The organism is Flavobacterium sp. AC267 (assembly GCF_979258715.1).
The window spans coordinates 1,210,714-1,326,056 of sequence record NZ_OZ409875.1 but is presented as its reverse complement, the minus strand read 5'-3'; the positions used below and the strand labels follow the sequence as shown (position 1 = coordinate 1,326,056).

At 33.6% G+C, this 115,343-nt stretch carries 100 protein-coding genes, 1 tRNA gene and 22 pseudogenes (1 of these 123 running past the window's edge); 73 read left to right on the top strand and 50 right to left on the bottom strand.

What is annotated here, in order from left to right:
- Positions 1-68 precede the first annotated feature (68 nt).
- The 4 genes and pseudogenes from ACZZ95_RS07000 to ACZZ95_RS06985 all read right to left on the bottom strand — a co-directional run bounded on the left by ACZZ95_RS07000 (position 69) and on the right by ACZZ95_RS06985 (position 5,232).
- Positions 69-629, bottom strand: coding sequence for a hypothetical protein (locus tag ACZZ95_RS07000; protein ID WP_463468518.1), 561 nt, complete (start codon positions 627-629; stop codon positions 69-71).
- A 2-nt stretch (positions 630-631) separates the two neighbouring features.
- A pseudogene (locus ACZZ95_RS06995) lies at positions 632-2,825 on the bottom strand (peptidase domain-containing ABC transporter).
- Between the two features lie 990 nt (positions 2,826-3,815).
- Positions 3,816-4,208 (bottom strand): hypothetical protein, encoded by a 393-nt coding sequence (locus ACZZ95_RS06990; protein WP_463468517.1) that lies wholly within the window; start codon positions 4,206-4,208, stop codon positions 3,816-3,818.
- Between the two features lie 22 nt (positions 4,209-4,230).
- Positions 4,231-5,232 carry a vitamin K epoxide reductase family protein gene (locus ACZZ95_RS06985; protein WP_463468516.1) on the bottom strand — a complete coding sequence of 334 codons (1,002 nt, stop codon included), beginning with the start codon at positions 5,230-5,232 and terminating at the stop codon, positions 4,231-4,233.
- A 726-nt stretch (positions 5,233-5,958) separates the two neighbouring features.
- Here ACZZ95_RS06985 and ACZZ95_RS06980 point away from each other — a divergent pair.
- The 5 genes from ACZZ95_RS06980 to ACZZ95_RS06960 are packed head-to-tail and all read left to right on the top strand — an operon-like array spanning position 5,959 to position 6,889.
- The gene (locus ACZZ95_RS06980) at positions 5,959-6,105 is read left to right on the top strand and encodes a hypothetical protein (protein WP_463468515.1); all 147 of its coding nucleotides are present in this window, start codon (positions 5,959-5,961) and stop codon (positions 6,103-6,105) included.
- Positions 6,106-6,162: 57 nt separating this feature from the next.
- Entirely contained in the window at positions 6,163-6,312 is a 150-nt protein-coding gene (locus ACZZ95_RS06975; RefSeq protein ID WP_463468514.1) for a hypothetical protein, read from the top strand.
- A gap of 43 nt (positions 6,313-6,355) precedes the next feature.
- Positions 6,356-6,505 carry an rSAM-modified peptide gene (locus tag ACZZ95_RS06970; RefSeq protein ID WP_463468513.1) on the top strand — a complete coding sequence of 50 codons (150 nt, stop codon included), beginning with the start codon at positions 6,356-6,358 and terminating at the stop codon, positions 6,503-6,505.
- Positions 6,506-6,541: 36 nt separating this feature from the next.
- Complete coding sequence (locus tag ACZZ95_RS06965; RefSeq protein WP_463468512.1) at positions 6,542-6,694, top strand: hypothetical protein; 153 nt, start codon at positions 6,542-6,544, stop codon at positions 6,692-6,694.
- 45 nt (positions 6,695-6,739) lie between these two features.
- Positions 6,740-6,889: a hypothetical protein gene (locus tag ACZZ95_RS06960; protein WP_172426690.1), complete on the top strand. Its 150-nt coding sequence runs from the start codon at positions 6,740-6,742 to the stop codon at positions 6,887-6,889.
- A gap of 10 nt (positions 6,890-6,899) precedes the next feature.
- Here ACZZ95_RS06960 and ACZZ95_RS06955 read toward each other — a convergent pair whose 3' ends face one another.
- Complete coding sequence (locus ACZZ95_RS06955; RefSeq protein ID WP_463468511.1) at positions 6,900-7,637, bottom strand: helix-turn-helix domain-containing protein; 738 nt, start codon at positions 7,635-7,637, stop codon at positions 6,900-6,902.
- 49 nt (positions 7,638-7,686) lie between these two features.
- Complete coding sequence (locus ACZZ95_RS06950) at positions 7,687-8,673, bottom strand: tetratricopeptide repeat protein (RefSeq protein WP_463468510.1); 987 nt, start codon at positions 8,671-8,673, stop codon at positions 7,687-7,689.
- A 165-nt stretch (positions 8,674-8,838) separates the two neighbouring features.
- Here ACZZ95_RS06950 and ACZZ95_RS06945 point away from each other — a divergent pair, with 165 nt between their 5' ends.
- The 4 genes from ACZZ95_RS06945 (at position 8,839) to ACZZ95_RS06930 (ending at position 12,354) form a co-directional block, all read left to right on the top strand.
- On the top strand, positions 8,839-10,017 hold the full coding sequence (locus ACZZ95_RS06945; protein WP_463468509.1) for an acyl-CoA dehydrogenase family protein: 1,179 nt from the start codon (positions 8,839-8,841) through the stop codon (positions 10,015-10,017).
- 93 nt (positions 10,018-10,110) lie between these two features.
- Entirely contained in the window at positions 10,111-10,893 is a 783-nt protein-coding gene (locus ACZZ95_RS06940; protein WP_463468508.1) for a DUF3050 domain-containing protein, read from the top strand.
- A 68-nt stretch (positions 10,894-10,961) separates the two neighbouring features.
- On the top strand, positions 10,962-11,810 hold the full coding sequence (locus tag ACZZ95_RS06935) for an SGNH/GDSL hydrolase family protein (RefSeq protein WP_463468507.1): 849 nt from the start codon (positions 10,962-10,964) through the stop codon (positions 11,808-11,810).
- Between the two features lie 37 nt (positions 11,811-11,847).
- The gene (locus ACZZ95_RS06930; protein ID WP_463468506.1) at positions 11,848-12,354 is read left to right on the top strand and encodes a GNAT family N-acetyltransferase; all 507 of its coding nucleotides are present in this window, start codon (positions 11,848-11,850) and stop codon (positions 12,352-12,354) included.
- A gap of 2 nt (positions 12,355-12,356) precedes the next feature.
- Here the strand turns inward: ACZZ95_RS06930 and ACZZ95_RS06925 are convergent, their stop codons facing one another.
- The 12 genes from ACZZ95_RS06925 to ACZZ95_RS06870 form a co-directional block, all read right to left on the bottom strand.
- Complete coding sequence (locus tag ACZZ95_RS06925) at positions 12,357-13,016, bottom strand: hypothetical protein (protein WP_463468505.1); 660 nt, start codon at positions 13,014-13,016, stop codon at positions 12,357-12,359.
- Between the two features lie 62 nt (positions 13,017-13,078).
- Positions 13,079-13,375 (bottom strand): hypothetical protein, encoded by a 297-nt coding sequence (locus ACZZ95_RS06920; protein ID WP_463468504.1) that lies wholly within the window; start codon positions 13,373-13,375, stop codon positions 13,079-13,081.
- Positions 13,353-14,981 carry an NAD(P)/FAD-dependent oxidoreductase gene (locus ACZZ95_RS06915; RefSeq protein WP_463468503.1) on the bottom strand — a complete coding sequence of 543 codons (1,629 nt, stop codon included), beginning with the start codon at positions 14,979-14,981 and terminating at the stop codon, positions 13,353-13,355. The genes ACZZ95_RS06920 and ACZZ95_RS06915 overlap by 23 nt, the downstream gene beginning before the upstream one ends.
- A complete protein-coding gene (locus tag ACZZ95_RS06910) occupies positions 14,956-15,282 on the bottom strand; it encodes a hypothetical protein (RefSeq protein WP_463468502.1) in 327 nt (108 codons plus the stop codon). Before ACZZ95_RS06910 ends, ACZZ95_RS06915 begins: the two co-directional genes overlap by 26 nt.
- Positions 15,279-16,490, bottom strand: a complete 1,212-nt coding sequence (locus ACZZ95_RS06905; RefSeq protein WP_463468501.1) for a polyamine aminopropyltransferase — start codon at positions 16,488-16,490, stop codon at positions 15,279-15,281. Before ACZZ95_RS06905 ends, ACZZ95_RS06910 begins: the two co-directional genes overlap by 4 nt.
- Positions 16,490-16,687 (bottom strand): DUF350 domain-containing protein, encoded by a 198-nt coding sequence (locus tag ACZZ95_RS06900; protein ID WP_463468500.1) that lies wholly within the window; start codon positions 16,685-16,687, stop codon positions 16,490-16,492. The genes ACZZ95_RS06905 and ACZZ95_RS06900 overlap by 1 nt, the downstream gene beginning before the upstream one ends.
- A gap of 14 nt (positions 16,688-16,701) precedes the next feature.
- Positions 16,702-16,881, bottom strand: a complete 180-nt coding sequence (locus ACZZ95_RS06895; protein WP_463468499.1) for a hypothetical protein — start codon at positions 16,879-16,881, stop codon at positions 16,702-16,704.
- A gap of 6 nt (positions 16,882-16,887) precedes the next feature.
- On the bottom strand, positions 16,888-18,120 hold the full coding sequence (locus ACZZ95_RS06890; protein WP_463468498.1) for a DUF4178 domain-containing protein: 1,233 nt from the start codon (positions 18,118-18,120) through the stop codon (positions 16,888-16,890).
- A gap of 3 nt (positions 18,121-18,123) precedes the next feature.
- Positions 18,124-18,486 (bottom strand): S-adenosylmethionine decarboxylase family protein, encoded by a 363-nt coding sequence (locus ACZZ95_RS06885; RefSeq protein ID WP_463468497.1) that lies wholly within the window; start codon positions 18,484-18,486, stop codon positions 18,124-18,126.
- Between the two features lie 92 nt (positions 18,487-18,578).
- Positions 18,579-18,752, bottom strand: a complete 174-nt coding sequence (locus ACZZ95_RS06880; protein WP_463468496.1) for a hypothetical protein — start codon at positions 18,750-18,752, stop codon at positions 18,579-18,581.
- A gap of 17 nt (positions 18,753-18,769) precedes the next feature.
- Positions 18,770-19,078: a hypothetical protein gene (locus tag ACZZ95_RS06875; RefSeq protein WP_463468495.1), complete on the bottom strand. Its 309-nt coding sequence runs from the start codon at positions 19,076-19,078 to the stop codon at positions 18,770-18,772.
- Positions 19,078-19,659, bottom strand: a complete 582-nt coding sequence (locus ACZZ95_RS06870) for a hypothetical protein (RefSeq protein WP_463468494.1) — start codon at positions 19,657-19,659, stop codon at positions 19,078-19,080. The genes ACZZ95_RS06875 and ACZZ95_RS06870 overlap by 1 nt, the downstream gene beginning before the upstream one ends.
- 209 nt (positions 19,660-19,868) lie before the next feature.
- Between ACZZ95_RS06870 and ACZZ95_RS06865 the strand changes: the two genes are divergently transcribed.
- A complete protein-coding gene (locus tag ACZZ95_RS06865) occupies positions 19,869-20,579 on the top strand; it encodes a hypothetical protein (protein ID WP_095953656.1) in 711 nt (236 codons plus the stop codon).
- A gap of 51 nt (positions 20,580-20,630) precedes the next feature.
- Here ACZZ95_RS06865 and ACZZ95_RS06860 read toward each other — a convergent pair.
- Together ACZZ95_RS06860 and ACZZ95_RS06855 are read right to left on the bottom strand one after the other, a co-directional pair.
- Positions 20,631-20,717: transfer RNA gene (locus tag ACZZ95_RS06860), tRNA-Ser, on the bottom strand.
- Between the two features lie 140 nt (positions 20,718-20,857).
- On the bottom strand, positions 20,858-21,733 hold the full coding sequence (locus ACZZ95_RS06855; protein ID WP_463468493.1) for a LysR substrate-binding domain-containing protein: 876 nt from the start codon (positions 21,731-21,733) through the stop codon (positions 20,858-20,860).
- Positions 21,734-21,823: 90 nt separating this feature from the next.
- On the opposite strand from ACZZ95_RS06855, the gene ACZZ95_RS06850 reads away from it, so the two are divergent.
- Positions 21,824-22,738 carry an MFS transporter gene (locus ACZZ95_RS06850; RefSeq protein WP_463468492.1) on the top strand — a complete coding sequence of 305 codons (915 nt, stop codon included), beginning with the start codon at positions 21,824-21,826 and terminating at the stop codon, positions 22,736-22,738.
- Positions 22,713-23,066, top strand: coding sequence for an MFS transporter (locus ACZZ95_RS06845; RefSeq protein ID WP_463471634.1), 354 nt, complete (start codon positions 22,713-22,715; stop codon positions 23,064-23,066). Before ACZZ95_RS06850 ends, ACZZ95_RS06845 begins: the two co-directional genes overlap by 26 nt.
- A 98-nt stretch (positions 23,067-23,164) precedes the next feature.
- Here ACZZ95_RS06845 and ACZZ95_RS06840 read toward each other — a convergent pair.
- From ACZZ95_RS06840 to ACZZ95_RS06820, 5 genes and pseudogenes are all read right to left on the bottom strand, one after another.
- Positions 23,165-24,194 (bottom strand): annotated as a pseudogene (locus ACZZ95_RS06840) (asparaginase).
- Positions 24,184-25,320, bottom strand: coding sequence for a 1-acyl-sn-glycerol-3-phosphate acyltransferase (locus ACZZ95_RS06835; RefSeq protein ID WP_463468491.1), 1,137 nt, complete (start codon positions 25,318-25,320; stop codon positions 24,184-24,186). The pseudogene ACZZ95_RS06840 and the gene ACZZ95_RS06835 overlap by 11 nt, the downstream one beginning before the upstream one ends.
- 64 nt (positions 25,321-25,384) lie before the next feature.
- Positions 25,385-26,088 (bottom strand): annotated as a pseudogene (locus ACZZ95_RS06830) (TatD family hydrolase).
- Positions 26,089-26,412: 324 nt separating this feature from the next.
- A complete protein-coding gene (locus ACZZ95_RS06825) occupies positions 26,413-27,213 on the bottom strand; it encodes a S41 family peptidase (RefSeq protein WP_463468490.1) in 801 nt (266 codons plus the stop codon).
- On the bottom strand, positions 27,155-28,048 hold the full coding sequence (locus ACZZ95_RS06820; RefSeq protein ID WP_463468489.1) for a hypothetical protein: 894 nt from the start codon (positions 28,046-28,048) through the stop codon (positions 27,155-27,157). Before ACZZ95_RS06820 ends, ACZZ95_RS06825 begins: the two co-directional genes overlap by 59 nt.
- A 230-nt stretch (positions 28,049-28,278) precedes the next feature.
- On the opposite strand from ACZZ95_RS06820, the pseudogene ACZZ95_RS06815 reads away from it, so the two are divergent.
- Both ACZZ95_RS06815 and ACZZ95_RS06810 read left to right on the top strand, forming a co-directional pair.
- A pseudogene (locus tag ACZZ95_RS06815) lies at positions 28,279-28,717 on the top strand (retropepsin-like aspartic protease).
- Between the two features lie 104 nt (positions 28,718-28,821).
- Positions 28,822-31,950 carry a T9SS type A sorting domain-containing protein gene (locus ACZZ95_RS06810; protein ID WP_463468488.1) on the top strand — a complete coding sequence of 1,043 codons (3,129 nt, stop codon included), beginning with the start codon at positions 28,822-28,824 and terminating at the stop codon, positions 31,948-31,950.
- Between the two features lie 73 nt (positions 31,951-32,023).
- Here the strand turns inward: ACZZ95_RS06810 and ACZZ95_RS06805 are convergent, their stop codons facing one another.
- From ACZZ95_RS06805 to ACZZ95_RS06780, 6 genes and pseudogenes are all read right to left on the bottom strand, one after another.
- Positions 32,024-33,262 carry a TCR/Tet family MFS transporter gene (locus tag ACZZ95_RS06805; RefSeq protein WP_463468487.1) on the bottom strand — a complete coding sequence of 413 codons (1,239 nt, stop codon included), beginning with the start codon at positions 33,260-33,262 and terminating at the stop codon, positions 32,024-32,026.
- Positions 33,263-33,571: 309 nt separating this feature from the next.
- Positions 33,572-36,750, bottom strand: a pseudogene (locus tag ACZZ95_RS06800) (efflux RND transporter permease subunit).
- 127 nt (positions 36,751-36,877) lie between these two features.
- Positions 36,878-37,945, bottom strand: a complete 1,068-nt coding sequence (locus tag ACZZ95_RS06795) for an efflux RND transporter periplasmic adaptor subunit (protein WP_095953665.1) — start codon at positions 37,943-37,945, stop codon at positions 36,878-36,880.
- Between the two features lie 9 nt (positions 37,946-37,954).
- Positions 37,955-39,289, bottom strand: a complete 1,335-nt coding sequence (locus tag ACZZ95_RS06790) for a TolC family protein (RefSeq protein WP_463468486.1) — start codon at positions 39,287-39,289, stop codon at positions 37,955-37,957.
- A gap of 58 nt (positions 39,290-39,347) precedes the next feature.
- Positions 39,348-39,947, bottom strand: a complete 600-nt coding sequence (locus ACZZ95_RS06785) for a TetR/AcrR family transcriptional regulator (RefSeq protein ID WP_095953667.1) — start codon at positions 39,945-39,947, stop codon at positions 39,348-39,350.
- Positions 39,948-40,056: 109 nt separating this feature from the next.
- The gene (locus ACZZ95_RS06780; protein ID WP_463468485.1) at positions 40,057-40,578 is read right to left on the bottom strand and encodes a YceI family protein; all 522 of its coding nucleotides are present in this window, start codon (positions 40,576-40,578) and stop codon (positions 40,057-40,059) included.
- A 269-nt stretch (positions 40,579-40,847) separates the two neighbouring features.
- Between ACZZ95_RS06780 and ACZZ95_RS06775 the strand changes: the two are divergent.
- Positions 40,848-41,825 (top strand): annotated as a pseudogene (locus tag ACZZ95_RS06775) (polyprenyl synthetase family protein).
- Positions 41,826-41,889: 64 nt separating this feature from the next.
- Positions 41,890-42,243 carry a hypothetical protein gene (locus ACZZ95_RS06770; RefSeq protein WP_463468484.1) on the top strand — a complete coding sequence of 118 codons (354 nt, stop codon included), beginning with the start codon at positions 41,890-41,892 and terminating at the stop codon, positions 42,241-42,243.
- Between the two features lie 41 nt (positions 42,244-42,284).
- On the opposite strand, the gene ACZZ95_RS06765 is transcribed toward ACZZ95_RS06770, so the two are convergent.
- Together ACZZ95_RS06765 and ACZZ95_RS06760 are read right to left on the bottom strand one after the other, a co-directional pair.
- Positions 42,285-42,794, bottom strand: coding sequence for a hypothetical protein (locus ACZZ95_RS06765; RefSeq protein WP_463468483.1), 510 nt, complete (start codon positions 42,792-42,794; stop codon positions 42,285-42,287).
- A gap of 42 nt (positions 42,795-42,836) precedes the next feature.
- A complete protein-coding gene (locus ACZZ95_RS06760) occupies positions 42,837-43,388 on the bottom strand; it encodes a hypothetical protein (protein WP_463468482.1) in 552 nt (183 codons plus the stop codon).
- A 116-nt stretch (positions 43,389-43,504) separates the two neighbouring features.
- Here ACZZ95_RS06760 and ACZZ95_RS06755 point away from each other — a divergent pair.
- From ACZZ95_RS06755 to ACZZ95_RS06715, 9 genes and pseudogenes are all read left to right on the top strand, one after another.
- Positions 43,505-46,281 (top strand): annotated as a pseudogene (locus tag ACZZ95_RS06755) (2-oxoglutarate dehydrogenase E1 component).
- Between the two features lie 74 nt (positions 46,282-46,355).
- Positions 46,356-47,608: pseudogene (gene odhB, locus ACZZ95_RS06750) on the top strand (2-oxoglutarate dehydrogenase complex dihydrolipoyllysine-residue succinyltransferase).
- Positions 47,609-47,807: 199 nt separating this feature from the next.
- The gene (locus tag ACZZ95_RS06745; protein ID WP_463468481.1) at positions 47,808-48,539 is read left to right on the top strand and encodes a carboxypeptidase-like regulatory domain-containing protein; all 732 of its coding nucleotides are present in this window, start codon (positions 47,808-47,810) and stop codon (positions 48,537-48,539) included.
- Positions 48,502-50,292 carry a TonB-dependent siderophore receptor gene (locus tag ACZZ95_RS06740; protein WP_463468480.1) on the top strand — a complete coding sequence of 597 codons (1,791 nt, stop codon included), beginning with the start codon at positions 48,502-48,504 and terminating at the stop codon, positions 50,290-50,292. The genes ACZZ95_RS06745 and ACZZ95_RS06740 overlap by 38 nt, the downstream gene beginning before the upstream one ends.
- A 59-nt stretch (positions 50,293-50,351) precedes the next feature.
- A complete protein-coding gene (locus tag ACZZ95_RS06735; protein ID WP_463468479.1) occupies positions 50,352-50,690 on the top strand; it encodes a hypothetical protein in 339 nt (112 codons plus the stop codon).
- 9 nt (positions 50,691-50,699) lie between these two features.
- Positions 50,700-51,002 carry a hypothetical protein gene (locus ACZZ95_RS06730; RefSeq protein WP_463468478.1) on the top strand — a complete coding sequence of 101 codons (303 nt, stop codon included), beginning with the start codon at positions 50,700-50,702 and terminating at the stop codon, positions 51,000-51,002.
- A 5-nt stretch (positions 51,003-51,007) separates the two neighbouring features.
- A pseudogene (locus ACZZ95_RS06725) lies at positions 51,008-52,560 on the top strand (PepSY-associated TM helix domain-containing protein).
- 277 nt (positions 52,561-52,837) lie between these two features.
- Positions 52,838-53,167: a PepSY domain-containing protein gene (locus ACZZ95_RS06720; RefSeq protein WP_463468477.1), complete on the top strand. Its 330-nt coding sequence runs from the start codon at positions 52,838-52,840 to the stop codon at positions 53,165-53,167.
- A pseudogene (locus ACZZ95_RS06715) lies at positions 53,065-53,929 on the top strand (PepSY-associated TM helix domain-containing protein). The gene ACZZ95_RS06720 and the pseudogene ACZZ95_RS06715 overlap by 103 nt, the downstream one beginning before the upstream one ends.
- Before the next feature lie 72 nt (positions 53,930-54,001).
- Here ACZZ95_RS06715 and ACZZ95_RS06710 read toward each other — a convergent pair.
- The 3 genes from ACZZ95_RS06710 to ACZZ95_RS06700 all read right to left on the bottom strand — a co-directional run bounded on the left by ACZZ95_RS06710 (position 54,002) and on the right by ACZZ95_RS06700 (position 55,557).
- Entirely contained in the window at positions 54,002-54,349 is a 348-nt protein-coding gene (locus tag ACZZ95_RS06710; protein ID WP_095953680.1) for a toxin-antitoxin system YwqK family antitoxin, read from the bottom strand.
- A 211-nt stretch (positions 54,350-54,560) separates the two neighbouring features.
- Entirely contained in the window at positions 54,561-55,034 is a 474-nt protein-coding gene (locus ACZZ95_RS06705; RefSeq protein ID WP_463468476.1) for a TlpA family protein disulfide reductase, read from the bottom strand.
- The gene (locus tag ACZZ95_RS06700; RefSeq protein ID WP_463468475.1) at positions 55,015-55,557 is read right to left on the bottom strand and encodes a hypothetical protein; all 543 of its coding nucleotides are present in this window, start codon (positions 55,555-55,557) and stop codon (positions 55,015-55,017) included. Before ACZZ95_RS06700 ends, ACZZ95_RS06705 begins: the two co-directional genes overlap by 20 nt.
- Positions 55,558-55,713: 156 nt before the next feature.
- Here ACZZ95_RS06700 and aspS point away from each other — a divergent pair.
- The 20 genes and pseudogenes from aspS (at position 55,714) to ACZZ95_RS06600 (ending at position 76,613) form a co-directional block, all read left to right on the top strand.
- A pseudogene (gene aspS, locus ACZZ95_RS06695) lies at positions 55,714-57,466 on the top strand (aspartate--tRNA ligase).
- Positions 57,467-57,770: 304 nt separating this feature from the next.
- A complete protein-coding gene (locus ACZZ95_RS06690; RefSeq protein ID WP_278019845.1) occupies positions 57,771-57,965 on the top strand; it encodes a cold-shock protein in 195 nt (64 codons plus the stop codon).
- Between the two features lie 242 nt (positions 57,966-58,207).
- Entirely contained in the window at positions 58,208-58,573 is a 366-nt protein-coding gene (locus ACZZ95_RS06685) for an NADH-quinone oxidoreductase subunit A (protein ID WP_463468474.1), read from the top strand.
- 158 nt (positions 58,574-58,731) lie between these two features.
- Positions 58,732-59,280 carry an NADH-quinone oxidoreductase subunit B gene (locus tag ACZZ95_RS06680; protein WP_463468473.1) on the top strand — a complete coding sequence of 183 codons (549 nt, stop codon included), beginning with the start codon at positions 58,732-58,734 and terminating at the stop codon, positions 59,278-59,280.
- A gap of 1 nt (position 59,281) precedes the next feature.
- Positions 59,282-59,803 (top strand): NADH-quinone oxidoreductase subunit C, encoded by a 522-nt coding sequence (locus tag ACZZ95_RS06675; protein ID WP_095953684.1) that lies wholly within the window; start codon positions 59,282-59,284, stop codon positions 59,801-59,803.
- Between the two features lie 102 nt (positions 59,804-59,905).
- Positions 59,906-61,145: pseudogene (locus ACZZ95_RS06670) on the top strand (NADH-quinone oxidoreductase subunit D).
- 244 nt (positions 61,146-61,389) lie between these two features.
- The gene (locus tag ACZZ95_RS06665; RefSeq protein WP_463468472.1) at positions 61,390-61,920 is read left to right on the top strand and encodes an NADH-quinone oxidoreductase subunit NuoE family protein; all 531 of its coding nucleotides are present in this window, start codon (positions 61,390-61,392) and stop codon (positions 61,918-61,920) included.
- Position 61,921: 1 nt separating this feature from the next.
- A pseudogene (gene nuoF / locus ACZZ95_RS06660) lies at positions 61,922-63,295 on the top strand (NADH-quinone oxidoreductase subunit NuoF).
- Between the two features lie 170 nt (positions 63,296-63,465).
- Positions 63,466-64,495, top strand: a pseudogene (locus ACZZ95_RS06655) (NADH-quinone oxidoreductase subunit G).
- Complete coding sequence (nuoH, locus tag ACZZ95_RS06650) at positions 64,495-65,571, top strand: NADH-quinone oxidoreductase subunit NuoH (protein ID WP_463468471.1); 1,077 nt, start codon at positions 64,495-64,497, stop codon at positions 65,569-65,571. The pseudogene ACZZ95_RS06655 and the gene nuoH overlap by 1 nt, the downstream one beginning before the upstream one ends.
- A 147-nt stretch (positions 65,572-65,718) precedes the next feature.
- A pseudogene (locus tag ACZZ95_RS06645) lies at positions 65,719-66,268 on the top strand (NuoI/complex I 23 kDa subunit family protein).
- Positions 66,269-66,270: 2 nt separating this feature from the next.
- On the top strand, positions 66,271-66,810 hold the full coding sequence (locus ACZZ95_RS06640) for an NADH-quinone oxidoreductase subunit J family protein (protein ID WP_095953690.1): 540 nt from the start codon (positions 66,271-66,273) through the stop codon (positions 66,808-66,810).
- Positions 66,810-67,131 (top strand): annotated as a pseudogene (gene nuoK, locus ACZZ95_RS06635) (NADH-quinone oxidoreductase subunit NuoK). The gene ACZZ95_RS06640 and the pseudogene nuoK overlap by 1 nt, the downstream one beginning before the upstream one ends.
- 6 nt (positions 67,132-67,137) lie before the next feature.
- Positions 67,138-69,022, top strand: a pseudogene (gene nuoL, locus ACZZ95_RS06630) (NADH-quinone oxidoreductase subunit L).
- 10 nt (positions 69,023-69,032) lie between these two features.
- A pseudogene (locus ACZZ95_RS06625) lies at positions 69,033-70,471 on the top strand (complex I subunit 4 family protein).
- A 7-nt stretch (positions 70,472-70,478) separates the two neighbouring features.
- A complete protein-coding gene (locus tag ACZZ95_RS06620) occupies positions 70,479-70,943 on the top strand; it encodes a hypothetical protein (RefSeq protein ID WP_463468470.1) in 465 nt (154 codons plus the stop codon).
- 5 nt (positions 70,944-70,948) lie between these two features.
- Complete coding sequence (locus ACZZ95_RS06615; protein WP_463468469.1) at positions 70,949-72,340, top strand: NADH-quinone oxidoreductase subunit N; 1,392 nt, start codon at positions 70,949-70,951, stop codon at positions 72,338-72,340.
- Between the two features lie 166 nt (positions 72,341-72,506).
- Positions 72,507-73,277, top strand: a complete 771-nt coding sequence (locus tag ACZZ95_RS06610) for a Bax inhibitor-1/YccA family protein (RefSeq protein WP_463468468.1) — start codon at positions 72,507-72,509, stop codon at positions 73,275-73,277.
- Between the two features lie 488 nt (positions 73,278-73,765).
- Positions 73,766-74,548: a hypothetical protein gene (locus ACZZ95_RS06605; RefSeq protein WP_463468467.1), complete on the top strand. Its 783-nt coding sequence runs from the start codon at positions 73,766-73,768 to the stop codon at positions 74,546-74,548.
- On the top strand, positions 74,499-76,613 hold the full coding sequence (locus tag ACZZ95_RS06600; protein ID WP_463471633.1) for a pectate lyase family protein: 2,115 nt from the start codon (positions 74,499-74,501) through the stop codon (positions 76,611-76,613). Before ACZZ95_RS06605 ends, ACZZ95_RS06600 begins: the two co-directional genes overlap by 50 nt.
- Positions 76,614-76,676: 63 nt before the next feature.
- On the opposite strand, the gene ACZZ95_RS06595 is transcribed toward ACZZ95_RS06600, so the two are convergent.
- The 6 genes from ACZZ95_RS06595 to ACZZ95_RS06570 form a co-directional block, all read right to left on the bottom strand.
- On the bottom strand, positions 76,677-77,081 hold the full coding sequence (locus tag ACZZ95_RS06595) for a hypothetical protein (protein WP_463468466.1): 405 nt from the start codon (positions 77,079-77,081) through the stop codon (positions 76,677-76,679).
- Between the two features lie 23 nt (positions 77,082-77,104).
- Positions 77,105-77,626, bottom strand: coding sequence for a LemA family protein (locus ACZZ95_RS06590; protein ID WP_463468465.1), 522 nt, complete (start codon positions 77,624-77,626; stop codon positions 77,105-77,107).
- A 132-nt stretch (positions 77,627-77,758) separates the two neighbouring features.
- Positions 77,759-78,676, bottom strand: a complete 918-nt coding sequence (locus ACZZ95_RS06585) for a hypothetical protein (protein ID WP_463468464.1) — start codon at positions 78,674-78,676, stop codon at positions 77,759-77,761.
- Positions 78,677-78,704: 28 nt separating this feature from the next.
- The gene (locus tag ACZZ95_RS06580) at positions 78,705-79,517 is read right to left on the bottom strand and encodes a hypothetical protein (RefSeq protein WP_463468463.1); all 813 of its coding nucleotides are present in this window, start codon (positions 79,515-79,517) and stop codon (positions 78,705-78,707) included.
- Positions 79,518-79,652: 135 nt separating this feature from the next.
- Entirely contained in the window at positions 79,653-81,206 is a 1,554-nt protein-coding gene (gene amaB / locus ACZZ95_RS06575) for an L-piperidine-6-carboxylate dehydrogenase (RefSeq protein ID WP_463468462.1), read from the bottom strand.
- A 72-nt stretch (positions 81,207-81,278) separates the two neighbouring features.
- Positions 81,279-81,902 carry a hypothetical protein gene (locus tag ACZZ95_RS06570; RefSeq protein WP_463468461.1) on the bottom strand — a complete coding sequence of 208 codons (624 nt, stop codon included), beginning with the start codon at positions 81,900-81,902 and terminating at the stop codon, positions 81,279-81,281.
- Between the two features lie 116 nt (positions 81,903-82,018).
- On the opposite strand from ACZZ95_RS06570, the gene ACZZ95_RS06565 reads away from it, so the two are divergent.
- Both ACZZ95_RS06565 and ACZZ95_RS06560 read left to right on the top strand, forming a co-directional pair.
- On the top strand, positions 82,019-82,975 hold the full coding sequence (locus ACZZ95_RS06565) for an MBL fold metallo-hydrolase (protein WP_463468460.1): 957 nt from the start codon (positions 82,019-82,021) through the stop codon (positions 82,973-82,975).
- A 55-nt stretch (positions 82,976-83,030) separates the two neighbouring features.
- A complete protein-coding gene (locus ACZZ95_RS06560; RefSeq protein ID WP_463468459.1) occupies positions 83,031-83,318 on the top strand; it encodes a type II toxin-antitoxin system RelE/ParE family toxin in 288 nt (95 codons plus the stop codon).
- A gap of 3 nt (positions 83,319-83,321) precedes the next feature.
- Here ACZZ95_RS06560 and ACZZ95_RS06555 read toward each other — a convergent pair whose 3' ends face one another.
- The 3 genes and pseudogenes from ACZZ95_RS06555 to ACZZ95_RS06545 all read right to left on the bottom strand — a co-directional run bounded on the left by ACZZ95_RS06555 (position 83,322) and on the right by ACZZ95_RS06545 (position 85,515).
- Positions 83,322-83,600, bottom strand: coding sequence for a hypothetical protein (locus ACZZ95_RS06555; RefSeq protein WP_463468458.1), 279 nt, complete (start codon positions 83,598-83,600; stop codon positions 83,322-83,324).
- A 162-nt stretch (positions 83,601-83,762) separates the two neighbouring features.
- Positions 83,763-84,302 (bottom strand): 3-hydroxyanthranilate 3,4-dioxygenase, encoded by a 540-nt coding sequence (locus ACZZ95_RS06550; protein ID WP_463468457.1) that lies wholly within the window; start codon positions 84,300-84,302, stop codon positions 83,763-83,765.
- 114 nt (positions 84,303-84,416) lie between these two features.
- A pseudogene (locus ACZZ95_RS06545) lies at positions 84,417-85,515 on the bottom strand (endonuclease/exonuclease/phosphatase family protein).
- 173 nt (positions 85,516-85,688) lie between these two features.
- On the opposite strand from ACZZ95_RS06545, the gene ACZZ95_RS06540 reads away from it, so the two are divergent.
- The 18 genes from ACZZ95_RS06540 to ACZZ95_RS06455 all read left to right on the top strand — a co-directional run bounded on the left by ACZZ95_RS06540 (position 85,689) and on the right by ACZZ95_RS06455 (position 101,665).
- Positions 85,689-85,925, top strand: coding sequence for a hypothetical protein (locus ACZZ95_RS06540; RefSeq protein WP_463468456.1), 237 nt, complete (start codon positions 85,689-85,691; stop codon positions 85,923-85,925).
- Complete coding sequence (locus tag ACZZ95_RS06535) at positions 85,918-86,745, top strand: serine hydrolase (RefSeq protein ID WP_463468455.1); 828 nt, start codon at positions 85,918-85,920, stop codon at positions 86,743-86,745. The genes ACZZ95_RS06540 and ACZZ95_RS06535 overlap by 8 nt, the downstream gene beginning before the upstream one ends.
- A 141-nt stretch (positions 86,746-86,886) precedes the next feature.
- Positions 86,887-87,786 (top strand): S66 peptidase family protein, encoded by a 900-nt coding sequence (locus ACZZ95_RS06530; RefSeq protein WP_463471632.1) that lies wholly within the window; start codon positions 86,887-86,889, stop codon positions 87,784-87,786.
- 145 nt (positions 87,787-87,931) lie between these two features.
- Complete coding sequence (locus ACZZ95_RS06525; protein WP_463468454.1) at positions 87,932-88,303, top strand: YraN family protein; 372 nt, start codon at positions 87,932-87,934, stop codon at positions 88,301-88,303.
- Positions 88,304-88,422: 119 nt separating this feature from the next.
- The gene (locus tag ACZZ95_RS06520) at positions 88,423-89,079 is read left to right on the top strand and encodes an aspartate kinase (RefSeq protein ID WP_463468453.1); all 657 of its coding nucleotides are present in this window, start codon (positions 88,423-88,425) and stop codon (positions 89,077-89,079) included.
- 617 nt (positions 89,080-89,696) lie between these two features.
- Positions 89,697-90,260 carry an RNA polymerase sigma factor gene (locus ACZZ95_RS06515; protein ID WP_463468452.1) on the top strand — a complete coding sequence of 188 codons (564 nt, stop codon included), beginning with the start codon at positions 89,697-89,699 and terminating at the stop codon, positions 90,258-90,260.
- A 499-nt stretch (positions 90,261-90,759) separates the two neighbouring features.
- Positions 90,760-91,104: a hypothetical protein gene (locus ACZZ95_RS06510; RefSeq protein WP_463468451.1), complete on the top strand. Its 345-nt coding sequence runs from the start codon at positions 90,760-90,762 to the stop codon at positions 91,102-91,104.
- Positions 91,040-91,939 (top strand): FecR family protein, encoded by a 900-nt coding sequence (locus ACZZ95_RS06505; protein WP_463468450.1) that lies wholly within the window; start codon positions 91,040-91,042, stop codon positions 91,937-91,939. Before ACZZ95_RS06510 ends, ACZZ95_RS06505 begins: the two co-directional genes overlap by 65 nt.
- 191 nt (positions 91,940-92,130) lie before the next feature.
- Positions 92,131-92,838 (top strand): STN domain-containing protein, encoded by a 708-nt coding sequence (locus ACZZ95_RS06500; RefSeq protein ID WP_463468449.1) that lies wholly within the window; start codon positions 92,131-92,133, stop codon positions 92,836-92,838.
- Positions 92,813-93,226 (top strand): TonB-dependent receptor plug domain-containing protein, encoded by a 414-nt coding sequence (locus ACZZ95_RS06495; protein WP_463468448.1) that lies wholly within the window; start codon positions 92,813-92,815, stop codon positions 93,224-93,226. The genes ACZZ95_RS06500 and ACZZ95_RS06495 overlap by 26 nt, the downstream gene beginning before the upstream one ends.
- A complete protein-coding gene (locus ACZZ95_RS06490; protein ID WP_463468447.1) occupies positions 93,165-93,554 on the top strand; it encodes a hypothetical protein in 390 nt (129 codons plus the stop codon). Before ACZZ95_RS06495 ends, ACZZ95_RS06490 begins: the two co-directional genes overlap by 62 nt.
- Positions 93,481-95,337 carry a SusC/RagA family TonB-linked outer membrane protein gene (locus tag ACZZ95_RS06485; RefSeq protein WP_463468446.1) on the top strand — a complete coding sequence of 619 codons (1,857 nt, stop codon included), beginning with the start codon at positions 93,481-93,483 and terminating at the stop codon, positions 95,335-95,337. Before ACZZ95_RS06490 ends, ACZZ95_RS06485 begins: the two co-directional genes overlap by 74 nt.
- A 9-nt stretch (positions 95,338-95,346) precedes the next feature.
- Entirely contained in the window at positions 95,347-96,855 is a 1,509-nt protein-coding gene (locus ACZZ95_RS06480) for a RagB/SusD family nutrient uptake outer membrane protein (RefSeq protein ID WP_463468445.1), read from the top strand.
- A 14-nt stretch (positions 96,856-96,869) separates the two neighbouring features.
- On the top strand, positions 96,870-97,952 hold the full coding sequence (locus ACZZ95_RS06475; RefSeq protein WP_463468444.1) for a SusE domain-containing protein: 1,083 nt from the start codon (positions 96,870-96,872) through the stop codon (positions 97,950-97,952).
- A gap of 97 nt (positions 97,953-98,049) precedes the next feature.
- On the top strand, positions 98,050-98,502 hold the full coding sequence (locus ACZZ95_RS06470; RefSeq protein ID WP_463468443.1) for an alpha-amylase family glycosyl hydrolase: 453 nt from the start codon (positions 98,050-98,052) through the stop codon (positions 98,500-98,502).
- Positions 98,402-99,211: an alpha-amylase family glycosyl hydrolase gene (locus tag ACZZ95_RS06465; RefSeq protein ID WP_463468442.1), complete on the top strand. Its 810-nt coding sequence runs from the start codon at positions 98,402-98,404 to the stop codon at positions 99,209-99,211. Before ACZZ95_RS06470 ends, ACZZ95_RS06465 begins: the two co-directional genes overlap by 101 nt.
- The gene (locus ACZZ95_RS06460) at positions 99,198-99,383 is read left to right on the top strand and encodes a hypothetical protein (protein WP_463468441.1); all 186 of its coding nucleotides are present in this window, start codon (positions 99,198-99,200) and stop codon (positions 99,381-99,383) included. The genes ACZZ95_RS06465 and ACZZ95_RS06460 overlap by 14 nt, the downstream gene beginning before the upstream one ends.
- 101 nt (positions 99,384-99,484) lie before the next feature.
- The gene (locus tag ACZZ95_RS06455; protein ID WP_463468440.1) at positions 99,485-101,665 is read left to right on the top strand and encodes a glycoside hydrolase family 97 protein; all 2,181 of its coding nucleotides are present in this window, start codon (positions 99,485-99,487) and stop codon (positions 101,663-101,665) included.
- A gap of 65 nt (positions 101,666-101,730) precedes the next feature.
- Here ACZZ95_RS06455 and ACZZ95_RS06450 read toward each other — a convergent pair whose 3' ends face one another.
- Complete coding sequence (locus ACZZ95_RS06450) at positions 101,731-102,285, bottom strand: DUF5683 domain-containing protein (RefSeq protein ID WP_463468439.1); 555 nt, start codon at positions 102,283-102,285, stop codon at positions 101,731-101,733.
- Between the two features lie 178 nt (positions 102,286-102,463).
- Here ACZZ95_RS06450 and ACZZ95_RS06445 point away from each other — a divergent pair, with 178 nt between their 5' ends.
- Complete coding sequence (locus ACZZ95_RS06445) at positions 102,464-102,613, top strand: hypothetical protein (protein WP_463468438.1); 150 nt, start codon at positions 102,464-102,466, stop codon at positions 102,611-102,613.
- Positions 102,597-103,103 carry a DUF6169 family protein gene (locus tag ACZZ95_RS06440; RefSeq protein WP_463468437.1) on the top strand — a complete coding sequence of 169 codons (507 nt, stop codon included), beginning with the start codon at positions 102,597-102,599 and terminating at the stop codon, positions 103,101-103,103. The genes ACZZ95_RS06445 and ACZZ95_RS06440 overlap by 17 nt, the downstream gene beginning before the upstream one ends.
- 68 nt (positions 103,104-103,171) lie before the next feature.
- Here the strand turns inward: ACZZ95_RS06440 and mfd are convergent, their stop codons facing one another.
- Complete coding sequence (mfd, locus tag ACZZ95_RS06435; RefSeq protein WP_463468436.1) at positions 103,172-106,537, bottom strand: transcription-repair coupling factor; 3,366 nt, start codon at positions 106,535-106,537, stop codon at positions 103,172-103,174.
- Complete coding sequence (locus ACZZ95_RS06430) at positions 106,530-107,138, bottom strand: hypothetical protein (protein ID WP_095953717.1); 609 nt, start codon at positions 107,136-107,138, stop codon at positions 106,530-106,532. Before ACZZ95_RS06430 ends, mfd begins: the two co-directional genes overlap by 8 nt.
- Before the next feature lie 805 nt (positions 107,139-107,943).
- Between ACZZ95_RS06430 and ACZZ95_RS06425 the strand changes: the two are divergent.
- The 4 genes and pseudogenes from ACZZ95_RS06425 (at position 107,944) to ACZZ95_RS06410 (ending at position 110,270) form a co-directional block, all read left to right on the top strand.
- Positions 107,944-108,881 (top strand): annotated as a pseudogene (locus tag ACZZ95_RS06425) (L-threonine 3-dehydrogenase).
- Between the two features lie 190 nt (positions 108,882-109,071).
- Positions 109,072-109,758, top strand: a complete 687-nt coding sequence (locus ACZZ95_RS06420; RefSeq protein ID WP_463468435.1) for a DUF418 domain-containing protein — start codon at positions 109,072-109,074, stop codon at positions 109,756-109,758.
- Positions 109,759-109,771: 13 nt separating this feature from the next.
- Positions 109,772-110,182: a DUF418 domain-containing protein gene (locus tag ACZZ95_RS06415; RefSeq protein WP_463468434.1), complete on the top strand. Its 411-nt coding sequence runs from the start codon at positions 109,772-109,774 to the stop codon at positions 110,180-110,182.
- Entirely contained in the window at positions 110,106-110,270 is a 165-nt protein-coding gene (locus ACZZ95_RS06410) for a DUF418 domain-containing protein (protein ID WP_463471631.1), read from the top strand. The genes ACZZ95_RS06415 and ACZZ95_RS06410 overlap by 77 nt, the downstream gene beginning before the upstream one ends.
- 85 nt (positions 110,271-110,355) lie before the next feature.
- Here the strand turns inward: ACZZ95_RS06410 and ACZZ95_RS06405 are convergent.
- Positions 110,356-112,239 (bottom strand): annotated as a pseudogene (locus tag ACZZ95_RS06405) (M1 family metallopeptidase).
- A 64-nt stretch (positions 112,240-112,303) separates the two neighbouring features.
- A pseudogene (locus ACZZ95_RS06400) lies at positions 112,304-113,942 on the bottom strand (S8 family peptidase).
- A 301-nt stretch (positions 113,943-114,243) separates the two neighbouring features.
- On the opposite strand from ACZZ95_RS06400, the gene ACZZ95_RS06395 reads away from it, so the two are divergent.
- Positions 114,244-114,672, top strand: coding sequence for a carbohydrate binding domain-containing protein (locus ACZZ95_RS06395; RefSeq protein ID WP_463468433.1), 429 nt, complete (start codon positions 114,244-114,246; stop codon positions 114,670-114,672).
- On the top strand, positions 114,641-115,343 hold the 5' portion of the coding sequence (locus ACZZ95_RS06390; protein WP_463468432.1) for a T9SS type A sorting domain-containing protein. Its footprint extends 2,771 nt past the window's final position; only the first 703 of its 3,474 coding nucleotides appear in the window; it begins with the start codon at positions 114,641-114,643; its stop codon lies beyond the right edge, outside the window. The genes ACZZ95_RS06395 and ACZZ95_RS06390 overlap by 32 nt, the downstream gene beginning before the upstream one ends.

The following is a 115,343-nucleotide window of genomic DNA, read 5'->3' as shown; positions in this document are numbered from 1 at the left end:
TAATTCCTTTATTGAATAAGGTTTCGAAACGGGCAACTTCATTTTTTTGGAGCTCCAGCTCTCGCTCGTTAATTCCTTTTTCTGTCGCGCAGAATTTCTAATCTTTCTGTTATTTGAACTTTTTCAGATTGCTGTGCTCTTCTTTCTACTTGAAAAGGATGCAGGTCTTTGTTTAATTCCTGCGCCTGATAATCTTTTTGAAAAATAGCATAGGCACTTTCTATTTCTCCTAACTGTGTATTTCTTAATAATTCGAATGGGAATGCTTTTTTGGCGTTATTGATATCGTAACCGTCTACAATATCTTTCAGCAGAAAAACATCTTTGTAATTGGCTGTATTTTCTATAATTGCCAGTACGCCGTTTTTACGAACTTCGGTTTTATTTTTCACCAAAATAGCCTCAATACGTCCAGATGATTTTGATACAATTTTCTCCGGCGGAATATTGGTCGTAATTACAATTTCGGCTCTTACAACATCTGGATATTTTACAAACCAGGAAACGAAAAACAACATTATAATAATGGCAAATATCAAAACGGTTCCCCATCGTATCATCCAATGCGGCACTTTGGTCAGAATGTCCTGAACTTCTTCGCTTCTTAATTCAAATTTATCTTCAGCCATGCTTAATTTCCTAATTGCAGTTGATTTTTAACCAATTCAAAATAATTTCCTTTTTGTGCCACTAACGCCGAATGATTTCCAATTTCGATGATTTTTCCTTTGTCTAAAACCACAATCTGATCTGCATTCATTACCGTACTTAATCGATGTGCAATTACAACCACTGTTTTGTCTTTGAAAAAAATATCGAGTTTCTGCATAATTTCTTTCTCATTATTGGCATCTAATGCAGATGTAGCTTCATCAAAAAACAGAATTTCAGGGTTTTTATAAACGGCCCGTGCAATTAATAAACGCTGTTTTTGTCCTGTGCTCATTCCTAAACCTTCTGCGCCTATCTTAGTGTTAAAACCCAAAGGAAGACCGCTTATATATTCTTTAATATTACCTACATCCGCGACATATAATAATCTTTCTTTATCAATTCTATCAGCTCCAAATGCAATATTATTCGCAATCGTATCGCTGAAAATAAAACCTTCCTGCATTACTGCTCCAACATTAGACCGCCATGCCTTCTGCGATATATTTTTAAGCTGTGCATTTCCAATATTAATTTCTCCTTTTTCGGGTTCATAGAATTTAAGAAGCAGTTTCATCAAAGTTGTTTTCCCGCTTCCGCTGACGCCGACAATTGCTGTTACTTTATTGGCTGGAATTATTAAATTTAATGTATCTAATACGGGAATATCTGAACCTAAATAACGGTAAGAGAGATTTTTAATTTCAATATCCACATATTGAGGGACTTCATTTGTCTGGTGAACTTCCTGCTTGCAATTCATCTTCTTTTTCATGAATTTCTGACAATCTTGCCAGTGAAATTTTAGCATCCTGTAATTCTCTTACGAACTCTATAAGCTGTGTAATCGGGCCGTTTAAACTTCCAACGATAGCACTTATAGCGAGCATCATACCCAGTGTAATAGAACCTTCGATTACCAATTTGGCCGAAAGAAGTATAATAAAAATATTTTTAAGTTCGTTAATAACAGAAGAACCAATTGTTTGCGATTGTTCTAGAACCAAACCTTTTATTGAAACTCTAAAAAGTCTTGCCTGCACATATTCCCAGCCCCATCGTTTTTGTTTTTCGGCGTTATGAAGCTTTATTTCCTGCATTCCGTTTATAAGCTCCATTACTTTACTCTGCTCGTTTGAAACCTCGGCAAAACGTTTGTAATCTAAAACTTCTCTTCTTTTTAAAAACAATGTTATCCATCCAAAATAAAGCAGACTTCCTAGAAAGAATACCAAAAATATCTGGAGATTGAAATAGGCTAAAACGGCACCCATTACAAACATATTTATTACAGAAAACAGTACGTTAAGAGATGATGTGGTTAGGATTTTTTCGATGCGTCGATGGTCATTTATTCGGCGCATAATATCTCCCGTCATGCGGACATCAAAAAAGGAAATAGGCAGATTCATTAATTTAATAAAGAAATCTGAAATAAGCGAAATATTGATTCTGGTTGATAAATGAAGTAAAATCCAGCTCCTGATTAATTCCAGACCAGTTCTTCCAGCAAAAATAAAAAGCATTGCAAACAGAATTAAATAGATGAAATGAATATTCTGATTCTGAATTCCTACGTCGACTATACTTTGGGTTAAAAATGGGAAAATTAAATTGAGTAAACTGCTGGCCAGAAGTCCGATGGCAAGCTGAATTAGAAATGATTTGTATTGAAATAAATATTTAAAAAGAAATTTAAATCCTAATCCTGAATTTTCTTCTTTATCAAAATCAGATTGAAAAAATTTGGGAGTTGCCTCTATCAGCATCGCAATTCCTTCTTTGGTTAAATCATCAGCATTATTGCCTATCCAGAATTTTGTAAACTCTTCCTTGCTGTAGTCTAAAAGTCCGAAAGCAGGATCTGAGATGTAAAATCTGTCTTTTTTTATTTTGTAAAGTACTACATAATGATCTTTATTCCAATGAAGAATACACGGCAGAGGAGCCTCTTCAATGCGCTGCACAGAAAGTTTTACGCCTAAAGTCCTGAATCCGATTTTTTCGGCAGCATCACTCAAAAAAAGCAAATTACTTCCCTCGCGAGTTGTTTCGCTAAAATCTCTCAACTCTTGAATGTTGATTGTTTTACCGTAGTATTTAGCTATGATTTTTAAACATGTCGGCCCACAATCTTTATGGTCTGCTTGTCTATAATGAGTGAATTTTTTCAATTTATTTTGATTTATTCCAGACGAATTTAGGAAAAAAATTCTTGTTAATCCATAAAAAAACAGAGAAGATATAAATCTTCTCTGTTTGGGTATTTATAAACAATATTAGTAGCAACACAATTTCTTTAGGACATGGTCGCGGTTCACCCTAACCAAATAAAATTAACGCGGTACCAACTCCTAAGAATCCCAGTACCAATCATCAATACTGAGAATTTGCTCAATGTTCCACGATCGAGCGCCTATAACATTTAAAAAAAACATGACTAAATTCTAAATAAGGCTATATTGTATTACTTTAAAAAAAGTTAAAAAATCAACAACAAAGACGACTTGTATCACAAATACCTGATTCGGTATTTAGCGGACAAGTTTCGCCCGATGGTATTAAAATGCATCCTGCCTCAATGGCATAAATCCAACATTCTGGAATTCCTCCTCTCATGGTTTTCTGCTCATTTTTATTTAATCGTTGAGCTCCATTAAGACTTAAAATTTTCTTTAACATATTTAACACCTTTTTTTATAGTAACAGAGTTTTTTACAGCTCTGCTACTATATATTCAAATTAGCAAGCATAATATTTTTCAGGTTCACCGTCACAATTTGGTTCTTGTGTAAAATCACCTCCCAAAATGTTTCTGTCGCTCTTTTTTTGTCAGCTTCTTCGTTTCTTCACTCTTTAAAATCTTTTCTAACATAACTGGTTATTTACGTTTTTGGTTTTAAGCCTCAAATCTGTAAAAAACTTGATGCTTGAAAAATTCTTTCTAACAGCTTCCAACATAATTATTTGGTATACAGTTCCAATATGCAGACACTGTTCCAAATTCTGTACATCTTTTAGCTTTAAATCCATCCTCACAAATAGGCGTACTACTTCTATTTATTGTTTTTTGCTCATTCGCAGTTAACTGCACTGCACCTTTCAACTTCAAAATACTCTTTAACATAACTGCAGGTTTTTGGGGTTACTATTTTCTTTCTTTTTTATGCTGTTCTATCTAAAACTTGAACTTCATCTACAAAATCATTCAAGAAATATTTTAGTTCATTCAGCTCATATTCATTTGGAAATAGTCTTTCGTTTACAATTTTAACTGGTGTGTAATTAAAATTGTTCATCGAACACCAATCGTATTGTTTTTGAATCTCTTGGCTAATCATCATACTTACTGAATCGACATGCCATTTTTTGAGCCATTTTTTATGAACCATTCTCTTAATGTACCAATCAGAGATTGCCTCTACCGTTTTTCCAGGCGTTGTTCTATTAATCGTTAAAAGACGTTCTACAACAGCTTTATAAGGATTATCGTTGTTTTCTGGATTGATATTAAAAAGAACATTTAAATATATCTTATCTGGAAATTTCAAAACCAAATCAAAAGCTTCCTGAAAAGTTTTATAACAATGTCCGCAGACTTGGGCTGATTATAATAGAAAGTTTTACTCCAGCATTTTTATTTCCAAAATTCAAACCTCTTAAATCTTCAAATCCTTTTGTGTATTTTACTTTTTTAGATAAAAAGTTCAACAGCGAATAATTTCTTTTAAACTTTTTAAGCTCTTTAAGTGAGTTTCCGTTATCAAGCATCTTTTTAATCATGACTTTTACTGATGCCCAAATTGGAATTAAAAGCAACAATGAAAAAACATAAGGAAAAACAGTATTTAAACTAAAACTTAGTGTAAATAGGTTTGATGAAAACCATACAATGCTTTGAACCAAAATTAAAAATGATACCGCCAAACACATTACGCACCATTTTTGAACTTCAAATTTTTGGATCCAAATAGAGCAAACCACAATAGGAATTGCCAGCAGACTTAAAAATCCAACAAATATTGCAGAACTTAATGGCTGTACCAAAATTGCAATAATACTTGCACTAAAGAATAACAATGGTAAATCTGAAAAACTTATCCATCTATTTGCAATATCATCATTGAAACTAATAACTGAATGACAAGATGTGTTAGAACTTAAATTACAAAATTTTGAAATTACGGTATTTTTAACACCCCATTTTTCCTGAACAATAAATATGCTTACTATTAAACCTAATATAGAGGTTGCTAAAAATGTCGTGCTAAATAAATTAAAACCATTATAGAAAAATGATAATCCTATAACAAGTGCTAAAGGCAGAAAATATTTCAGCCAATTATACTCCACTTTTAAATTATCTCTCGCTACTACATTATTTGGCTCAATTGCAACAATAACTCCATTCCAATCTAAAAGAAACTTATCATAAGATAATTTTTGGTTTCCTTTTTTTGATGTGGCGATTCGAACACCGTTTTTTATTTTTTCAACTAAAATTAATTCATCTTTAAAATAGGCCAAAAAATTCGATGGCAGATCTACTATTTGTTCTTTCGAAACTCTTACTGCTCGCATTCTCTACAGAAAGCAAATCGAACGAATCTGTGATCGCGAATAAACTAGGATAATTTGGATGAGACAAAAAGAGGTCCTTGAACTCATTTTTTATATCTGAGTATCGATTAATTTGTAGAAATTTTTGGACCAGTTTAAGCATCGTCTTCAATCGTTTTTAAATCATGATTACAGTGCAAAGATTGAAGTTTTTCTTGATTAAAATCGCATGTATACATACATTTTATTAATTATACCACATACAATTTATAAATTATACCAAGTATACTACAGGGCTTAAGTTATTGTTAAACAAATATTTATATTATTATTTTTCTAATAAAAACCTGAGAAAGCTCATTTTCGATTAACGGCTACTCTTTTTATCTAGTTTTGGAATAGTAATAACCTATACCTCTAAAAACATGAAAAACAAGCCCTAAAAAAGTAATGATTTTGAAGAAATAAAATAAAAAAATAGAGATAAAAATGATTACGATAAAATCAATAAAGTCTCTAATGAAAAGCAAAAAAACTTCTAGAAAAAAATAAAAAGCACGCCCTTATTTGAAGGTTTAAACCCACAATTAAAAATCGACTTTTACTGCTTTTTAACCCAAAAACAAACCTAAGATTTCAAAACATAAACCAATTTTTTTAACGCATTTTTTGGCGCATTTTACCAAATTGCTTAAAAATATTTATGAAAGATTTATAGTACTAAAAAATAATTTTAAAATTACAAACATGAAAACTAAAACATTCACATTAAGAGATTTCGAAGTAGAAAAAATAAGCAAAAATGCTCAAAAATCAATTATGGGAGGAGATCCGCCAGTACCGCCGGAAGAAACAAACAATCCTGTGAAAGGCGGAGGAAACGGAAACGGTTAATTGTTTTCTCAAATTAAAACGTAAAAAATAATATATAAGCAATCCAAAAAAAAAGACATGAAAAATAATTCATTGAAAATAGCAGATTTTGAAATAGAAAAAATTAATAGAGAAGCTCAAAAATCAGTACGAGGCGGTGACGCAGAACCAGATCCTATTACACCACCAAACAATCCGGTTAAAGGCGGAGGAAACGGAAACGGCTAACCGTCATTTATAAATATAATAAGTAACTACAAAAATTTAAAACATGAAAAATAACATATTGGCATTCAAAGATTTCGAATTAGAAACAATTAATAAACAAGCTCAAAAAACAATTCGAGGCGGTGACGGTGAAGCGACTCCTATTACGCCACCAAACAATCCTGAAAAAGGCGGAGGAAACGGAAACGGTTAATCCTTATTTATAACAAGTAACTAAAAAAATTAAAACATGAAAAATAACATATTGTCATTCAAAGATTTCGAACTAGAAAAAATCAATAAACAAGCTCAAAAAGCAATTAGAGGCGGTGATGGAGAAGCGACTCCTCCTATTACGCCACCAAACAATCCTGAAAAAGGCGGCGGGAATGGAAACGGTTAATCCTCATTTATAAATAGTGTAAAAAGTAACTAAAAAATTTAAAACATGAAAAGTAAAACATTCACATTCAAAGATTTCGAATTAGAAAAAATTAATAAACAAGCTCAAAAAGCAATTAGAGGCGGTGACGGTGAACCAGATCCTATTACTCCTCCAAACAATCCTGTAAAAGGCGGAGGGAATGGAAATGGTTAATAATCCGGCTTTAAATATTGTTCGCAAATTGAGCTGGAGACACTCCAGTTCTTTTGCGAAACGATTTTGCAAATGAAACCGCATTCTTAAAACCAACACTTTCTGCAATTGCCTGAGTAGAATATTTACGATACAAATGATTAGTAATCATTTGATTAATAACATAATTAATCTTTAATTCGTTAGAATATTCACCAAAAGATTTACCAAACCTTTTATTAACAACATACGATAAATAAGTTGTATTGGTTTTTATTTTCTTGGCAACATACGACAAGGTAAAATCAGCATTTAAGTATTCTAATTTTTCTTCCAGCGCCAATAATTTTTCTACAATTTTATTTTCTTTAGCCTCATCAATACTAAGGTTGGCATTTTCCTTTTTCAGCAGTGTATCTTCTAATTCTGGAATTTCTTCTACAACAGTTTTTTCAATTGATGTTTTTTCGATTTCAGCTTTTTCAATTTCTTTTTTCTCGAGATTAGCTTTAAATTCCTCAATTAAAGCATTCATTTTTTTCTGAGCTTTATTTTTGTCGCGAATATTTTTAATTAGGAAAAACACAATTCCAACAACTAAAATAACATAGAAAACTTTTAGCGCTTTATTCCACAAAACCTCATATTTATACTTTTCTTGGATTGAAACCATCTCATCACTAAGATTAGCCGTACCCAGTTTGTAATTAACTTCTAAAGCTTCTTCTCTCAAATCTCCTTCATATTTTTCATAAGAATCAAGATACATTTTAGAATATTTGAAAGCTAATTCAGGTTCATTTTTTACACTATAAATTTTAGCTTGAAGATAATTGGACTGAAAAGAAATTCTGTCTGTTTTTTTCTTTATTAGATATAGAATCTACCTTTTTTAAAAACACTAGAGCCTTATCATACTTTTTTAGGGAATAATAAAGATCTCCTAAATTATAATGCGCAATCCTAGAATAATATTCGTCATTATTTTGCTTTGCATACATGGCAATATCAAAATAGGTTCGTTCTGCATTAGTAAAATCTTTTTTGTAGAGATAGATGTTTCCTAAGCTGAGAGTAGATGTAATTTTATTATCAACATAATTTTGAGAATATGTAATGGCTCTTTTATAAAAGTATTCGGCAGAATCCAACAAAAATAATTTTTCACGATCCTTCATGAAGTAGCCTTCATATACATTTCCTAAGTTGACATATATATTACTTTTACTGTTTTGAAATTGGTCTTTTTCATACAGACTTTCATTCTTATCTAGAAAATCGCTGTTTTGTCTTAGATTTCTAATAGCAAGTTCATAGTTACCAACTTCTTCATTAACTAAAGCGATGTTACTTTTAAATTTTACAATTTGAATAACATCATTAGTTTTAATAGAGAGCTTAATTCCTTCTTGATAATTGCTCAAGGCGTTACTAAAGTTTCTTCGTTTCCACTCTATTAATCCTTTATAATTATATAGATAGGCCCTAAGATTTATTTTTTGAACAGATTCAGAAAGTTTATTGTAATATGCTAATGATTTATTGTACCATTCATCGCTTTTGGCTCTATTATTCTTTAGTTGATATAAATAAGAACCAGATCCATAGGCGAATGCTAAATGTTCATTATTGTCAGATTTTTGCAGTTCAGCCGCATAAGCAAGGCCTTGGTCAAAATTACCATTCATGCTGAAACGAATTTTATCCTGCAATTCTAAATACTCTTGTTCAGTAAACTCTTTTGTAGGCTGAGCCACAGTGGTATTAAGTATCAAGAAAAATAAAAAAGAGATTATCAGCCTCATTTAATTAGTTTTTGGTATTCAAAAATAGTCTATAAATTATCAATAAACTACAATTAATTTGCCAAATTCCTATTAATTTTATTTTTGCGATAAAAAAATATAACAATTTAGCTGTCATTTGTTATATTTTTATTACGTAAATTTGTTTAATAAAAATTAAAAAACATGAAACCAGACCTATTTCAATCTCCAGATTACTATAACTTAGATGATTTACTGACCGAGGAACATAAATTGGTTCGTGAATCTGCTCGTGCATGGGTTAAAAGAGAAGTTTCTCCTATAATAGAAGAATATGCACAAAAAGCAGAATTCCCTAAACAAATTATTAAAGGACTTGGAGAAATTGGTGGTTTCGGACCTTATATTCCTGTAGAATATGGGGGCGCTGGATTAGATCAAATCTCTTACGGCTTGATTATGCAGGAAATTGAAAGAGGCGATTCTGGTGTACGATCTACCTCATCTGTTCAATCTTCATTAGTGATGTATCCTATTTGGAAATATGGAAACGAAGAACAACGAATGAAATACCTGCCAAAACTGGCAACAGGTGAATTTGTAGGATGTTTCGGCTTAACTGAACCTGATCACGGTTCTGACCCTGGAAGTATGATTACTAATTTTAAAGATGTGGGAGATCATTATCTTTTAAATGGTGCCAAAATGTGGATTTCAAATGCTCCTTTTGCTGATATTGCAGTTGTTTGGGCAAAAAATGAAGAAGGAAGAATTCACGGTTTAATTGTAGAACGCGGCATGGAAGGCTTTACAACTCCAGAAACGCACAACAAATGGTCACTTCGTGCTTCTGCAACTGGCGAGTTAATTTTTGATAATGTAAAAGTTCCTAAAGAAAATCTTTTGCCGAATAAATCTGGATTAGGCGCTCCGCTTGGTTGTTTGGATTCAGCTCGTTATGGAATCGCTTGGGGAGCAATTGGCGCGACAATGGACTGTTACGATACTGCCTTGCGATATGCAAAAGAGAGAATTCAGTTTGGAAAACCTATCGGGGGAACGCAATTACAGCAAAAAAAATTGGCCGAAATGATTACAGAAATCACAAAAGCACAATTATTAACCTGGCGTTTAGGCGTTTTGAGAAACGAAGGAAAAGCAACAACGGCTCAAATTTCAATGGCAAAACGTAACAATGTAAATATGGCAATTACCATTGCACGCGAAGCAAGACAAATGCTGGGAGGTATGGGAATCACTGGCGAATACTCCATTATGCGCCACATGATGAACCTTGAAAGCGTAATTACTTATGAAGGAACTCACGACATACATTTACTAATAACAGGAATGGATGTGACTGGAATTCCAGCATTTAAATAGCAGACAACTATTAAAATATATACAAAATCGATCTAAAAAGCTTCTTCTAACAAAGAAGCTTTTTTTATCTTTGCATCAAAATTTTTCCCAAAAATGAATATTGAAGCAGTAAACAAAAGCATACAACCACAAAAAGACCAACTTTTAAAACATTCTTTATATAACAAGATTCAAAACATTGACGATTTACACCGTTTCCTAGAAACGCACGTTTTTGCTGTTTGGGATTTTATGTCGTTATTAAAAGCATTACAAGCCAAACTTACCTGCACAACAACACCTTGGTTTGCTACTAAAAACCCAGAAACTCGTTATTTGATTAATGAAATTGTTTTGGCAGAAGAAACAGATTTAACGCTTGACGGAAGAAGACAAAGTCATTACGAAATGTACCTGGAAGCAATGGAAGCTTGCGACGCTGATACGACGGGAGTTTTAAATTTCTTATCAGAAGTACATTCACTTCAAAATATATTTGTTGCTATTAAACAAAGTTCACTGCATCCAAATACAAAAGCATTTCTGGATTTTACTTTTAGAGTAATCGAAGAAGGAAAACCGCACGAAATTGCAGTTGCATTTACTTTTGGAAGAGAAGATTTGATTCCGAGTATGTTTACCCAAATCCTGAAAAATTTTCAAAAGAATCTACCAGAAGTCGATTTAACAAAATTGCTTTATTATTTTGAAAGACATATCGAATTGGATGCCGACGAACACGGACCAATGGCCATGCAGATGATTACAGAATTATGCGAAAATGATGCTCAAAAGTGGAAAGAAGTGGAAGAAGTTTCGATTCTTGCTCTAGAAAAACGCATCGGACTTTGGAATGCTATTGAAGAAGAAATTTCGATGAAAACCGAAATGGCTTAATAAATCCAAACCTGCATATTTAACGTAACTATTTGTTTAAAACGACTCCAATCTAATTTAAACAAATTATGAAATCCCATTTTAAACAAATAGTTACTATTATACTTTCGGTATTTCTTTTGAGTCGCGACTCTTCAGAAGAACCAGAATCCCCTCCTACTACAACCACACCGCCGGTAGTAACATCGCCCACAACACCAAATCCTCCAATTTCGAGTTCTGTAAATTATTTAGCATTAGGCGATAGCTATACTATTGGTCAAAGCGTTTGTGCAACCTGTCGTTTCCCAGAGCAGTTAAAGGCAAGTTTAAATGCCATGTTTTCCAGTACGGTTTCCTTAAAAATAATCGCTACAACAGGCTGGACAACATCCAATTTACTTTCTGCGATAAACACACAAAACCCAGAACCCAATTACGATCTTGTAACACTTTTAATAGGTGTTAATAATCAATATCAGCACCGCAATTTTTCGGTTTACGAAAACGAATTTCCAGAATTGGTAACCAAAGCAATTATGCTGGCCAAAGGCGACCCAAAAAATGTTGTCGTTATTTCGATTCCAGATTACGCCTACACTCCTTACGGTAAAAGTCTTGCCGGCGATCAAAGTAGCACAATTTCTGCCGAAATAGATAAATACAATTCTTTTGCAGAGAAATACTGCATAAACAACCAGATCGCTTTTGTCTCCATTACAGAAATTACACGACAAGGACTTAACAGTCCAAATCTTGTCGCTTCAGACGGCTTACACCCTTCAGAAACAGCATATAAAATGTTTGTCGACAAAATGATGCCTCAGATAAAAAAAAGCTTTGCAGAATTAATATTTTTTATTTGCGGCAGAAAATTCGTTTTCAAAACAACTTTAGAAATTTTCGATTTTAAAGAATTTAGGATTTTAAAGTCTTAATTTTGTAGGTTCATTAATTTACAGAATACCCTTTACAATGGAATTTTTTAAAACTACAAATACAGATATCGATGCTGTTTTCGATATTTACAACCAAGCAACATCGTATCAAAAAACAGTAAACAACAAAAGCTGGAGAGGTTTTGAGAGAGCCTTAATCGAAAAAGAAATTGCCGAAGATCGCCACTTTATAATCAAAGAAGGAGATGAAGTCGCTTGTACATTTGTACTTACTTTTAATGATTTAATTATCTGGAAAGAAGCCAGTAAAGACCCAGCAGTTTATCTGCATAGAATTGCTACAAACCCAAAATTCAGAGGGCAGTCTTACGTCAAAAAAATCATAGAATGGACTAAAGAATATGCCAAAGAAAATGGAAAAGATTACATTCGATTGGACACACACAGCGGCAACGAAAGAATAAATAAGTATTACACCAGTTGTGGTTTTACTTATAAAGGAATCAGTACTATCGAATGGACAAATGAATTACCAGAACATTACAAAGAAGGTTCGTTTAGTTTGTTTGAGATTAAGCTGTAAACTTATTTTTTAGATTTCCAGATAAAACCGTCCAGCAGATAATGCGTAAACTGAGGTACCGTCAACAACGGAACTAATAAAATCTGCCAGCTCGAAAAATCAAAATTGGTTACGCTGATGTTTTCGTTCCAGACAAAAAGCTCCCATAGAAACTCTTCTGAAAAGGCAATTAAAATTAAAATACCAACATAAATAAGAATGCCTTTAAATTGTTTCAAATAAGACAATCGGCCTAATTGTGCCTCAGATTTGCCTTCGATTTCTCTAAAATAAACCAAAGCCATATACGGAATTCCATGTGAAACGACATTTAGCAAAGTAAAAATCAAATCATCATTAAAATATACGATTCCGAAATACCAAGAAAGCGCCGTTCCTAAAATAATAGCATTTTTGGGAATATTAAAAAACTGATTCTGACTAGATTTTATAATCGTGTAAATAACGTATAAAATCAAAATTGAAATATAAATCCAAAACAGGATTTCTAAAATCATTTGATTTTCAAACCTAAAAAATTCATTTTCTACAAACCAGTTGAACTTTCGCTTAGACGAAAAAAACCAATATAACATTGGATATCCTGTTGAAGCGTAAATTGCCAGATTATCAATCCAAATCGATATTTTGGTTTTAGTTTCTTTTCTGGCGTACAATCTCATAAAACCATATTGCTGTCTGATAAAATGAAAAACGGCCACATAAGCCAGAAATGACCAAAAGACTAAACTGCCAAAAGAAAAAGTACAATTCCTGTTAGAAAACAAATTAGAGGTAAAACAATCAATCTTTGTTTTTGTTTCTGAAATTCCTCCGCAACAAAATAGGTTTTAAATAAGGTCGCATAAACGTGCGCCACATCAATAAAAACAATTAAAAAAAGCCACGTATAAAAAGAGTAATTATCTTCAATTTTCGTTATATAATCCTGAAAAATAAAGATAACTGCCAGTACAAAAAATGACGGGCCAATGATGAATGTCAAATCCGTTTTTGCTTTATGAATCCAAGGTTGTTCCATCTAAAATTTCATTTACTACATTAATTCCCTGATGAAAAGCTTCTTCAAAAATCGAAATTCCAGATAGATCGCTATGCGCAAAATAAATAGATTTTTGGATATTGTTTTTGGCCTGTTTCTTCGCTTCACCAAAAATAAAGCCTGGCGCAGGCGAAATCATTCCGTGTCCTAAAAGAAAAACTTCTATATCTTCTGTATATTCTTCTATATCCGGATGTGCAATTTTTAAATCATTTAAAACAAACTGTTTCCAATATTCCTTGTCTTTTTTATACAGCTCTTTTCTCGTTTTCCTTAAATCGGCAGAAGAAAAACTAAAGTAATACGTAATTACCTTTTTTTCCTGAATCTGATTTAATTTTTGATGCTGGTCGTAAACGTAACCCAGACCTTTGGAACCGTAAATAACATTATCCCAAGCCAGCGGAAAACTGGAATTATCAGATAAATCATCTACAATCAAAGTTGCCAAAAGCCAAGGCGTGTAATGAAAATCTTTGGTAAAGACTTTTCTGTCTTTAATCAAATATTGATTTACAAATTGCGGCGAAGCCATTATTACTTTGTCTGCAATAATTTCAACCGACGTTTTATTGACATCATCAAAAGCTTTTGCGATTACTTTATTCTTCACTATTTTAACTTCGTAAACCAAATGGTTTTGCAAAGATTTCTCTTTTGTATATTTTTTTAAATGATTGGCCAATCTCGCATTTCCTTCTGGCCAAGTTAAAACGCTGTCATGTTTTTCGGCCGTGCTGTCTTGTTTTCTTCCAGCAAAATAATGAATTCCAGCCCAAGCCGAAACATATTCAATTCCTAAACCAAAGTCATCTTTACAACAATAATCAATATAATTATAAAGCGGTTCAGATGAGAAATGATTGTCCTGAAACCACTTTTTCATCGTGATTTTATCTAAATCTCTTGTTGGCTGATTTCTTGAAGAAAGGTAAATTGGAATATCAAATAAGTATTTTTGATCTTCTCCTTTTGCTGTTCTAAAAATATCCATTTCCTTGAAAAACTTCTGAAATTCCAAATCATCAGAAACCGAATTTCCTTCTTTCGGAACAACGCCTTCCTGCCAGTTATTTTTATAGAAAAGTCGTTCGTCTGGAGCAAAAGTCAATTGTAATTCGTCGAAAATTGGGAAACCTTTTGGATCGTAACCCAAAATGATCTTTTCTTCTTCTAGAAAATTAAGAAGTTCTTTATCCTGAAAATTAGGAAGAGGCAGATAATGGGCACCCAAAGGATATTTGGAATATTTGTTTTCGCCGTTTGAAGAATTTCCTCCCAAATGATTTTCCAATTCTACGATTAAAAAATTGGTTATTCCTCTCTTCTGAAACTGACGCGTCGCACTTAAACCCGAAATGCCCCCGCCAACAATCAAATACGGAATCTCGATTTGCCTGCTGGGTTTAGGAAAATCTTTGATCCATAAGCGATGTCCGAGCAAATGTTTTGTGCCGGATAAACGAATCATAATCACCGCAATTTTATCAGAACAAAACTGCAGAAACGGAAGCGGCAACAACGAAGCGCCAACGCCTTTTATAAAATTCCTTCTAGATTTATTGCAGTTTTCCCCACTCTTCATCAAAATATCGTACTAAAATCTGGTTATCTAAACGGTTGATTTCGATTTGATTTGAAATCATATCGTTGGTAAAATAATTAAAGCGGTCAAATTGGTAATTGTAAAATTTCAATCCGTCTGCTTTTCGGTTTACGGTATTAAAAGTAGTTCCAAAACCATTTATAGCGATGGTATAACCCCATTCTCCAAACGATGGAACATACGCATGATACGCATCAACCTGCGGAAAAACCTGCATTACGGTTTTATTGATACACCAAAACGATTTTGGTGCAAAATAAGGTGACGTAGTTTGTATCACAACCGCATGACATCGGGCTGTAAAATGGTTTTTATGGTTTGGTAAAAGTTAAGCGAATACAATTTCCCTAAACTATAATTGGACGGATCTGGGAAATCGATTATAACGGCATCGAATTTTTCTTTGCGACTTTTTGCCCAAATATAAGCATCGGTATTAATGACTTTAACTTTAGGATTATTGAGTGAATTTTGATTGAATTTCGTTAACACCGTATTGGTTTTAAAAAGCTTTGTCATTCCTTCATCTAAATCAACCAAAGTCACTTTCTCTACATCTTTATATTTTAAGATTTCGCGAACGGCTAAACCGTCTCCACCCCCTAAAACCAAAACATTTTTTACGCTTTTTGCGATTGACATAACGGGATGCACTAAGGCCTCGTGATAACGATATTCATCTGCCGAACTAAATTGCAGGTTATTGTTTAAATAAAGCCTGTAGTCGCTTTTATTATGTGTTAAAACAATACGCTGATAAGGTGTTGAATTGGTATAAATGATATTTTCTCCGTATAATTTCCCTTCTGAATAAGCAAGAATGTTATCTGAAAAGATAAAAACCGCCAATAACAATACAAACGAAAAAACGGCTTTTGCTCGTAATAAAGCAGGTTTCTTTAATTCTCTTTTTAACAAAAAACACAAAGCAATGGCAATACTCACATTGATCATTCCAAAGAAAAGAGAGGTTCCCATTATGCCTAATTTGGGCACTAAAACTAGTGGGAATAATATCGAAGCCAATAACGCTCCGATATAATCAAACGTAAAAACATTTGAAACCAGATCTTTAAACTCCACTCTGTCTTTTAAAATATTCATTAAAAGCGGAATCTCTAAACCAACTAAAAATCCGGTTACAAAAACAAATAAATATAAGATGAACTGAAAAGAGCCAACACTTTCAAACAGCAAAAACAAAACTACCGAACTCAATCCGCCAATAAGCCCAACCAGTATTTCAATTTCAACAAAAGTGTTGAGCAGATTTTTGTGAAAAAACTTCGAAAAAAACGAGCCTATACCCATCGAAAACAGGTATACGCCAATAATAAATGAAAACTGTTTTACTGAATCGCCTAATAAATAACTCGCCAGAGTTCCCGCAACAAGCTCATAAATAAAGTCGCAGGTGGCAATTATAAATACAGCAAAAAGTAAAAGAAATTCAAACTTAAGAAACTTTTTACCCATGAATTGCGGCACTAATAATCATTGAAATTCCAATGATAAACAGCTGCCAGAACTATAGCAACAGCAATATTACTTTTTTCTACAACTTCTTTCCAAGTGTTTTCCGGAGTAATTTTTTCAATAATAAAATAACCAACTAGTAAGATGATAATTCCTAAAAAAGAATAAATAATCGAATTTGCTATTGGTCGCGCGTGAATTAATTCCATATTGTTTGAGTTTTTTATTTGTGATAAAAACGGTTATAAGATGTACGGCTTCCTGCCGTGCTGTATTTTTCTGTTGTTTCGCAGTCGCAGATTCGGTTACCTGCAAGAGCAAAATAGATATAGGCTCCAAAACAAATAAATCCAATTGCCATTGGAGTCCAATTATTCGTTAAGAAATCAGAGATTTTTTTCATATCAAATTATTCAGAATAGGGAGAATAAGAGCTGTCTGCCCAACGTTGTTTCTCAAAGCCCAGTGCAATAAAACGTATCAAGATAAATACTGCAATCATAAAAATAATCACCAGCCAGGCATTTCGCGTTGAAGGCTGATTCCAGACTACCTCTACGTGCATTTCACTATTAGTAAGATCCTCTGGAGCTTTCATTGGTGTTATTAAAAGATGGTATTTACCTGCTTTTACACCGCAGATATTAAAGTTTTCAGACTGGCTTCCTTCTGTCCAAGATTCTCCATCAGAGTAGCCGTGATAATATTCTATGTCTTTATTGGTGTAGATTTCGTCACTATTATCTTCATTAATTAAAGCTACATTTACATTTGCCCACGAATTATCTACTCCAGTCGAAACCTTAATTGTCATGGGAGCCGAAGCACCATTAAGAACAAACGATTCGCTTGTCACTTGTTTATTGTCAAATTCGCTGAATTTAATCGTTTTTGAAAAAACATTCTGCTCCACTTGATCTTTATAAATTAACCAGTTCGTGGTAATTATAAGCAGAGCAAAAAGACAAAAAATAATCGCCGTATTGGTACTATTAAATCTCGAAGGCTGAATCATATTAACGCCAAACTGATACGGCATTGTTCTTTTAGGAAAAGCTGTTTTAATAATACTTTTATCTACATATTCCCCATGATAAGCCGTTTGCACGTTATGCATTCTTTCAATAGAAATCAGGTAAGGCGGATTTATAAATTCAGCCAGATGAATTAATTTGTTTTGAGGAAGTTCAAAATCAAAAAATCCCTGCGCATCTATAATCTCAGCATCCGAATGTTCAAACAAATTGTAACTTTCATTATTATGCTTAAGAATTTTAATGCCTTTTCCTATATCATCACTCTTTTCCATTTCGGTAAGCATCATCCAATGCCCGTTTGAAAGCGATAGATAAAGAAATTCTTTAGCCTCATTTTGCAATATAAATTCCATCCAGGTGTAACTCGGGTATACATTTTTCTTCAATATACCAGTAACTTTATATTCGCTTCCTTTCAAAAATCCAACATCTCCAATTTCCAGCGGATAATCTCTCAGCACATTTTTGTATTTCGATTTTCTTCGAAATTTCCCTTCATTGTCAACAGCGTACAAACTCTGACATTTAGGACAAACAAAATTGACCACGTCAAAACCAACCTCTAATTCGGTTTCTGTATTACAATCGTAACAAGGAATCTTCATATTTTATCGGTTAATTTCAAAATCTTTAATAATTTCCGCATCAAAATAAGCAATATAATCGGCCACAACATCGCGCACTTTGTGTGAGTTATCCTGAAGATAATTGCACAAATAAACATCCAATGTAAGCTGTTGGTATTCTGGCCAGGTATGTATACAAATATGAGATTCTTTGAGGCAGAATGAAATTGTAAAACTATCATTTTCAAAATCATGTACTACAACGCCAACCTTCTCCAATCCATATTTTTCTAAAATCGAATTAGTAACCGCAACAAAACCGTCGCTATCTGTAAGCTTCGAAATTTGGTCGACATGTAAAGTAACCAGTTTATGCAGTCCTGGCGAGTAAGGAGGTAAATCCATCAAATTATTTGTATTACACAAGAGCCAAATATATAATAATTTCTGTAATAAAATAATCTAAACAAAAGCATTTTTAACATCACTTTTCAGAACTATACATTTATAATTTTTCTGTTTTGAGAAGCAGAAGTGTTGGTTTTCATTACAACTTTAGTCCCGCTATACGCTATATCTTTTATGGCTCCAGAAGCCTCGGGACTGCGACAAGATGATATCGCTTCTATCTTGGCTAAATTAGAACTTTTCGTTTTATTTATACTTTTCAAAATCAACCTCAACTTTCTCAAACAACGCAGACTTTTTCTAAAATCGAATTAATCTGAACCAGAGCTTCTTGATTATTCTCAGCCATTATAAAAGCAAAACCCCAGATATCTTTTGAAAGCGTAAATTTCCCTATTTCAGAATCATAAGTCATCAAAACTTCATCATTCATCCATAAATCCAAAATATCGATCATTTTAGGTTTCAGCTCTTGAATTGTATTTAAAAAATCTGAATTGAAATTTTCACTTTCAGCACCGCTGAAAATATCTATCAAAAGTTCTGTCGATTGATAGCCCGGACGAAAATGGTATTTATAGTGACTCATTATTTTTCAATACGTTTATAATGATAGCCTAAATTATAAGTAGATCCAGCCCAAAACATAAATAATAAGGCACCAGAATTATCAAAAGCATAGTTTACTAAAAGTCCATTGTCTTTAGAAAGTCCAATTCTGGTTTTATAATTGTCGTAACCACCAGCAAGATAAGGAACACCATGACGTTTCAAGTATATATTATCCAGATAAAAGAGTCCATTTTTAAATTTTCCTCCCAGTTCAACATTCTCAATTATTGAATCCTCTTTTTTGGTAACAAATTGGAGTCGGTTTTTATCCAACAACTTAACCTCAACACGATAAGAATCTGAATAATCGTATCTTAACCTATCCGATTTTACAAAATAATTCAGGCTGTGTGTTGTTTCAGGCTCTTCTGAATCTATTGCTTGCAGATTTCCTTTATTATCATATTTTGCATCAGGAAAAAGTACATAAGTTCCCTCCAGCTTTACTAAATCATTTTCTGATAATGATGATTTGTTTTTGTTTACCATTCTATTCGAAAATGAAGCACAAGAAGACAATAATAAAGTCAAAACAAAGGCGCATAATATTGATTTCATACTCTTTAGATAAGATTGTTATACTAATTTAGATTTTATTTTTTTAATAATTACGTGTTTTGAATAAGAGAATTAAGAATTACAGATATTAAACTTTGTAGTTTTTTTATTGCAAACAATTTTTTATCTTGCTTAGTGTGTAAAACGCAGACTTACAAATTACGTTTCCAATAGCAGTAAAATTTTATCCTGAATTAAGAACTTTAACTATGAAAAACAAAATTTTAATTTCATTAAATTTAATACTACTGATGAGCTGTTCTTCAAAATCACAAGATTTATCTACTATAGACTTTAGCCAAAATGCAGAAACCTATCTTGACGGCCTTTCTTTTTCTTCCAAAACAGAACAAAAAGGACATTATGAAGCAGTAGTTAACGGAGAAGATGCCAGTTTGAAATTAGTAGACAAAGGAGAACTCTCTACAAGTTATGTGTTTATGGGCGAAAAGAATACAGCACAGCTTAACTATGGCGGAATCCCGATAAATGATGTTATGGGTACAGCATTAACTGTTTATGAAAACAAAATTGCATTTATGAGAATAAATGTCAAAAACGATCAAAGCATAGCACTTTTAGATGTACTGAAAAAAAAGCTGGGCACGCCAACCGAAATAGTTAAAAGTGAAGATAATCCGTATGATGAAACGGACAAATCGCAAAAACTTCTGCTCGAGAAGCTTCCCAACGAAACCAAAAAGGTAAAAGATGATGTGCTGGATGATTACACTCTTACCTATCCTGAGAATTTTATTTGGGACAAAAACGATGTCATTTATCAATTAACATTTTCTCCAACCGGAAACTACATCAGCAGTCAGCTTGTTGTGATTTCAAAAAAAGCATTCAAAGACAAAATAATAATGGGATATCATGCTCCAGATAAAGATCCTGTTTTGGGAAAGTATCTTAATTAAAATAAATAGAAAACAAAAATGCTCCCTTGTACGGGAGCATTTTTTCTCTTGCAGAAAGGAAGGGATTCGAACCCTCGATACAGTTACCCATATACTAGCTTTCCAGGCTAGCTCCTTCAACCACTCGGACACCTTTCTATTTTGGTCTGCAAAGAACACAAAAAAAACTGAGTTAGAAAATATTTTTGCCACGAATTTCACTAATCTTCACTAATTTTCTTATTCTCAAAAAAATGCTACAATTCGAATGAATTCGTGCAGATTGTAGAAAACTTCTTTTACATACTTTTTCTAAATTCTTCCATAAACAATTTTACAGCCTTTTTTTGGTACGCTCCTTCTATAGTTAACATAAACGAATCTCGTTTGGTGGTAACGCCTGTAATATCAATTGCTTTAATATTATCCCAGCCTTTTAGCGCTTTCCCTGTAACAATTGTAGCCCAATAATCGCTGTCGCCAACCAAACGTAATAAGGCGTGAACAGCATTTAACTCAATCGAAACTTTGGGTTTCATGTTGTTTTTTAAAAACAATTCATCCAGAAATTCCCTTGAATTGAATCCTTTAACGGGCAAAATAAGCGGCATATCTTCTATCTTTTTAAAAGCAATTTTGTCTAAAGCCGCTAATGAATGATTTTTTGAAACTGCCAAAACCAGCTTTGATGTAAATAAAGGCACCTTTTGAAAAGGGTGTTCTATTTCGTTTGAAGAAATAACCAAAACCAGATCTAATTCATTATTCAGTAGTTTTTGTTCTAAAGGTTCGGTTGTTCCATATTCGATAACAATTTTCAAATGCGGATACGTTTTGGCAAATAAATCAACAATTGGTAAAACCAAAAGCCCAAAAATATAGGTAACCCCAATTCGCAATTCACCGCCAATCATTTGGTTCAAATCATCTATGGCTTGTTTACCGCTTTGCACATTTTCGATGACTTGCTTGGCGTGAATTAAAAAGACAGAGCCAGCTTCTGTAAGCTGAACTTTTTTCCCAAGTCTCACAAACAAAGGCATTCCAAGTTCTTCTTCTAATTTTTTTATTTGCTGTGAAAGACCCGACTGCGTTACAAAGCACAATTCGGCGACTTTTGTAAAGTGCAAAACTTCAGCTGTTTTAATAAAATATTCAAGTTGATAAATTTCCATATCGATAAGTTTAACTACTTATTATCAGTAAAATTATTAATTTTTCTAATGAAATCATAATCCCGACCTTTGTATTAAATATTTAAGATTATGTTTAAAGCGTTAAAATCAAAAAACTTCAAGTTATTCTTTTACGGACAATCCGTATCTGTTATTGGGACCTGGATGCAGAAAACAGCAGTAAGCTGGATGGTTTACAGCATAACAGGATCTGTTTTCCTTTTGGGACTAGCAACTTTCTTAAGTATGATTCCGTCCCTGTTTTTAGCTCCTTTGGCAGGAAGTATTATTGGGCGTTACGACAGACACCGCGCCATGATCGTACTGCAGTCTCTTGCAATGCTTCAGGCAGGAAGTTTAGCTTTGCTTATTTATCTTAAAATTTACAATATCAACTTTATTCTGGCATTGAGTCTGATTCAAGGAATTATCAATGCTTTTGATATGACTTGCCGTCAAACCATGATGATTGATATTGTTGATAAAAGAGAAGATCTTCCAAATGCAGTTGCGCTTAATTCTACAATGAACAACTTTGCGCGTATTGCAGGTCCTGCGCTTGCGGGAATTATTCTGCATCAATATGGAGAAGATATTTGTTTTATCGGAAATTTCGTTAGTTACGTTCCCGTTTTAATTTCATTGTTAATGATGAAAATTACGCCGCACATTAAATCCGAAAACAAACTAAATATGCTCGATGATCTTGTAGAAGGTCTGGATTATGTAAAAAAAGAAACCGAAATGGCAAGAATGCTTCTTATGCTTACTTGCAGTAGTTTATTTGTAATTTCTTTTAATACTTTGATGCCGGTTTTTGCAAAAGATATTTTCAGCGGAAACGCGCAGACTTTCAGCTGGTTTGAAAGTGCGGCGGGAATTGGCTCTGTTCTTTCTGCCATTTATCTGGCTAATTTAAAATCGGCTGAGAATATGAATAAATTGATGATCGCGAGCAAGTTTACTTCTTGGTTTCAGCATTATAATTTTAGCTCTTTCAAGTAATCTGACCATTGCTTTAATCTGTATGACGTTGAGCGGTGTCGGAATGATGGGACAAACTTCTTCTATAAACATATACATTCAGACTCAAAGCACAGTGAATATGCGTTCTAGAAGTATCAGTTACTACATGATGGCGTATCAGGGAATGATTCCTGTGGGAAGTTTGATTATTGGTTACGTTTCTCACTTTATCGGAACTCGTCATACCGTTGCCCTTCAAGGAATTATCTGTATTATTTCTGTAATTGTTTATGTGTATTACAAAAACCATAAAGTTTCAGAAGATTTGGAAACTTGTCCTGTTCCTTATCAGAATTCTAAAAATTAAATTTTAGGAATGGAAATTCCAATTTAAAAAATTCTAAATTCCAACCTAAGTAAAGCGCAAAAATTAGAATTTAGAATTTAAAATATTGGAATTTAATTTTAAGATATCTCCCCGCGCAAAGCAGTTTCAAAAATAGCTTTAAACTCGTTTTGTGGAATATTATGTCCAAGCAGATACATTAGTTTTGTAATTGCTCGCTTCTGTAGTAATGTCTTTTCCTGATATAACGCCAAGAGATTTCAAGGCCGTACTCGTTTCGTATTGTCCCATGTTTACGCTTCCACCGGAGCATTGTGTTACGTTTACAATATACAAACCCGAGTCAATTGCTTTTTTGATTAAACTTAAAAACCAATCCTCGGTTGGTGCATTTCCTGAACCGTACGTTTCTAAAACAATTCCTCGTAAATCTGGAATAGAAAGAATTGATGCCAATACCACTTCACTCATTCCAGGAAACATTTTTATTATGGCTACGTGATTGTTCAGGTTTTTGTGAACGATCAAATCAGCGTTTTTATTTATGGGAAGAAATAAATGTCTGTTTAATTTTAAATGAACACCAGATTCTACAAGTTCAGGATAATTTGGTGCTGTAAAAGCTCTAAAATGTTCTGCATTTACTTTTGATGTTCGGTTACCGCGGTATAATTTGTATTCAAAATACAAACAAACTTCTGTAATAACCGGCTTTCCATTTTCTTGAAGTGAAGCAATCTGAATCGCTGTAATCAGGTTTTCTTTTGCATCGGTACGCAAATCCCCAATTGGAAGCTGAGAACCTGTAAATACAACTGGTTTAGACAAATTCTCGAGCATAAAGCTCAATGCGGAAGCTGAATATGACATCGTATCTGAGCCGTGAAGCACTACAAATCCGTCATAAGCAGTATAATTTTCCTCGATAATTGTGGCAATTTTGGTCCACATTTCGGGATTCATATTAGAAGAATCAATTGGATGTTCGAATGAAATAGATTCGATTTCACAGTCCAATTGTTTAATTTCTGGAATCTTCTGTATTAATTTACCAAAATTGAATGCTTTAAGCGCTCCAGTTTCAAAGTCTTTGCTCATACCGATGGTTCCTCCGGTATAAATCAATAGTATTTTAGCTTTAGATGACATCTTGGTATTTCAATTTATTCACAACTGGATTAGCATACATCGCCAAAAATCCTTGTCTTGTAACGGGATTATCGCTTCCGATACGCATTTCTAAACGACGCTCAAAAAGTGATTTTTCGCTCTCTTTGTATTTGTGCGCAAATTTATCTGTTCCGTTCAAAATATCGTAAGCAATAAAATTAGTCGGCCATAATTGGTAGTTTTTCAAAATAACATCGTCAATAGTTTGTGCCAGAGCCAGAACTTGTTTATTCCCATTGTCATTTTCAGCCACAATCTGATCGATTTCTGTATCCAAAACATCTCCAACAGAAATATGAATTCTTTTTTTAGTTCCCATGATACCACTTAAAATGGTCATGAAATCTTCGTTTTTATCTTTTACGTAAACTTCGTTATTTGCTTCTGCCATTAATTGCGGCATTTTCAAAACATCAGTCGGATCATATTCGTACGAAATCGAAACTGGAACAATTTTTAATTTCTTAAAATAATCCATTAGATTTTTCTCATCAGAACCCATTCCAATCATTTTTAGAACTCCTGGATTGGTTTCGTCGTTTCCGTCTTTTGTCCTTCCTTCTCTTTGTGCAATCCAAACCGAACGATTTTCGCGAAGCAGTAACTGCCCCATATATTCGGCTAATAATTTTGAACTTTGAAGCATTTCTCGAGGTGTTAATCCTCTTAAAACCAAAAAGTTTCTATTCAATTTTGCTAAAGTTGCCAAGAAAGCTTTTTTAACCAAATTATCTCCAATTGCAGATGCTGTCATGACCAAACCATGTTCGAAAAGACAAACGTTTAATAATGTTGTATCTAAAAGAATATCTCTATGATTGGAGATAAACAAATAAGAAGTGTTTTTTTCTAGTTTCTCAAAACCTGAAGTTGTTAAACCTTCAGAGCTTTTCTCTAAAACCTTTTGTATAGTATTGTAAATAAAGTTGCATTGAAAATCACGAATCGAATGTGTTTTTCTTAATTGATCCTTCCAAACCTCATCTTGTACTTCCGGAAAAGTAAAGTTCATCATTGTTTTCATCATCGGATGATTTACAACATCATGAAGTGCTTCATTTATTTCGGAATCATAAAACGGTCGAATGGCATCAAATTTCTGCATTATTTATATTGATTTTAAGTGGGCAAAAGAACAAAAAAAAAATTACATTAAAGTAACGAATACATTAAATCCCAAAAACGTCTTTGGAGTTTTGAGTTGTGACTGTCTGCGATCTCTTCTTCAGAAACATCATATAGCCCTGCCAGTTTAGAAATTACATTGACCAAATAACTGCTTTCATTTCGTTTTCCTCTGTACGGAATTGGCGCTAAATAAGGTGAATCTGTCTCCAAAACAATATGTTTTAAATCAATCTGATTTATAAACTGATCGATTTTTCCGTTCTTAAATGTTACCACGCCTCCAATTCCTAATTTCATATTATAGGAAATGGCCTGCTGTGCTTGTATTAAAGTTCCGGAAAAACAATGAAAAATCCCAAACAAATCTTCAGATTTTTCTTCTTCGAGAACTGCAAAGATCTCATCAAAAGCTTCACGACAATGAATTACAATTGGTAATTTGTATTGTTTTGCCAGCTGAATTTGTCTTTTAAAAGCGATCTGCTGTTCTTTTAAATGTGTTTTATCCCAATATAAATCGATACCGATTTCGCCGACAGCGTAGAATTTTCTTTTGGATAATTCGGTTTCAACATGCGCCAACTCTTCCAGATAATTATCTTTCACGTAAGTGGGATGCGACCCATCATCAGGAATACATTTTCGGGATAATTTTTTTCTAAATCGTACATAGACTGTGTCGCCACGCATCGATTGCAGGAATAAAAAAACGCGTTACTCCGGCATCAATAGCGCGCTGTATCATTTCGTCACGATCCTGATCAAATTCTTCAGAATATAAATGTGTGTGTGTATCTGTTATAATAGGTTTCAAATTCAAGGCTATAATTTTAAAGTTTTCAAAATTACGACAATATTAAAAGAATAGCAATTGGCTTCTAACAGAACGAAAAAAACCTTTGTCAAAGTTTCAAACTTTAACAAAGGTTATACTAAATCTATATTTTGTCAGACTGAGCGATCCCGAGTTTTCGGGAGAAGTCCAGCAAAGAAAAGCCCCCAATTCTTTTCGATTTGCTTTTGTGTCGTTCTCCCGAAGTTTCGGGATCGCTCAGGCGACATAATTTATTTATTTTCCAGTTTCAACAAATAATAAAGCACGTTCTAATACCTCATCTTTTCCTTCCTGAATTCCTTTTATGGTTGGTTTTATTTCAATATCAGGAATGATGCCAATTCTTTGCGTTTCTCTTCCGTCAGGATAATAAACGCCCATTCCGGTATATCTAGTATGAAATTTTTTGAAATCAATATCAATTGCATTTCCGTCTGTTCCTGCTGTCTGACTTCCTACGATTGTTGTATTTCCTGCTGTTTGAAAACACATCGCTGTCCATTCTGCCTGACTCATAGAATCTTCATTGAGTAAAACAATTACTTTGCCTTTATAATTATCTTTATTTTCAGTTCCAGATGATGTTCCTTCTTTCCATATATATTTTCCAGGATAATTTGGATAAGGGTATGTGTAAATGGCAAATTTTTCGTTATGAGCATTTAAAAAATCTGAAATTAAATTATAGGTTTGATTAGGATAATTTCTCATATCAAAAACAATTGCTTTAGTAGATTTTAAAGCGTCGATCATATCTGGAATATTCCTAGGTTTGATAGCGCCCATATCGACATAACCAATATTATCGTCTAAAAGTTTAAACTTTTCCTTAGGTTTTATCGCGCCTTTTTTAAATTCATTTCGATGGGAATCATGATAATCAGACCAGATCATTGATTTTGTTTCGTACTTTCCATCTTTTAGAAATTCTACTTGAACATTTTCAGAATTGCCGCTTAAAATCAGAGAAACCAATTTATCTAAATACTTCGCTTCGTTTGAAGCACAAATCAAATCTCGATTTTCTGCTCGCAAATTCTTTTATCGTTTTACCATTTACTTTAGTAATTACTGCACCAATTTTAATATTATCTGCCACGGCCAGACTATCACCCAAAATCTCTGTGATAACTAATTTATCATCTATTATTTTACCTGTCGCCGGAAAATAATTCGATGCTTTAGTACCATAAATTGGACTTTCGACATGACTATCATTAAGTTTAGAAGTCAGTTTTTTCAAAGCAATATAAAAATCGGTTTCATTTTTGGCATTAGCTATAGATGGCAATGACTGTTCCAAACTCAGATCCCATTTCTGATCCATTACATATTTATACGGAAAATAATATTCTATTAAATTCCAGTAAGCAAACAACATTAAGATTCTGTAATGTTTATTTGTGTAATCAAGATCAAAATAATTCTTTATGCTTTTAAAACTATCAAAACCTTGTCCAAATTCTTCTTCAGTTTGAAATCTATTCTCTTCAATAAATTTTAATTTCTTCGAAAGTTTTTTAGAAAATAACTTATTATTGAACCAGCTTAAATCGAAATTTTTATCAAAAAATGCTACATCTTTTGGTGCAGGAATTGGTGCTATTTCTTTTATTGGTCCAAGATCATCAATCCAATTTTCTAAGATTAAAGAAAACTCTTCTTTGGTTTGGGCTTTTTCTATTTTTGGTAATTTTTCTAAAAGTTGATTATCCCAATTGATTCCTGCAATAGCGGCTTTCGGATGATAATATTTTAAGAATCCCCAGACTTTACAAGTGGCAGTAAGTTTTTCTGTCTCCGTAATCTTGGAAGCACTAAAAATGGTTTGAGAAAAAATGATAAAAAGAAACAATGTAATTTTTTTCATTGAAATCATTCGGTTAGGTTAGATTGTTTTTGGGCTAATTCTTTAAAAGAAAAATCGAAATTAGAATTAAAAATCTGGATTCGCTTGTGGTTTCCCGTAAAAGCAGGAAATTTTTTATTTTATTTATTATTGAAAGCATTTGAAAAGATAAAAAAGCAACAAATTATATCTTCTACATCGTTAGTTTTTTGGTTTTAATTGCTTTATTTTTGGTTTTCAATCACATTGGAATGGAAAATCTTCACGAAATTCTCAAAACAGAGAATTACAAAAAAATAAAATTCAAAATCACTAAAACGCAAGCATTTACAGATAAAAGCCAAAATTAACGGCATTACTGGAAATTTTATTTTAGACACTGGCGCATCCAATACTTGTGTAGGCTTTGAAAGTATCGAACGTTTTGAGTTGGCGGCGAAAAACTCAAAAACCAAAGCATCTGGAGCCGGCGGAACTGGAATGAAAACACAGATTTCCTCTCAAAATAAATTGCAGTTAGGTTCTTGGAAAAACAAAGATTTCAGCATCGTAATTTTTGATCTTTCACATGTAAATGAGGCCTTAGAGTCTTTTAAATCAAAGCCTGTTCATGGAATTATTGGAGCTGATGTTTTGTTGGAAGGAAAAGCTATAATTGATTATTTTAATCACTATTTGTATTTGAAGTGATATTAAATTGTTTTTTCATATATATTTGTTAAGACTTTTTAACAAAAAATTGCGTATGAAAAAAACTCTACTTTGCCTGCTTTTTTTACTGCCTTCCTTATTTTATGCTCAGATTAGCAAGCATAATTCATTGTGCGGGAGATAATGTATTTGATTTGACCAGCAGATATGACGAATTGACTAAAGATATAAGTCCTGATAAAAATATTACTATCAAATATTATACTAAGGATACTTACGCTATATACGATGAAAATGCTGTTGTAGATCCAAAAAACTTTGTTTTCACTGGAGGTAATCAACTACAAATTCATGTTAGAATAAATACTGGTGGAGGAACTGGAATAATGAATTCTTTTATGATAATTTTAAATCATTCTATTGAATTTGCTAATGCCAGTGTTTCACATCCTGAATGCGGAAATTCAAGAGTCTATCTTGTCGCTAGATACGGTAAAAGTCCTCATAAATATTCTTTAGATGGAGTTAACTATCAATCCGCGAACTCATTTAATAATGTAGCTCCCGGCTCTTATAATATACATATTAAGGATGATTATGGGTGTACAAAAGATTCTACTTTAGTTGTAGCCCCTGTGATTCCTCTTACAGCAACAAGTTTAAAAATAGATAACACTTGTTACGGTTTTGCTGATGGGAGAATAGAAGTTAATCCTATTGGAGGAATCTCAGATTATTCTTATTCTAAAAATGGAGGAGCTAATTATCAAGCTTCTAATATATTTCCGAATTTGACTGCAGGTCGGTATGATATGATGGTAAAAGATGCTTTAGGTTGTACATTTCCCTTTCAAGTAGAAATAGTAAGTCCAGCGATTTTGCACTCTTTCGCCACCGCTACCAACATCAGTGCTTTGGACAGGAACGATGCAGAAATAACAGTAATTGCAACGGGAGGCACATCTGATTATTCCTATATTTTACGTGACACAAATGGAGTAGTCCTAAGATCTTCTCAATTTTCAAATAGATTTCCTAATTTAGGAGCTGGTTCTTATATCATAGAAGTGAGAGATGCAAAAGGATGTTCTTTCATTACCCAAATTACTATACCTGCACCGTCTTCTCCTTTAAATGCCTCTACAACGACTATTGATGCCACATGTAATAACCCTTCAGGTAGTATGATAATGGTAACTGCAACTGGTGGTTCTGGATCTTATTTGTACTCAATAAATAATGAACCTTACAATTTTTCTAATATCTTTCCTAATTTAGTTTCCGGCAATTATGTCGTAAATGTGAAGGACAGTCAGAACGCTATCGTAAATATTCCGGTTGTTATAAAATCATATGCACCATTAACTGCAACTGCTGATTACACCAAAATTAATAATTGCACGATAAATTACAATTCAACCATCACTATTACAGCTAACGGCGGTAAACTGCCATATCAATACGCAGTAAATAATACAACAAATTATCAGGAAAGCAATACCTTTTTTGGTGCGGCACCTGGAGAGCATACTATTAATGTTAGAGACGCTAATGGTTGTGAGTTTACTTCAACTTTAACTATAGATTCACCCGTTTTATTAACAGCTTCAGTAACTGTTAACGAAGCCGAAATTTGTGGAGGTAAAAGTTTTGCTACTATTAATGTAAGCGGAGGCCAAAAACCTTACAGCTACTCTTTTAACCAAGGAAACACCTATTCTAATGTAAATACAGCCGAGTTACCTGCAGGATACTATACTTTATTTGCGAAAGATGCTTCGGATTGTATTGTTTCTCAAGTTATAACAGTTTTACCTTCAACATTTCCCTCGACCACTTTCATATCTCAAACTAATGCAACAGATCCAAATAACAATGATGGAAGTGTAACTGTGAGTGTAACTGGCGGAACAGCCCCTTACAGCTATTCGATTGCGACAAAAAATAATCCTCCTAGAGATTTTTTACAATCTTCTAACGTTTTTACTTTTACCAATCTTGCACCGGGAACTTACAGCGTAGTTGTTAAAGATGCTAAAGGATGTCTTTCACAAACCATAGAAGTAGTTATTTTAGCACCATCTGTTGCGCCACCAATTATAGCTACAGCCGATGTTAGCCAACCTAATTGTATTAACCCAACGGCAACTATAACAATAAATGCTAGTGGAGGATCAGGCAGTTACCAATATTCAATAGATAACGGTGAAACCTATAGTTATTCTGGCATATTTACTGTTTTTCAAGCTGGCAGTTATTTGGCCTCAGTACGTGATTCTGAAAATACAATTTATACTTTCACTTTTGATGTACAATCGTTAACTCCTATGTTTCTTACTACATCAATTGTTTCTCTGCCCTCGTGTGTACAGGGCGGAATGATTATGGCAAATGCTGTAGGAGGAGAGGCTCCGTATTACTATTCTATAAATGGAAGTCTCTTTCAAGAGGTCGCTTTTTTTTCCGATCTGAGCCCAGGGGTTTACTCGATAACTGCAAAGGATAATAAAGGATGTAGTGACACCACAATTCTTACACTACAAGCGCCAGTTCCAATAACTGCTTCAGTTAGTTTAGAAAATCAAACTGTAAACGTTAGTGCTGTTGGCGGTATAGGAGACTATTATTATTCTATAGACGGAATTTATTTTCAAACAAGTAACATTTTTATAAATGTAAATTACGGAATACATCAAATGCATGTAAGGGACCAAAATGGATGCTTTGCAACTATGGTATTTGAATTAAATCCACCAAGCCCTTTAATTGAAGGTAAAGATGAAATAACTATTGAATTTAAATCTGGACAAACTTTAGCTGATTTAATTATTGAAGGTCAAAATATCAAATGGTACAGCTCTCCAGGAAACTTAATAACTGGTAAAACAAGTAAAACTGCCGAAACTGCTTTACCATTATCTACCGTTTTGGTTGACGGCGTTACTTACTACGCATCTCAAACCATTGACGGAGTAGAAAGTAAAGAACGTCTTGCTGTTACTGCAAAAGTAAACGGTTCACTTTCTTCTCCAGATTTTGAATTCGTTGATTTCAAGTTTTATCCTAATCCAGTAAAACATATTTTGAGTATTAAAAATCAATCGATTATTGAAAACATTCAAATTTTTTCTGTTGCAGGACAATCAATTTTACTTAAAAAAGTAAATAATACATATTCTGAAATTGATTTATCAAGTCTTTCAACTGGTGTATACATCTTAAATGTAAAATCTGATGGAAAAGAAAAAGCTTTTAAATTTATAAAAGAATAATTTGCTATTAGAAACGCATAAAAACGCCTTCATATTCAAATTATGAAGGCGTTTTTATTTCAGGATTTATTTTTTATTCTGTAATCTCAGTTTTTGAAACCGTATGTTTTTTCAACGAAAAATAAGCAACAACTGTACTCAATAACATTAATAATCCTCCCAAAACAAACGGTGCTCCAGCAAATTTAAACGGTGCATCACTATGCGTGAAAAAGTAAAAAGTATTTGCCATCATAGGCGGACCAATAATTGACGAAGCACTCATTAAACTGGTTAAAGTTCCCTGAATTTCTCCCTGCTCGCTTGGTTCTACTTTACTAGCCACAACAGATTGTAAGGCTGGGCCGGCAATTCCGCCAAGACAGTAGGGAATTAAAAACACAAACATCATCCAGCTTTCTGTTGCAAAAGCAAACAAGAGCATTCCGATTGTGTATAAAGCCAGACCTATATAAATGCTTTTTTCGTTTCCTATTTTAGGGTTGATGTATCTCACTAATCCACCTTGTACAACTCCAACTAATAATCCAATAATTCCTAACGAAATCCCGATCATTCTTTCGTCCCAATTAAATTGGTAAATCGTGAAAAAACTCCAATTGCTTTGCACGGCATGAGAACCAACATATAAGAAAAATATAGCGGCAATTAATCCAATCAAAGTGGGATATTTTTTTAATCCGATAATTGCTCCAATCGGATTGGCTCGTTTCCAGTTAAAATCTCTTCTGTTTTCTTTTTTAAGGGATTCAGGTAAAATAAAAAATCCGTAAAGGAAATTTACCATACATAAAACAGTCGCTGCATAGAAAGGAACTCTAGATCCGTATTGTCCTAACAAACCTCCAATAACGGGTCCGATAATAAATCCTAGTCCGAAAGCGGCGCCAATTAATCCGAAGTTTTTAGCTCTGTTTTCGGCTGTACTTACATCGGCAATATAAGCCGAAGCAGTTGTAATACTAGCACCGGTAACTCCAGCAATAATTCTTCCTATAAAAAGCCAGACAATTGTTGGTGAAAAAGCTAATAAAATATAATCCAATGAAAATCCAAAAAGCGAAATCAAGATTATCGGTCTTCTTCCGAATTTATCACTCAAATTTCCAATTACAGGAGCAAAAACAAACTGGGTTATCGCATACGCGAAAGTCAGCCAGTCGCCAATTTTTGCTGCCTCGCTGATATCGCCGTGAATTAATTCTTCGATTAATTTCGGAATTACCGGAATAATAATTCCCCATCCCGTTATATCAATTAACATGGTTATAAAAATAAAACCAATGGCGACAGATTTATCTTTTTGTAGCATAGTAGTTTAGTAAGATGATGCAAATAAACATATTTTTAAACTAACAATAAAAAATTCCAAATTCCAATTGAAAGGAATCTGGAGTTTTTTATTGAATAATTAAAATTGCCTGAAGTTTTTGCACGCAGATTTAAGCAGATAAACACAGATTTTTTTTAATTTAACCTTCTAAATCTGCGTGAAATATTTTTTCTTAATTATAAAGAATCAATAAAAAAATCCCAAATTCCAATTGAAAGGAATCTGGGATTTTTTATTTCGAAATTCCAAATTCGGACTTTGGAACTTCACTATTGAAAATTAAAACTCTTAGTGGTTATGTTTCGGATTGAAACCGTCTTCGCTTAATTCTTTGTGCTCATAATCAGCAACCATTTCAGCTTCGTAATCGATTTTTTCTCCTTTAGAGAACTTACGAATAATTTTCTCCATAATGTCATAGATTACAGGAACTACGATCAAAGTTAGGAATAATGAAGAAATCAAACCTCCAATAATTACCCAAGCCAATCCGTTTTTCCATTCTGCTCCTGCTCCTGCTCGCTAATGCAATTGGGAACATACCAAATACCATCGCAATTGTTGTCATCAAGATCGGACGTAAACGTGCGTGGTTTGCCTGGATTAATGCTGTTCTGATCGATTCTCCGGCGACTCTTCGCTGATTCGTATAATCGACAAGCATAATCGCATTCTTACACACCAGACCAATCAACATGATGACCCCTAAAATGGTAAAGATATTTAAGGTATTGTTTGTTAATGCTAGTGCAAATAAAACTCCAATGAACGAAAGCGGAATAGCAAATAATACTACAAACGGGTGAACGAAACTGTCATATAGACCTACCATTACAAGGTAAACCAAGATAATAGCGGCTAATAATGCGATTCCTAATGTACCAAATCCTTCTGATTGGTTTTCTTGGTCACCACCCCAGATGTAGTTAACTCCAACTGGTTTTTGTAGTTTATCTAATTTTTCCTGCCATTGTGTAACAATTGTTCCTGCTGGTACCCCAACGTTCTGACCTTGCACAGTTACAGAAGCTGTTTTATCTCTACGCTCTAATTTACTTGGTCCAGAACCTTCTGTAATTGTTGCGAATTGGTTTAATTTAATTTGCTGACCTGCATTATTTACAAAAATCAAATTACTAACATCAGTAATGTTTTTTCTATCAAATTCGTTGTATTTGATGTTGATGTCGTATTCGTATTCACCAGCTCTAAATTTACCGTCAGTATTACCACTGTAAGCTGTCTGCATTGTTAAACCAACCGTTTGAAGTGTTAATCCTAAAGCGACCATTTTATCTCTGTCAACTTGAACGTTAATCTCTGGGTTTCCGTCTTCAACTGTTAATTTAATCTCAGTTGTTCCAGAAATTGTACGTAATTCAGCTTCAGCTAATTTTGCAAATTTCATGGCACTTTCTACGTTTGGACCTGTTACAATCAAACCTAAAGTTGCATCTTCTGCTGTTCCTAAGATACCTACAGGAACCGTTTTAACTTTTGCACCAACTAATATTTTTTCCAGTTTACGTTTTGTTTTAGTCTGCGTAAACGTTGGCATCGTCTGTACGATCTTTTTGTTCGATCATTTTAACGTCGATCTCTGCTTTGTAAGCAGTTGCCTGCGCCGCACCTAAACCTTCACTCGTTTGTCCTACAGTTGTAATTTGGCTGAAAACATATTTCTCTCCTTTTAAGAAAGCTTCTGCTTTTTGCGTCATAAAGTTAGTCTGCTCTAATGAAGCATCTTTTGGCATCTCAATTTGTACTAAGAATTCACCACTATCAGATGATGCGAAGAACTCTCCTCCAATATAACCACCTCCCATTAACCAGAAGATAGATCCAAAGAACATTACTAATACAACTACAATGGTTTTAATATAGTGATCTAAACACCAGTTTAATAAGTTTGAAATCCAATCTGTAAAACGAGTTAAATAGCTTTCAAATCCAAGGATCACTTTTTCGAAAGCATTTTTACCTTCTAGATGTTCTAATTTTCCAAAACGTGAAGACAACCATGGAATAATAGTAAATGAAGCTAATAATGAGAACAATGTTGATATAATTACAGTAACACAGAATTGTGTAATAATGTTTGATACCAATCCGGTACTCATTGCAATCGGTAAGAACACCACCACAATTACTAAAGTAATCGAAGTTACTGTACCACCAATTTCGGCAGTTCCATCATAAGAAGCTCGAATTTTGCTTTTACCCATCTCCATGTGTCGGTAAATATTCTCCAATACAACGATGGCATCATCCACAAGGATACCAACAACAAGAGATAAACCAAGTAAACTCATTAAGTTAAGCGTGTAACCTAATAAATAGATTCCGATAAATGTAGCAATCAAAGAGGCAGGAATAGATACCATTACGATCAATGAGTTTCTAATACTGTGCAAGAAGAACAACATTACAAATGCTACCAAAACTACAGCAATTAATAAATCGTGTACAACAGAATCTGTCGCTTCAAGCGTAAATACAGTACTGTCTTTTGCAACATCTAATTTCAATTGAGAAGATTTGTAATCACTCTCTAATGTTTTAATTGTTTTAATCAACTGCTCACTTACCGCAACGGCATTTGCATCTGATTGTTTTACAATTTGAAGTACAATGGCACTTTTTTGGTCAACACGCGCAATTTTCTCCGCGATTTTTTGTGTATCCTGAACATCAGCAATATCTCCTAATCGAACTTGAATTCCGTCTTGAGAAGAAACTACTAAGTTTCTTAATTCCTCAACATTTTTATACTTACCCGCTAAACGAATTAATATTTTTTGGTTACGAGTTTGGATGTTACCCGTTGGAAAATCCAGATTCGAAGTCAAAATAGTCTGTTGTACCTGAGGAACAGAAAGTCCGTAACCCTGCATTTTAACAGCGTCAAGATTTACCTGAATCTCACGCTCCTGACCTCCAATAATATTTACCTGTGCCACACCTTGTACACGAGATAAAACTGGAGCAATCTTTTTATCGATCAAATCGTAAAATTCAGCTTCGTCCATTTTACCATTCGCACCAAGCGTCATAATTGGTAAATCACTCAAAGAGAATTTAGTCAAAGACGGCGGATCGGCATCATCTGGCAAATCACTCAAAATAGCGTTGATTTTACGCTGCGCATCGTTCATCGAAATATCTACATTGGCAGTAGAAAGTAATGTGATTGATACTACAGATAAACTCTCATAAGATTTCGAGTCAATTTTCTTGATATTTTCCAAAGATGCAATCGCATCCTCAATTTTCTTTGTAACGGTATTTTCAACCTCACTTGGAGAAGCTCCTGGATAAACAGTTGAAACCGTGATAACGTTGGTTTCAAATTTTGGGATCAGCTCGTAGCCTAACTGGCTGTAACTGAACAATCCACCTAGAATCAGAATTGTAAACAATACAATTACTAACGACGGACGTTTTATGGATATTTCGGCTAATTTCATATTTTTTTAATGCTATAGGCTTTAGGCTGTAGGCTTTAAGCTTTAAGGTTTAATTTCATATTTTGTTTTTAGGCTCTAGGCTTTAGGCTTTTAAAAAGCTTACTGCTTATTGCCTAAAGCTTAAAGCTTACTTAATAATTTCTACTGTATTTCCGTCTTGTAAGTTGATTTGACCTGTAATGATTACAGTATCTCCGTCATTCAATCCATTGATAATTTCAACTTTATCCCCTAAGATTCTTCCAGCAACCACTTTTTTCAATTTTGCTACGTTATTTTCAACTACGAAAATTTCGTTAGTGCTCACACTTCCAACAAATGCATTTCTAGGAACAACTTTTAAACTTTGTTTTTGGTTGTTTGAACCAAAAGTTGCAGTTCCGTACATACCTGCTTTTAGGTCGTTGTTAGCATTGTTTGTAATTTCAATTTCAACTGGGAAGTTTAAAGAAGCATCTGCTTTTGCAGCGATGAACGTAATTTTTCCTGTGAAATTTTTATCAGGATAAACACTTGCGGCAATATCTACTGTACTTCCTAATTTTAAACTTGCTACTTGGCTTTCGTTTACTGTAACTGTTAATTTTAATTTAGAAACATTTACAATGTCAAACAAAGCAGTTGCAGGCATTCCAGCTAAAATAGATCCCGGCTCAATATATTTTTTATTAATGTAACCGTTAATTGGGGCTTTTACTTTAGTGTCTCCAACATTAATATTTGCTTGAGTCAAACTAGACTGAGCGTTTGTCAAAGCTAATTTTGCCTGATCTAATTGTTGTTTTGTAACACCGCCGGTTTTAAAAGCGTTTTCGTATCTGCTGTAATCAGATTTTGCATTTTGGTAAACTGCCTGAGCTTGTTGTGCATTTACATTAATAACATCTCCTCTTACTGTTAATAATGTTTGACCTACTCTTACATAATCTCCTTCTTTAGCTAAAACACTAATTACTTTTCCAGATTTTTCTGCAGAGAAAGTAAGTTCTTGAATTGGCACAAAGTTTCCGTTTGCAGTAAAAGCAAGATTTACATCTTCTGTTTTAACTGTTGCCACTTTTACAGATATTGCGGCATTTTTTTCGGCTACGACAGCAGTTTTACCTTCGTTTTCAGCCTTGTTTTTATTTAAGATGTAGCTAATCCCAGCAAATGCTACGGCTATGATTACGATTGTTATAATAATTTTCTTCATTGTAATTAGTTATTTAATAAGAGATTTAAGTTGGCCTTTCGATTTAATTAGAGATATTTCGGCAATTTTATAATTTAAAACTGCTCTTGTATAATTGTTTTGAGCTTCAAGTGATGCGTTTTCAGCGTCTAATAAATCGGTTAAAGATGCTAAACCTTGAAGGTAATTGTTTTTGGTATTGCTCAGAATTTCAGTTGCCAGACGCATGTTTTCTTTTTGGTTCTCGATAGTTACCAAATTGTTCTCGATTTGTGCCATTGCATTTCTGTAATCTAAATCAAGAGAAAGTTTGGTGTCTTTAATATCTTCCTGAAGTGATCTAATTTCTACATCAGCCTGTCTTACTTTGGCACGAGTTCCGAAACCTGTAAAAATTGGCACATGTAAATTCAATCCTATTGCAGAGAAATCTGACCAGTAAACACCGTCTTTGGGTTTTGCAAACCAAGGAAATTGAGGGCCTTGCCCAATATAATTGTATCCTGCACTTAATGAAAGTGTTGGATAATATCCTGCTTCAACAGCTTTCTTATTATACACCAAAAGCTCTTCTTGTTTTTTCAAAAGCAGATATTCTGTTCTGTTTTCGATATTTGGCTCCTCTGTTAAAGAAGCTGGAACAACTTCAAATTCTTCTTTTGGCATGTCGATTTGAGTTTCAATAGGCATTCCCATGTAAAACTTCAAAGCATTTTCTTGTAATGTAATTTGATTTTTAATCTGCTGACGTTCCGTATCAATGTTTGACATTTTTACGATAATACGATCTAAGTCAATTTTTTTAGCCAAACCATTATCAAACTGACCTTGTACGATATCACGAACTTTTGTTGTGTTTACATAATTGCTGTCTAATAAAGTAAGCCTTTCTTTCTGTACATAAACTGAATAGTAGTTATTTGCAACTCTTTCAATAACCTGTTCTTCTGTTAACTGATCATTTATTTGATAAAATTCACGAGTAGATTTTGCCGCTTTTAACCCTGTAAAAACAGATTGATCAAAAATCGCCTGAGTTAAAGAAAGTCCTGCAGTAGAAGTCCATGTTTGTCCAAATGCCGCCTGAATTGTAGTTCCCGGCGCACCAAATCCTGCTCCATCAATAACAGTAGTCTGAATAATTGGATTGTATGTTAGGTTTCCATTTGCAGAAATCTGAGGTAACGCTCTCGAACGCACTTCCTGAATTTTATATTCGCTGTTTTCAACCTGAAGTTTTGCTTTTTTAGCATCGGCTTTGTTTACAAGCGCATAGCTAACGGCATCTTTTAAGGTTAGAGTGGTTACTTGTGCGTTGACAGACAAGCCAATTGTGCACAAAACTATAAGAACTATTCGTTTCATATGTAGTTAAATATTTATTTATTGATGATTAAAAATCACCTTTATTATGGATTGATGATTATGCTGTAATTTTCTTAAGTTGTTTCTCTAGTTCTTCCACTCCTTTTTCTGTTGCCATTGCACGAGTGTGGTATTCCAATGCTTCTAATTCTATTCGCTGTGCTTCACTTTCAGAGACTGTATTTTCATTAATGTGAAAAATCAATGTGTAATAAAATTTTACATAAGTTTCTATATTCAGATCGGCTCTGTAAAGTCCTTCTTGGATTCCCTTTTCAATATTGTCCCTGAAACATTGTGTGCATTGATCTACTTCGTGCGATAATATGTTTTGATAAATCTCTGGGTAATGTTTTTTCAACTGGTAAAGAGGTGATGTATCCATATTGTTTTTAAACATATCACGAAACATTTCTCTAATTTCAAAATTCTCATGGATCGCATTATAATCTTTAGCTACAATGGTATCCATAATTTCATGAACTTGTCTGTGGACCATCGAAGTGCTTTCTTCAACCAAAACTTCTTTATTACAGAAATATTTATAGATCGTTTTTTTTGAAATACACATTTCACCTGCAATATCGTCCATTGTAACACTCTTAAAGCCAAGCTTTAAAAAAAGCTCACTTGCTTTTGCTATAATTTTCTCTTTCATTTTAATTTTCTCAATTGCCTTACAAATATAACTCGGAAACTAAAATCTAAAAAAATAGTTTCCATTATTTTTGTAATAATTTTACATTAAATTATTTTTTATGTAAGATTTATATGCTAAATTCAAGATTTGCGATTAGCTTAATATCTTTTCCAAGAGCTAAACCTCCATTGTGGTGAAAAGAATTATAATCTAAACCAAAATCCTGACGTTTGATATCACCTTTAATTTCAAAAGCAACTTTTCTTTCTCCATTATAAGTGTTCACTCCAATAAACTCTGCATCAAGTTCTACAACTCGAGTCACATCTTTTATGGTTAAATCTCCTTTAAAGAAATTGATGTTGTTATTTATTTTTTGAAATGAAGTTGATTTAAAACTTATTATTGGATGTTCGTCTACATCAAAAAAGTCTTGCGACTGTAAATTGGTATCAATTTGCTGAAAGCTTTCTGTTTTATTATTAATATCCAGTGAAAATTCAACCGACGCATCTTCTATTTCATTATCTTCAAGACTCACATAACCACCAAATTTGTTTGTTGTTCCTCCCAAATAAGCGATTATCGAATGTCTCATTTTAATTAAAACATCTGATTGAGTAGAATCTAAAGTCCATGTTGTTTTCATAAATAACTGATTTAAATGAGTTTATTAATTTTTCAAAACTCGAATGGAAACTTTTATAGTGTTTTGAGTTTCCGCTTAACAGCTGCAAATATAGACAGGAAACTGTAAATACCAAAAAAGTTTCCAAGTTTTTTCTAAAAAATTTTAACAAATTCATTTTAAGCCTTTTTTAATTTGATTTTTAATGTTTTCGCGACAATTAAAATTTAGAAAGCAAAAATTCATAATGGAATTGTATCTTTGAAGCTCATAAATCAGAATTTCATTTTATGCACGATATAAGTCAGTACCAGGATTTTTTTATTGATTATCTAAAGAAACAAGACATACATAAAGAACCTATAAATCTTTACGAACCTATTGAATATATATTAGGGCTTGGCGGAAAACGCATTCGTCCTGTTTTAACTTTGATGGTCGCTGAAGTTTTTGATACTGATTATACTGCTCGCACTTCCTGCTTGCAATGGCCGTTGAAGTTTTTCATAACTTTTCATTGGTACATGACGACATTATGGATGATGCGCCTTTGCGAAGAGGACAAGTTACCGTGCATGAAAAATGGAATTTAAACACTGGAATACTTTCTGGCGATGCCATGCTGATCTTGGCTTATCAATATTTTGAGCAATATGAGCCCGTTATTTTTAGAAATCTAGCCAAGTTATTCAGCAAAACTGCTCTTGAAGTTTGTGAAGGACAACAATGGGACGTAGATTTTGAAACCCGCAAAGACGTTACGATTCCCGAATATCTAAAAATGATCGAATACAAAACAGCTGTTTTAGTTGTTCAGCGCCATGAAAATGGGTGCTATTGTTGCTAAAACTTCTGAAAAAGAAGCCGATTTAATCTATGATTTCGGATTGAATTTAGGACTCGCTTTCCAATTACAAGATGATTATCTAGATGCTTTTGGTGATCCTGAAACCTTCGGAAAACAAGTTGGAGGTGATATTATTGAAAACAAGAAAACCTATTTATACCTAAAAGCTTTAGAATTTTCTGCTGACGAAAAAGCCACAGCATTAGAACAATTATTCAGTTTACAATTAGAAGATAATTTAGAAAAAATCGAAACTGCGAAGTCTATTTTTAACAAATCTGGAGCTTCAAAAGCAACACAAGAAGCAATCGAAATGTATACTTTTAAAGCTTTTGAAACTTTAGAAAAAATGGAAATTAATGCTGAAAAGAAAAAGGTTCTAAGAACTTTCGGCGAAAATTTAATGGGACGTAAGGTTTAGTAATCAGTTTCCAGTGTCAGTTTTCAGTAAAATCTAAAATCAACAATCTAATATCTAAAATCTCATGTTTGTAGCACCAATTAGTACAGAAGCACTTTTAGATCAGGCGCAGGCAGAGACTTTATATTTAAGCCTGATTGAGCAGATGAATAAAGATTTTAATCTGGCGAATGAAGGAATTGATTTTCCATTAAGCATTTCTCCCGACGAATTGAAGATTCAGCTTCACGAAAAAATCTACCGAATGATTCAGTACAAATTTGCTGAATACCTGAATCTCCTTTACATTATTGATGTTCCCGAAAATGATATTAAAAAACTCGATGGCTCAGATTTAGTCATTCTGGCTGAACAAGTTGCCTTTTTAATTTTAAAAAGAGAATGGCAAAAGGTTTGGTTTCGGAATTATTATAAGTAAAAAAAGGTTCTGAGATGCTAAGGTTCTGAGATACTAAGTTTTTATTTTGCAATTTCTATTTTTAGTATTTCGTTATTTGGTTTGGCGTATGTTATTCTAACTGGCAAATCATTTTTAAAAACGCCATTTTTTGTTTTACTGAAATGATTAAATCTCCCTAATAATATATCATTATATCTAAACTCAACAGAATCGATCACAAAACTTTCCCAAGTAATAGTTGCCATTTTCTTAACCTCCTCTTCCCTGCTAAAATCAGTAATAACACCTTCTACCACAAATATATTTGGTGAATTATAAAGGTTCTGAATTCTTTTTTCCGTCGTATCTGTTGTACATAATTGCAAATAGAAAAACATGATTGCCGATAAACTAAAAATAGCACCAACCGTCCACAATAGTATTAATTTTTCATAGTCATCTTTTTTTATTTTAAACTTTTTAATCAAAATCCAAAGAATAAGAGAGACAATTGCAACCCAAAAAAAGACATCAAAAGACCTTGTATTAGATGGCAATTCAGATATAGACCAATAAGTATAATAATTCATGTAAAAAAACTTAGAATCTTAGCATCTTAGAACCTCAGGAACTTAGAAATAAACCCTCACAAAAGGCATAAATCCAGATCCGTAAAGGCTTTTATTGGGATTGTATAAAACATCATAACGAGCACCAATAGTTACATTTCCAGTTCTATAACCTGCACCAAGATACAAAGCGGTATTCCAATAACTATCAGAATAAGAAGGTCTATTAAAATTAGAATCATATCTTGTATCTACTCTCACCTGCTCCAATTCTGCAGACAATTGAAGCTCTGGAATAGGGTTTACAAGTCCAATTAAACTGCCGCCATAAACATACGATTCGTAATAATCTCTTGAGTTTAAGTAACCAAATTGTAAACCAACACCAACGGCAACAATTTCGTTAACATTGTAAATAGCACTTGGCATAACAGAAATGTCTGTATAACCAGAACCAATTCCTAAACCTAATCCGCCGCCAAATTGAACTTTTTCCCAGAAATGATTACTGTTGTCTATGACATATTTTTGTTGTGCAATAGAATAACTTGAGAATAAGACTGTCAAAATCACAAAATAATATTTGCAATCGATTGAAATTTGAATTTTATTCATAGTTAACGTTTATTTTAACAAATTTTTACGTAAAAGTACGTAAAAAAAAGATTTAAATAAATGTGATTGTTGTACTTTTGCCTTTCTATATAACAAAAAGTATATTCACTCATATTATGGATAGGTTTTCATTTTTAAACGCGACGCATACCGAGTTTTTTGCACAATTATACGATCAATATTTAGTAAACCCAGACAGCGTTGAGCCTAGCTGGAGAAGTTTCTTTCAAGGTTTTGACTTTGGAATGACTACTTATAACGACGAAAATCCTGTGCAGACTATCGTTGAGTATGTGACTAACGACAACACAGATTACAGTCAGATTTCAGAAAAACTAAAGAAAGAATTCAACGTTCTTAAATTAATTGACGGATACCGTACGCGCGGGCATTTATTCACGAAAACAAATCCTGTTCGTGACCGTAGAACTTCGTCTCCAACATTGGATATCGAAAACTTCGGATTAACTACAGCTGATCTTTCAACTGTTTTTGATGCGAGCACAAACTATCGGACTTGCACCATCTTCTTTACAAGATATTGTAAATCGTCTTAAAGCGATTTACTGCCAGCATATCGGTATTGAATATATGTATATCAGAAATCCTGGCGTTGTAAAATGGATTCAGGATAAATTGGCTGTAAATGTTAATCAGCCAAATTTCTCTACAGAAGAAAAAAAATCGATCTTAAATAAATTAAACGAAGCTGTTTCTTTTGAGAACTTTTTACATACCAAATATGTAGGACAAAAACGTTTCTCATTAGAAGGTGGAGAATCTATTATCCCGGCTTTAGATGCTTTAATTGAAAAAGTCGCAGAACAAGGTGTTGAACAATTCGTAATGGGAATGGCTCATCGTGGTCGTTTGAACGTTTTGGCAAACATCTTCGGAAAATCTACTCAGGATATTTTTGGTGAGTTTGACGGTAAAGATTACGATCAGGAATATTTTGACGGTGACGTAAAATACCACTTAGGTCTTACTGCCGACAAAAAAACAAGATCTGGAAAAAGCATCAACATCAATTTAGCACCAAACCCTTCTCACTTAGAAACTGTTGGAGCTGTAATTGAAGGAATTACAAGAGCAAAACAAGATAAATATTTCCCAGAAGATTTTTCAAAAGTATTACCTATCGCCTTACACGGAGACAGCCGCAATTGCAGGACAAGGGATCTTGTATGAAATCATTCAAATGGCACAGCTTGACGGTTACAAAACTGGAGGAACAATCCATATTGTAATCAACAACCAAGTTGGTTTTACTACAAACTATTTAGACGCTCGTTCATCTACTTATTGTACAGACGTTGCCAAAGTAACGCTTTCACCAGTTTTACACGTAAATGCTGATGATGCTGAAGCTGTTGTACACGCAGTATCTTTTGCGTTAGATTATAGAATGCAGTTTGGACGTGACGTATTTATCGATTTATTAGGATACAGAAAATACGGTCATAACGAAGGTGATGAGCCTCGTTTTACACAGCCGGTTTTATATAAAATCATCGCAAAACATAAAAATCCAAGAGATATTTATGCTGAGAAATTATTGTCTGACGGCGTAATCGATGCTTCTTATGTAAATGCTTTAGAAAAACAATACAAATCTGCTTTAGAAGAAAACTTAGAAGCTTCTCGTAAAAAAGATTTGACAATTATAACTCCATTCATGAAAAACGAATGGGATGGTTTTGTTCAGGTAACTGATACACAAATGCTTCAAAAAGTAGATACTACTTTTAATAAAGAAGGATTAGATTCTATCATCAATACAATCTCGACATTACCAGAAGACAAGAAATTCATCAATAAGATAACTAAAATTGTTACTGACAGAAAAACAGGATACGACAACAACACTATTGATTGGGGAACTGCAGAAGCTCTAGCTTACGGTTCACTTTTAACAGAAGGATTTGACGTTCGTATTTCTGGTCAGGATGTTGAGCGTGGTACATTCTCTCACCGTCATGCAGTAGTTAAAGTTGAAGATTCTGAAGAAGAAGTAATTCTTTTAGATGCAATCGAAAACAAAAAAGGAAAATTCGGCGTATTCAATTCTCTTTTATCTGAGTACGGAGTTCTTGGTTTTGATTATGGATATGCATTGGCAAATCCAAATGCATTAACAATTTGGGAAGCACAATTTGGAGATTTCTCTAACGGAGCTCAAATCATGATTGACCAATATATTTCATGTGGTGAAGATAAATGGAACAACCAAAACGGAATTGTTTTATTATTACCTCACGGATATGAAGGACAAGGTGCAGAACACTCTTCTGCAAGAATGGAGCGTTACTTACAACTTTGTGCAAGACAAAACATGTATGTTGCCGACTGTACAACTCCAGCCAACTTTTTCCACTTGTTAAGAAGACAAATGAAAACGAATTTCCGTAAACCTTTGGTAGTTTTCTCTCCAAAAAGTTTATTAAGAGATCCTAGATGTGTTTCTACAGCAGAAGAATTAGCTACAGGAAGTTTCCAAGAAACAATTGACGATAATACAGTAGACAAAAAAGGTGTTAAAACTTTAGTATTTGTTACTGGTAAATTCTATTATGACATTACTGCAGAAAGAGAAAACAACGGAAGAAATGACGTTGCGGTTGTTCGTATCGAGCAATTATTCCCTTTACCAGTTGAACAGTTAAAAGCAATTATCGCACAATATCCAAATGCAGATGATTATGTTTGGGCTCAGGAAGAACCTAAAAACATGGGAGCTTACAGCTTTATGTTAATGAACTTTGATCTTGTAAAATGGAGATTGGCTTCATTAAAAGCATACGCCGCACCGGCATCAGGAAGTTACACACGTGCAAAACGTCGTCATGCAGATGCAATTAGAATGGTATTCGATAAAAATTTATTCAGATAAAAAAGAAATGTTTCAAGTTTCAGTCCCGATAACTATCGGGATTGAAACCATAAAAACCTTAAACAAAAACAAAGATGATTTTAGAAATGAAAGTCCCATCACCAGGGGAATCAATAAAAGAAGTTGAAATTGCAACTTGGTTAGTAAAAGACGGAGATTATGTAGAAAAAGATCAGGCAATTGCTGAAGTTGATTCAGATAAAGCTACTCTTGAATTGCCTGCTGAAATGAGCGGTGTAATTACACTAAAAGCAGAAGAAGGTGATACAGTAGCAGTAGGTGCTGTAGTTTGTTTAATTGATACAGATGCCGCAAAACCTGCAGGTGATGCACCAGCGGCTCCAGCGACTGAAGCTCCAAAAGCAGAGGCTCCGAAAGCTGAAGCTCCAAAGGCAGAAGTGAAAGCTGAAGCTCCAAAAGCGACTCCAGCAAGCAACAACAAGTTACGCGACGGGAACTCCATCTCCAGCAAGCAAGAAAAATATTAGACGAAAAAAATATAGCTCCAGCAACAGTTTCAGGAACTGGAAAAGGCGGCAGAATTACTAAAGATGATGCTGTAAATGCAGTGCCTTCTATGGGAACTCCAACTGGTGGAAGCCGTGGATCTGAGCGTACAAAATTATCTATGTTACGTCGTAAAGTTGCAGAAAGACTAGTTTCAGCTAAAAATGAAACTGCTATGCTTACTACTTTTAACGAAGTAAACATGACACCAATTAACCAAATTCGTAACGAATACAAAGATGCTTTCAAAGCAAAACATGGTGGTCTTGGTTTAGGTTTTATGTCATTCTTTACAAAAGCAGTTACAAGAGCTTTAGAATTATATCCAGATGTTAACTCTATGATGGATGGTGATTACAAAATCGCTTATGATTTTGCAGACATCTCAATCGCTGTTTCTGGACCAAAAGGACTAATGGTTCCTGTAGTTCGTAATGCTGAACTTTTAACTTTCCGCGGTATTGAAGCTGAAATTAAAAGATTGGCTTTAAGAGCTCGTGACGGTCAAATCACTGTTGACGATATGACTGGTGGAACTTTTACAATCACTAACGGTGGTGTTTTTGGATCTATGTTATCTACTCCAATTATCAACCCTCCACAATCAGGAATTTTAGGAATGCACAATATTATTGAGCGTCCAATTGCTGTAAACGGAAAAGTTGAAATTCACCCAATGATGTACGTGGCACTTTCTTATGACCACAGAATTATCGACGGACGTGAGTCTGTTGGTTTCTTGGTTGCGGTAAAAGAAGCTTTAGAAAACCCAGTAGAATTATTAATGAATGGCGATGCTAAACGTGCTTTAGAATTGTAATCAAAGATAATTTTCAATACTATAATAAACCTGTTCATTTATTTGAGCAGGTTTTTTTTTGCTTCAATCAATTATTTCAAACCACTTTTTCTGACTAAAATATTCTTCTTTAAAAAATTATTTAGAATAAATAAGAATAACTTGTGTAATTAGCAATCAACTATTACATTTGCGCTATTAAAATCAATTCTAAATAAAAATGAAATTTAAATTTACAATTTCGCTTTTGACTTTATGCTTTATTCTGTTAACTGGAACATCTGTTTGGGCACAGCAGAAAGCAACCGTAAAAGGTCAAATTAGTTCTAATGAAAATGAAAATGTTGATAATGTTTCTGTAGTTTTAAAAGGAACAAAAATTGGTACAAATACTGATGCCAATGGAAACTATGAAATTAAAAATCTTAAACCAGGTAATTACATTCTGAGAGTTTCTGCAGTTGGATTTACATCAAAAGAAAAAAGTATTACACTAAATAGTGGAGACGAAATAATTGAAAATTTTACTATTTCTTCAAATTCTGAACAATTAAGTGAAATTGTAATTAACGGAAATGCAAAGAAAAACACTTTTGCTCGTAAAGAAACACAACAAGTTTCAAGATTACCTCTTAAAAATCTTGAAAACCCACAAGTTTATACTACAATTACAAGCGAACTTTTAAAGGAGCAAGTTGTTACAAATATTGATGACGCTTTAAAAAATGCTCCAGGATTAACACCGCTTTGGGCTTCTACAGGACGTGGAGGCGATGGAGCAGGTTATTTCTCACTAAGAGGATTTGCAGTACAGCCAACTATGATCAACGGATTACCAGGATTATCAAACGGAGGTTTAGATCCTGCTAATATTGACAAGATTGAAGTAATCAAAGGACCATCTGGAACTTTATTTGGAAGCAGACTTTATTTCTTACGGAGGTTTAATTAACTTAACTACAAAAAAACCTTACGATCGTTTTGGAGGCGAAGTGAGTTACATTGCAGGAAGTAACGGTTTAAACAGAGTAACTGCTGATGTTAATACTCCTGTAGATGAAGAACACAAAATTAACTTCCGTGTAAATACAGCTTACCACACTGAAAACAGTTTTCAAGATGCAGGATTCAAAAAATCATTCTTTTTTGCTCCATCATTATATTACCAAGTAAATGACAAACTTTCGTTTTTCATTAATACGGAATTCATGAACAACAGACAAACTAATGCTACTATGTTATTTTTAGATAGAGGCGCACCGTTAAGAGTTCATAATATTAATGAATTAGGTTATGATAACAAACGTTCTTATACTAGTAACGAGTTGGCAATCGAAACTCCTTCGTACAACTTACAAGCTCAGATGAATTATAAATTTAATGATCAGTGGTCTTCTCAAACTGTTGTTTCAAGAGGCTCATCTTCATCTGACGGATACTATTCTTATATATATGAGGGCACACAATTTGCTCCAGATGAGATATCCGAAGGGATTGTTTTAGCACGTTACATGAATTACCAAAATTCAACAACGCTTACAACTGACATTCAGCAAAACTTCATTGGCGATTTCAAAATCGGAAACATGAGAAACAGAATCGTTGCTGGTTTGGATTACTTTAATAGAGGATTGATTGACAACAGTTCAAATTATGTAACAAATGGTACTATTTATATTGGTAATCTAGATGTAGCAACTGTAAACCAATATCTTTATCAAATAACTGACCCAACTAAATATATTACAAACGGAGATAATGGAAATCTAACTAAAGCAGGAACTGACGCACTTATAGCTGATGCTGGAATTAGTATGAACAGAACAAAACAAGAAGTTTACAGTGCTTACGTTTCTGATGTATTTAACTTTACTCCTGCCTTGTCTGCAATGGCAAGTTTACGTGTTGACCGTTTTATAACTGCTGGAAATGTGGCAGTAAAATCAGACGATTTTAATCAAACTGCTTTTTCTCCTAAATTTGGTTTAGTCTACCAGCCAATTCTTGATAAAGTTTCGGTTTTTGCAAACTACATGGATGGTTTTGCTAATTCTGCTCCTGTGACAGAAATTTTAGCAGACGGAACTAGCCGCCCTAGAACTTTTAGACCAGAGCACGCTAACCAATTTGAAATTGGAACAAAATTAAACGTATTTAAAGATAAACTTTACGCTACATTCAGCTACTACGATATCCAAGTTAAAGATCAGGTTTACGTAGTTTATGGTGCAACAACTCAAACTGCTTACCAAGATGGAGCACAAAGAAACAAAGGTTTTGAAGCAGAATTTGTTGCAAATCCAGTTGCAGGATTAAACATTGTAGCAGGTTACAGCTATGTTGATGCAGTTTTAAATGCTGGAGATCCATCTTTCATAGGACACAGACCAGAAAGTTCTGGACCAAGAAACTTAGCAAATCTTTGGGCTAGTTATAAATTCCCAGAAGGCGATTTACAAGGATTTGGTTTAGGTTTTGGAGGTAATTATGCTGATAAAAACTTAATTATGAACAGAAATGTGGTTGGTCAATTTGCATTGCCATCTTACACTGTTTTAAATTCATCATTATTCTACGGAACAGAAAAATACACATTGACATTAAAATTAGACAATATTGCTAATGTTGATACTTACGATGGTTGGTCTACAATTCATCCAAGAAACATGAGAACTGTTTCGGCAAGTTTCTCTTATAGATTTTAATAAAAGAATAATTAAAACACCTTTCTATCATTAGAAAGGTGTTTTTTAAATTTAAGATTATGATTACTATTGCCAGTCTTATTGTTTTTTTAGCTTTTTATACGCTTTATTATACTTCAAAAAGAGCGGTTTTGTCGTATGATTTAGGTTTTGAGAAATGGATGCAGAAAAATCCAAAACCAACAAAAATCATCGGATTAGGGCTTTTAGTTTCAGCTTATATAATGTGGTTGTTTACACAATCTTTAGGTCAGCGGTACTTTGATGTTTTTTATTCAGCTAATGACAGTTGGAAGTTTGATCATCATCCTTACACCATTAAAAAAAGTAAACAGCAAAGCACTTTTGGCTCTTTTGATTATCGTTGCCTTAGTAGAACTTTATTACAATTAAAATAAATTTGACCAATGCCAGCAAATTCAAAATATTTAAACCCATCCTTTTGGCCTCGTTTTACCAAAATTACTGTCGCTATTTTAGGAGGATACTTTGTTTCTGTTACTTTTCATTTGGCTTTAGCTTCTTGGTTTAGCCGTGCAGATGTTTTAATAACAATGGCTTTTACCGGTTTCATTCTTTGGGTTGCATTAATGGTCATTGCTTTCTTAGCCAAAAGCGACTGGAAAATTTGGGGAATCTACATTCTGCTGACTTTGCTTTTTTGTCTTTTTATCTATTTGGGTCAAACTTATAATCATCCGGCGAAATAATTTTTATGAACAACCGTCATTATAATATCTATTTTCATACACACACTGTCAGCGGAATCGTTATCAGTGTAGTTCTTTTTGTAATTTTCTTTGCTGGATCTTTTTCTTTTTTTAGAGATGAAATCATCAATTGGGAAAGAAGTGAATCTACAGCAATCACAAAAGAAATTCAGTTAGACTACGATAAAGCCCTGCAAGCATTTGGACAAGAAATATATTTTGCACGGACGAAACATTACAATTTCTAAACCTTCTACAGAAGAAAGAGTTGCCATTTACATGGAAGGAACCAAAGATACTTTGGCTCCAGCTAAACAAAAAGAAGGTCAGTTTTTCTATCTAAACACCAAAAATTTTAAATCTTTCACTTACGAAGAATCGTATTCTCTAGGTGAACTTTTATATCGTTTACATTTTTTGGCTCAAATTCCATATCCTGTTGGATATTATCTTTCTGGTTTTACAGCTTTGTTTTTCTTATTTGCAATCGTAACAGGAGTATTACTTCACTGGAAAAAAATTGTCTCAAACTTTTATATTTTCCGTCCGAAAGAGAAATTAAAAACACTTTGGACCGATGCGCACACAGCATTAGGAATGATTGGTTTACCATTTCAATTTGTATATGCAGTTACAGGAGCCTTTTTTATGATTAAACTTTTAATCGTGGCACCAGCTGTAATGGCTTTATACGATGGCGATCAAAATAAATTATACAAAGAATTAGAATACACAGATCCCGATTTTAAATTTGAAAACAAGAAACTGGCAAATCCTTTTACTATCGATGAACTGGTTGCCAAAACAAAAAAGAACTGGTCAGATTTTGAAATTACCCGTGTCTTTATTCAAAACTATGGTGATGCGAATATGCATGTTTTGGTTGAAGGTGAACTTTTGAGCCACAAAAAATTTACTGGAATTGGAAAGGTTGTTTACCGAATTGCTGACGGAAAAGAAATTGCTAAAAAAGACCCAATCTCTCAAACGAGTTATCTAGATGTTGTGAAAAATGTTTTGTACCGAATTCACTTCGGTGATTACGGCGGATACGCTCTAAAAATCGTAAGTTTTATTCTGGGAATCATAACTTGTTTTGTCATTATTTCGGGAGTTATGATTTGGCTGGTTGCGAGACAGAAAAATAATATGCCTGAAAAGAAAAGACGTTTCAACGCAGACAGTTGTTCGTATTTATCTCGCCATTTGCTTGAGTATGTATCCAATTACAGCGCTGGCTTTTATTGGAAGTAAAATTTTCTATCCTTTAAGCCAGTCCAACTTGTTTACGCTTTATTTTGGCGGCTGGTTAGTACTTGCCATTTTCTTTATCATTAAAAAGAATGATGCATTTACCAATAAATTCTGTTTGATTTCAGGTAGTATTTTAGGTTTTTTAATTCCAATTACTAACGGAATTGTTTCTGGAGATTGGTTTTGGACATCGTTTATGCACAACAAAATTCAGATTTTCTTTATTGATGTTTTTTGGATTTTTCTAGCTTCAATTTCACTATATGTTGCTTATCATTTAAAACCGAAAAAAGTCGTCTCTTAAAAACGTTGTTTTTGCCGCTGAAGGCACTAAGGCACAAAGTTTTATTTTAAAACCACAGCTTAAAAGGATTGGAAAGGATTTTTCACGCAGAATGAGTAGATAGTATTATTGCTTGAAAATAAATCTGCTGAAATCTGTAGAATCTGAGTAAAAAAAACTTTGCGACTTAGCATCTTTGCGAGATTTACTCTTTGTATCACATAACTAACAAACAAAATAACCCACAATTATTTGTCCCATATAAATTTTGAGCATATTTTTACGCTTTTAATTAAAAATGGGATTCAAAACGAAAATACGTTTTCTACATAAATGGCTCGGATTAATTTCTGGGCTTATTGTTTTTATAATCAGTATTACGGGTTGTATTTTCTGTTTTCATGATGAAATAAAAGACATTACCAGAAAAGAATGGCGTTTGGTCGAACCTCAAAATAAGTCATTTACTCCGCCTTCCGTTTTAGCGCCAAAGCAAAAGAAATTGTTCCGAAGAATAAAACAAGTATGGTTGCTTATTATGGAAAAAACCGCTCGGCAATTGTTTATACTTTTTCTGATACTGAAAATCTTTACCTCTATTTCAATCCTTACACAGGCAAATACTTAAAAACCGAAAATCCAGAAACTGATTTCTTTATTATTGTAGAGTATATTCATTTGTATTTACTGCTTCCAGATTATATTGGAAAACATATTATTGGCGGTGCGACTATTATATTTATTCTTTTATTGATTACTGGAATTATACAATGGTGGCCAAAGAAAAAGATCAGACATTAAAAGAAGCTTTACTGTAAAATGGTCTGCCAAATGGCGTCGTGTTAATTACGACTGGCATAATACTTTTGGTTTTTACATTTCGATTATCGCTTTGATTTTAGCCATTACAGGACTTACATTTACCTACGAATGGGTTGGAGACGGAATTTATAAGACATTTAATTTTGGAGGTGACAAAGCAATAGAAACAAAACTTCCGGTGATTGATACAACTCAATTCAAAACCAATTCTGTTACAGCCATTGATCGTGCTTTTATTGAAACTGCAAAGCTCCAGCCAAATGCAGAAATGTTTTTCATATCAATTCCACAGCAAAAAGGAGATATTATAAGTACGGGCGCTTATCCGCATACCTTGCGATACGATCATCAAAGCAATTACTACTTTCATCCAAATGATGGAAAATTAATTGGAAAACAGCCTTTTGAAAATAAAACTCTCGGCCTGCAAGTAGTCGAAATGAATTACGGAATTCACACTGGCCAAATATTAGATTTACCTGGAAAAATTATTGCTTTTATAGTAAGTCTATTTGTCGTCGCTTCTGCCCGTGACTGGATTTATAATTTGGTATGGAAGAAATTATAAAAGCAAAAAAACAAAAGCATAAAAAAACCGTCCTAAAAGAACGGTTTAATACTATAAGAAATCTTCGTTTAATTAATTTCTATTGGCTACAGCGTTTTTCTGCAGATTCTTAACGGAACTAACTTTACTGTCTACATAAGCTACTTCTGAAATATTTTTTTCATTAAAATATACCCATTTTCCTGTTTTCAATCCTTCAGCATATTCTCCTTCAACAGTTTTATTTCCGTTTTCATCATAAGATACCCAAACACCGTCCAATTTTCCATCTTTAAAAAAGCCTTCCTGCTGTATTCTGCCATTGTCAAAATAATAAGTAGCTTTTACTTTATTTCCAACAGTTTCTAATTCAGGTTTACTTTCTTGTGCTGTTAGAATTCCAGAGAATAACACAGCCGCTAAAATCACACACTTTTTCATATCTTTAGGTATTAAATGTTATCAAATTGTAATCAAATATAGTTAATTGTTTACATTAAAAAAACTTTTAGTTAACAATTTGGTAACATTGAATAAAAACTTAACATTGGAAAAGTTATGAAAACAAAAAAACCAGCGCTTACGCACTGGTTTTACTGGTATTTTAGAAAAAACTATGTTTTACGATAACGTTGTAAATTCTGTAAATAATTTAGTTCAATAACGAACTTAGTTGTTTATCAAGCTCAGGATCAGATGGTCTAGGAGCTTCTGATTTTACCACATTTCCACTTGGATCAATTAAAATAAATCTCGGAATTCCAGTTACACCATAGTTAACTACAAACTCAGATTCCCAATCTTTATCTGCAAAAAGCTGTACACCTCCAAGATGTTTATCTGTTACAAACTTTTTCCATTTTTCATTATCTTTCAACTTATCAATAGAAATACTCACAAACTCAATATTTTTTCCGTGGTACTTTTCTTCAATCTTTTGTAAATAAGGAATTTCAGCTCTACATGGCGCACACCAAGTTGCCCAAAGATCGATGTAAACATACTTTCCTTTTAAGTCAGACAATTTTGTTTTGCCTCCTTTAAAGTTTTCGTAATCAAAATCTGGAGAAACTTTTCCAACCATTTTATTTGCTTTTGTCGCTCTATCATATTCTGCAGCAAGCATATTGGTGGAAACCGTCAAAACTACGCTTTAGTGCCGTTTTAAATTCTGGATCAAAATCACCTTTTTCAAGACTTTCTGTATCCGCTTTCAATTTCGCATCAAGCAAAGCAGTAAATTCTCCTGATTCTTTAGCAAAAGCATCTTTCTGAAAGTTTTCATCTTTTAAGGCTTGTCGCGCTAAAAAGTTACTTTCGTTTACACCTTTACCTTTATATACTATAGTCTCATCAAATTCTTTAGCATTCATAGTCAAGTTAACTTCTGAATTTGGTTTTAAATAAAGACTTGAAGATTCTGTTCCGTCAGAAAACATATAAAATCCTTGCAGCGCATCAAATGCGACAGAAAAAACCTCCTTTTTGTTGATCGGAATTACTTGTGTGAAATTATCTTTTCCTTTTATTACTAAAGTGTCACTGTTTCTATTTGCGATTTTAGCAGTGAATTTAATAGAGCTCTTGCTTTGACCAATAACATTCAAAGCATTAAAAATTACCAAACCTGCAACAAAAAGTTTTTTCATAGGTATTAAATTAGTTTTTAGTGATCCAAATCTAAAGAATTTAAAGCTTCGTAATTTAAGAATTAACAAAATATTTGAAATTATTCTGCATCAACTTATCACTTTACTATATTAATTTGAATTTTGTGTTTACTTTTGCAGTCTAAAATTTGCATCATGTATAGAAGTCATAATTGCGGCATGAGTTAAATGCCTCAAATATTAATACGGAAGTTACTCTAGCGGGCTGGGTACAAAAGTCACGCGATAAAGGATTTATGAATTGGGTTGACTTACGTGACCGTTACGGAATTACACAACTTATTTTTGATGAAAGCCGTACCGATAAAACAGTTTTTGAATTGGCTAAAACTCTAGGAAGAGAATTTGTGATTCAAGTAAAAGGAACTGTAATTGAGCGTGAAGCTAAAAACAAAAACATTCCAACAGGTGAAATCGAAATTTTAGTTTCTGAATTAACGATTTTAAACACTGCTCTTACTCCTCCATTTACAATTGAAGATGAAACTGACGGCGGGGAAGACATCAGAATGAAATATCGTTATTTAGATATTCGTAGAAATCCAGTAAAAAACAGTTTATTATTCCGTCACAAAGTGGCAATGGAAGTTCGTAAATATTTATCTGATTTAGATTTCTGCGAAGTTGAAACTCCGTATTTAATCAAATCTACTCCAGAAGGAGCGAGAGATTTCGTGGTTCCAAGCCGTATGAACGAAGGTCAGTTTTATGCTTTGCCACAATCGCCGCAAACTTTCAAACAGCTTTTGATGGTGGGCGGAATGGATAAATATTTCCAAATTGTGAAATGTTTCCGTGATGAAGATTTACGTGCAGACCGTCAGCCTGAGTTTACACAAATTGACTGCGAAATGGCGTTTGTAGAACAAGAAGACATTTTAAATGTTTTTGAAGGCTTGACAAGACATTTATTAAAAGAAATTAAAGGTATTGAAGTAGATAAATTCCCAAGAATTACCTACGACTATGCCATGAAAACATACGGAAACGACAAACCGGACATTCGTTTCGGAATGAAGTTTGGCGAATTAAACGAATTTGCGCAACACAAAGAATTCCCTGTATTTAATGCGACTGAATTAGTTGTCGGAATTGCTGTTCCTGGAGCAGGAAATTATACTCGTAAAGAAATTGACGGATTAATTGACTGGGTAAAGCGTCCACAAGTTGGTGCGTCTGGAATGGTTTATGTAAAATGTAATGAAGACGGTACGTTTAAATCATCTGTAGATAAATTCTACGATCAAGATGATTTGACAAACTGGGCAAAAACAACAGAAGCACAGCCAGGAGACATGATTTTTGTACTTTCTGGTCCAGCAAATAAAACACGTGCGCAACTTTCTGCTCTTCGTATGGAATTAGCAACTCGTTTAGGATTGCGTAATCCAGCAGAATTTGCTCCTTTATGGGTTGTAGACTTCCCATTATTAGAATTAGATGAAGAAAGCGGTCGTTACCACGCTATGCACCATCCTTTTACCTCTCCAAAACCAGAAGATATGGCTTTGTTAGAGACAGAACCAGGAAAAGTTCGTGCAAATGCGTATGATATGGTTTTAAACGGAAATGAAATTGGCGTGCTCTATTCGTATTCACGATAAAGCGACACAGCAATTAATGTTCAAATATTTAGGATTTACAGAAGAAGAAGCAAAAGCACAATTTGGCTTCTTAATGGACGCTTTCCAATTTGGAGCGCCACCTCACGGAGGATTAGCTTTTGGTCTAGATAGACTTGTTGCAATTTTAGGAGGTCAGGAAACCATTAGAGATTTTATTGCTTTCCCAAAAAACAATTCTGGACGAGATGTTATGATCGATGCACCTGCTTGCAATTGATGATGCACAATTGAAAGAATTACATATAAAAATCGCTTCTATCTAAAATTTATAGAAATTAAATATCGAAAAGCGCCTGAAAATTTTCAGGCGCTTTTTTAACATTAAAAAACATCGAAATAAACTTAAAATAAGTGTTTTTCAAAATATCAAATTCCTACAAACGCATTGTTTTTATATTCCTACAATAAATGATTCTTAAATTATGGTATTCCATATAAAATTTGATGCAATAAACTACGTAAAAACACTGGAAATCAATAATTTTTACAAAAAATTAACACCTTAGTGTCTTTTGTATGAATTTATATGTTACATTTGCTTTATTATAAATTATTATTACAATTACAATGCGTACAGGTACAGTAAAATTTTTCAATGAATCTAAAGGTTATGGATTCATTACAGACGAAGAAACAGGAAAGGATATCTTCGTTCACGCTTCAGGAATTAACGCGGAAGAATTACGCGAAGGTGACCGTGTAAGCTACGAAGAAGAAGAAGGAAGAAAAGGGAAAGTTGTCGCTAAAGTAGCAGTAATCTAAGAAAAATATAGCAATTTATTTTTTTTGCCTCTGAATGGTCTCAGAAACGTTTCGATTAATTTCGAAACGTTTTTTTTTGCCCATTTCTTAAAATAATATTAAAATATCCGCTTATTATTTATAATCAATAAAAATTAGGCATAAACGCCGTTTCGCACCCTACTTAAAACCTTTTTTAGCTTGTGTTTTACAGAGTTGAAAGTTATCTTTGTGGCTCATTTTTTAAGTAAAAAATCGAAGCTATGCAATCTGATCAATACAGTTACATTCCTATTTTAATGCAGTTTATTCTAGCTGTTGGTTTTGTGGTAGGAACAATCATTATTTCTGGAAAATTAGGACCAAAAAGAACCTCAGAAGTTAAAGATAAAAACTTCGAATGCGGTGTAGAATCTGTTGGTAATGCCCGTATTCCATTTTCTGTAAAATATTTCCTAGTTGCTATTTTGTTTGTATTGTTCGACGTAGAGGTAATTTTCCTTTATCCATGGGCAGTAAACTTTAAAGACTTAGGAATTGAAGGGATGTTGAAAATGTTAGTTTTCATGTCATTGCTTTTAGTTGGTTTCTTTTACATCATCAAAAAGAAGGCATTAGAGTGGGAATAAATTGAGATTTTAGATTTTAGATTTCTGATTTTAGATTTAACCTTTTAAAATTAAGATTTAAGATTTAATATCCCTCGAATAAAATTTGATTTAAAAAATTGATTTTTCTTTTACGATTCAAAAAATCTAAAATCTAAAATCAGAAATCTAAAATAAAAATGAGCGATTCAAAAGTAAATATGGTTGCGCCACCTGAAGGGGTTGTAGGAGAAGGTTTCTTCGCTACAAAACTAAATGACGTTGTAGGTTTGGCACGCGCGAATTCTCTTTGGCCTTTACCTTTCGCAACATCTTGTCGCGGAATTGAGTTTATGGCAACAATGGCATCTCATTATGATTTAGCTCGATTTGGTTCAGAGCGTGTGAGTTTCTCTCCACGACAAGCAGATATGTTATTAGTAATGGGAACTATTTCAAAAAAAATGGCGCCTATTTTAAGACAAGTATACGAGCAAATGTCAGAACCTCGCTGGGTAATTGCTGTTGGAGCATGTGCTTCATCAGGAGGAATATTTGATACTTACTCTGTTCTTCAAGGAATTGACAAAGTAATTCCTGTTGATGTTTATGTACCAGGATGTCCTCCCAGACCAGAACAAATCGTAGATGGAGTTATGAGACTTCAAGAATTGGTAAAAAGCGAATCTGTGAGACGCAGAAGTTCACCAGAATACCAAGAATTATTAGCTTCATATAATATCTCATAAGATGGCTTTAGAAAATACCCAGATTCAAGATAAACTTACAGAAACATTTAACAACGATGTTTTTAACTTTCAACAAGAAAGAGATATTTTTTCTTTAGAAGCTTCGGCTGATAAAATTACTGCATTGATTCTATTTCTTAAAAACGATCCAGAATTACGTTTTCATTTCTTAACAGATTTGTGCGGTATTCATTATCCAGACAATGAAACAGAACGTCAGTTTGCAGTTGTATACCATTTGCACAACTGGTACGAAAACAAAAGAATAAAGATCAAAGTTTTTCTAAACGGCGAAAAACCAGAAATCAAATCAATTTCAAATATCTTTTTAAGTTCAAACTGGATGGAAAGAGAGACATACGATTTCTTCGGAGTCAATTTTATTGGCCACCCGCAATTGAAACGTATTTTGAATATGGATGAAATGGTGTCTTTCCCAATGAGAAAAGAATTCCCAATGGAAGATAGCGGAAGAACTGATAAAGACGATAGATTCTTTGGAAGAACAACGACTAATGCATAATTAACAATTTACAATTGAAAATTAGCACTATATAAAAAGGAACAAAAGTATTAATGGTTAATTGAAAATTATCAATTATCAATTATCAATTTTTAATTACAAATGTCAGAACTATTATTACCACCAGAGCATCGTTATGCTAAAATAATTAAGGAGAAACTAAACGAAGACGGAAGCGAACTTTCGGTACTGAATTTAGGTCCGACACACCCTGCAACACACGGTATCTTTCAAAACATACTGTTGATGGATGGTGAGAGAATTCTTGAGGCTGAACCAACTATTGGTTACATCCACAGAGCTTTCGAAAAAATCGCCGAAAATCGTCCTTTTTATCAAATTACTCCTCTAACTGACCGTATGAACTATTGCTCCTCTCCTATTAACAATATGGGCTGGTGGATGACATTAGAAAAACTATTAGGTATCGAAGTTCCAAAAAGAGCGCAATATCTTAGAGTTATCATTATGGAGCTTGCTCGTATTACAGACCACTTAATCTGTAACTCGATTTTAGGTGTAGATACTGGTGCGTATACTGGTTTCTTATACGTGTTTCAATTTAGAGAAAAAATCTACGAAATCTACGAAGAAATTTGTGGAGCTCGTTTGACTACAAATATGGGAAGAATTGGTGGTTTTGAAAGAGACTGGTCTCCAGAAGCTTTCAAAAAACTAGACGCTTTCCTTGAAGAATTTCCAGCTGTTTGGAAAGAATTCGAAAACTTATTCGAAAGAAATAGAATTTTCCTTGATAGAACCGTAAACGTAGGCGCAATTACTGCAGAGCAGGCAATGGCATACGGATTTACAGGTCCAAACTTACGTGTTTGCCGGAGTTGATTACGACGTTCGTGTTGCACAACCTTATTCATCTTACGAAGATTTTGATTTTATTGTTCCTGTTGGAAAATCAGGCGACACTTATGATCGTTTTTGTGTTCGTAATGCTGAAGTTTGGGAAAGTTTAAGCATTATTCGTCAAGCATTAGATAAAATGCCTCCAGGAAACGAATATCATGCTGAAGTTCCAGATTATTATCTACCTCCTAAAGAGGATGTTTATAACAACATGGAATCTCTAATTTACCACTTTAAGATTGTAATGGGAGAAGTTCCTGTGCCAGTTGCAGAAATTTACCACCCTGTAGAAGGAGGAAATGGAGAATTAGGATTTTATTTAGTTACTGACGGAAGCAGAACTCCATATAGATTACATTTCAGAAGACCTTGCTTTATTTATTATCAAGCATATCCAGAAATGATTAAAGGTGCTTTACTTTCTGATGCAATTGTTATTTTATCAAGTTTAAATGTAATTGCAGGAGAATTAGACGCCTAGCAGATTGTAGATTTTAGATTGCTGATTTTAGATTGCTGATTGAAAATGAAGATTTAGAATTTAGATTTAAAATTATAATTAGGAACTGAAATTCAGATTGAAAGATCTAAAACTTAAACAATGATTGAAGAATCATAGATTGTAGACAAAGATTGAAAAAATCTAAAATTATAAGATTGCAGAATATGGATTATGGACAAAGATTGAAAAATCTAAAATCTAGAATCTAAAATCTAAAATAAAAATGGAACGTAAACATTACACGCAAGAAATAAATATGACTGAAGCATTGATCGCTCGTATCAATGAATTGATCAGTCATTATCCGGAAGGCAAACAAAAATCGGCTTTACTGCCTGTTTTACATGAAGTTCAGGATGCACATAACAACTGGCTTAGTACTGAACTACAAGATAAAGTTGCTGAAATTCTTCAGATAAAACCAATCGAGGTTTATGAAGTAGTTACTTTTTACACCATGTTCAACCAAAAGCCAATTGGTAAATACATGTTTGAGTTTTGCCAGACTTCTTGTTGTTGTTTAAACGGTGCCGAAAATTTAATGGATTATACTTCTGAAAAATTAGGCATTAAAATGGGTGAAACAACTGCAGACGGAATGTTTACCATTGCCGGAGTAGAATGTTTAGGTGCATGCGGATACGCTCCGATGATGCAGTTAGGCGATTTCTACAAAGAAAAATTGACAGAAGAAAAAATCGATCAGATAATAGCTGATTGTAAAGAGGATAAAATAATATTACACGATAAATAAGATGTCACAAAAAATATTATTAGATAAAATCAATATTCCTGGAATTAAAACCTACGAAGTGTATCGCCAAAATGGTGGTTACGCCTCTGTAGAAAAAGCTTTAAAAACATTAACACCAGACGAAGTTACTGAAGAAGTAAAAAAATCGGGGCTTAGAGGCCGTGGTGGTGCAGGTTTCCCTGCGGGAATGAAATGGAGTTTTATTGATAAAAAATCAGGAAAACCAAGACATTTAGTTTGCAACGCCGACGAATCTGAGCCGGGAACTTTCAAAGATCGTTATTTGATGGAATACATTCCTCACTTATTGATTGAAGGAATGATTACTTCTAGTTTCGCTTTAGGCGCTAACCTTTCATACATCTACATTCGTGGAGAATATATGTGGGTTTTCAAAATTTTAGAAAGAGCAATCGCCGAGGCAAAAGTCGCAGGCTGGTTAGGAAAAAATATATTAGGTACAGGTTACGATCTTGAACTTCACGTTCACTGCGGAGCCGGAGCTTATATCTGCGGAGAAGAAACTGCACTTATCGAATCATTGGAAGGTAAAAGAGGAAATCCTCGTATTAAACCGCCTTTCCCAGCAGTTTCAGGACTTTGGGCAAATCCAACCGTGGTAAACAATGTTGAAACTATCGCAACGGTGCCATGGATCATTAACAATTCTGGTGATGATTATGCTAAAATTGGAATTGGTCGTTCTACAGGAACTAAATTAATTTCTGCTTCTGGACACATTAAAAATCCTGGGGTTTACGAAATTGAATTAGGTTTAAGTGTTGACGAATTCATGAATTCTGATGAATATTTAGGAGGAATGTCTTCAAGCCGTCCGTTAAAAGCATTTGTACCAGGAGGTTCTTCTGTGCCAATTTTACCAGCTGAATTGATTTTCAAAACAGCAAACGGTGAAGACAGATTAATGACTTACGAATCTTTAAGTGATGGTGGTTTTGCTACTGGATCTATGTTAGGTTCTGGAGGATTTATCGTTTATAATGACACTGCTTGTGTGGTAAGAAACACTTGGAACTTTGCTCGTTTCTACCACCACGAATCTTGCGGACAATGCACACCTTGTCGTGAAGGAACTGGATGGTTGGAAAAAATATTATGGAGAATTGAAAACGGTCAAGGCCGTGAAGAAGATATCGAATTATTGTGGAGCATTCAAAGCAAAATTGAAGGAAACACAATTTGTCCGCTTGGTGACGCAGACTTCTTGGCCAGTAGCAGTTGCAATTCGTCACTTTAGAGATGAATTCGAATATCACGTTCGTTTCCCTGAAAAAAAATAAAAAATAGAGATCACTTTGTTACAGAGCCATTCTCACAAGTGAAACATTTAGTGGGCGGTAAAGTAATCGTATAAAAACAAATAGCAGAAAGTTATAAAGTTCATAATGTTAAAAAGGACAGCAATTCTTTTCAATATTCCGACTTTCAACAATGAAGTTTAAAATAGTTTCAAGTTTCAAGTTTTTTTAGTTTCAAGCTCAATCTGAAACTTTAAACATGAAACTAAAAAAACAAAATAAAGAGATGAAAGTAACCATAGACGGTCAAAGTATAGACGTAGAGCCAGGAACAACGATCCTGCAGGTCGCACGTATGATTGGTGGAGATTTGGTACCGCCAGCCATGTGCTATTACTCAAAATTAAAAGGCGGCGGAAAATGTCGTTGTTGTTTAGTTGAAGTTTCTAAAGGTAGTGAAGCTGACCCAAGACCAATGCCAAAATTGATGGCATCTTGTGTAACAGGATGTATGGACGGAATGGAAGTAAACAGTAAATCTTCTGCCAGAGTTACGGAAGCCCGTAAATCTGTAACAGAATTTTTATTGATCAACCACCCATTAGACTGCCCTATTTGTGATCAGGCTGGTGAATGTGATCTTCAAAACTTAAGTTTTGAGCACGGAAATCCGAAATCACGTTTTATTGAAGAAAAAAGAACATTTGAACCAGAAGATATTGGTCCAAATATTCAACTGCATATGAACCGTTGTATTTTATGCCAAAGATGTGTACAAGTTGCAGATCAATTAACAGACAACAGAGTTCACGGAGTATTAGATCGTGGAGATCATGCTAATATTTCAACTGGAATTTCTAAAGCAATCGACAATGAGTTTTCTGGAAACATGATTGACGTTTGTCCGGTTGGAGCTTTAACAGACAAAACTTTCCGTTTTAAATCAAGAGTTTGGTTTAACAAACCTTATAACGCACACAGAGAGTGTACAACTCCAGGATGCTTGCGGTAAAACTACAGTTTGGATGTTTGGAGGAGAAATTCAGCGTGTAACTGGTCGTAAAGACGAGTACCATGAAGTTGAAGAATTCATTTGCAACAGCTGTCGTTTTGAGCACAAAAATGTGAGTGACTGGGTTATTGAAGGACCAAGAGAATTTGAAAAAGATTCTGTTATCAACCAAAATAACTACACTCAAAAATTAGAGAAGGTACAAATCGATACTGAAAAGAATATTCTTATGGGTAGAGATATTGACCGTAAAAAGATTAGTATGGCTGAAATTCCATTAAACACTAACAACAAAAATTCTTAATGATGGTAGATGGTGCGTTTATTATAGAAAAGAGTGTTGTAATTGTTGTGGTTTTTGCCATAACAATGATTATGGCAATGTATTCTACTTGGGCTGAACGTAAAGTTGCGGCTTTCTTACAAGACCGTGTTGGACCAAACCGTGCAGGTTGGGGAGGTTTATTACAGTCGCTTGCCGATGGTATGAAATTATTCTCTAAAGAAGAATTTTTCCCAAACACGCCAAATAGATTTTTATTTGTTGTAGGTCCTGCAATTGCCATGAGTACAGCCTTAATGACAAGTGCTGTTATTCCGTGGGGAGATAGACTTCATGTTTTTGGAAGAGAAGTAATTCTTCAGGCAACTGATATTAATATTGCTTTATTATACATTTTTGGAGTTCTTTCAGTTGGAGTTTACGGGATCATGATTGGTGGATGGGCTTCTAACAATAAATTCTCCTTAATGGGAGCTGTTCGTGCGGCTTCTCAAATGGTTTCTTACGAGGTTGCAATGGGATTATCAATGATTGCTTTATTGATGATGACTGGAACAATGAGTTTAAAAGAAATGTCATTACAACAACAAGGTATGAACTGGAATGTATTCTATCAGCCTTTATCGTTTTTAATTTTCTTAATCTGTTCATTTGCAGAGACAAACAGAACTCCTTTTGACTTAGCGGAATGTGAGAGTGAATTAATTGGAGGTTACCATACAGAATATTCGTCAATGAAAATGGGATTCTATTTGTTTGCTGAGTATGCGAGTATGTTTACTTCTGCAACTATTATTTCTGTATTATTCTTTGGAGGATATAACTATCCAGGAATGCAGTGGATGGTTGAAAATGTTGGAGTTAATGCAGGTAACTTATTAGGAATTGCAGTATTGTTTGCAAAAATATGTTTCTTCATCTTTTTCTACATGTGGGTTCGTTGGACAATTCCAAGATTTAGATATGACCAATTAATGAATTTAGGGTGGAGAATTTTGATTCCGCTTTCGATTATTAATATTATGATTACGGGTGCTGTTATTTTAAGACACGATATCGCATGTTGCCTTAGGATTCTAAGAACCGTAATGCCCTAGCCCTGATAGAAGCGCATCCTTTTATGGTCTCGTTTTTAAACGAGATAAAAGATACAGCAGATAGCAGGATTAAGCTTCAAATAAAAACAAAATAGATTTTGAATTTGATTACACTCAAATTGTAAATCATAAACTATAATAGTAAAAATGTCAATAGAAACTATATCATTATCGGGTAGAAAAAAAGATGGTCTCTAATAAAGAGATGACTTTTTTAGAGCGAATGTATCTTGTGGCGATTGTAAAAGGATTGTTTATTACTCTTAAACATTTATTCAGAAAAAAAAGTGACGATTCACTATCCTGAGCAAGTGCGTACAATGAGTCCGGTTTATCGCGGGCGAGCACATGTTGAAACGTGATGAGCAAGGTCGTGAGAACTGTACTGCCTGTGGGTTATGTGCTTTATCATGTCCAGCAGAAGCCATTACTATGAAGGTTTGCTGAACGTAAGTCTGATGAAAAACATTTGTATAGAGAAGAGAAATATGCTGAAATCTATGAAATAAATATGCTTCGTTGTATTTTCTGTGGTTTATGTGAAGAAGCTTGTCCAAAAGACGCTATTTACTTAACTACTTCTAAAGTTTTAGTTCCTGCAAGTTACGAAAGAGAAGATTTCATTTTCGGGAAAGACAAATTAGTTATGCCTTTAGAAATGGCTATGAAAAATGCTCAACTTAAAAACGCTAACTAAAAATGATACATATTCCTGATTTTGCGCATGCAACTACTGTTCAAGTTATCTTTTGCTTTTTAGCGTTTATTACTGTTATCACAGCTTTCTTGACAATTTTCAGCAGAAACCCAATTCACTCTGCTATTTACTTGGTGATTTGTTTCTTCTCGATTGCTGGTCATTATTTATTATTAAATTCTCAGTTCTTAGCAGTTGTACACATAATAGTCTACTCCGGAGCTATTATGATTTTATTCCTGTTTACCATTATGTTGATGAACCTAAATGAACAGCGAGAAGTACACCGCCCTAGAATTACACGTTTGGGAGCTATTGTATCTTTCTGTTTGATACTAATTGTTTTGATTACAATTTTCATCAATTCGAAACCAATTGTTGGTGAATACGATTCTACAGGAGAAGATTTCCAATCGATTAAAGTTTTAGGTAAAATATTATTGAACGAATACATGGTTCCGTTTGAATTTGCTTCGATCTTACTTTTGGTTGCAATGATTGGAACGGTTCTATTGTCTAAAAAAGAAAAATTAAATAAATAATGGGTAATATATTAAATCAAATAGGTATTGAAAACTACATCTTTTTAAGTGTTGTACTTTTCTGTATTGGTATTTTTGGTGTATTGTACAGACGAAATGCTATTATCGTTTTCATGTCTATCGAAATTATGTTGAATGCGGTAAACCTTTTATTTGTTGCTTTTTCAACTTATCATCAAGATGCGCAAGGACAAGTTTTTGTGTTCTTCTCGATGGCGGTTCTTTGCAACCGAAGTTGCGGTAGGATTGGCCATTTTAGTTTCTATTTTCAGAAATATCGGCTCAATTAGTATCGATAATTTAAAAAATTTAAAAGGATAATCAGAAATGGATACCAATTTAGCTTTAATTTTAGTTTTAACTCCTTTACTAGGTTTTCTAGTAAATGTCTTTTTTGGAAAAAGCTTAGGAAAAACAGCTTCTGGAGCAATCGGAACAGTTGCTGTAGCAATTTCTTTCGTAGTTACCCTTGTCTTATTTAATCAGATTACCCAAACAGGACAGGGAATTCAAGTTACTTTATTTGATTGGATTCAAATTAGTAACTTAAAAATCAATCTCGGATTTTTACTTGATCAATTATCTGTTCTTTGGTCGCTTTTTGTAACGGGAATTGGATCTTTGATTCACTTATACTCTATCAGTTACATGCATGATGACGAAAACATGCACAAGTTTTTTGCTTACTTAAACTTGTTCATTTTCTTCATGATTACACTTGTAATTGGAAGTAACTTATTAGTTCTTTTCATCGGATGGGAAGGTGTTGGACTTTGTTCTTACCTGTTAATTGGATTCTGGCATAAAAACCAAGATTACAATGATGCTTGCTAAAAAAGCTTTCATCATGAACAGAATTGGAGATTTAGGTCTTTTGATCGGAATGTTCATTATCGGTTCGATGTTTTCTACATTAGATTATGCAACTTTAAAAACTGCAATTGCCGGAGCTTCAAATTTAAACTTACCACTACTATCTTTAGTCGCCTTATGTTTGTTTATTGGAGCTTGTGGTAAATCTGCTCAAATTCCGTTATACACTTGGTCGCCTGATGCAATGGCTGGGCCAACTCCTGTGTCTGCATTAATTCACGCCGCAACAATGGTAACAGCTGGTATTTTTATGGTAACCAGATTAAACTTTGTTTTCGATCTTGCGACTGATGTACAAACTGTAATTGCAATTATTGGAGCTGTAACTTCATTAGTGGCGGCAACAATTGGTTTAGTGCAAACAGATATTAAAAAAGTATTAGCTTACTCTACAGTTTCTCAATTAGGATTAATGTTTTTAGCATTAGGATTTGGAGCTTATGAAGTAGCTGTTTTTCACGTAATCACACACGCTTTCTTTAAAGCTTGTTTATTCTTAGGTTCTGGATCTGTTATTCACGGATTACACGGAGAACAAGATATGCGTAAAATGGGTGGATTGCGTAAAGCAATGCCTATTACTTTCTGGACTATGTTGATTTCTTCATTGGCAATCTCAGGAGTTCCGTTTTTCTCTGGATTCTTTTCTAAAGATGAAATTTTAATGACAGCTTTCCACCACAGTATTCCATTATATGTTGTTGGATCTATTGCTTCAATCATGACAGCTTTTTATATGTTTAGATTAATGTTTTTAACTTTCTTCAAAGAATTTAGAGGAACTGAAGAGCAAAAACATCATTTACATGAAAGCGGTTCTCTTATTACTATTCCACTTATCATTTTAGCTGTTTTGGCAACTTTTGGAGGATTAATAAGCTTGCCAGGAAACAGCTGGTTAAATGAATATTTAGCTCCACTTTTCACAAAAGCGACGGGTGAAGAGCATCATTTAGGCCCAACAGAATACACTTTAATGGGTGTAGCTGTTTTAGGCGGATTACTTGGAATTTTAATTGCTTATGTGAAATACTTTAAACAAGATAATGTTCCAGAATCTGATGAAAACATTGTTGGTATAAGTAAATTACTATATGATAAATATTATGTAGATGAAATCTACGATGCAATATTTGTAAAGCCAATCAATGTTTTATCTAAATTCTTTAGAGATCATGTTGAAACTGTTTTATCAGTTGCTGTTTTTGGATTAGGTAAAATAGCAAATGAAATTGCTTTTCAAGGAAGAAAATTACAAACCGGAAGTATAGGTTTATATCTATTTGCTTTTGTTTTAGGACTTTGTGCAATTGTTTCCTATATATTTTTAGCTCAATAATATTATTACTATGAACGTTTCTACTATATTAATTATACTTTTAATTGGTGCATTTGCCACTTATTTTTCTGGTGACAAACTGGCTTCGAAAGTTGCTTTACTTTTTAGTTTAGCTGCTTTAGGATGTTCAATTGTATTATTGAATAATTTTTCTGCAGGTGAAAATATCAGCTTTATCAACAGCTGGATTACACAGCCAAACATTTCTTTTGCTTTAAATGCTGACGGACTTGGTCTTGCAATGGTTCTATTAACTACAGCTTTAACTCCGATTATTATATTCTCTTCTTTCGGAAATGAATACAAAAATGCTAAAGCTTTTTATGGTCTGATCTTGTTTATGGCTTTTGCAATGACAGGAACTTTCTTAGTCTGCTGATGGTCTTTTATATTATATTTTCTGGGAGCTGGCTCTTATTCCAATTTACTTTATTGCTTTAATCTGGGGTAATGGTGATGCTGAAGAACGCAGAAAAGCGGTGATTAAATTCTTTATTTACACACTTGCGGGTTCTTTATTCATGTTAACTGCATTTATTTATTTGTACCAAAAAGCAGGTTCTTTCTTAATTGAAGATTTATATAAAGTAGAATTATCTGCTTGTGAACAGTTTTGGATATTCTTGGCTTTCTTTTTAGCATATGCTATCAAAATTCCAATTATTCCTTTTCACACATGGCAGGCAAATGTGTACCAAAAAGCACCAACTGTTGGAACAATGCTTTTATCTGGTATTATGCTAAAAATGGGATTGTATAGTGTAATTCGCTGGCAATTGCCAATTGCACCACTTGTCGCTAAAGAATACATGTATATCTTTATCGGATTAGGAATTGCTGGTGTAATTTACGGTTCAATTGTTGCTTTGAGACAAAAAGATTTAAAGAAATTATTAGCTTATTCTTCTCTTGCTCACGTTGGATTAATTGCTTGCAGGATCATATACTTTAACTCTTGATGGTTTAAGAGGTGCTGTATTGCAAATGATCGCACACGGTTTTGTGGTAGTTGGATTATTCTTTGTTGCCGAAGTAATTTTTAGAAGATTTGAAACTAGAGAAATTGACGGAATGGGCGGTATTCGTACGCAGTCTCCTAAATTCACATCAATGTTTTTAATCTTGGTATTGGCTTCTGTTGTAGCGCCAAGTACATTTAACTTCGTTGGAGAATTTACAGTATTATATAGTTTATCTCAAATCAATATTTGGTTTGCTATTCTTGGAGGAACAACAATTATTTTAGGAGCTTACTATATGTTAAGAATGTTCCAGCATGTAATGTTAGGTGAAACCAATGCTAAAACCTTTGCAGATGTTTCTTTAAACGAAGGAATTTCATTTGCTGTAATAATTGCTGTTTTGTTGTTCTTTGGATTTTATCCAAAACCAATTACAGATTTGATTACACCAAGTTTAGAGGTAATATTGAATGTAATAAATAAGTAAAACCTCTATGAAAAATAAATTATTATTCATACTGTTACTATTTATCGCCAAATTATCTGCGCAAGAAAAAACAGATGTCCAAATTAAATTAGATAAAATAAACGAAATTTTAGATACAAAAGATCCAAGCATTTATCGATATAATGTTTTTACGGTTGACACTGAAAAGCTTTACATCTGGGATTATAATAAAGTAAATACGCAGAACGCTTTTACGCATAATATTCCAGTATCAAAAATTGATCTCAATAAACTGAAGGTCAAAAAAGACGATAAAGGACTTAAAATAATGATTGTATCAGACGGAGCACCAGCAATGCATCTTTATACATTTACAAGTTTGAAAAAAGAATACGGTGTTTTTATCGATACAAAAGAGAATGGAGAAACTGTCATAAATTTATTGAAAGAAATTGCACTGCTTTTTTCTCAAAACAATCAACTTATGGTTTCTAAAACAATAACGAATTAAAAAAAATGAATACATTAATAGCAATTACAGGATTGGGTATTTTCTGCCTATTATTCGAAATTCTTAATTTAAGAAAAGCCATCGTTCCTTTTACCATTTTAGGTTTACTAGGCGTATTGGCACTTAATTTCTATGAATTTGGAACCGAACAAAGTTATTACAACAATATGATAGCAGTGAGTAAGTTCTCAACTGCATTTTCATCATTGTTTATCGTTTTGACGATTTTCCTTGTAGCATTAAGCCATAATTTTTATCACAAGCATCCAACAAAAATCTCCGATTTTATTGCAATTAAAGTGTTCTTATTAGCTGGAGCTGTTGCAATGGTTTCTTTTGGAAACTTAGCAATGTTCTTTTTAGGAATTGAAATTTTATCAATTGCATTATACGTTTTAGCGACCAGCGACCGATTGAATCTAAAAAGTAACGAAGCTGGTATGAAATATTTCTTAATGGGATCTTTCGCATCAGGAATTATCTTATTCGGAATTTGTTTGATTTATGGTGCAATGGGAAGTTTTGATATCAGCGAAATTCACGAAAGTGCTCTTTCTGCAGAATTGCCAATCTGGTTTCCAATCGGAATGATTTTAATGGTAATTGGAATGTTATTTAAAGTTGTCGCCGTTCCTTTTCACTTCTGGGCTCCAGACGTTTACGAAGGCTCTCCAGCTTTAACAACAGCTTTGATGAGTACTTTGGCAAAAGTAGTTGCTATTGCTACTTTATTTAAATTAATTGCTGGTATGAACTTCATTGCTTCATTAGAAAACCAAGATCTTTTACATACGTTTGAAGTTATTGTTGTTATTATTTCAATCGCTTCAATGTCTGTTGGTAATATTATGGCATTAAGACAAGTAAATGTAAAACGTATGCTTGCGTTCTCTGGTATTTCTCATGCTGGTTTCATGTTAATGACATTATTAACGGTTTCTGCTTCAGCTGGCGTTTTATTATATTACACTGTTGCTTATGCATTGGCGGGAATCGCCGCTTTCAGCGTAATCTTATATGTGTGCAGAGATCATGACAATGAAGATATTACAAACTTTCATGGTTTAGGAAAAACAAATCCGTTATTGGTCGCTATACTTACAGCTTCATTATTATCAATGGCCGGAATTCCGATTTTCTCTGGATTCTTTGCTAAGTTATTTTTATTCAACCAAACAATTCAAGCAGGATATATTGGTTTGGTAATTGTTGCTGTAATCAATTCTATCATTAGTGTGGGATACTATTTCAAACTAATTATTGCCATGTATTCTAAAGAGCCAAATCAAGAAAGAACTGGGAAACCATTTCTTATTTATCGTCATGCGGTTATATCAATTACATTAAATATCGTATTAGGTTTATTCCCTTCATTAGTATTAAACCTTTTGAAATAAGAAATACACTTAATTAAAATATAGTAAAATCCATCAAATTTAGTTTTGGTGGATTTTTTTTATATACGATAATTACAGAAGAGAAATTCATGTTAAAAAATTCTCTCACTTCATCGCACTTCAAAAAATCTCCATATATTTGGGTTCAATTAAATGTATATAAATTATGAACTTTAATTCTAAAAATCCATTTTTAAACAGCAAACGTTTTTCTAGTGCTACTTCAAAAGCAGAAGAAGTACACCAAGCTCAAATTATTGATTACAATCAAGAAATGACGGTGTCTGGAACAATGAACAAAACAGCAATCTTGTTTTTAATTTTATGCGGAGCCGCTATGGTAACCTGGTGGATGGCTTTTAACGGAATGAACCCAATGTCGCCAACTATTGGAGGTGCAATTGTCGCTTTTATTCTTGTAATCGTTTCTGCTTTTAAACCTCAAGCTTCACCATATTTAGCTCCAGGATATGCTTTATTTGAAGGTTTGTTTATTGGAGGAATTTCTGCAATATTTGAACTAAAATTTCCAGGAATTGTTATTAATGCCGTTGGAGCGACTTTAGTAACTTTCTTAGTTTGCCTTGGTTTATATAAATTCAAAATCGTTAAAGTTACAGAACAATTTAAATCTGTTGTTATTGCGGCTACATTGGCAATTGCGACTTATTATTTAATTTCCTGGATTGTATCCATGTTTACAAGCTTTACTCCTGTTCATCATGGAAATTCAATGATGAGTATTGGTATCAGTGTTTTTGTAATCATTATAGCGACTCTTAATCTTTTCTTAGATTTTGATTTAATTGAAAAAGGAGCAAAAGAAAGAATGCCAAAGTTTATGGAATGGTATGGTGCAATGGGACTAATGATTACATTGGTTTGGTTGTATATCGAATTCCTAAGACTTCTAGCAAAACTATCCAGTAAAGATTAACATACACATATTTCGATATTGAAGCCTTTTTGAGTAAAATCAAAAAGGCTTTTTTTTTATGTTTATCATCAAAATAATCACTTAGCTTCGGAAGAAAAAATTTAATTTTCTATGTTTTTTTTAAGCTTATTCTTTGATAGAAATCAGTAAAAGAAACCAATTTCTTACAAAAATAGAAATTGTAATTTTTGTAATAAAAAATATTACGCTTTTAGCAAATTTATATGCTATTAAAAATCAAATTCGCAAAAAGCTAATAAAATCAAGCCTTTTCATCAAAATAGAAATGTGCAATAAATTACAATTAATGCAATTTATTACATTTTTAACAACAAAAATGTAATTACATTTTGTTTTATTCTTTTTTAAAACAAATTATTTACGGATTTAAGAATTAATATATATTTTTGTGTAATCGATTACAATTAACCACTAGTGTCGATAGTAAAACCACTTACTAATTATTAACAATCTTAAACCAAACAATTATGAAAAAAAACTTACTCTTATTGACTTTTTTCCTCATGACAGTTCAGTTATGGGCGCAATCAGTAACAATTAACGAGGCTTCAGGCTGGCTAGAATCAGCATTTATTAAATGGCGACCGGTCAGCGGCGCACAGACTTACAACGTTTACTATACAGGAAACGGATTTACAGACAAAAAAATAGACGATCAGCTTATTAGAAGTTATGGATCTTATTTCCGTGCCGATATTCCAGGCCTTAAGGCAGGAAGCTATACTCTAAAAGTAAAACCAGTAGTAAATGGAACAGAAGGAACTGGTGCTGTTACTAGCAGTTTAACTGTTGCGACTCACGACAGAAATGGATTTGCTTTTGAAGGCGGACGCGTTCCCGGCGGTTATAAAGCAGATGGAACTCCGAAAGATAACGCTGTTATTCTTTATATAACACAAAATACTAAAAACACCATTTCTACGAATATTACCGGCGCAAGTTCTAATCCTTGCATCGGATTACAAAATATTCTGTATGCTATTAAAAAAGGAAAAGATACGCGCCCTTTTATCTTTCGTTTAATCGGAAATATTACTGATATGACGGTTATGGAAGGCGACGATGTAGTTATTGAAAACTCTAATAACACTGCAAGTTATGTGACTTTTGAAGGTATTGGAAATGATGCTGTTGCAAATGGATGGGGAGTTCGTTTGAAATCGGCTTCCAATATAGAAGTAAACAATCTTGGATTTATGAATTGCAATAGTACTGCAGGAGACAATATCGGAATGCAACGAGGACAATGATCACGTTTGGGTTCATAACTGTGATTTATTCTACGGAAATGCAGGAAGCGATGCCGATCAAATAAAAGGAGATGGCGCATTAGACAATAAAACTTCAACCTATATAACTTTATCTTACAATCACTTTTGGGATAATGGAAAAGCAAGTCTTTTAGGATTGAGCGAAGGAACTACTTCTGGGTTGTATATTACTTACCATCACAATTGGTTCGATCATTCAGATTCTCGCCATCCTAGAGTTCGTTACTATTCGGCACACATTTATAATAACTATTTTGATGGTGTTGCAAAATATGGTTCAGGTTCTACACTGGGATCTTCTTTATTTGTGGAAGGAAATTATTTTAGAAACAGTAAACATCCAATGCTGACTTCTCTTCAAGGAACTGATATTTGGGACCAAGCCAATCAAGTAAATAACGCTGGGACAATGGGAACATTTTCTGGTGAAGCCGGAGGAAGTATCAAAGCTTTTAACAACACTTTCGATGCCTCAAACGGAACAAATAGTATGCGTTTTGTCGCTTACAATGATCCAAATCCTTTATACAATATCGCAGGAAAGATTAGTTCTACAACAGATTTCGATGCTTACGTTGCTTCAACAAGAGGAGAAGTTGTCAGCAGTTCCGTAAAATCAAAATCAGGAGCAAATATTTATAATAATTTTGATACAGACGCGACTCTTTATGTAAAAAATCTAGTAATCGATCAGCCCGCAACAGCTAAAACTAAAACGACACAATATGCAGGACGTATTTCTGGAGGAGACTTACAATGGACATTTAATAATGCAACTGACGATACATCTTCGTTAGTAATTACAGCATTAAAAACAGCACTTACAAATTACACAGGAACTTTAGTTGCTGTACAAGGAGAAGGAAATCCGCCGGCAGGAGCTCAGACTTTGACTCTAACTTCATCTGCAAATAATAATCAGACAGTTGCAAGTGGCACGGCAATAAGCTCAATCGTGTTTACATGGGGCGGTGATGCAACAGATGCAACTGTAACAGGATTACCAGCTTCTGGATTAACTTTTGTAAAAAATACAACTGCAAAAACGATTACTATTACAGGTACGCCAACAGCAACAGTTTCTTATTCAATTGCTACTTCTGGAACTAGCGGTTCGCCTGCGGCTGGTTCTGGGACGATCACCGTAGTCGCAACTGGAACTCAGACTTTAACTTCTTCTGGAAACAGTAATCAAACTGTTTCATCTGGAACTGCAATCAGCTCTATAGTACTTACATGGGGAGGAAATGCCACAGATGCGACTGTAACTGGATTACCAGCTTCGGGATTAAGTTTTACGAAGAATACATCTGCAAAAACAATTACTATCACAGGAACACCAACAGCAAATGTTTCTTATTCAGTTACCACTTCAGGAACAGCTGGATCTCCTGTAACAGTATCAGGAACGATTAGTGTTTCTACAAGTTCATCTGGAGACGAAATTCATAACTTTACAACATCAGGAAAAACAAGTGATTTTTATTCGATAACAGGAAATCTTTCAACAACAAAAGGAACTGTAAGTTACAATGGTTTAACCTTGACACAATGTTTAAAAATAGAATCATCAACAAGTATAACTTTTACAACTACACAAAGCGACACATTAACTTTGGTTTTTGTTGAAAGTGCGGTTGCTATTAAAGTCGACAATGTGGACAGAACCGCCTCTGGAGGAATTGTAACGGTAAGTTTACCCGCAGGAAGTCACACAATTGCCAAAAAAGATACTGCAAATTTATTCTATATGAGCACGGTATACAGTGCATCTACGCTTAGGGTTGCACAACAAGAAATGAGTCTTGATACCACTAATCCGAAACCCTTTTTGTACCCAAACCCAGTATCTGGAACTTTATTTGTATCTGATTTAGATCAAAAAGTAGAAAAAATATTGATTTATAATATCTCTGGAATACTTCTAAAAACCATTAATAAAGGAAATGAAAGTACTGATTTAAGTCAACTTACATCTGGAACTTATTTAGCGAAAATTTATACCGCAGATGGTTCTACTAACCAGACTATCATTAAGAAATAAAGATCTAAAAGGTTTATAAAGTAAAAGGCTTCCTGATTTGGAAGCCTTTCACTATTTATACAATCATCGTTTTCTATTTCTAAATTCTTCTTGTTCGGTCATTTTACCAAATTCTCTAAAAAAGCTTTTTATCGTTTCCAGATTGAACATCACAAACAAAAGCATTCCGAGAAAAATGGTAATCCAGCTGTACAAAATTTTGACAGAGGATATTTCAGCATCGGCCACATAAAAAATAATCGTAGGCAGTATTGCTATAAAAAGTGTTAAACCCAGTGCCAGCATCAACGGATTAATAAAAAAACTATTAACCGAATTCAACCCCGTTTTTCTCAGTAATACAGCAATAAATATCAAACCCAAAAGACTAAAAATTATACCTGCAAAACCGTAAATAAGCACTTGATCTTTCAGTGCGTTAATTTCGTTTTCGTAACCAAAAAAAGTATTAAAACTGAATCCCATCATATTTTTTATCTTGCGGTGTTACATCAAATAAATGCTTGCGTTTTATGTCCTATTAAATTCGCTAAAATAAAATTTGGGAATTCTTGTATGCCAACGTTATACAGATTTACGCTATCATTAAAAAACTCTCTTCTGTCTGCAATTTTATCTTCCATTTGAGAAACCATTTTTTGCAATTCGAGAAAATTACTGTTTGAAGAAAGAGTTGGATAATTCTCTGAAACCGCGAATAAGTTTTTCATCGTTTTTGAAAATTCGTTTGCATTGTCAATCTTTTCTTCAACCGTTTTAGCATTCAAAAAATCAGTTCTTAACTTCGTTAGATTTGTAAGTATCGATGTTTCGTGTTCCATAAACTTAGAGGCAACTTTTACCAATTCAGGAACTTCATCAGCTCGCCGCATTAAGATGACATCAATATTTCTAAATGCTTTTTCGTAATTATTCTTAAGCATAACCAGCTTATTGTAAATTCGAATAAAGAAATTAAAAAATATAATAATCAGGATTAGTCCGGCAATTAATACAATGTTTTGAATAGTCATACTTTTTAATTTAAAATGATATAAAGGAGAATAAGCGAAATGAAAAACAAAGCCGCTAAAAAAGAATCTAATAAAGGTTTATATTTATTTCTAAATGAAATACTTCTTGGAACTGCAACACCAAAAACTGTATCAGAACTGCCTTTTTGAATTAAAACATTTCCATTGTCCGAACCCGCATAACCTATAAGCGAGCATATAATCGTTGTTACGCAGATAAGTCTCTGTGTATCTCGTTTTACCACCAGCCTGATTATCTATTCTATCAAAATAAAATTCCAGTCCGTCGCCGTCAACTGTAACAGATCCGTTCTCATCTTTAATTTTAAATTTACCCGTTTTCGTTTCAGTAAAAATGGTTGTGTAAGTGGTTTTTCCATCTTTATCACGCGGACTTTCTTTTTCGATTTTATAGAAATATCCAATACACGGCTTACTGAAATAAGGCGAAATAATAGGCTCGATTTCTTCTAAATCGCCTTCTATTTCAACCTGTCCCATTGCAATTGCATTTGTTTTTGAGGTTGGCAAAATAGCTTGTAATCTTAAAAATTTACTTTTATTACTCGGGAAAAATATATTTTTTAGCAGAATAAATCCTGGAATAATTAAAAAGAGAAGTTTTAAATTTTCGGTTTCAGCCAGAAAATATATCGCTCCAAGTATACATCCCAAAACAAATAATCCTAAGAGTTTTTCGAATAATGGCGTTTTCTGAATATTGTGTTTTTTATTGAAATTTTCTCTTTCAATTTTTTCTTGTTTACTGCTTTTAATACCCGAATAAATCATTCCGATAAAGGCAAAAATAAAAACAGAAGGGAATAAAAGAAGAATAACTGCAAACGGAAGCCGGTCATCAATTAAAAAACTCACACCGATAATCGCCGGACACAAAACGAAAAACAACCAATTTGGAAATTTTAAATTGAATAATCCTGAAAAAATGATAGTATGAAATAGGGCAACTCCGAGACTGAAAAGCATCAAAAAGATTACCTCTGCGCCATCTGCTTTATTCTGATTTAAAAATTCTAAAATTTCATTCATAACTTAAAATGCAAAACTAATTATGGCTTTAAAATATAATTTCAACTTCTTTCGAAAGCATTTTTCGAATTCTATTTTTTTCTATGTCAGAAATTGGATTATTACTTAAATCAATTCCAATAAGTAATTGCAATTTATTGATTTCATTTGGAATCTCGGCAATCTCATTTTTACTTAAAGTAAGAAATTTGAGGTTTTTGAATTTCAAAATCTCTGGCGGAAACTCCTTCAGATTTGTTTGGGATAAATCAAGTTCAATAACTAATTCGGGTTTGATTTTTGCTTCTTCTAAATTGTAAAAAATTGATTTTTCCTTTTTCTTTTCTTCTTTATTTTTGCTTAAAAGACCAAAACCAGCCAGAATAAGTGATGCCACAAAAAAGATACATAAAAAAGAAACCCAAACAGGATCTTGATTTTTCTCTGTCGTAAAAAGTCTCAGGTAAACATAGTAAACCATTCCGAAAAACAAAACCAAGAACAACCCCAGAAATATGAGATATAGAATATATTTAAAGAATGTAAAAATGATATTCTTGACTCTGGTTGTATTTTTTGCGACCATGAAATAAACAATCAAAGCCAAAATTAAAACCCAAAAAACAGCCAGTCCAAGTATCGCAGTTTCATTTCCGTTTTCGATAACTGAAAAAGTTATGAATGTGGGAAACATCAAAACAAACCAAATAATTACAGCAGTTAGACCAACAGAAGCACAACCCATTTTGCCGTCTTTTTTAGAAGATTTAAGCCAAAAATAAGCGAGTAAAATAGACAAAAGAATTACTCCAATAAATGCGTATCCAAAAGGAGTAAGTCCGGCTAAAAAAAATAAAGTCATTTTGGTTACTTAAATATTAAATGATGTTTCGGCGTATGGATAATAAAAATAAAAATACTACAAATTGCGGCATTAAAAAAACCGCTTTCTTCAAATAATGAAAAAAGCGGTTTTATATTTTTTAAATCCTTTTTATTACAAATCAAATTTAATTCCCTGCGCTAAAGGAAGATTTGTGGTATAATTAATCGTATTCGTCTGGCGTCTCATATAAATTTTCCAAGCATCAGAACCAGATTCGCGTCCGCCTCCAGTTTCTTTTTCGCCTCCAAAAGCGCCGCCAATTTCAGCTCCAGAAGTTCCGATATTGACATTTGCGATCCCGCAGTCAGAACCAACGACAGATAAAAATCTTTCTGCTTCACGCAGATTATTAGTCATAATTGCAGAAGATAATCCTTGAGCAACACCATTTTGAATTTCAATCGCATTGTCTACTTCACCAGAATATTTAATTAAATACAGAACCGGAGCGAATGTTTCGTGCTGTACAATTGCAAATGAATTTTCTGCCTCTGCAATTGCAGGTTTTACATAACAGCCGCTTTCATAACCTTCACCAGAAAGTACTCCTCCTTCTACAAGAACTTTTCCGCCTTCGGCTACTACTCTATTTAAAGCCGTTGCATACATTTCGACAGCATGTATATCAATTAAAGGTCCGACATGATTGTTTTCGTCAAGCGGATTTCCGATTCGCAATTGTTTGTACGCTGTCACCAAAGCATCTTTTACTTTATCATAAATGCTTTCGTGAATAATTAACCTTCGGGTTGAAGTACAGCGTTGTCCAGCAGTTCCAACAGCGCCAAAAACAGCACCAATAACCGTCATTTTTATATCTGCATCCGGAGTAACGATTATAGCATTATTCCCGCCTAATTCTAACAATGATTTACCAAGTCTTCCTGCAACAGCTTGTGCTACAATTTTTCCCATCCTTGTAGAACCAGTCGCAGAAATTAACGGAATACGTGTATCTTTTGTCAACAACTCTCCTATTGTATAATCTCCGTTTATTAAACACGAAATTCCTTCTGGAAGATTGTTTTCTTTAATAACCTGAGCAATTATATTTTGGCAGGCAATACCGCAAAGAGGTGTTTTTTCAGAAGGTTTCCAAACGCAGACATCTCCAGAAATCCATGCTAGCGCTGTATTCCAAGACCAAACCGCAACTGGAAAGTTAAAAGCAGAAATAATACCAACAATTCCCAGAGGATGATATTGCTCGTACATACGATGCCCTGGTCTTTCAGAATGCATGGTTAATCCGTGCGGCTGGCGCGATAAACCTACGGCAAAATCGCAAATATCAATCATTTCCTGAACCTCTCCATAACCTTCCTGCAATGATTTTCCCATTTCATAGGAAACCAATTTACCAAGCGCTTCTTTATTTTGACGCAATTTTTCTCCAAACTGACGTACAATTTCACCATGCTGCGGCGCAGGAATCAACTTAAAAGTTTTAAAAGCTTCGGTTGCTGAACGCATTACTTTTTCGTAATCTTCAAGACTTGAAGTTTTTACAGAAGCAATTAATTTTCCGTCTACAGGAGAAAAACTGTCTAAAACTGGACCTGTCGAAAAGCTTTCTATTCCTGTTGAAGTTCCTTCGTTTACTAGTTTTATTCCCAGCTTTTCCAAAGCTTCATTGATACCAAATTGTGATGCTATTGTTGTCATTGTAACTTTTTTAGTTAAAAATGTTATATTTTTTATGTAAAGATATTGTTTTAGAAATTAAATTTTAATCAATTAATGCCTTTTGAAAACTTTTTTCTTTTTGAAAAATAATATAAGAACTACCAAAAGGAGAATCAAACTTAGTCCTGATAAACCATAAATCAGTATCTCTTTTCTCTTTAATTTTTCTTCAAATGAATTTTTGACTAAAGAAATTTGATATTCAACGTCATTCTGAAATTTAATAACTTTTATCTCATTTTTATTCCTTTGAGATTTTTTATACAAATCCTGTAATACTTCTAATTCACTTTTTTGAACATTTTGTAAAAAATTGGTTCTTGAACATATGGAGCAACCTAAAGCATTATAATCTCTTTTTGCATAAATCAAATACTCTTTTCCTTGTTCAAAATAATAATCACAAGATCCCATGCTAACTCCTAAAATTGTCCTGAAGTAATTTTCTTTAAAAATTTCATCTTTGTATGTTTTGGATATTTGAATTGTATAAGAATACATCTTTTGGCCGTACTCAGAATATAACAAACTATCAACTTTAATGACTTTACCAATAAAAACTTGATCAGCCTCTTCCCAATTTTTCGTTATAGAAGGTTTTTCAGAACAATCACAGCAATATCCAATTGAACTTAATAAAATCAAAGACAAAAGAAAAAACACTTTTCTAATCATAAGCAGTACTTTTTAGTAAAAAGTAAATTTAGCATTAATTAACATGAGTTTTTAAAAAACAAGAAGTGTTTTTTCTCTTTTATTTATGAAATTTGCAACACTAATTTTTTAAGATTATGACACTTTTCAACCGGCTTTTACTTTGTTTCCTTTTAATTTCAACAAATATATTTTCACAGAAAGAACAAAAATCTTTTCAAGTCGTTCCTTTAGGAGTAAAAGGCGGCATAGATGAAAAAAATCTTTCGGCTTATTTAATAGCGCCAGCTAACACAAAAGATTTTATCTGTTTAGATGCTGGAACTGTAAATGCAGGTATTGAAAAAGCTATTGAAAATAAAGTTTTTAAAGTTTCTACAAGCGAAGTTTTGCGACAATACATCAAAGGATATTTGATTTCTCACGCGCATCTAGATCATGTTTCGGGTTTAATAATCAACTCTCCTGCTGATTCTTCTAAAACTGTTTACGCTACTGATAAATGTATGAAAATGATGGAAAACCATTATTTCAACGATCAGACTTGGGCAAATTTTGGTGATGAAGGACCTGGATTTCCTTTAAAAAAATATCATTTTCAAACTTTAAAATTAGCAGAAGAACTTTCGCTTACCAATACAAATATGACCGTAAAAGCATTTCCTTTAAGTCATGTTAATCCGTTTGAAAGCACTGCTTTTTTAATTAAAAATGAAAATGATTATGTACTTTATTTAGGAGATACGGGACCTGACGAAGTGGAAAAAAGTAATAATCTTCGTGATTTATGGACTGCAATTGCGCCTTTGGTAAAAGCCAAACAACTAAAGGGAATTTTTATCGAAGTTTCTTTCCCAAATGAACAGCCAGATAAATTTCTATTTGGTCATTTAACTCCAAATTATTTAATGAAAGAACTTCACGTACTAGAGGATTTAGCTGGAAAAGGTTCTTTAAATAGTTTTAAAGTTATCATTACTCATTTAAAACCTCCAGCAAAGAATATCGCTAAAATCAAGGAACAATTAAAGAGTCAAAATGACTTAGAATTGAAGATTATTTATCCTGAGCAGGGGAAAAAGTTTGACTTATAAACAAATTAATTTGTAAGTTATTTTTTATATTTTTGCTGAATATTAAAAATATAAAATGGAGATTATTTGGTCAAAAAAAGCAACCTACAGCTTTCATAACATTAAAAATTATATAGAACAATTTTGGTCACCAAATACAGCAAAAAAATTTATCAAAGATGTTTTACGAATCATTAGTTTATTGGAAAATAATCCTTTGCTTGGAAATTATAATGCAAATTTAGATTGTCGAAAAATAGTTATTTCAAAACACGTTTCCTTATACTACGAAGTCAAAGAAAACCGAATTGATTTAATTACATTTTTTAACAATCGACAAAAGCCTATAACAATTATCAATTAAAAATTATATAAAATTTTTCCTTTTTAATTCAGCCAGCATTTCTTCATGCGTTATAAAGTCTCCATTCTTTATATCACGTTTTCCCTGTTCAATATCTGCCTTCAACTCCAACATAAAATTCTCTTCTGGAGAAAGTATTTTCGCTATCGACAATACTTCATCAGGAGTAAAAGTCTGACTCTTTAATTTTCGATAAAATGTTGGGCTAGGAATACCAACTTTCTCAATAATATAATTTTTTTTTATAAGGAGACTTATCCAATAAATCCTCCATATTATCAACTATATTCTTATATGCGATAACTTCTTGTATCATAATTGATCTTTTTTTATATCATTTATAATGCAAATATACATCAAAAATGATATAAAAAAATTGTTTTTACTTACAAAATATCCTAAAAAAATACCTAACAGGTTTTGGAAACCTGTTAGGTAGTATAACTATTTCTTAGCTGTAAACCTAGGATCAGTCTCCATTACGGTTCCACACTCATCACAAGTTCGCAATTCTTCCGAATTGTAGAAATGTTCGAAATGAGGAAGAAAATCTTTCTCAATATTATGAAGTTCAAAATACACTTCATAAAGTTTATGGTTACAATTATCACAATGCCAAAGCAAACCATCTGTATATCCTTTTCCGGCACGTTTACGCTCAATCACCAATCCGATAGAACCCTCTGAACGAACGGGAGAATGCGGCACTTTGGCAGGATGTAAATACATATCACCGGCATTTAATTCCATTTCTTTACGGCGCCCATCTTCTTGAATTACTACTTTTATACTTCCTTCTAACTGATAAAAAAGTTCTTCTGTTTCATTATAGTGGTAATCTTTTCTAGCATTTGGTCCTGCAACAATCATTACAATATAATCTCCAGAATCAACATATAGATTTTTATTCCCAACAGGCGGTTTTAGTAAATGACGGTTTTCGTCAATCCATTGGGTCAGGTTAAAAGGTTTTGCTATAGCCATTTTTTTAGTACTAAATTATGAATAGCTAAGGTAGTGAAAACTTTTTCAGCTTTAGTATTCCGTAACAGTTTTAAGTCGCAGTACAGCTGAAAACTGCGACTTAAAACTGAAGGTTTATTTAAACTCTTTTATCAAATAAATATAAACTGGAAAATGATCGCTGAAACCAGCTTCTGCTAATGTATTTCGAAGCGGATAACCCTTATATTGTCCAGAAGTTTGAACTAAATAAGGCCGGTTAAAAATACCTGCTTTCCAAAAACTAAAAGTCGAAAAATCAGTTTTAAGAAGAGATTCGGTCATTATAATCTGGTCAAAAATATTCCAGGAATCTCGAAAAGCAATTGTTCCCATTCCTTTATTTGCCATTTCCTCAAACGGATTAAAAACACCAAATTCGGCTACTTCAACTTTTTTACCTTTTGCTCCCAAAGCTATTCTAACACTATTGTTTAAAGGGCCATCATTCAAATCGCCCATGGTTAAAACTTTTGCCTTCGGATTAATCTGTTGCGACGAATCGATAATTTTACGGTTTAACTTTCCCGTGACTTCACGAAACAAACTCGTTGCTTTTTCCCCGCCAGATCTAGAAGGCCAGTGATTCACAATAATATGGATTTCCTCATCTTCCAAAAAACCTGAAACCAAAAGCTGATCTCTCGTAAAAATACGGTTGTTGTTTTCTTTTTTAACTTCGATTTCATCATCTATAACTTCCGACTCTTCTTCTTTCTTTTCGATATTCTTTTTATAAATAAGCAAAGGAATATTTGAAAATGAAGTTGGTCGAAAATATTTTTTCTGATAAAGTAAAGCAACGTCAATACCCCGCTTATCAGGAGAATCAAAATGAATAATTCCTAAATCCAGTTGCTTGCAATTTTGGTTCTTTTATTAAATCTTCTAAAACACCACGATTTTCAATTTCAGATCCTCCAATTAAAGTCGGTCCATTTGAATTTTCGGGAGTTCCAATTTCAGCAATTACCCTTGCCAGATTTTTTAGTTTTTGCTGGTATTTTTCTACTGTCCAATGCTGTGCTCCGGTTGGTGTCCATTCGTCGTCATTTGTAAAAGCATCATCGACCGTGTCATATAAATTCTCGAAATTGTAAAATGCGACAGTGTGTATTTTGTATTTTTTGGATTGTGCATTTGAAATAGTACAACAGAAAAAAAGGAAATAAAAATTTAAAATAATGAAACGCATAAATCTGAATAATTTTAAAAAACCAAATTATAAAAATAAATTAATTTGTAAGAAATTTCTAAATTATTTTTTTTAATTTACTTTTTTTTTTATCCAAATTCTCCTGTACCTTGCTGTCTCAATCTGCTATTTTATAAAATGAAAAAAATCCTGATATCCTTTGCTTTGATTTTATGCAAGACAGTTTCTGTTATTCTCAACAAAACCGTCAATTTATCGATAGCATAAGAGTAAAACATAATATTCCAGAAATCGCCTACGCAGTAGTTTCATCTGATTCTGTTTTAGAAATTAAAGCTTTAGGATACAAAAAAATCAATAGTAAATCAGAAGTCTGCTTTATCAGATCGATTCCGTTTAGGTTCTCTCACCAAAACAATCACAAGTTATTTAGCGACGGTATTGGTTAAAGAAGGAAAAATAAAATGGGAAACTAAATTTTTCGTTTTGTATCCAGAATTAAAAGCCAAAAGCAATCCTGCTTATTACAATTTTACTTTAAGAGATTTTATAACATTGCGAGCTCATCTTCCTATTTGGTCGTACGGAAATACAACTCCGACCCAAAAACAAATTAAAGGAAATATCCAAGAACAACGTTATGAATTTATTTCGTGGTTTTTTAAACAAAATACCATCATTTCTGAAAAGCAAGATGTTTATTGGTCCAATCCAAGTTATGTTGCCGCTGGACTAATGCTGGAAAAAGCAACTGGGAAAAGTTATGAAACATTGGTAGCAGAATTAGGGAAAAATCTCAATATTGATTTCCAATTTGGTCAGCCAAATTTAAAAGACGAAAATCAAACTTGGGGCCATGACGAAAATATGAACCCAGAAAAACCAGTCTTAAATTACAAATTAAACTGGCTTTCATCTGCTGGAAATATAAATGTAAATTTACCCGATTATTGCAAATTCATTCAAATGCGGCTTCAAGGTTTAAAAGGGGAATCAAAACTTTTTACTGCAGAAGAATTCGATTATATGCATTTTGGATTACCCGAATTTTCTTTTGGATGGAATTCGGAAATAAACAAAAATGATGAAATTCAGTATTCATTTCACAACGGAAGTCCAGGAACATTTTTAACCAAAGTGTATATTTGTAAAACAATCGATAAAGCTTTTATTCTATTTGCAAATGTCCAATCTGAAGAAGCTGACAAAGGATTAATTTTAATTTTAAAAGAATTAGAAATAAAATATGGAGCACAGCCGTTTAATTAGAAATAAAATAATTTATAATTTTAAGCAAAAAGAAATATGAAGATGAAAAGCTTACAATACCTCAAAAAACACTTTATCCTTTATAAAATAGCATTTCTTACTTTTGCTTTTCAATCATTCACTTGTCAATCTCAACAAAACATGATAACACCACCTTATTTACAAAAAGGAGATACTGTAGCTCTTTTGGCAACAGCCAGAAAAAATATCGATGACAATTTAAAACCTACTATAGATTTATTGCACAGCTGGGGATTAGAAGCCGTAGTGGGAAGCACAATCGGTTTAGATTATCATCAATTGGCAGGAACTGACGAGCAAAAAGCGACCGATTTTCAAAAACAATTAGACAATCCGAATATAAAAGCTATTTGGTGTGTCCACGGCGGATACGGAACTGTTAGAATGTTGGATTTATTAGATTTTACCAAATTCAAACAACATCCAAAATGGGTTATTGGTTTTAGCGACGTTACGGTTTTGCACAACCATTTGAATACAATGGGCTACAAATCTATTCATGGCATTATGCCTGTAACGGTTCCTAGAGCAACTCCAGACGCTGTTAGTTCTTTAAAATCAAGTTTGTTTGGCGAGCCGCTTTCCTATTCTGTTAGTCCAACTCCAATGAATCGTTTAGGAAACGCAACGGGAGAATTAGTTGGTGGGAATTTATCGATTTTATATAGCTTGTTAGGATCTCCGTCTGCAATTGATTGTCGTAATAAAATTTTATTTATTGAAGATTTAGATGAATACCTATATCATATTGATCGCATGATGATGAATTTGAAACGCAATGGATGCATCGAAAATTTGAAAGGAATTATAATTGGAGGCATGACAAGCATGAAAGACAATGAAGTTCCTTGGGGAAAAAATGCCTTGGAAATTATTGATGATGTAACAAAAAAATATAACATTCCAGTTATTTTCAATTTCCCAGCCGGTCATATTAGAGATAATCGAGCTTTAATTATGGGAAATACCGTTACTATGGAAGTTACTGCTTCTGGAAGTACTGTTACTTTTAAAAAATAATACCACCGAAACCTAGTAAGAAAACTCAAGAATACCACATAAAAAATCTCGCGAAGACGCGAAGTCGCAAAGTTAAACACTCTTAGCGACTTCGCGTCTTTGCGTGCAAATAACCTGAAACCTGAAACTTGAAACAAAAAAGAACATGGCAGAACATAATGATTTAGGAAAATTAGGAGAAGATCTCGCAGTAGCACATCTCGAGGAAAACGGTTATGAAATTATTGAACGAAACTACGTTAATCAAAAAGCAGAAATAGATATAATTGCACAAAAAGATTCCGTTTTAGCAATTATTGAAGTTAAAACGCGTTCGAGTTTAGACTTTGGTTCTCCGCAGGATTTTGTCAAGCCAAAAAAGATTCAATTACTCATTAAAGCAGTAAATGCCTACATAAACGATAGGGAAAAGGATTTTAATGAAGATCTAGAAGTCCGTTTTGACATCGTTGCCATCCATAAAAACGGCGAATCATTTGCAATTGAACATCTTACCGACGCTTTTTATCACTTTTAACATAATTTTTTATTGTTATAATTGTAACAATTTGTTTTTTTATTTATATTTGCAGAGATTTATAACATCGCAATGTTAAATTAACAACCAACAAACCTGTTACAAAAAAAAAAAAGATTATGAAAACTGTTTCTTCTATTGTAGAAAATTACATTAAAACAAAACCATTTTTATTAAATGCACTATCGCTGGGAATTATCAACCTAACTTCTCTTTCACGAAATATTATGACCGAATTAGAAAGTGAATTTGGGAAAGAAGTAAAACAAGGTGCTGTTGTAATGTCTTTAAAACGACTCACTGAAGAACTAGATTTTAAATTGAACCACAAAATCAATAAAGTAATTAAAAATATTGGTGAAATCACTGTTCGCTCTGAACTTACGGATTACACTTTTGTCGCTTCTGAAACTGTTTTAAACAAACAGGCAGATTTAATTTCTGATATTAATGCTTTATCTGATATTTTCTATACCTCATCTCGTGGTGTAAATGAAACCAATATCGTTGTCAGCAGTAGTGTAAATCACTTGGTGGAGAAACACTTTTTGAGAGAAAAATTAATTCAGAAACTAGATAATTTAGCTTCAATTACTGTAAAATTACCAAAGGAAAATATTGTTGTTCCTGGTATTTACTACTTCATCTTCCAGCGTTTAGCTTGGGAAGGAATCATTATTAATGAAGTAATTTCGACTTCAAATGAGTTTACCATTTTAGTTGGAGAAGATCAAGTTGATGTAGCTTTTAAAGTAATCAAAGATTTGAAAAACTAATTAAACATACCTATTTAAAGAATCACTTTTTTGATTCTTCTGATATAATCCTTTTGTCTTTCAATTAAAAGATAAAAGGATTTTTTTTGAAATTAAATTAACTTTTTCATAGTAATACAAAACCCGAGAAAAAGAAAAAACCACTGAGAACGCAAAGTTTTTAATTATTTAAGTTTAGTAAAAAACACAAAGTTCACAAAGCTTTGCGTACTTAGATTGTATAAGACAACTCAAATCTTAGTGAACTCTGCGAAAAACCTTTGTGTTCTCTGCGGTAAAAAACACTTAGGACTATTTTATTGTTTCCCTACAGCATTTAGACCTGCCTTCCTTTTCAAAACCCAAATTTCATTTTTCGCAAATAAGAATATTCTCAACGCTCAAATCAAAAAAAGAAATTTTATTTTAAAGAAGCGTCAATCTGACACTTACTTGTACGAAAGCTACTAACAGCACTTTTTACCTCTTTACTTCAAAAAACTAACAAAAAATAAGAATTAAGTTTTTTTATATATGATTTGTTGAGAATAATATTTTTATATATTTGCGATGTAATCAGATTTAGACCTCACATTTTGATAGTTTAATACCATTAGAATTAAATAAAGCGAATTAAATTGTTAGAAACTGCCAGCCATAGTGAAAAATTATTGGTAAGTGAACTCAAAAACGGAAACGAAAAAGCTTTTCGCCAACTTTTTGATTTATACCACCAAGATATTTATGGTTACAGTATCAGTCTTCTTAAATCTAAAGAAGTCGCGGAAGAAAATGTGCAGGATGTTTTTATGAAAGTCTGGCTCAACCGCGAGAGTTTAAACATAGAACAATCGTTTAAAGCTTATATTTTTACAATTGCACGTAATCAGGCTTTTAATGTTTTGAATAAAGCCGCAAACGAAATTATATTGAAAGAAGCCGTTTTCTATGAAAGCCAGAAAACGCACGAATACGGAGATTATGCCGTTCGGGAAGCCGATTGCAAAAAACTCCGAAAGCAAGCCATCAAACAGTTACCGCCCAAACGACGGCAGATTTTTAAGATGTCCCGAAAAAAAGGAATGAGCTATGAAGAAATAAGTCAAGAACTCGGAATTTCAATAAATACGGTCCGGAACCAGATGAGTAAAGCGCTCGAATCGATGCGCGGTTTTTTTCAACTTCACGATGAAATTATCTAACCAAAACCACAATAATGCCATTAAATCACTCTTCGGAGTGATTTTTTTTTGATTAAACTTTTGATGTTTTTTAGACACAGGTTTAAAGGATTTCCACATATTAAAATTCTTTTTTCTCTGAAAAAAAGATTAAAATCAATTGCCTCCAGCTTTAGCTGGAGGATAACAAGAAAATAATATCCGAGGCTTTAGCCAAATACTTAGTTTGGCTAAAGCCCTCGTAATGGTATATTTTCCAACCTCCAGCTAAAGCTGGAGGCAATTCAGAAGCGTTCCTAGTTTAATCTTTGCATACCAATAATTTTGAAAATCTTTCTTCAAAATGACAAAAAATGAGTTTACATGGCTATTTCTTTTAAAAAATAAATTTTAGTATTTCATTAAAAATCAACATGATAAAAAACTACAAATGTTAAATTTTAAAAATTTACAACGTTTGAGTAGTACTTCATTTCACTTCAACTGTATTATAGAAACACAGAACCTAAAAACATTCTTAATGAATTCTAATTCTGAAATAAAAACGCTTTTACAAAAGTTTATTTTAAATCAATGCACTGCCGAAGAAACGGAGCAAGTAATTGCCTACTGCCGAAATAATAATCTTACCGATGATTTTCCGACTGTTAAAGATGTTCAAAAGTTAGTAAACGAAATGCCAAAAATGGAGGAGCAAAAAGCAGATTCTATTTTCAACAGCATTTTAGCTTCTGCAAAAGAGCAGGAAACAGTAATCAAATTACAGCCTAGAAAATCAAATATTAGAAAATATATTTCAATTGCGGCATCGATTATTGTCGTCGCTTGGAATTGGTTTTTTCTACAAACAAAATGTTTTTACTAAGCCTGCTGAAGTTCCTTTCGATTTTAAAAGCACTGATATTGTTTTACAAATGGAAGACGGAACTGTTCAGGTTATATCTGAAAACGGGAAGGTACAGGTTCATGATAAAAATGGAAATGTGATTGGAAATCAAAATGGCGATAAATTGGTTTACGAAAAAGAAGCGGATTATGAGAAACTAACCTACAACACTCTTAAAATTCCGTACGGTAAAAAATTCCGTTTAGAATTGTCAGACGGGACGATGGTTCATTTAAACTCGGGAACAACCTTGAGATATCCTGTAAAATTTATTGCTGGCGAAAATCGTCAGGTATATCTTGACGGAGAAGCTTTTTTTGATGTAGCGAAAGACAAAAAACATCCCTTTATCGTAAATGCCGACGAATTGAATGTTCGTGTTTTAGGAACGCACTTTAACGTTTCTAACTATCCTGAAGATGCCGTTACAGATGTTGTTTTGGTGGAAGGTTCTGTTGGAATGTATCGTTCTAATGAAGACTTTGATGCCGCTAAAAACACTATTTTAAAACCTGGTTATAAAGGAAGCTTCAACAAAGAAAACGCGTCAATCTTATCCAAGCCTGTTATTACAGAAATCTACACTTCCTGGATCGATGGCGGATTGACTTTTAGAAACATGGCGTTTAAAAACATCATTACAAAACTGGAAAGACGCTATAATGTAACCATCATTAATAAAAATGAAAAACTGGCAAACGAGAAATTCAATGCAAGTTTTAAAGAAGAATCTATAGAAAATGTGATGAGTTATTTTAATGACATTCATGGAATTAATTACACCATAAAAAACGATCAAATACTAATTAAATAACCACTAAAACCAATGAAAATTTATGAGACAAAAAGAGTATTAGAATAAAAAAATCGGAAAGAGTCGCGAACAATTTCCGATTAACTAAGTGATTGAATATAACGAATTAACTACAATCAATTAACAAAATTATGAAAAAAAAATCTAAGAATAATGGGTTTCTATACTCATTGTTCCAAAATGACCTAAAATTGAAACTAACTACACTACTTATTTTGGTCGCCATGTTTAATATTAGAGGGAATACTTATGCCCAAAAGACAAAAGTTACTCTTGAACTAAACAATTCAACAATCGAGAAGGTTATTGAGACCATTGAACAAAAAACAGATTTCAGATTTATTTACAAATTGAATGATATCGACTTAGATCGAACGGTTTCAATTTCTGTAAAAGATCAATCTATATATGTTGTTTTAGATAAACTTTTTAAAGGAACGCCAACCGAATTTAAGATTCGTGACACGCAGATTATCCTAAAAAAACCAGAACTTAAAACACAGGTAATTGAGTTTCAAAAGCAAACCGTTTCTGGTATTATCACAGATGAAAACGGTATGCCTCTGCCTGGAGCTTCTGTTATAGAAGAAGGAACGAAAAACGGGATAATAACCGACTTTGATGGAAAATACAAACTTACGGTCGAAAGTAGTCAATCTGTAATCGTTGTATCTTTTGTTGGATATAAAGAGAAAAAAGTTGTTGCCAGCCAAAGTGTAATAAACATTCAACTTCTTCCAGACGCGACAGATCTACAGGAAATCGTAGTTGTAGGTTACGGCACAGCATCAAAGAGAGATGTAACAGGTGCTGTTTCATCTATTGCCGCAAAAGACATGAATCAGGGTGCAATTGTAAATCCGTTACAATTAATTGCTGGAAAAGTCTGCTGGAGTTAATATCACGCAACTAGGAAGCGAGCCCGGTTCTGGACCAAGCGTACGTATTCGTGGAATTTCCTCTTTAATAGGAGGAAGCGATCCGTTGGTAGTTGTAGATGGTATCCAAGGAAATATGGATTTATTAAACCAAATACCTCCAAGTGAAATTGAAAGTTACGATATTCTAAAAGATGCCTCTGCAACTGCAATTTACGGTTCTCGCGGGGCGCCGGGAGTACTTATAATTACCACTAAAAAGAATAAAGCGGGTAAAACGACAATGGAATATATCGGTTCATCGTCTTTAGATTTTATTCCTAAAAAACTAGACATGTTAAATGCTGATGAATGGTGGGTCAGCTGCGCAAAATGTAGGCGTTCCTGCCTCTGCAAACCACGGCTCTAATACAGATTGGTATGGCCTTTTAACACAAACTGGTTTTACACAAACACATACGCTCTCTTTTGGAGGAGGAACAGATAAATTTAATTATAGAGCTTCGTTAACGGCTATTTTGCAAGATGGAGTTGTAATTAATTCGAGCAACCAAAAATACATCGGGCGTATTCAAGCTACTCAATTAGCGCTTGATGACAAATTAAGTTTGACTTTTAATTTAAACACAGGAATTAACAATATGACGAGCATCATTCAAAGTATTGGAACTGCTCGCTTATACTTCAAACTTAATAACAAATGCTTATTTAGTTCGACCAACAGATCCTGTTTTTAATACGGATGGAACATATTTTACAGATCCAAATGTATTTCAATATTTAAATCCATATGCAACTGCACAAACGGTTTCAAATGAATCTGAAAATGACAACTTATTTGCAAGTTTAAAAGCCGATTTAACTTTAGCAAGAGGTTTAACTGCAAACTGGTTTGGAAGCTGGAGAAAAACCAATACAACCGAAGGATATTATCTTCCTGTAGTCTCAACAAGTGCGTATGCAATTGATCAAAATGGTTATGGAAATGTTAGAAACAGAAGACAAAACGAGAAATTAACCAACTTTAGTTTGAACTACAAAAGAACATTTGGTGTCCACAATATAAACGTATTGGGTTTATACGAATGGCAAAATCAAGCTTATCAGGGAAGTTTTGCACAAGTGAGAGGTTTTATCAATGACAACGCAACTTACAATGCGCTTCAGTTAGGAGATTTGACAAAAATTCGTCCCGGCGATATTGAGACTTATAAAAACGACAGAACATTAGCTTCATTTTTAGGAAGAGTAAATTATTCTTTACTAGACCGTTATTTGGTTACAGCGAGTATTCGTCGTGACGGTTCTTCTGTTTTTGGAGTAAATAATAAATGGGGAAATTTCCCTTCTGCATCTGTTGCGTGGCAAATCGAAAAAGAACCTTTCATGCAGAAACAAAACTTATTTGATGAGTTAAAACTTCGTGCAGGTTATGGAGAAACAGGTAACCAGCAAGGCTTACTTCCGCAACAATCTATTTCGTTAGTTGGCAGTTCCGGAACAACTTATTTTGGAGGAGCTCCAATCACTAACTATATAATTACGCAAAATTCAAATGCCGATTTGAAATGGGAAACTAAAAAACAAACCAATTTAGGTCTTGATTTCGCTCTTTTAAATCATAGATTAAGAGGAACTGTAGATATTTATACTTCTAAAACAGAAGATTTATTGTTTGATTACACAGTACCTCAGCCTCCATATCCTTATCCGACCATTAAAGCAAATGTTGGTAGTATCTCGAACAAAGGTATTGAGGTATCACTTGCCTACGATGTAATTAAATCTCAAAACAGTACACTTACCTTGGGAGGAAACGTTTCGTTCATGAAAAATGAAGTTCTTAATTTAGATGGAAGCATTAACGGCGTTCCTTTAAATACTGATTATGTTCCATGGGGAGTCGCCAATTCTTATTTAGTACAAGGAAAACCAATTGGAGCATTTTATATTTTGGAACATACTGGGAAAAATGAAAACAATGTTGAAACCGTTTTGGATCGTGATGGAAACGGTATAATCGATCAAGGTGTAAAAAGTCCAGATCGTTATTACGCAGGATCAGCTTTACCAACTTATACTTTTGCATTTAATCCATCTTACAGATATAAAAATTTTGACGCTTCTCTGTTATTGAGAGGTTCAGGAGGAAATAAAATCTATAACGGTTTACGCTCTAACTTAAGCAGAATGGAAAACATTGGTAAATCGAATGTCTTGGCAAGTGCTGTAGACCAAGGAATTTACACTTCTCCTTATGGTTCTGATTTATGGTTAGAAGACGGTTCATTCATTCGTTTAGAAAATCTTACTGCGGGATACAGTTTCCGTTTTACAGATAAATATATTGATACTATTAGACTTTCACTTACAGGAAGCAACTTATTCCTAATAACAGATTATTCAGGTATTGATCCAGAATTAAATGTAAGCGGCGGTGGAGATAACTTTGGAGGTGACAGAGGGATTTATCCTCGTACCAGAAGTGTGGCGTTTGGTTTGACTGTAAAATTTAAATAGTAAAAAGACATGAAAATTAAAAATATATTGATATTAGGAAGCTTGTGTTTCCTGACACTTTTTAGCTGTACAGATATAGACGAAAATGTGTACGATAAATACCCTGCAGAAGAATTTTACGGAACACCAGAAGGAGCAGACATTGCTCTAGCAAGTGTTTATGCTCAAGTACCTGGTGATTTCATTAGAGATAATGCTTCTGGTGTTGGTTATGCGGGAGCAGATAATGGCTGGTACGACATGAACTGTATGTCATCAGACGAACAGGTTATTCCGCACAGAAATACGGGAGACTGGCGGCAGGATTTTGCCCGTTTGCACAAACACGAATGGTTACCAACAGATTTTATCATCAACAACACTTGGAACTGGCTTTACAAATCTATTTTCAATGCCAATTTAGCGGTGAGTTTATTAGAAAAATCTAATGCCGAGGCTTCTAAAATTGCCGAAGCAAAAGTGCTAAGAGCTTTCTTTTATTATTTATTAATTGATGATTTTGGAGATGTTCCATTTTTCACCGATAATAATATTACCGTTGATAAAATACCGCAATCGAGCCGTGCAGAAGTTTTCAATTTTATTGTAAAAGAACTAACTGATAATGTTGAATTATTATCTGGAACAAGAGGCGGAAACTACTACGGAAGATTCAACAAATGGGCGGGCTATACTTTATTAGCAAAAGTATATTTGAATGCTCAAGTTTACACAGGAACTCCAAAATGGAATGAATGTTTAGCGACTTGTAACAAAGTAGCCGAAGGCGGATTTTCACTTCATTCAGGCGCTGTGGATACAGCAAATCCATTAGGAAGTAAGTATTATGAATTATTTGGAGATGTACTTCCAGAAGATGAAACGATTTTACCAATTTACGCAACACTAGATGTTGTCTCTCGTAACATCTATGCAGTTCGCAGTTTATTTGGTCCGCATGCACAAGCATTATTTGGTTTCAGTGGCTGGAATGGTACAATTGTTCCGAAAGAATTTTTCTTAAAATATGATGCGAATGATATTCGTCGAAAACAATTTTTATTTGGAGAACAGCAAGGCGGTTATAATTATACGCTTAATGTTGCTTCATTAGATAATCCTGGTGCAGATCCGCAGGCGGGTGTGCGTAATGTGAAATTTTATCCTGTTGCACCAAGAACCGGCGATGGGGCTTCAAACGATTTTCCAATTTTTAGATACGCTGATGTTATTTTAATGATGGCAGAATGTAATACTCGTTTAGGAAATACTGGAGCGGCAAAACCTTTTATTGATCAAATTAGACAACGTGCGGGATTAAATGCATTAGATCATGACCCAACTCTTGATGATATTTACAATGAGAGAGGATTCGAACTAAACTGGGAAGGACACAGAAGACAAGACATGATTCGTTTTGACAAATTTTTATTGGCAAATGAATTCAGACCTGCATCTCCTGCTTTCAGAAAATTGTTCCCAATTCCAACGGCGACTTTAGATGCTAATCGCGGATTAAAACAAAACCCAGGTTACTAAAAACAAAAACTATCATGAAAAAATATATCAATAAATTATTCATATTAGGCAGTTTGCTTTTCTTGGGTTCATCCTGCGAAAGCGATGCCGAATTAACAACATTAAAAGTTGTTAGTTTCCCTTCAGAAATTACAGTTTCATCCAATACAATCGTATTGACAGAAGACATTGCAGAAGATCAGGTATTACTTGTTTCATGGCCAGAAGTTACTTTTCCTGTTGAAGCTCCTGTAACATATGCACTGCAATTTGATTTGGTGGGAGATACAAGCGTAGCTGACGCTTGGCAAAAAGCAAAAAGAATTGAAGTTGGAACAGATGTTTTAAGCAAAACCTTAATCGGACAAGATTTAAACAAAATTGCAGTCGATTTAGGACTTCCAATAGATGTTGAAGGAAAATTAGTTGTTCGTGTAGAAGCAACAATGGATCGTAAAGTGTATTCAAACCCTATTACTTTGACCATTACTCCTTACGAAAAAAGTGTTGTTTTTGGTGAAATTTATATGCCGGGAGCGTATCAAGGAGAATGGAATGTAGATACAGCACTTGCTTTACCTGCTATCGCAAAAGGTATTTATCAAGGCTATGTAACTGTTCTTCCGGGTTATGGAACTGTATTTAAATTAAATCAGGGCAGAAACTGGGAGCAATACTACGGCGCTGGAGCTACAAACAACGATTTACAAAACATGAGCACTGCCGATTTCAGCCTTCCCGGAACAGGTTCGTACCAAGTAAAAGTGAATCTCAATACTTTAAAATGGACGGCGACTCCGTATTCATGGGGAATTGTAGGTGATGCAACAGCTGGAAGCTGGGATAACAGCACACCAATGAACTATGATTATCAAACAAAAACATGGAAAATTACTGTTGATCTCGTTCCTGGGAATGTCAAATTCAGATTGAATAACAGCTGGACAATCAATTATGGACCTAAAAACACCACAGACGGATTGGTTTATCTGGACGATCAAGGTTCTTACTATGTGGGCGAAGGCGGCACTTATGAAATTACATTCAAAATAAATGATGTTGATCCTGCGGCTCTTGGATATCCAGCAACTGCGGCATACACAATAACAAAAAAATAGATAAAAATTTAAGTTAAGTTTGGTTTGAGTTTACCTGTCTTTTTACTTCGAAAGGCAGGTTACTTCTCAACCGCTTAAAAACATAAAAAGTAAAATCATGAAATTTAATATAAAAATCGTTTACGCATTCCTGCTCACATTGGCATTTGTTTCGTGCAGTTCTTCTGATAACGATAACAATTCAGAGCCAGACTCTCCTTATACACAATATGGAGCTCCTTTTGATAAAATGCCCAAAAAAGAAGATGCCATCATTTATCAGGTAAATATTCGAGCATTTAGTCAGGCTGGAACACTAAAAGGAGTACAGGATAGATTGGCACAAATTCAGGAACTGGGTGCAAATGTCATTTATTTAATGCCTGTTTATCCTGTTGGAAAAGAAAGAGCAACCGGCGAATTAGGATCTCCTTATGCCGTTAAAGATTATAAAGCTGTAAATCCAGATTTTGGAACAGCCGCAAGATCTTCAAACTTTAGTCGAAGAAGCGCACAAGAAAAACATGGCAGTTGTTTTAGACTGGGTTGCCAATCATACCGCTTGGGATAACGCTTGGATTACACAACATCCAGACTGGTATCAAAAAGATGCAGATGGTAAAATTATAATTCCACCTGGAACTAATTATAATGATGTCGCGCAGTTAAATTTCAATAATACCGAAATGAAAGATGCCATGATCGATGCTATGTCCTATTGGGTTTACAATGCAAACATAGACGGTTTCAGATGCGATTATGCTGATTTTGTTCCAAACAATTTCTGGTCAGATGCAATTACTAAATTGAGAAAAATCAAGAAGAACCAAACTATCTTAATGCTTGCTGAAGGTTCTAAAGTAAATCATTTTGCTTCTGGTTTTGATTATACTTTTGGTTTCAATTTCTTTTATACGATAGAACAGCTTTTCAAAGAAAAAAAATCGGCCACTACCCTTCAGGATTCAAATGCAACAGAATATGCTAACAATTACAATCCAGAAAACAGAGTTGTTCGATACACCAGCAACCATGATGTAAACCTTTCTGACGGAACGCCTTTAGAACTTTTTGGAGGTAAAAAAGGATCGCTTGCCATGTTTGTTGTAGCGACTTATTTAAAATCGGTTCCAATGATTTACAACGGACAGGAAATTGGATACAACAAAAGATTAAATTATTTCGCGAGAACACCAATTGACTGGTCGACTGCGGATAATGAAATGCTGGCAGAATACAAAAAGATCATTGCTTTCAGAAACACAAGTGCAAGCTGTTAAAACAGGAGAATTTACAGGTTACAGCAGTGATGCCGTTAGCGCTTTTACCATGATAAAAGACACTGAAAAAGTTTTTGTGCTTTCTAATTTAACAGATTCAACAGTAAAACATCTTATTCCTTCAACATTAAAAGGAAGCTGGAAAGATGCTTTTACAGGAGCGAAGCAGTAACAGTTGGCTCAGATGTAACATTGCGACCTTATCAATATTTAATATTGAAAAACTAATGTCAATGCGACTTTAAAACCTAAATTTGCACAAAACTATATAAAATGAATTTTCAATATCAAAAATCCTTGCTTCAAATTTGTTTGAGCAAAAAAACAGCGCTTTTATTTTTCGTATTCCTTTGTACCTTTTGGCTTCAGGCACAAGAAATAACTTCGCCAGACAAAAATCTTTCTTTAAAATTTGAATTAAAAGAAGGCGGTATTCCGTCTTACCAATTATCATACAAACAAAAAGCAGTTATTAAACCAAGTACTTTAGGTTTAGAATTGCAAAATATGCCTTCGTTTTTAGATGGTTTTACCGTTACAAATACTGCTCAATCTGCTGTTGATGAAAATTGGAATCCAGTTTTAGGCGAAGAAAAAACAATTCGCAATCAGTACAACGAATTGGTTATCACTTTAGCTCAGGCAAAAAACAACAATAGATTTATTCGTATTCGTTTCCGTTTATTCGACGACGGATTGGGATTTAGATATGAATTTCCAAAACAAAATGATTTGAGTTATTTCGTAATTAAAGAAGAGCGTTCTCAATTTAATTTGGCTGGAAATCACAAAATTTTCTGGATTCCGGGAGATTATGATACCAACGAATATGCCTATACGACTTCAAAAATTTCAGAGATTCCTTCATTGATGAAAAAAGCAACGATTGAAATCAATGCACAGCGACCAATCAAAGAATTGTCTGTACAAACGCCGTCAATGATGAAATCTGATAATGGTTTATACATCAACATTCACGAAGCGGGATTAATTAATTATCCAGCAATGTATCTTGAAGTTGATGCTGTAAACAACAAAATGATTAGTCATTTAGCACCAGATGCAGTTGGCGCAAAAGGTTATATGCAGACAGATGCGCAGTCGCCTTGGAGAACTATTGTAGTAAGCGATAAAGCAACAGATATTTTGGCATCGAAATTAATCCTGAATCTTAATGACCCAACAACTTACAAAGATGTTTCTTGGATTAAACCGGTAAAATATATCGGGATTTGGTGGGAATATTTCGTAGCAGGAAAAAGTACATGGGCCTTTGGAAAAGAAAACAATGTAAAAATGACGGATGATTTTACGAAACTTACGCCAAACGGAAAACACGGTGCTACAACAGAACGTGCTAAAGAATACATTGATTTTGCTTCTAAAAATGGTTTTGATGCCATTCTTATCGAAGGCTGGAACATTGGCTGGGAAGACTGGATTGGCAACTGGAAAGAAGATGTTTTTGACTATGTAACGGCTTATCCAGATTTTGATGTAAAAGCAGTTCATGCTTATGCGGCTTCAAAAGGTGTAAAAATTATCATGCACCACGAAACTTCAGGATCTGCAACAAATTATGAGCGTCGATTAGATCGTGCATTTCAATTTATGAATGACAATGGTTATGACGCTGTAAAAACTGGTTATGTTGGACAGATTATTCCGCGTGGTGAACACCATGACGGGCAATGGATGGTCAATCATTATATTAATGTGGCCAAACGTGCGACTGATTATAAAATTATGGTCAACAGCCATGAAGCGGTTCGTCCAACTGGTCTAAACAGAACTTTCCCAAACTGGATTGCTCAGGAATCGGCTCGCGGAACTGAATTCGAATCTATGGGAGGTTTAGCGCCAGATCATACTACGATTTTACCTTTTACAAGATTAATGGGAGGTCCAATGGATTACACGCCAGGAATTTTCCAGACTGATCTTTCCTATTATGGAACAGGAAGTTCACAACGAGTTAATACCACTTTGGTAAAACAATTAGCTTATTATGTGACGATGTACAGTCCGTTGCAGATGGCGACCGATATTCCGGGGAATTACGAGCGTTTTCCAGATGCATTTCAGTTTATTAAAGACGTTGCTGTAGATTGGGATAACAGTTATATTTTAGAAGCTGAACCTGGAGATTATATTACAATTGCACGTAAAGCAAAAGGTAAAAACGAATGGTTTATTGGCGGCATTACAGATGAAAATACCAGAACAGCCAACATTTCTTTTGACTATTTACCTACAGGAAAAACTTTCATCGCTACGATTTATGCTGATGCTAAAGAGGCAAACTGGAATAAAAATCCACAAAAATATACTGTCACAAAAGTTGTTGTAAATTCAAAAAGCAAACTGAAACAGTATTTAGCTCCAGGCGGTGGTGTTGCCATCAGCATTAAAGAAGGAAATACTTCAGAATTAAAAGGATTGAAAAAGTTGTAAAATTTCACAACAAATAATAATAAAAAAGGAACTCTATTTTCAAAAAGAGTTCCTTTTTCTATTTTTTAGAAAGAATAATTCAGGGCAAACCCAAAATCATTTTGTGATGTAATTTCGTTTTTTATGATTGCAGGCTTAAATGCCAATTTTTCGTCAACATTAAATTGTGATAAAGAAGCATCGATGTTAGCATCAATAATATTTAAAATATAAAACCCCACCATAAACAGTGCAGATAAATCTCTGTTTCGTTGAAATTGCTTTTGAGCAGAAATCAATTGGCTTTCACTTAATCCAGCCAAAAATTCAGAACCACTTTGAGTACCTCCTAATCTATTTTTATATTCATCTCTGTACAAATTGTATTTTTTTTGATTATCAAAATACAAATAGGCACTTGTACCGATTGCGCCATAAACTAAAGGAACTTTCCAATATTTTTTATTATAAATCTGTCCTAAACCTGGTAAAACAGCCGAATAAAACGCCGCTTTTGAAGGACGAAGTGGATCAATTTCAACTGATTGAATAGAATCTTTTGAAATGATTTCAGTTTTTTCCTGAGCGAAAATTGAAGTTAATCCGAAAAATAAAAGTAAAAGAATGAACTTACTCTTCATATAAAATTGGCTTTGAAAATTTGGGTCAAAGAAAACTTTTTGTTTTAAGATTATTCTTAAATAAAAGATAAATAAACCTTAATTTTCAAACCATCTAATTGTCAATTACATATGTCTTAAAAATAAAAATAATACTACATTTTTTGCAATTTTCAACTTAAAACTGTTACTTTGCAATATGAAAACTACAGTAGTAAATAAAGAAGTTATTAAAAAAGCAATTATCAAAATGCGTGAAGATAAGATTGCTGTGCGTTCTTTTTTGCAAGGAAAAACTTCTGCCGAAACCTTAACTTCAAAAGGTATCAAACTTGTTAAAACAATATAATTATTCGTTTAACTCCAATTCTGGTTATTATAGTTTTTTCACAAAAAGACAAATTGAATACAGAGTTGCCTTTTATGAAGATTTCACATTAGAATCATGCAATAGTGGTGCTAAAGAACTTGGTAATGTCTATCAAATAACTATCGATAAAATTGGTAATGAACCTGCTTTGTATGATAGAATGGTTTCAGAAACAATTAAACACATTGTAATTTCTTTTTTTGAGAGTATTCAAGATGCATTAATTTACATTTGTGATGATAATGATAAAAAGGCTTTTCAAAGATTTTCCGCTTTTGATAGGTGGTATAATAACAGCAAAATGACAAATCATATTAAAAAACTTAACAATGTTATAGAATTTGATTCTGATAATGAAATCATCAAACTTTATACTTCATTAATGTTTCATAAAGATAATACCTATGCAGAAAACATTGAGACCACATTTAATAATATAAGGAATACCTTAAATGGTGAAAAACCATAATATTCTTTAATTACAAAAACCGATATATTTCTATATCGGTTTTTATTTATTTGAACAACTTACGAATCTTATTCCCCCAACATCTCCATTAATTCCAAAGCTCGTTTTGTAGATTTTACATTATCAAAAGTCAATAAAAGACGTAAACCATTTGGTGTCTGTTTTTCTTTCATTGTACAAAGATTACTGTGCATTGTCACAAATTTTATCATTTTATGAAAACGCTTAGATTGATAATAATCAGACTGTTGATCGGAGACGAAATAACCAATCATTTTGCCTTTTTTCATCACTAATTTCTCAATTCCTACAGCTGTAGCAATCCACTTGATGCGAATACTGTTCATCAGGGCATTCGCGCGCGGAGGCATTGGTCCAAAACGGTCAATTAATTTGTTTTGGAAAATAACCAGTTCTTCTTCATTTTTCACAGAACCTAATTCGTTATACAAACTCAAACGCTCGGTGACGTTATTGATATATTCATCAGAAAACAACAACTCAAAATCCGTATCAATCTGTAAATCTTTTACGTATTCCTTAGTTTCAATATCATTTTCTTCCGGATATAAATCTTTGAATTCGTTTTCTTTCAATTCCTCAATGGCTTCGTTCATGATTTTTTGGTACGTATCAAAACCAATTTCATTAATGAAACCACTCTGTTCGCCACCTAATAAATCTCCCGCTCCACGAATTTCAAGATCTTTCATCGCGATATTGAAACCGCTTCCCAATTCGCTGAATTGTTCCAAAGCCTGAATACGTTTTCTGGCATCTTCGGTCATGGATGAATACGGCGGACAGATAAAATAACAGAATGCTTTTTTATTGCTTCGTCCTACACGGCCGCGCATTTGATGCAAATCTGACAATCCGAAATTATTGGCATTATTAATAAAAATGGTATTCGCATTTGGCACGTCAAGTCCACTTTCGATAATTGTCGTTGCAACCAAAACATCAAAATCTCCGTTCATAAAACCTAACATCAATTCCTCGAGTTTCGCGCCGTCCATTTGTCCGTGACCAATTCCCACTCTTGCATTTGGGACCAAACGCTGAATCATTCCGGCAACTTCTTTTATATTTTCGATGCGGTTATTGATGAAGAAAACTTGTCCGTTTCTTTGAATTTCATACGAAATCGCATCACGAATTACTTCTTCATTAAAACCAACAACATTCGTTTCAATCGGATAACGATTTGGCGGAGGTGTTGTAATTACCGATAAATCGCGCGCCGCCATCAATGAAAACTGAAGCGTTCTCGGAATTGGTGTTGCTGTTAATGTCAGCGTATCTACATTCGCGACAATCGTTTTTAATTTATCTTTTACGTTAACGCCAAACTTTTGTTCCTCATCAACAATCAACAAACCTAAGTCTTTAAAAACAACATTTTTATTGACTAATTGATGTGTTCCAATTACGATATCGAGTTTTCCTTCGGCTAAATCTTTTAGCGTTTGTGCTTTTTGTTTTGCCGTTCTAAATCGGTTTAAATAGCCCACAGAAACTGGCATATCTTTTAAACGCTCTGAGAAAGTTCTAAAATGCTGGTACGCCAAAATAGTTGTCGGAACCAAAACCGCAACCTGTTTGCTGTTATCGACCGCTTTAAAAGCCGCACGAATGGCAACTTCTGTTTTTCCGAAACCTACATCACCGCAAACCAAACGATCCATTGGACGATCGCTTTCCATGTCGGCTTTTACTTCCTGCGTTGATTTGGTTTGATCCGGCGTATCTTCATAAATAAACGAACTTTCTAATTCGTTCTGCAAATAACTGTCAGGCGCGAACTGAAATCCTTTTTCTAAACGACGTTTTGCATACAACTGAATCAAGTTGAACGCAATATGTTTGACACGCGCTTTGGTTTTTTGTTTTAAAAGCTTCCAGGCGTTCGATCCTAATTTGTAGATTTTTGGAGGTGTTCCGTCTTTTCCGTTGTATTTGGATATTTTATGAAGCGAGTGAATACTCACATACACAATATCATTATCGGCATAAACCAGTTTTATGGCTTCCTGCGTTTTACCTTCAACTTGAATTTTCTGCAATCCACCGAATTTCCCAATTCCATGATCGATGTGCGTCACGTAATCGCCAACAGAAAGTGCGGTCAATTCTTTTAGCGTGATATTCTGTTTTTTAGAATACCCATTTTTGATGTTGAATTTATGATAACGCTCAAAAATCTGATGATCGGTGTAAGCCGTTATCTGATTTTCCTCATCAATAAAACCTTGGTACAAAGGCAGTACAATAGTATTATATTGTTTTCTGATATTTTCTGAATTAGCTTCATCTAAACTTTCAAAAATATCATGAAAACGTTTGGCCTGCGTTTCATTCGAACAGAATAAATAATTTTTATATCCGTTAAAATGATTGTCGCTCAGATTATTCAATAATAAATCAAATTGTTTATTGAAAGAAGGCTGAGGCTGAATATGAAATTCGAATTTTTTAGTGATTTTAAAAATAGGTTTTGAAGCCAATTCGACAATCGAAAAATCCAATGCTCGTTTGATAAATGAACTTTGATTTAGAAATAATTGCTCTGGCTGGGCATGTTTTATTTCTTTCGAAAGCTTCTCAAAAGCTTCTTCTGCCCTTGCAAATTGTTTGTCTAACTGACTAAAAAGTCCGTCGGTATTTTGAATAAAAATCACGGTTTTCTCCGCAATATAATCTAAGAAACTTTCTCTGTTTTCCTGAAATATCTTGTTTTCAACATTCGGGATAATCGTAATTTTTTTATGTGTTTCTACCGATAACTGCGTCTCAACATCAAAACTTCTAATGCTGTCTACTTCATTTCCAAAAAACTCTATTCTGTACGGATGATCGTTTGAAAAAGAAAAAACATCAACAATTCCGCCTCGAACCGAAAATTCACCTGGTTCTGTAATAAAATCGACTCTTTTAAATTCGTATTCAAACAAAACTTCGTTGATAAAGTCAATCGAAATTTTATCGTTTAAAGAGACTTTTAAAGTGTTTTTATCTAATTGCTGACGCGTAACTACTTTCTCGAAAAGCGCTTCGGGATACGTAACAATTATGGCTGGTTTTTTTCTGGAATTGATTCTGTTTAAAACCTCAGCGCGAAGCAAAACATTGGCATTATCTGTTTCATCAACTTGATATGGACGACGAAATGAAGCGGGATAAAATAAAACATCCTGCTCTCCAATCATCTGCTCCAAATCATTTAGGTAATAAGCGGCTTCTTCTTTGTTGTCTAAAACAATTAAAAAAGGCAGTTCTGTTTTCTTAAAAACAGATCGAATTACAAATGAAACTGCAGAACCCAGCAAACCGCCGAGATGCATTTTTATCTGATTCTCTTCCAGTAAATTTGATGCAATCTCCTGTGCTTTTGGCAGATTGTCGTATATCGTATATAAAGCGTTTTTACTCAACTTTTGGTGTATTTTGATCTAGTGGCGGCGCAGAACTCGGAATCGCGCGCGTTGTGTCTAACATTTTAAGGAAATCTGCTTCTCCTTCCTCTTTTGGAATTTTGGCTTTTTCGACAACTTTATCCATTTGTCGCTCCAAAGAAATCAGTTCTTTATTGATTTCCTGAACTAAAAAAACCACTTTATCATCTGGAACTTGGTTTAGATGAATAAATAAATCCAGCATTCTTATTTTAGTAATTAAAATAGAAATACGGCTTTTTATTGGAGGCACATTAAATTCTGGCGGAATATTGTTATTTAAAGCCATTGCTTTCTTAGAAATCGCTCTTGACTTTTTTTGGAATGCGCCAATTGTTTTTCTTGGTTTATCGCCAATCTCTTTATTGAAATCACGCCATTCTGTCCATGAGTTTAATTTTTGTTCTGCAATTTCATTGATCGGTTCCTCAAGAAACGTCCAGCCTTTATTAATATTATTAAAAATAGCTTCTTTCTTTTTTGCCTCTTTCGCATTTTCTGCAAGACGTTTTTCATCTGCGTTTTGGCAGGAATACATTGCGGTAATCAAAAGTAGAAAAAGAGATATCTTATATTTCATCTGGTAAAACATTAAGTCGCAAAGTTACAAAGTAAATTTACAATTACGAATTCTGATTTTTGTTAGAAAACATATAAAATTCTGATAAGTTTTTGGAATCTATATATGAGAATTTTTACCGCAAAGCACGCAAAAATTTTAATTTACAGAAAGTTTAGAAAAAAAAAGTTCGCAAAGCTAGTTCAACATCTAATTGGTCTTTTTTTTGAGGAAACATATAAAATTCTGATAAGTTTTTTGAATCTATATATGAGAATTTTTACCGCAAAGCACACAAAAATTTTAATTTACAGAAAGTTTAGAAAACAAAAAGTTCGCAAAGCTAGTTCAACATCTAGTTGCTCTTTTTTTGAGGAAACGTATAAAATTCTGATAACTTTTTTTTTGGAATCTATATATGAGAATTTTTACCGCAAAGCACACAAAAATTTTAATTTACAGAAAGTTTAGAAAACAAAAAGTTCGAAAAGCTAGTTGAACATCTAGTTGGTCTTTTTTTGAGGAAACGTATAAAATTCTGATAAGTTTTGCAACAGAATTTAACCGCAAGGAACACTGCTAATTTATCTTATAGTAGGTTTAGAAAAACACAAAGTTCGAAAAATCTATTCAACATCTAGCTTTGCGAACTTTGTGTTTTCTAAAACTGCTTAATTTAAAAAACTTTGCGCGCTTTGCGGTTAAATTTTTAATTCGAGAATAATCCAACAAACAAACTTTTTCATTATTGAATTTATAAATTTTACTTCTAAAAAACACATGTAATTGCGAAAACGTTATATTTGTGTCTCTAAAATCATTAAAAATGAATCCTAAAATATTGATCATTGGCGCCTGCGGTCAGATTGGAACTGAACTGACGCAAAAACTGCGCAAATTATACGGAACCGAAAATGTAATCGCTTCTGATATTCGAAAATTAAATACTGACGTTGTTAACTCAGGACCTTTTGAAGTGGTCAATGCTTTAGATTTTAATCAAATTGAACATTTAGTAGAAGTTCACAAAATTACAGATGTGTATTTGATGGTCGCACTTTTATCTGCTACAGCTGAAAAAAATCCTGCTTTTGCTTGGGACTTGAATATGAATTCTCTTTTTCATGTTTTAAATTTAGCGAAAGCAAAAAAATTAAGAAGATTTTCTGGCCTTCAAGTATTGCTGTTTTTGGACCAACAACTCCAAAAGAAAATACGCCGCAATATACCGTTATGGAACCTTCTACAGTTTACGGAATTAGTAAACAAGCGGGCGAAAGATGGTGCGAATATTACCATAATATTTACGGCGTTGATGTTCGCAGTATTCGTTATCCAGGTTTAATCAGCTGGTCTACTCCTCCAGGCGGCGGGACTACAGATTATGCTGTTGACATTTTTTATAAAGCTATTGCTGATAAAAAATACGAATGCTTCTTATCATCAGAAACCAAAATGCCAATGATGTATATGGATGACGCGATCGATGCAACGATTAAAATTATGCAGGCACCAGAAGATCAAATAAAAATACATTCTTCGTATAATTTAGCGGCAATGAGTTTTACTCCGACAGAAATTGCAAATGAGATTAAGAAACATATTCCAGATTTTGAAATTACTTACAATCCAGATTTCCGTCAGAAAATTGCGGACAGCTGGCCGGCAAGTATTGACGATTCATCTGCAAGGGAAGACTGGAACTGGAATCATAAATTTGATTTGGAATCGATGACAAAAGATATGATTGAGCATTTGAGCTAAATCTAAAACAGTAAAATATACCTTGGCGTGTTATTCTAAAAAAGATACTTTTAGGATGACACGTTTTTTTATATTTAATTTTCAGATAAGAATTGTTGATTGCATAATTTCTTTACATTTGATGGCGTTTACTTATTTTTAAGTTTATTCAAAAATCATCAATCAAAATCACAACGAAAACATTAATCAAATGACAAATTCTTATCATCCTGTCGAACAAAGCAAAAGAACTGCAATTGTCGACATACTTCGGGGCTGGGCTATTTTAGGAGTAGCTATTGGCAATTATCAAGATTTTTTATACATTGGAGTAGAAAGAGAAATTAAATTCGATACTTTTTCAGAAATACTTCAAATCGTTAACCGCTATCTTTTCTCAGCAAAATCCTGGACATTATTAACGTTATTATTTGGCTACGGATTTGCTATCTTAATTAACAACGTGGCTTCTAAAGGTAAAAATCCTGTTACCTTTTTTGCCTGGCGAATGCTTTTGCTTTTTGTATTAGCTTTTATCAATTCGTCGTTTTGGCTTGGCGATATTTTAAAAGATTATGCTTTTTTAGGACTTGTATTACTGCTTTTTTATAAAAGTTCCACACGAACATTAAGCATTATTTGTGCTTTTATTTTTCTGACTATTCCTTTTTTAATGGCTTATGTCAACACTTTTAAGATTGAGCATATAGTAATTGCCACAAATCCTGAATATCTAAAATTATATCATTCTGGCAACTGGATTGAGTTTTTCAGATTTAATTTACTGGCTTCTTTTTACGAACAAATTATTATTCCGGGTTACGCCATTACTGCTCATTATGTAATGCTGGGCTGTATGCTTTTTTGGATTTCTGCTTCAAAAACTAAACTTTTTTAACCGTTTAACAGAATTGAAAAAGCTTTTAAAATATGTTTGTATTATCAGTTTTGTATGCTCTGTATTTATCGGAGTCGGATTTTTTATTGCCGTACAAAACAAAGCTGGTTTTTTAAAATTCTTTCATCCGCTTTATTGGCTGGTTTTGTGCACAATGTTTTTTATTGCAACGGGAATTTCGCTGTTATATACTAATGGAAAACTAAAAACTATTTTCAGTTATTTTAGTGCTGGAGGCAAAATGACGCTGACCAATTATATGAGCCAAAATATTCTGGCAAGCATTTCTTTTCTCTGGAATTGGTTTTGGAATAGCCGACTCAATGCCGTATTGGTTTTACTTTTTACTGGCCATATTTATATTCATAATTCAATTATTTATAAGCAAATGGTGGCTTTCAAAATACAATTACGGACCAATTGAATGGTTATGGAGATCTGCAAGTTACAGGGAATTTGTTCCTTTTAAGAAAACGCATACTGAGATTGCTATTGATATAAAAACAGTATAATCTCCACATTTTTTGAATAAACTTGAAATAAAAAAAGCCCTTAAAACTAAATTTAAGGGCTTTCTTTATAATTAATTCTTTGAGATTATTTCACTTCAAAAACATTATTTGCGGCTTTAACATCTGCCATTAATCCGCTTGGATCGATAGTGATTTTTTTGACTGCTGTTTTGTTTTTATCGATTGTAAAGCTATAGTTTTGTCGCGCCCAAGCCCAGTCTTCTAAAACCGTTCTTTTTTGATTTGGATTTGGATTCGGTTTAATGAAATTCATCATTCTTAAAGGAATGTAGAATGTTTCAGAAGTTCCGTCTGTGTAATCCACTTTTAAATCGATTGGCATTGGCATTCTTCCAATTCTCTCCAGCGTTACGGTTGTTTTTTCAGAATTGTCTGCAACATCTTTAATACCGTAATCGATTGTATTTAGTGTTTGTGTCCAATCTATTAAATACCAGTCTAACTCAGCTCCAGAAACTCTTTCTGCTGTTCTTTTGATATCATTTGGAGTTGGATGTTTGAATTTAAAATCGTTAAAATATCTTTTTAAAGTTGCATCAACGTTTTCTTTTCCAATTACATATTCTAATTGCGAAAGGAAAAGACTTCCTTTTATATAAGATGAAATGCTGTACGGACGATTTTCGTCATAACGATCTCCGTGCGTGCTTTGTGGTCGCTCTTTTCCTGAGTTTACCAAATTGTAATAAGCGAGATAATTTCCTTTAAATGGGTTTACTTCTTTTTTATCGCCTTTCAATTCGTTCAAAGCACTGTCTTCGATGTAAGTTGTAAAACCTTCATCCATCCAAGGATGTTTTGATTCGTTTGAAGCTAAAATGTGCTGGAACCAAGAGTGTCCTAATTCATGCGTTGCAGTTCCAAGAATTCCTTCAAGAGTTCCGTTTCCTAACATTAAAGTACACATTGCATATTCCATTCCGCCGTCGCCGCCTTGAATAAATGAGTATTGTTTGTACGGATAAGCACCAACTCTTTGGTTGTAATAATCCATTACTTTTACCATTAACGGTTCTAGCTGTTTCCAGTTTGCTGTAACTTTTGGATTGTTTTTGTAAAAGAAATGCAAATCAACATCGTTTGGACCTTTTACAATATCATGCGCATATTCTTTGTCTGTTTGCCCAAGTAAAATCGTGAACATTTGGCGCAATAAAATGCCATGTAAGCGTTTTTGCCTTTTTTAGGATAGGTAACGGTTACACCTTCATCTTCATAACCATGTCCAATTGAATTTTTATCTTGCAAATATCCAGAACCACCAATTGTATAGTCTTTGTCTATTGTAATTTTTACATCAAAATTACCCCAAACTCCGTGAAATTCTCTGGCAATGTATGGATCTGCGTGCCATCCTTCGAAATCAAATTCGGCTAATTTTGGATACCATTGTGACATTGAAAGTTCTATTCCTTCAGAATTGTTTCTTCCAGAACGGCGAATTTGCACTGGAACTTGTCCGTCAAAATCTAATGTAAAAGTAGTTTTAGAATTTGGTAAAATCGGTTTAGCCAAAGTCACTTCTAAAATAGTTCCTGAAACTCTTGTCTGCGCAATTGCACCATCTTGTTTGAAATTTGTAATTTTTAAAAATCCAATTTCATTTGGTTTTAAAGTTTCAATTCGGCTTTGCTTGATATCTTTTCCATCTGCACCTTTTGTTTTAGTTACCATTCTTCCGTCTGGATCTTTAATAAAATGAAGGCGTGCATCCATTTCGCTTCCTGGTTGAAAAGCGTTTGGAAACAAATGATAGAATACTTTTCTTAAAGTATCAGAAGAATTATTGGTATAAACCAATTCTTGTTTTCCTTTATACTGATAGTTTTTCACATCCATTGAAACCTCCATTTTGTAATCGGCGTCTTCGCTGCCAATATGGGGCGTTTTGGGCAAAAGCTGTATTTAAACCAAAGCTCAAGAAAGAGAGTAAAATAATTTTTCGCATGTTTATATGTAATAGAAAATGGAAGAGCGTGAACTCTTCCATTTGATTAATAGTGTATTAAGCTTTATTTTTTAGACATTTTCTCAGCCATTAATAATGCGTTGTAAGCATTTACCATTTTTGCTGTTTTTGATGATTCTGCGAGAGAAACGGCAACTGGTTTTTCATTTGGATTTTCACTTTTCCCCAAAACAACTTTTGCAGGAAGTGCAACTCCAGAATCCATTAAAATCTTTTTCACTTGAGCGGCCTTTAACTTTGGATAGTAAGAACGAATTAACGCCGCAACACCCGCCGCATTTGGAGACGCCATTGAAGTTCCTTGTAAATACTTGTATTTGTTGTTTGGAACTGTTGCGTAAATTTCTTCTCCAGGAGCAAAAACGTCTACATTAATTTTTCCGAAGTTAGAAAAAGGTGCAATAACCGTTTCTCCATATTCTTTATTAATTGCTCCAATTGTGATCACGTTATCAGCAAATTCTTTTACGTTATCTTCAGAATCGTTTGGATAATTGATGTTTTTTGTTTCATCGATATTATATCCGTCGTTTCCTCGTCGCGTGTACAATTAAAACGTCTTTTTTAGCCGCATATTTAATAGCATCGTAAACCCACTGTTTGTGTGGAGAAAAGCTTTTTCCAAAACTTCCGTTAATTACTTTTGCCCCATTATCTACCGCATAACGAATTGCAAGTGCGATATCTTTATCGTACTCATCTCCGTCTGGCACCGCTCTAACTGTTAGAATTTCAACGTTTGGCGAAGCAACTCCATCTCCTCCTAAATTATTACCGCGAATTTGTGCAATGATTCCCGCAACGTGAGTTCCGTGAAGTGCTTTTTCTTTATCTGGACCAAAAACAATATTATTTCCGTAATGATTGTCTTTAATATCTTCTGGATTATCTCCTACGATTTTTCTTCCGTCAAATTCTTTATTTAAATTGTAATTTAACTGATCGTAGACTTGTTCTCTATATTCTTCAAAATCAGCTTCTGGATCGAAAGTTGATCCAGCGTTTGTAAAAATCTGAGTCATTATCGCTTTACTTCTCGCAACTTTTGGATCAGTTGAAGTTACAGCGCTTAAGTCTTCGATTTTGTATGTTGTTTTGTTCAGTTCCTTTTTAATTGTATTGTGAACATCAAGTAAAAAATCTACTTGTTCCTTGTCTTTTAAAGCTTCTTCGTATTTTTCAGTATACTGAGCCAAAGTCGCTTTATATTCTGCAGAACCGTCGTCTGCTTTTTTAGCAACACGTGTCATTTCAAGGTTTTCGTGAACAGCATTTCCTAGGAAATTCCATCCGTTAATGTCATCGATAAATCCGTTTTTATCGTCATCGATTCCGTTTCCTGGAATTTCTTTAGTATTTGTCCAAATCATTCCTTTTAGATCTTCGTGTTCGATATCAACACCAGAATCTACAATACCAACAATTACTTTCTGACCTTTTTTACCTTGCAGTAATTCTGTCAAAGCTCTATCAACACTCATTCCTGGGATAGAATCTTTTACCAAATCCAGGTGACTCCATCTTTTTAATTCATTTTCACTAACTGGTGCTTTTTTTACCACTGCCAAAGGGGCAACTATTGGTTGTTTTTGCACTGATTTTTGCGCTTGCAAATTAGCGCCGCAACCTGCTAAAACAAGTAATGCAAACGCAGATAATTTAAGAGGTTTTATATGACTCATGTATCTATAATTATATCTAAAGTTAAAAGATGGGTCTAAATTATGCTTTTTTGTTACAAAATACTAACAGTTAACAATGTGTTATGAAATTTTCAATAAAATTATTCAAAATCATAATTATCACAATCCTCTATAGATCAAATTATTAAACATAAAAATGATTCGTAAAAATATACTATGAATAAGAAAATTTTATTCAAAACTTAAAATAAACGACAAATAATATACTCTTTACGGTTTCACGTAAGGAATATTCAATTAATATACATACACTTGCGCGACCTAATCATAAACTCAATCTATGAAAACAAAACTACTTTTACTGCTGTTACTGGCAAATTTTTCTATTTATGCACAAACCAATTTAATCTCAAATGGAGATTTTGAAAATTGGGCATCTTCATCGCAACCAGATGACTGGAGCCGCTTCTTCAGTGGTCTTGTTTATCAGGATCCTGATTCTCAAAATGGAAATTCGAGTACTAAGATGGAAATAACGAGTGGTACTCTTAATTTTATTTATACCAGAATAAATTTTCCTATAGAAGCAGGTAAAACTTATCGCGTTACTGCATACCATAAACTGGTTTCAGGTTCTTTTACAAATGTTGAATTAAGCTTAATAGATTCTGATATTTGGCAGACAACAATCAAAAGCAGTATAGACAACACTACATCAGCTACTGGATGGAGAAAAATTGAGTTTGACTATACAGCGAGCTTCCAATAAAAATGTTGGAATTATGATTTATGCAAGAGGTACAGTAAACTCGCAAGTTTTAGTTGATAATGTTTCTGTAGTAGAAGCCCCTTCTCTTTATACCAATATTCCTGACTTAAATTTTGAAAACAAATTAATCGAGTTAGGAATTGATTCTGGTGCTGTTGATGGAAAAGTTTTAACATCAAAAATTGTCGCTGTACCTGCTTTGGATGTTTCTAGAAGTTCTATTTCGAATTTAACAGGAATCGAAGATTTTAAAGCGTTAACAAGTTTAACTGCAAACAAAAATCAAATAGTTACTATTAATCTTTCTAAAAACACTAAACTAACTTCGCTAGACGTAAGCGATAATCTTTTGACTAGTTTAGACATTAATGCCAATACATTATTAGAAAGTTTAAATTCTACTAAGAATAAATTAACTAATTTAGATGTTTCTAATAATAGTAAATTAACTTCTTTAGTTTGCGCAGATAATCAATTATCTACTATAGATGTATCCTCAAATACTTTGTTAACTGGTTTAAGTATCAATGCTAATAAAATTACTTCTTTAAACATTGAAAACAATCTGCTTTTAGTAGATTTAAATTGTTCAGGAAATCAATTAACGAGTTTGAACGTTGATAAAAATACTGCACTAAAATATTTGTGGTGTGGCGCAAATAAATTGACTT

What these genes read in the sequence shown, in the direction of transcription:
- ACZZ95_RS06580 (WP_463468463.1), bottom strand. Translation starts at nt 79,517, where the DNA reads ATGACTTTATTTTTTTTAGCCGGACTTACTCCTTTTGGATACGCATTT.
- ACZZ95_RS06745 (WP_463468481.1), top strand. Translation starts at nt 47,808, where the DNA reads ATGAAATTTAAATTTACAATTTCGCTTTTGACTTTATGCTTTATTCTG.
- ACZZ95_RS06585 (WP_463468464.1), bottom strand. Translation starts at nt 78,676, where the DNA reads ATGAATGAAATTTTAGAATTTTTAAATCAGAATAAAGCAGATGGCGCA.
- ACZZ95_RS06590 (WP_463468465.1), bottom strand. Translation starts at nt 77,626, where the DNA reads ATGACTATTCAAAACATTGTATTAATTGCCGGACTAATCCTGATTATT.
- ACZZ95_RS06430 (WP_095953717.1), bottom strand. Translation starts at nt 107,138, where the DNA reads ATGAAATATAAGATATCTCTTTTTCTACTTTTGATTACCGCAATGTAT.
- ACZZ95_RS06675 (WP_095953684.1), top strand. Translation starts at nt 59,282, where the DNA reads ATGGCTTTAGAAAATACCCAGATTCAAGATAAACTTACAGAAACATTT.
- ACZZ95_RS06685 (WP_463468474.1), top strand. Translation starts at nt 58,208, where the DNA reads ATGCAATCTGATCAATACAGTTACATTCCTATTTTAATGCAGTTTATT.
- amaB (WP_463468462.1), bottom strand. Translation starts at nt 81,206, where the DNA reads ATGACAACAATAGCATCACAATTTGGTATCAATGAAGCTTTGGAAAAG.
- ACZZ95_RS06760 (WP_463468482.1), bottom strand. Translation starts at nt 43,388, where the DNA reads ATGAATAAAATTCAAATTTCAATCGATTGCAAATATTATTTTGTGATT.
- ACZZ95_RS06665 (WP_463468472.1), top strand. Translation starts at nt 61,390, where the DNA reads ATGGAACGTAAACATTACACGCAAGAAATAAATATGACTGAAGCATTG.
- ACZZ95_RS06975 (WP_463468514.1), top strand. Translation starts at nt 6,163, where the DNA reads ATGAAAAATAATTCATTGAAAATAGCAGATTTTGAAATAGAAAAAATT.
- ACZZ95_RS06490 (WP_463468447.1), top strand. Translation starts at nt 93,165, where the DNA reads ATGAATGGTGGGTCAGCTGCGCAAAATGTAGGCGTTCCTGCCTCTGCA.
- ACZZ95_RS06735 (WP_463468479.1), top strand. Translation starts at nt 50,352, where the DNA reads ATGATTACTATTGCCAGTCTTATTGTTTTTTTAGCTTTTTATACGCTT.
- ACZZ95_RS06805 (WP_463468487.1), bottom strand. Translation starts at nt 33,262, where the DNA reads ATGCTACAAAAAGATAAATCTGTCGCCATTGGTTTTATTTTTATAACC.
- ACZZ95_RS06540 (WP_463468456.1), top strand. Translation starts at nt 85,689, where the DNA reads ATGCAAGACAGTTTCTGTTATTCTCAACAAAACCGTCAATTTATCGAT.
- ACZZ95_RS06885 (WP_463468497.1), bottom strand. Translation starts at nt 18,486, where the DNA reads ATGGATTTACCTCCTTACTCGCCAGGACTGCATAAACTGGTTACTTTA.
- ACZZ95_RS06865 (WP_095953656.1), top strand. Translation starts at nt 19,869, where the DNA reads ATGAAAAACAAAATTTTAATTTCATTAAATTTAATACTACTGATGAGC.
- ACZZ95_RS06935 (WP_463468507.1), top strand. Translation starts at nt 10,962, where the DNA reads ATGAAATCCCATTTTAAACAAATAGTTACTATTATACTTTCGGTATTT.
- ACZZ95_RS06395 (WP_463468433.1), top strand. Translation starts at nt 114,244, where the DNA reads ATGAAAACAAAACTACTTTTACTGCTGTTACTGGCAAATTTTTCTATT.
- ACZZ95_RS06770 (WP_463468484.1), top strand. Translation starts at nt 41,890, where the DNA reads ATGTTTGTAGCACCAATTAGTACAGAAGCACTTTTAGATCAGGCGCAG.
- ACZZ95_RS06890 (WP_463468498.1), bottom strand. Translation starts at nt 18,120, where the DNA reads ATGAAGATTCCTTGTTACGATTGTAATACAGAAACCGAATTAGAGGTT.
- ACZZ95_RS06870 (WP_463468494.1), bottom strand. Translation starts at nt 19,659, where the DNA reads ATGAAATCAATATTATGCGCCTTTGTTTTGACTTTATTATTGTCTTCT.
- ACZZ95_RS06620 (WP_463468470.1), top strand. Translation starts at nt 70,479, where the DNA reads ATGAAAAATAAATTATTATTCATACTGTTACTATTTATCGCCAAATTA.
- ACZZ95_RS06710 (WP_095953680.1), bottom strand. Translation starts at nt 54,349, where the DNA reads ATGAAAAAGTGTGTGATTTTAGCGGCTGTGTTATTCTCTGGAATTCTA.
- ACZZ95_RS06690 (WP_278019845.1), top strand. Translation starts at nt 57,771, where the DNA reads ATGCGTACAGGTACAGTAAAATTTTTCAATGAATCTAAAGGTTATGGA.
- ACZZ95_RS06915 (WP_463468503.1), bottom strand. Translation starts at nt 14,981, where the DNA reads ATGAAGAGTGGGGAAAACTGCAATAAATCTAGAAGGAATTTTATAAAA.
- ACZZ95_RS06850 (WP_463468492.1), top strand. Translation starts at nt 21,824, where the DNA reads ATGTTTAAAGCGTTAAAATCAAAAAACTTCAAGTTATTCTTTTACGGA.
- ACZZ95_RS06680 (WP_463468473.1), top strand. Translation starts at nt 58,732, where the DNA reads ATGAGCGATTCAAAAGTAAATATGGTTGCGCCACCTGAAGGGGTTGTA.
- ACZZ95_RS06780 (WP_463468485.1), bottom strand. Translation starts at nt 40,578, where the DNA reads ATGAAAACAACATGGACTTTAGATTCTACTCAATCAGATGTTTTAATT.
- ACZZ95_RS06820 (WP_463468489.1), bottom strand. Translation starts at nt 28,048, where the DNA reads ATGAAAAAAATTACATTGTTTCTTTTTATCATTTTTTCTCAAACCATT.
- ACZZ95_RS06470 (WP_463468443.1), top strand. Translation starts at nt 98,050, where the DNA reads ATGAAATTTAATATAAAAATCGTTTACGCATTCCTGCTCACATTGGCA.
- ACZZ95_RS06570 (WP_463468461.1), bottom strand. Translation starts at nt 81,902, where the DNA reads ATGATTAGAAAAGTGTTTTTTCTTTTGTCTTTGATTTTATTAAGTTCA.
- ACZZ95_RS06920 (WP_463468504.1), bottom strand. Translation starts at nt 13,375, where the DNA reads ATGGAACAACCTTGGATTCATAAAGCAAAAACGGATTTGACATTCATC.
- ACZZ95_RS06955 (WP_463468511.1), bottom strand. Translation starts at nt 7,637, where the DNA reads ATGTATCTTGATTCTTATGAAAAATATGAAGGAGATTTGAGAGAAGAA.
- ACZZ95_RS06615 (WP_463468469.1), top strand. Translation starts at nt 70,949, where the DNA reads ATGAATACATTAATAGCAATTACAGGATTGGGTATTTTCTGCCTATTA.
- ACZZ95_RS06875 (WP_463468495.1), bottom strand. Translation starts at nt 19,078, where the DNA reads ATGAGTCACTATAAATACCATTTTCGTCCGGGCTATCAATCGACAGAA.
- ACZZ95_RS06980 (WP_463468515.1), top strand. Translation starts at nt 5,959, where the DNA reads ATGAAAACTAAAACATTCACATTAAGAGATTTCGAAGTAGAAAAAATA.
- ACZZ95_RS06970 (WP_463468513.1), top strand. Translation starts at nt 6,356, where the DNA reads ATGAAAAATAACATATTGGCATTCAAAGATTTCGAATTAGAAACAATT.
- ACZZ95_RS06900 (WP_463468500.1), bottom strand. Translation starts at nt 16,687, where the DNA reads ATGGAATTAATTCACGCGCGACCAATAGCAAATTCGATTATTTATTCT.
- ACZZ95_RS06960 (WP_172426690.1), top strand. Translation starts at nt 6,740, where the DNA reads ATGAAAAGTAAAACATTCACATTCAAAGATTTCGAATTAGAAAAAATT.
- ACZZ95_RS06895 (WP_463468499.1), bottom strand. Translation starts at nt 16,881, where the DNA reads ATGAAAAAAATCTCTGATTTCTTAACGAATAATTGGACTCCAATGGCA.
- ACZZ95_RS06560 (WP_463468459.1), top strand. Translation starts at nt 83,031, where the DNA reads ATGGAGATTATTTGGTCAAAAAAAGCAACCTACAGCTTTCATAACATT.
- ACZZ95_RS06985 (WP_463468516.1), bottom strand. Translation starts at nt 5,232, where the DNA reads ATGCGAGCAGTAAGAGTTTCGAAAGAACAAATAGTAGATCTGCCATCG.
- ACZZ95_RS07000 (WP_463468518.1), bottom strand. Translation starts at nt 629, where the DNA reads ATGGCTGAAGATAAATTTGAATTAAGAAGCGAAGAAGTTCAGGACATT.
- ACZZ95_RS06945 (WP_463468509.1), top strand. Translation starts at nt 8,839, where the DNA reads ATGAAACCAGACCTATTTCAATCTCCAGATTACTATAACTTAGATGAT.
- ACZZ95_RS06810 (WP_463468488.1), top strand. Translation starts at nt 28,822, where the DNA reads ATGCTCAGATTAGCAAGCATAATTCATTGTGCGGGAGATAATGTATTT.
- ACZZ95_RS06835 (WP_463468491.1), bottom strand. Translation starts at nt 25,320, where the DNA reads ATGCAGAAATTTGATGCCATTCGACCGTTTTATGATTCCGAAATAAAT.
- ACZZ95_RS06965 (WP_463468512.1), top strand. Translation starts at nt 6,542, where the DNA reads ATGAAAAATAACATATTGTCATTCAAAGATTTCGAACTAGAAAAAATC.
- ACZZ95_RS06925 (WP_463468505.1), bottom strand. Translation starts at nt 13,016, where the DNA reads ATGAGATTGTACGCCAGAAAAGAAACTAAAACCAAAATATCGATTTGG.
- ACZZ95_RS06720 (WP_463468477.1), top strand. Translation starts at nt 52,838, where the DNA reads ATGGGATTCAAAACGAAAATACGTTTTCTACATAAATGGCTCGGATTA.
- nuoH (WP_463468471.1), top strand. Translation starts at nt 64,495, where the DNA reads ATGATGGTAGATGGTGCGTTTATTATAGAAAAGAGTGTTGTAATTGTT.
- ACZZ95_RS06705 (WP_463468476.1), bottom strand. Translation starts at nt 55,034, where the DNA reads ATGCTTGCTGCAGAATATGATAGAGCGACAAAAGCAAATAAAATGGTT.
- ACZZ95_RS06480 (WP_463468445.1), top strand. Translation starts at nt 95,347, where the DNA reads ATGAAAATTAAAAATATATTGATATTAGGAAGCTTGTGTTTCCTGACA.
- ACZZ95_RS06510 (WP_463468451.1), top strand. Translation starts at nt 90,760, where the DNA reads ATGAATTCTAATTCTGAAATAAAAACGCTTTTACAAAAGTTTATTTTA.
- ACZZ95_RS06550 (WP_463468457.1), bottom strand. Translation starts at nt 84,302, where the DNA reads ATGGCTATAGCAAAACCTTTTAACCTGACCCAATGGATTGACGAAAAC.
- ACZZ95_RS06855 (WP_463468493.1), bottom strand. Translation starts at nt 21,733, where the DNA reads ATGGAAATTTATCAACTTGAATATTTTATTAAAACAGCTGAAGTTTTG.
- ACZZ95_RS06610 (WP_463468468.1), top strand. Translation starts at nt 72,507, where the DNA reads ATGAACTTTAATTCTAAAAATCCATTTTTAAACAGCAAACGTTTTTCT.
- ACZZ95_RS06530 (WP_463471632.1), top strand. Translation starts at nt 86,887, where the DNA reads ATGATAACACCACCTTATTTACAAAAAGGAGATACTGTAGCTCTTTTG.
- ACZZ95_RS06475 (WP_463468444.1), top strand. Translation starts at nt 96,870, where the DNA reads ATGAAAAAATATATCAATAAATTATTCATATTAGGCAGTTTGCTTTTC.
- ACZZ95_RS06730 (WP_463468478.1), top strand. Translation starts at nt 50,700, where the DNA reads ATGCCAGCAAATTCAAAATATTTAAACCCATCCTTTTGGCCTCGTTTT.
- ACZZ95_RS06930 (WP_463468506.1), top strand. Translation starts at nt 11,848, where the DNA reads ATGGAATTTTTTAAAACTACAAATACAGATATCGATGCTGTTTTCGAT.
- ACZZ95_RS06940 (WP_463468508.1), top strand. Translation starts at nt 10,111, where the DNA reads ATGAATATTGAAGCAGTAAACAAAAGCATACAACCACAAAAAGACCAA.
- ACZZ95_RS06420 (WP_463468435.1), top strand. Translation starts at nt 109,072, where the DNA reads ATGACAAATTCTTATCATCCTGTCGAACAAAGCAAAAGAACTGCAATT.
- ACZZ95_RS06640 (WP_095953690.1), top strand. Translation starts at nt 66,271, where the DNA reads ATGATACATATTCCTGATTTTGCGCATGCAACTACTGTTCAAGTTATC.
- ACZZ95_RS06790 (WP_463468486.1), bottom strand. Translation starts at nt 39,289, where the DNA reads ATGAAACGAATAGTTCTTATAGTTTTGTGCACAATTGGCTTGTCTGTC.
- ACZZ95_RS06565 (WP_463468460.1), top strand. Translation starts at nt 82,019, where the DNA reads ATGACACTTTTCAACCGGCTTTTACTTTGTTTCCTTTTAATTTCAACA.
- ACZZ95_RS06765 (WP_463468483.1), bottom strand. Translation starts at nt 42,794, where the DNA reads ATGAATTATTATACTTATTGGTCTATATCTGAATTGCCATCTAATACA.
- ACZZ95_RS06595 (WP_463468466.1), bottom strand. Translation starts at nt 77,081, where the DNA reads ATGATGGGATTCAGTTTTAATACTTTTTTTGGTTACGAAAACGAAATT.
- ACZZ95_RS06795 (WP_095953665.1), bottom strand. Translation starts at nt 37,945, where the DNA reads ATGAAGAAAATTATTATAACAATCGTAATCATAGCCGTAGCATTTGCT.
- ACZZ95_RS06700 (WP_463468475.1), bottom strand. Translation starts at nt 55,557, where the DNA reads ATGAAAAAACTTTTTGTTGCAGGTTTGGTAATTTTTAATGCTTTGAAT.
- ACZZ95_RS06525 (WP_463468454.1), top strand. Translation starts at nt 87,932, where the DNA reads ATGGCAGAACATAATGATTTAGGAAAATTAGGAGAAGATCTCGCAGTA.
- ACZZ95_RS06445 (WP_463468438.1), top strand. Translation starts at nt 102,464, where the DNA reads ATGAAAACTACAGTAGTAAATAAAGAAGTTATTAAAAAAGCAATTATC.
- ACZZ95_RS06455 (WP_463468440.1), top strand. Translation starts at nt 99,485, where the DNA reads ATGAATTTTCAATATCAAAAATCCTTGCTTCAAATTTGTTTGAGCAAA.
- ACZZ95_RS06785 (WP_095953667.1), bottom strand. Translation starts at nt 39,947, where the DNA reads ATGAAAGAGAAAATTATAGCAAAAGCAAGTGAGCTTTTTTTAAAGCTT.
- ACZZ95_RS06950 (WP_463468510.1), bottom strand. Translation starts at nt 8,673, where the DNA reads ATGAGGCTGATAATCTCTTTTTTATTTTTCTTGATACTTAATACCACT.
- ACZZ95_RS06605 (WP_463468467.1), top strand. Translation starts at nt 73,766, where the DNA reads ATGAAAAAAAACTTACTCTTATTGACTTTTTTCCTCATGACAGTTCAG.
- ACZZ95_RS06520 (WP_463468453.1), top strand. Translation starts at nt 88,423, where the DNA reads ATGAAAACTGTTTCTTCTATTGTAGAAAATTACATTAAAACAAAACCA.
- ACZZ95_RS06450 (WP_463468439.1), bottom strand. Translation starts at nt 102,285, where the DNA reads ATGAAGAGTAAGTTCATTCTTTTACTTTTATTTTTCGGATTAACTTCA.